Source organism: Candidatus Desulfosporosinus nitrosoreducens (assembly GCF_030954495.1).
GTDB classification, from domain to species: domain Bacteria; phylum Bacillota; class Desulfitobacteriia; order Desulfitobacteriales; family Desulfitobacteriaceae; genus Desulfosporosinus; species Desulfosporosinus nitrosoreducens.
The window spans coordinates 1-115,343 of sequence record NZ_JAVHUW010000051.1 but is presented as its reverse complement, the minus strand read 5'-3'; the positions used below and the strand labels follow the sequence as shown (position 1 = coordinate 115,343).

Here is a 115,343-nt window from a genome sequence, read left to right as displayed (position 1 = left end):
CTCTTAAAGAGATTTTCCAACTTGCCTTTAGATTACGAGGCCTTGCTGAATAATATATTTGAAGCAGAGTCCTTGCCCCCGGCGGAGGACGGCTCTTGCGTCCTTCGTCTTCACATACGTATGCTGCCTGGAGAATCAGGGCAGGAATGGCAAGAAAAAATTTTTCAACTGCGCCTGATTGATCCGCAATATCTAACGGATACCCGGATAGTATCCTGCAGCGAACCGAGCAATTCTCCGCTGGACACGCCGCTGTATCGCGGCATTGTTTCGGCTATGCGTGGCCGGGGCGAGCAGACTATAGAACTGCTGCCCTTTATTACTCCGGGCTCAACGGACAGCGGGCTTTTAAGAAAGAAAGGAATCAGTTCCTACGGTTTTTTCCCTACGCCTCCGGAGACGGATATTCGCCTGATTCACAGGGCAAATGAGCGCATTTCGGAAGACGCTTTGCTCTTTGCCCTGCGGCGATTACACAAAATTGTAACCCGGTTTGTTACTGGCGGGGATTTTGCCTGATCTTAAACAGCTGTTTCAGCCACTTCGTTGGGGCAGAAACAGCTGCTTGTTCTTCGAATTATAACAATTGAGCATTGGCTTTCCTAATCTTCCATTTGGTATAATAAGTTCAAATGGGAATTGCGTTGGGAGGTTAGGCCGGCAAATGGATTCCAATCATAAACACCAGAGAAGCGTTATTAACCGTTTGGCGCGTATTGAAGGTCATGTCCGCTCAATTAAGGAAATGGCCGAGCATGATCGGGACTGCGGCGAGCTGCTGATCCAGATTGCGGCGGCCCGGGCGGCGCTGGACAACGTCGGAAAATTAATTCTCAAGGATCATTTACACGACTGTGTCATAGAAGGCGTAGAGTCAGGAAATAAAGAGAAGGTCTTAGCCGATTTGGAAGAGGCACTGAATAAGTTTATTCGTTAATTTTCCTGGGTTGGTTGCTCCCTATAATAAAAGGTGACCATATGGAAAAGAACTTGCAAAGGAGACGCCACCGTGATTGATGGTCATGTTCATTTAGAACGGGGTCCTTATACCATAGAATGGCTTGAGCGTTTTGTTGATGCGGCAAGGCAACGCGGCATAAATAGTTTATATCTCCTCGAACATTCTCACCGCTTTATAGAATCCAGGAGTATATATAGTGATATCAATCCTGACAGTTATTTCGGCAAATGGCTGGAGACAAGGCTAAAGGTTCCTTTGAAAGAATATATTAATTTCATTGAGATTGCGCGTACCTTAAAGTATCCGATTAAAATTCAGTTTGGGCTGGAAGTCTGCTATTTTGAGCAACATGAAGAAGAAATACACAAGCTGACTCGCTGTTATCCGTTTGATTTTATAACGGGTTCCGTCCATTATATTGACGGCTGGGCTTTTGACCACAAACCTGAACATTGGTATGGGCGCGATGTTGATGCAACATATGGACGTTACTATGAAATTATGGGTAATCTAATAAAATCCCGGCTTTTTGACATATTGGCCCACCCTGATTCAATTAAATGTTTTGGCAACTATCCATCTGGCGACTTGACAGAAACATACCAAAAAATTGCCGGTCTGCTGGTTAAATCGGGTGTAAAAGCCGAACAAAGTGCAGGACTCCATTTGAACTACAAGCATTCAAGGCTTGGAATGAATGAGACCATGTTACAAATATTCCAAAATGCCGGTGTTGAGATAATTACTGCCTCAGATGCTCATCGCCCCGAAGATGTAGGTATGTATATTAAGGAAATAGAGCAAACACTGAAAAATACGTTTTAGAATAGGTCCATTATCCCCATTCCCAGGCTCCCAAGGGTAATATGAAAATTTAACTCCCCGCTTTGCCAAAGAAGCCCTCTATCCTCAAAAAAGCATCGTATACTTCAGAAAAGTATACGATGCTCTAACTAACTTTAAATAAACTCAGGCGGCAATTCTTTTGCCTACGGGTTCTTGTTGACCTTTTTTAAAAGCCAAATATCCGCTAAGACCAATTAACTCAAAGTATTTGGCGAAATTCATAACGATGACGTCTGTCCAGATATAGCCAAAATTATTGGCGGAACCGGAAGTGATAAACTGTACATTCAGGAAGAGCCCGAGAAGAGCAACCCATAATAGTCTAAAACCAATTATCATGCCAACGCCAACGATAATCTCACAAATAGGAACTAAGAAATCGGTTACACTGGGCATTCCGTTAAAGATATGGATTGCAACCCATGACCACAATTTATTGATATAAAGAGGGTCAAAGCCATGTGCCTTGGGCGGGAGCATGTTGGCAGCCATTCCGGCAATCAGTTTGGCAGAGTGACCTCCTTGGAAGTTAAACCAGCCTGATGTAGCTTTTTCCCAACCGGCACTGACCCAAGACCAGCCATATATGATTCTTGCTGCTGTTAAGATAAATAGTAAAAGAGTTTTTTTCCAATCCTTTAATTCAGCTTTCACTGCGTTAATGTAAGAGTTCATTACTATAACCTCCTCTTTGTAAGCAATAAGTTCTTTCTGATAATTATTCTAACATAGTAGCAAGAGGAAAACAATAGTAATTAAGAATAATTGCAAAATAATATTAAAGTTAGGCTTGGCAAAAATAACTTACACCGAATGTTTGGACGGCGCAGGTCAGGATTACGGAATTATCACGTGGGGTGACTGTAAGTGGAAAAGAACAAAGACATATTAAGATATTACAGAGAGGAACTCAAATGGGAACCTCCTTTTGCAGATATCTTAGCGAAGTATTCGCCGGATGCCCTGGAAGGTTATTTCACTATGCGCAAATCAATCCAGGATGGAGAATTACCTAGAAAAACAGCGGAATTAATCTTTACGATATTGGACTCGTTGGATAATGAGGTAAGTGGAGCTAAGGCACATGCCGTGGCTGCCGTTGAAGCGGGGCTAACTGTAGGGGAGTTGGTGGAGGCTTTCAACATTGTTACGATCGTGAAAGGGATTAATGTCCTCTGTAAAACAGGTATTGATGCCATTATGGCTGCTGAAGAAAGATTTAATGAGATAAAAAAGCAAGCAAAATAGCTTTAACATGTTCTAGAAGCGGCCTCATATAGAATGTTATAAGAATTTATGCTTAAACATGCGCGGCATAACTGCAACAACATCTCCGGAAGCGTTGGGATCTAGAGCTGAAAAGATTATGGAGGTTTATTATGGTTAGATTGGAAAAGATGAGCAAACATGATTTCCATGATTATTTACCGAATGCTATTGCTGAGTATGCAAATCAAAAAGTTAAAGCAGGGACTTGGCGGGAAAAGGAAGCGCTTAACTTGTCGAAAGAATCCTTTGCGAAACTACTACCGAATGGTGTAAATACGGAAAACCACTACCTCTTTTCAATTATTGAACCTATTAATCAGATAAAGATTGGTTATTTGTGGTTTCAATGTTTCGATAGCTTGGCAGCTAAAACGGCATTTATCAACGATTTCTATATTTTTGAGGAGTTCCGCGGCAAAGGGTACGGGACACAAGCTATGGAAGCGTTAGATGCCGAAGTGAGAAAGCTTCAAGTTAGTAAGATTACATTACATGTTTTTTCCCATAATAAACGGGCTATTGCCTTGTACCAAAAAGCTGGTTTTGAGGATACCGACTTAATTATGGCCAAATATGTGCGGTAAATGTAGGAGTCAAAACCGCCGGGAGCATTGAGTGTAGAGGGGATATAACTATAAAAAGAGAGAGTTGAGCATGAGATGCAATTTGACGAGTATATCAATGAACGGGTTCACAGTCTATATTGGAATGATGATATAAACTGTGCTACGACAATGATTAAGATACTTGCGGAGATTTTCAAAGCAGATTTGTGCTCACAAATTATTGAAGCGGCAATTGGCATGCATGGGGCTGGTAAATATGGTGCTCAGTGCGGACTGATTGAAGGGGCGTTAATGTTTCTTGGAATTTTCGGAAGGCAAAGAGACCTCAGAAATGAGGAAATAGTAAGTATGTGCTATGATTTAGCAAAGAAGTTTGAAGAAGAGTTTGGCAGCCTAAACTGCAAAACTTTACGGTCACAGGGATTTAAACCTGATAATCCGCCGCACTTATGCGAGGAGCTAACAAAAAAGGCAATTGCTTTCACACAAAATTATCTCGGCTCAGCAATCGCATAAATCTTAATTGGTACACTTCGCTGCACTGCCTTAAAACCGGTGCTGCTGATTTACCCGCTCCTTGGGGAAGTGCCCTGGCAAACTACTTCAGTGAGTTATAAAGGAGGGATGGACATGACTCGAATAGAAACGCTGGAGACGGACCGATTATTTATAAGAGAGTTGGATTATAAAGATTTCGACGATATCCATAGGATAAAGTCAAATGAAGAAGTTGTGCGATATATTACATGGGGGCCAAATGATGAGATACAAACAAGAAAAGCTTTGGATAAACAAATTGGCTTTCAGGAAGATTTAGATAGAACAAAATATGTTTTAGGCATAGTTCTCAAATCAATAGATCAACTTATTGGCAATGGCCTTATGAGTATCAAAGATAATGAGACCGGAGAAATTGGCTATTTTTTTCATCCTGAATACTGGGGAAAAGGTTTTGGCACGGAAACTGGCAGGGCATTAATCAAATTTGGTTTTGCGAAGCTTAACTTACATAGAATCATTGCTATGTGCGATGTGGAAAATGCCGCTTCAATAAAAATACTTAAAAAACTTGGTATGAGGCAGGAAGGACATTTTATTAAAGATCAAAAGATCAGAGGAGTTTGGCGTGACAATTTACTATTTGCGCTTATACGAGAAGAATATCAGTATATATAGGCTGTACAGTTGGGATTTTCGGACCACATCATCGGCAGTAAGAAAGTGTCCATACAAGCTCATAGGCAATAAATAAAGCATAGAAGGAGAGATGGCTAATTTAAAGGGTATTTTTACAAATAGGATGATGGAATAATAAGGGGCTGAGGATATAGATGTGCAAGCTGAAATGCCGTAGATGTAGGCAAAATAAGAGCAAGGCAAATGGGGTACTTTGGGCACGTTGGCGTTGCTTTATTGCCGGTGTGTTTCAGGCTTAGAATTTGCTGGTGAAAGAATAGTCAATGCCTTGGTTGAGAAGATAACGTTCTCATCCCAAGGCATTTTTTTGTACTATCGAAAAATATAAACTTGCTTATATACCTTCCAAGTATCAGAGCAACTGGGCAGACCCATGCGCTAAGAGTGTCCCTTCTCGCCATCTTTGGCTTCGGGCCCCTTGATACCCATGTCCGGCGCTTCTCCGCTCTGCTAACCCCTGCGCAGACAGTGTCTTTGGGCGCCGGCCAAGTTTTCTTTAGCCTCAAGATGTATCCGGCGGGAAGGAATTTGCTGATCGGCAATTAAACAAAGCGAAGGATATAAATGATCTGCCGGCTCGGGACTGTAGTGAGAACTGAAGCCGGCGATTTTTGTGCCAGGAAAGCAGCACTCAATAATAGTAATTGACATATGTTCAAAAGAAACTATAATTAAAATTGAAAAGGGCATATGTCGATAACCAAAAGGAGGTAATTCGCTGCCAGGAAGAAATGGAGCAGGTCCAATACTATTTCCTGAAAATTGAGGTTGAGGAGAGAAGCAAAGAGCGAAAATTGCAAGCAAGGTGGCAATATTTGCAGCAATGATTGTGCTGAAAGGAAGGAGAGGTCAACGGATTTTTCCGCCAAGCTACATAAACTGAGCAGTATCAAAAAAGTGATTGGCATCGTGAGCGGTATTCCAATCGGTCCCGGTTGATGGCCTGATAAATTGCCATGAAGACCATGAACTATTTGGCGGTAGTCCTATTGCTGAAATCACTCAAAAACTCAACCTAAATCCGCAGGCTCTGTTCGGCACGAGTATCAGCATCATGATGCATGTGAACATTGTAATAAGGACCCGGGTATTTGGAAGGAGGATAACCATGGAAGACTTCATAATGCCGGTTGCACTGCCCCCGGCAGCCCGGACATTGATCGGCACTGACAAAATATTATACGTTTAGTTGACCGGCGGTAACCATATTAATTTATAGTTGCCGTTTTTTGGCTTGCCCAACAGCCTTCCAGTGAAAGTGTTTAAGCCCTGAGTAAAGCCGATGTCATGGACAAGGACCATTGCCCTGCGAATCTTAATGAAATGTCGGAGGTAAGCGCAATATGAGAGAACCCATCAGATTTAAAAGTCTGGATCCAACCTTACGGGATGAAATGGCGGTCTTATTGCATAGCTATGATTTTTCTAATTGTCTGACCTGTGGTATGTGTACGGCCGGCTGTGTCTATAGTAATTTGCATGAGGATCAAGATCCGCGGAAATTCATCCACAAAGTAGTCCTGGGTATGCGGGAAGAAGCGGAAAATGATCCCTTCATCTGGAATTGTACAATGTGTAACCGCTGTACCGTGGAATGTCCGATGGGCGTGAATATAAACGCGCTTGCGAGGGCTTTTCGAGGAAAAGTGGCCAATCCGCCCGGCTATTTGCAAGTAATCGCTAATGACCATCTGCGAACAGGCAACCAGATGGGCGTTGAAGAAATTGATTATCTTGAGACATTGGAATGGATCGAAGAAATGATGCAGAAGGACCTGAACGATCCGACGTATAAGATTCCTTTAGATGTGCCTAATGCCGATTTCTTCTTTGGGTTTAATGCCCGGGAGATCAAACATTATCCGGCTGATTTGCAAAGTATTTTAAATGTTTTCCACGCGGCTAAAGCAAACTTTACGCTCAGCTCAAAACGTTGGGATGCCACAAATATCTGTTTGTTCACCGGTAAAGACGATGAATTTGCGGCAATTTCCCGCCCCTTGTTTGAAGAAGTTGAGAGGCTAAACCCTAAGGAAATTATTGTCACGGAATGCGGACATGCTTTCCGCTCAACCAGAGTGTTTGGGCGTGATTATTGGCAGGGGAAACAGTTCCCTGTTCGCCATATAGTCGAGTTATATGCCGATTGGATTAAAGACGGCAGGCTAAAGTTAGATAAGACTAGAAACACAATTCCGGTAACCTTGCATGATCCTTGCAATATGGTGCGCAAAGAAGGGATTGTTGAGCCTCAGCGCTATGTGCTGAGTAATACGGTCATGGATTTCCGCGAAATGTATCCTAACAGGAACTATAATTTTTGTTGTGGAGCCGGCGGAGGTGCGGGCGCCGTCGCTGAAACGAAAGAAATGCGTATGGTCAAAGCGAAACCGAAAGTCGACCAATTAGTCGCTACCGGTGCGAAAATTGGCTGTATTCCCTGCCATAACTGTATGGACCAGTTTGTGGATATGAATAAGCATTACAAACTTGGCATGAAAATGATGCATCTCACGGCCTTAGTAGAAATTGCTTTAGGTTTAGTAGATGAGGAGAAGCAATTTTTTCACTGAATTAGTTTAACCATCCTACCGCAGAGATCATTTGATCCTTCTAATGCTCTCGATTATTGGACTGCCGATGTAGCGATCAAAAACAGATTTCGGAAGTTAAATATTTGGAAGGAGAGTTTAGTATGATAGATCACAAGGATTTACGCCCAAAGGATATGGGACGATCGGATGAGCAATTGGTTAGGGTTAATCCCAAACAGCTTATGCCTTTATTGCCGCCTTATGATAAACCCGGCCTAGAACCCTCATTGACAGATCCCAAACCTGAGTGGCGGAAAAAATTTTGCACGTCGCTCGATGGCTACGTTGGTATTGATACCTTGACCAGGCCCGAAACAAAAGAGGAAGAGGAGAAATTTGTCAATCAGTTTCTTAAGGGTTTGGAAAAGAGTTTTTCTGATGCCAACAACGGGGCTCTTCAACCGTACTTGTTATCCTTCGAATACTGTGCCAAATGTGATACCTGTTCCGCCGCCTGCCATATCTTTGAAGCCTCAGGCAAAAATGAACTATACCGTCCAATTTTCCGCTCCGAAGTTCTCAGGAAAATTGTTAAGAAATATTTCACAAGAAGTGGCCGGCTTTTGGGTAGTTTTGTCGGTGCGGATATTGATGTGAATTGGGAGACGGTCGCACGGCTGGGTGAATTAGCCTATCGTTGCAATCTTTGCCGCCGTTGTGCCCAAAGTTGCCCGTTGGGTTTAGATAATGCCATTCTCACGAAAGAAATCCGAAAAATTTTCAGTCAGGAAATGGGAATTGCCCCTCTTCCCTTGCATACCAAAGGGACGGTACTGCAAATGAAAACAGGCTCCTCCACGGGAATAACCAAACCTGCTTTCTTAGATACGATTGAGTTTTTAGAAGAGGACATTGAAGAAAAGTACGGTTTGAAAATTAAATTTCCGATTGACAAAAAAGGAGCGGATATTCTCCTCTTACATAATGCGGGTGAATATATGGCCTGGCCGGAAAACCCTATCGCTTTTGCTATTCTTTTCGAAGAAGCCGGTTTGGACTGGACGCTCAGCAGTGAAATAGCGGGCTATGACAATGTAAACTACGGTATCTGGTATGACGATTTTCAAGCGAAACAATTAGCTTTGATGCAGATGAAAGTCGCCAAGGACCTGGGTGTCAAGCGAATTGTTATTGCTGAGTGCGGCCATGCCCATAAAGCTTCAATGGTTGTAGGCGACCGTATGGCTCAGGCCGAGCAAAAGATTCCGGTGGAAAGCTGCCTGCCTCTGCTTTGGGATATGGTGAAGAGTAAACGTTTAATATTCGATTCTCAAAAAAACAACTTTCCTGTGACGCTTCATGATCCTTGTAATTATGTTCGCGGCATGGGGATTGTTGAACCTCAGCGAAACGTCTTAAAAGCTGTTTGTCCGCAATTTCGCGAAATGACACCCCATGGAGTCGATAATTACTGCTGTGGGGGTGGCGGTGGATTCGCAATTACGAATTCCGTCAATTTTAGTGAGTGGAGAAATAAAGTTAGTTCACGCATGAAGTTTAACCAGATCCTCGGAGCCTTTCAAGATACTATGGAGAATTTTAACTTGCCTAAATATGTCTGTGCCCCATGTTCTAACTGTAAAGGAGCTATCCGGGATATTCTGGAATTTTATGAGGCGACGGCGAAATTTAATGTTCAGTACGGGGGATTAGTAGAACTTATGGTCAATGCGCTCGTGAGTATGAAAAAGCCTTTTCTGGAGTTTTTAGAGGAGTAAAAGAGTTTGGCGAGAGCCAGACCTTCAGCAGAACCTTCGTTCAGCATACATTATCAGCTACCTTCACGATCTTCCTGCAAAACTTTATGACAGCGATGTTTAGCACAACCGCCACAGCCGCAGTATTGCTCAAGACCGTCACAAAGCTTGTAATCGCCGCCTTCAATGTTTAATACTTTGCCATTGACCAAAGACTCCGCAATTTTTTTTCTGGCATCGTTATATATTCGCTGAACTGTGGTGCGCGCGATATTCATTTGATCGGCGCATTCTTCTTGGGTAAACCCTTCCAAATCAATGAGCCGTATTGTTTCATATTCGTCGACGGTCATCATGACACAATGATTCTGCTTGATTGAAGTGTTAAGAGGTCCAAAGCGGTTGCTTTCCGGCAAGCAGCACACTTTTCTCCACTTTCTCGGTCTTGGCATAATTTGTTCTCCCCTGCGTAGATTTAAACCTATCCACTCTCAAGATGATTAAGAATTTCTCTTTTCAGGTTTTTGACATATGATCTTATGGTTAAAAATTATACTGTACTTTTGGCAGATGTCAATGACTCCTCCGAAAGGGATGCTCAATGCGAATAAAGGAGTTAACGATATTTGCTTTTATCCGCTGACTAATCCGCTCTAAAACTCCCGCTTCGGCAAGCGGTGAGTTAAGAGCGGCTAACTCCCTGGATAAGGGCGACTAAGATTCAAATGGAGTTAAAACTCCACCTGAATCAAGTCTTCTTTATTGGCTATTCCTTGCAGGAAATAGAGAATATTAGTGGAATAGTTTTTGAAGAAGAAAGGTATTGCGGTACTTAATTATCATAAAAACCGGCCTATTCCGGTCGAAGGTTAATTACCGCCGGGAGCTTTGGAGGGCCGTACAGGGTAATAGGGCATCTTCGACTTAGAGACTTAGATTGGAAATGAATGACGGAGGCTTTTATGGATAAACAGAGCTTAAGCAAAATGGCGGCCGGTTTTTTGCAAAACTCAGAGTACAATTATGTTCCGGAGGAAATAGCGCTGTCGGAAACGGTCAAGGGTATGAGAATTTTTGAAACTCCAATCTTGGCCTTTGCCGCAGCTGATAATGAGTGTTTCAATTTGTTGAAGGAAGCCTCAGTGATAGGGCAGCACTTTATGGAACCCAGAGAATGGTTACCTGAATCCAGAACCGTTATCTCCTTTTTTCTGCCCTTTACGGAGGCGGTGAAAAAAGGAAACAGAAGAGATAGGTTATGGCCTTCAGAAGAATGGTTACATGGCAGAATTGAAGGCCAGGCTTTTGTCGTTAGGCTTTGCCAATATTTAAGCTCTGAATTAATAAAGGCAGGGTTTAAGAGTCTGGCCCCATCTTTGGATAAACGGTTCTGGGCCCAGACCGGATTTAACAAAGCCAAGCAAAATTCCGGCGACCCCAAAGCATTCACGAGCAATTGGTCGGAAAGGCATGTAGCTTATATTTGTGGACTTGGAACCTTTGGACTTTCCAAAGGCCTGATAACTAAAAAAGGCATCGCAGGCAGATTTGGCAGCATTGTCACAGAGCTGTACTTGCCTCCCGATGAACGGGAGTATAAAGACATTTATGAATACTGTTCTATGTGCGGGGCCTGTGTAAAGCATTGTCCGGTCAAGGCAATCTCCCTCGATAAGGGGAAAAATCATATAATATGTTCCGGTTTTTTAGACAAAACGGCTGAGAAATACAAACCGAGATATGGGTGTGGAAAGTGTCAGGTAGGTGTTCCCTGTGAAAGTTCTGTTCCTAAAAAATAATTGCTTCTGAAAGCTGCTATTTTATTTACCAAGACTGTTTATAAAGAGCATTATCATGATTTTCTTGTCATATGTTACCCATTCCGGAAGACCGGGTAATTTATAGCTTTAAGCCAGAATGTTTTTGCTGGAGACATTCTGGCTAGTTTTTTGCGCTCAATTTTAACTTATTTTAGATTAGTTCGCAAAAACAGCTTGACACCCGGGAGAGACATCACTATACTTTAGACACTTTAAGCAAATTTAATCAACGATTAGCCAAATGACGAATCAAAATAATGGAGGTGACTTAATCTGCTCTACGACTGGCTGCAGAAGCATGTGGTCATCGAATACTCTCCCTTTTTAGAGGTGGTCTCCAGCCTTCACGTTTTACAAGAACCTAAACATCATCTGGAGCGGCTTACCTGGGCCCTGGAAACCGAGGCTTTGCTTTCTCCTGCTCTCAAGCAGCAAATTGCTGATCTGGGTCAGGCCTCAAACGACTGGCTGAATCTTTTCGACCTTCACGACATCTGCAATTTTCGCGAAACCTCAGTTGAAGAAGGCATTGAAAAACTCCTGGAGGTAAATGAACGGCAGTTTGTCTATTGCTTAATGGGGCAGGTCATGTCCCTGGAGCATATCGACTTGTGGCTCCAGGGCAACGAAGTTGAGAAGGAACAATGGACGAAACCTCAGCGGGACCTCTTACGTAAGCCGGCTACCCTGCGCCGGCAATTCGCGGACGTGCTATCTGCCTATTATCAGGAATATTTCACCAAAGAACTGCGCCGGATAGAGCCGTGGCTGATTTCCTCAGTCCATACCTTTCAGGAAAAGCTGCGCCAAGCACCGCTTGAGGCCATGGAATCCATCCATCCCCGCTTCATTCTCCGAGAGCAGGAAATCCTTTTTTACAAAGCGCACACTTGGCGTTTTCCCTACTCTGAACTGTCCAGAATTATTGTCCAACCGTCCACGTTTATTGCGCCGCACCTCTTGATGGGCACCTTTGAGTCAACGGTCAGTGTTGGTTACGCGCTGAGCGTTCCCGGAGCGGACCGAACGGATGCTGTCCCCCAAGATTTGCTGGGCATCATGAACGCGATGTCTGATGAGAGCCGGATGAAAATTCTCAGGCAGGTATTTTATCACCCCTACTGCACGCAACAATTGGCGGAAATGTACAATCTTGCGGAAGCAACCGTATCCAAACATTTGAAAATCTTAAGTCAAGCCGGGCTGGTGCGCAGCGAACGCAAAGGCAACTATGTCTTCTATTCCGGAGATCGCAAGCGAATTCAACAGGTACCGGTCGATTTAAATCAGTTTTTCGACCAGCCCTTGTTGGACAAAGCCCATACAGGAGAGGAGAAATAGGCATGTGGAGGACCTTTAAATCCACGTTCTGGCGGAATTATCTCACCATGCGGCGTGCATATCCCTGGTCGTTTTTCATAGGACATATTTTAAGCGGAGTCTATACGGTTTTGTTCGCTTATTTAACTTACAATTTTGTTTTTGCCGGTCAAACGGACAGCCGGTTCGCAGGTTTCGCGGGAACCGGAGATTACATCTCCTATATTGTGCTTGGCGGCACAGTGTATTCTTTGGCTGTGTCGATGCTTATGATCGTCAGCCGCTCTTTAATCACGGAACTCCGGGAAGGAAGCCTGGAGGCACTGCTTTTGACGCCATCCTCCCGTAAAGGCTATTTTCTGGGGACGGGGTTACAGGGATTAATGCGTGTCGGGATTGAATTCAGTGTGATTATCCTGATAGGCTTGATCTTCGGACTAAATTTAAGCCATATGGATTGGGCGGCGGCCTTCCTTGTCCTTATGCTCACGATAGGCGCGTTTTTTACCCAGGCTTTGGTGCTCGGTTCAGTAATGCTCTATTTTCGCGATACTTACATCACTCAAAATACTCTTTTCGTAGTCATGTCTTTTGTATCCGGAGTGACATTTCCGGTGCAATATCTGCCTGGATGGCTGTACCCTCTCAGCCGGATTATGCCGCTTAACTTTGGTTTACAGGCCTTTCGCCGCAGTGTGATCGAAGGAGGCGGGCTTTGGGCCAGCAGAAACGATCTCGCCGCTTTAGTTGTGCTGGGCTTGATTTACCTTGTGATCGGAGCTTGGGCTATTCAGATAACAGAAAAAGGTGTGGTCGAAAAGATCTTTGATTAAAGAATTAAGGATAAGGGGAGGCTGGAAATGTTAACAGCGGTGAACTTGCGTAAAGTTTATGTAACAAAGGAAAAACAGGGAGTCTTCAGAAGCCGCAAGAAAGAGGTAGTGGCGGTACAGAGTTTAGATCTGCAAATTCAGCCGGGTGAAATCGTCGGTTTGCTGGGAATCAACGGGGCCGGAAAAACGACAACGATCAAAATGCTTTCCACTCTGCTGATACCTACGGCCGGAAGCATTGTCATTGATGGCCTAAACGCCCTCGAAGAGCCGATGAAAGTAAAAAAACGGGTCAACATGATCGCCGGAGGTGAGCGTATGCTCTACTGGCGCTTAACTGCACGAGAAAACCTTGCTTATTTCGGCAGTTTGTATGGTTTATATGGAAAAACTTTGACAGAGCGCAGCAACGATTTGCTGAAAGCGGTGGATTTAGAAGCAGCGGCGGATATTCCGGTAGAGAGGTACTCCAAAGGAATGAAACAGCGTTTGCAAATTGCCCGCGGTTTAATCAATGATCCGAGCTACCTTTTCCTGGATGAGCCCACCTTAGGGTTAGATGCGCCGATTGCCAAACGTTTGCGGGAGCATATTCGGGACCTGGCCGTGCAAGAGGGAAAAGGAATTCTGCTCACCAGCCATTACTTGAGTGAAGTGGAATCGCTTTGTAAACGGGTATACATTATTGACAAAGGAGCTTTAGTGCTGCACGATACGCCGGAAAAAGTAATTCGCGCGGTTGCCGCCGGAGACCTTCTTTCCCTATGGGTTTCTGAGTTCCCGGAAAAAACCAGGGAGGCTCTTACAAAAATACTTTTGCCCTTTGAGGCTGTGCTGACCGTTCTGGAACAGAGTGGGGGAGTGGAACTGCGAATTCGGTCTAAGCAGGAAGTCACTGCCCAAGTACTGCAGTTTTTATTCGAGCAAGGATTACCCCTTCAGCGCTTGGAGGTGGAGAAACCGAAGCTTGAGGATGCGATCTTAAACCTGGCCGGAAGGGATGTTGCAGGGAGGGAAACGGCTTGAAAGGACTCAAACGTGTTTTTTGGTCGGAGATGAAAAAAAGCCACCGCCTGAACTTTCACAGCTCGCTCATTTACTTTTCGCTGCTGGTCTGGCCGGCGATCACCTATGTTTCGGCATACTATTCCTTAAAACCCTTTAATCTGGGTGCCTACAGTCCGTTAAACCGTTTTTTTAGCTCTGAGAAAATCGGGGTATTTCTCTTAACCGGGTACTTGGGGTATATTTTTTTCTGGTCTCTGGTGCAATCGGCCTGGCAGATGTCCTTTGAACGCTATTCCGGGACCATTGAACTGATTTTTCTTTCCCCGGTATCCCGGCTGGGAGTAATTTATGGCCGGGCCGCAGCGGATCTTTTAGAAGGAGTATGGCTTTTTTCTACCTTTGCACTTTTGGCCGCGGCTTTGGTCAAGGGTATTCATGTGGCCGCTTGGTGGAGCATTCCGCTGGGACTGCTGCTCCTGGTTGTTTCGGCAGTGATCTGGGGTGGATTTTTGAATGTCATCTTTTTGTTTTCCCGGGATTCCAGTTTTCTTTATACGGTTCTGGATGAGCCTATGCTGATTTTTTCCGGGGTACGCATTCCGGTCGCAGCGATGCCCTTATGGGGAAAAGCTGCCGCTTTAGTTTTTCCCCTGACGTATGTATTGCAAATCCTTAGAGAACTGATGATAGATGGGCTGGGATTCACTCAGATCCTGCCGTCATTAGGGGTCTTGCTCGCGGTTCTGATACTGTTATTTCTTTTAAGCGGCCGACTGGCCATCCTTGCCGAACGGCATGCCCTGAAAACAGGAAATCTCACCTTTTTTTAACCGCTAAACCAGCGCGAAGCTTTGAATCATTCCGGACTTAAGGAAGCCGGTGTAGGGGATCAACAAAGCTTAAGTAAAATGGCGGCTGACTTTTCGAAAAATTCAGGATATAATTATATTCCGAGGGAATAGAGCTTCCGGAAACGGTCAATGGTATGAGAATTTTTGTTCTTGGCCGACATGCCATAGATTAGGGGGGAATAAAATGTCTTCTATCCTTAACCTGGGCGACAATGTTTATCAAATCGATGTTCATGACCAGGGAATGCCTAAACGGACTTCGTGTTATCTGATCGTAGGGGAAAAGGTGGCTTTGCTGGAAACCGGTCCGACGCCAAGTATCGGCTACATTTTAGACGGTTTAAAGAGCTTAGGCGTACCGCCGGAAAAAGTAGACTACATAATCCTCACGCATATTCATTTAGACCACGCGGGCGGAGCCGGGGCAATAGTTCAGGAACTGCCGAAGGCCCGGGTTTTTGTTCATCCTAAAGGAGCAAAGCACTTGAGCGATCCCTCTCAGCTTATAGCCGGAACCAAGGCTATTTATAAAGAGCATTATCATGATTTTTTCGGGCATGTTTTACCCATTCCGGAAGACCGGGTTCATACTCCGGGTGATGGAGAAATTCTGGATTTGGGCGGTGGCCGTTTGCTGACCTTTTATTATTCTCCCGGACACGCCAGCCATCACTTGGTGATCCACGATCCGGTCAGCAGGGGTGTTTTCGGCGGCGATGCTCTGGGTGTCCGTATTCACAGTTTGAGTGAACTGATAGGCAGTGATTTTGTCTTGCCGTTTACCCCACCGACAGAATTTGACCCGCTGGCGGCTAAAAACACTTTGGACCGCATGAGAGGGCTGAATCTGGAGACTATTTATTTTGGACATTTCGGAAAAGCAGGGGGAGCGCCGGCTATCCTTGCCCGCAACACAGAATTGTTAGAGGCTTATGCGGCTATTGGCCGGCGTGTTTTGGCTGCGGGTGGCACTGTCGAAGAAATTAAGGAGTCTTTGTGGGAATTATTAAGAGGTGAGTTAGCGCAATATGGGATCACCGCCAGGGAACATCCGCTGTTAAAATCCTTTGAGCCGGATCTGGAACTTAGCTCTCAGGGAATTGCTTATTACTTTAAAGGGGTAGGTTTAGCCAAATTGTAATGTGTGTGGAAGCTATAGAGTTGCTGTTAAAAGAGTCTTTCGTCATTTGTTTTCGCCGGGTCTATAGGCGGGTGTTAGGCGAGCTATTGCAAAGAAGGTAATCCGGAACATCGGGAGAAAATTTAAAAGCCTGCCTTATAGGTCGCAAAGAAAAAGAAAAACCGGCGGAAGCCGGCAAAAGGGGGAATCACGCTGACCGCGTGGTTCCCCCTTCTCGTTTAAGTTTTTATGACAAAAAAACTCAAGCCCCGGTTATGCCTTTGCCCGGAGAGGAGCTTCGGAAGTTTGCAAAGCACTGGCTGCTTCGGCAAAACGTGCCCGCAGGGCAGCTTTATAAAATTTGCCGACACTTGTCCGGGGAATGGCCTCAATAAATTCTACTTGGTCGGGAATCCAGAGCTTGGGAGCTTTTCCCCGGAGAAAATCCAGGATGTCCTGGGCTTCCACAAGCCCTTCATAGTCCTGTTTCAGAACCACGCAGGCCAGAGGGCGTTCATCCCATTTGGGATGGGGAATTGCGATGACAGCCGCTTCCAAGACCGCGGGATGGTCCATAATCGTATTTTCAAGATCCAGGGAGGATATCCACTCCCCGCCGCTTTTGATTAAATCTTTGCTGCGGTCGGCAATGCCCACGTATCCTTCCGAATCTACAGTGACAATGTCCCCTGTGCGCAGCCAGCCCTCCGTGAAGGAGTCTTGAGAGCGGACAGGGTCTTTATAATACTCTTTGGCGATCCAAGGGCCCCGGAGTAAAAGCTCTCCCATAGTTTTGCCATCCCAGGGAATTTCCCGCCCATCTTCCCCGACCACTTTCATTTCCAGCCCGGGTACGAGCAGTCCCTGTTTGGCTGACAACTGGTATTTTTCCTCAAGGGACAAGTTTTCCATGGTACTCTTAGGCCGGGAGACCAGAACGACCGGAGTCGTTTCGGTCATGCCGTAGGCGTGGAGTATGGGGACGCCTAATTTTTCCCGGTAGTTGCGGATCATAGAAACGGAGGCGGCGGAACCGCCATTGACAATTTCCCGGAGAGAAGAAGGATCGTATTTCCCGCTTTCCCACAAGGGATAGGTTGCCATCCAGATGGTGGGTACACCGGCGGCAAGAGTCACTTTATGGTCTTCAATCAGCCGGCAAATGTCTTCGGCTTGTGGGCGCGCTCCGGGAAAAACCTGAGTGGCTCCCAGCCAGGTACAGGCAAAGGGTATTCCCCAAGCATTGACGTGGAACATAGGGACAAAGGGTAAAACCCGGTCGGCTTCGTGCAAATTTAAGCAATCCGGGAGACAGGCGGCCAAACAATGGAGAACTAGGGCGCGGTGGGTGTAAACAACTCCTTTGGGGCTGCCGGTCGTCGCCGTGGTATAGCACATGGCGGCGGGGTCCCATTCGCTTAAATCAGGATAGCTGAACGTCTCCCTGGCTCCGGCCAGCAATGCTTCATAGGACAAAGGATTTGCCAAACCGCAGGGCGGGATTTCCAGGGTATCCGACATTACGATAATCTGTTCCACGGTGGGTAATTGATCGCGAATGCTCTGTAAAAGAGGGAGAAGATCTTTGTCCACAAAAATTACTTTATCTTCGGCATGGTTAATAATGTAAACCAGTTGTTCCGGTCCGAGGCGCAAATTTAAAGTGTGGAGTACCGCTCCGCTAATCGGTATGGCAAAGTAGAGTTCGAGGTGGCGGTGATTGTTCCAGGCAAGTGTGCCTACCCTATCGCCCTTAGTGATTCCTAAATCCTGGAGCACATTGGCGAGGCGCAGGGTACGTTTATAAAAGTCTCCGTAGGTATAGCGGAAGATTCCGGAGAAATCGCGGGAAATAATTTCTTTTTTGGAATAAAGACGCAGAGCCCGTTCCAGGACTGCCTGCAAAGTCAGATCGTAGGCCATCATAATCTCTCACTCCTCTTAGCTGTTGCAAAGTTTATTCTGAATATTTGCAATATATATGCCAGAGCAAGAGTTTTTATCCGCCTCTTATTTTAACTGGTATTTCCACCTTGTTTCCGGAAAGAAAGTGTCCTTCCTGTTGTCAACTGTCCGTTTTTAAGGACACTTAAAAGTGGTGAAGCCGGCGTTTTGCCGGATGTAATTTTTTGGTTAAGCCTAAGCTTAGGCTTAACGGCTTAGTGGCATAAAAATTGCAACCGAGCAAATTTCAAAATATGGTTCAGAATATGGAGAAAGGGATTGAAGAAATGAGAGAAGCTGTGATTGTTGAGGCCGTGAGAACTCCTATTGGGCGAAAAAACGGATCGTTAAGCGGCTGCCGTTCTGAGGATTTGGCGGGGATCGTTCTGAGAGAATTGGTTAGGCGGGCGGGAATAGATCCGGGCCTGGTAGAGGATGTTCTCATGGGGTGTGTCACTCAGGTTGGGGAGCAGGGGTTTTGTATCGGTCGGCAAGCAGCCCTGATTGCCGGTTATCCGCTTCATGTTCCTGGGTTAACCCTTGATCGTCAATGCGGCTCAAGCCAGCAGGCAGTTCATTTCGCCGCTCAGGTAATTCTGGCGGGAGATATGGAGGCCGTTGTCGCCGCCGGAGTGGAGAATATGTCTCGCACGCCCATGGGTTCTAATGTTAAAGGCACAATCTTATCCCCGGAACTAACCTCGCGTTATGAGATAATCAATCAAGGCCTCTCGGCAGAGAGAATCGCTCACAATTGGAAAATCAGTCGGCAGGAGATGGATGAGTTTTCTCTGGAAAGTCATCAAAAAGCGCTTAAATCACAAAAAGAGGGGCGTTTTGAACGAGAAATCATGCCCCTGACTAGTTCCGCTGACAGATGGCCACATGGTGGTTGTGAAAGCCGATGAAGGCCCTCGCGCCGATACCAATTCAGGCAAACTGGCGGCTTTGAAATCCCCCTTTCAAGAGGGAGGGCAGGTCACAGCGGGGAATTCCAGTCAGATATCAGACGGAGCGGCGGCTCTGCTGATCATGTCGCGGGAGAAAGCTTTGGAATTGGGACTTAAACCACGTTTCCGAATCATAGCCCGCAGCGTTCTGGGCTCCGATCCGACGTTGATGCTCACCGGCCCCATTCCCGCCACGGCAAAGGTATTAGCCCAAGCCGGACTGAACCTCAAAGATATCGACGTGTTTGAGGTCAATGAAGCCTTTGCGGCAATTCCCCTAGCTTGGTTAAAGGAAACAGGGGCGGACCGAGAAAAACTTAATCCCTGCGGCGGGGCCATTGCTTTGGGGCATCCTTTGGGCGCCAGCGGGGCTCGCTTAATGACGACGCTGATGCATGAATTGGAACGCAGTGAAGGGAGGTATGGGCTGCAAACCATGTGTGAGGGGCATGGCATGGCTAATGCCACCATTATCGAAAGGCTGGATTGAAGACCGGCCTTGGGCGTTAGCTTAAGTTTCTCATGAGACAAGGTTAGAGGTCGGTCAGTGAAGGAAGGCAAAGCTCAAGGCTGTTTTCTGTTTTGAGTCAAGAGAAAGGAATGGGTTCATAACCAGGAAAGGAGGACGGCAGTACCCTTCGCCTCAATGGAGCTATCCGCCTGCAGCCAAGGTAAAGATTAGAGAGCGGCGGCAGAGGGCCTGATTATTTTTCGCTTGCTGGGGTGTCCCGGACCTTAAGGCTAATTCCTCGGAATTAAGAAAGTTCAGATAATTAGAGGAATTGGGCTTTTCTAAAGAGAATATCAAAGAGAATATAGGAAGCGGCAAAATGCTACGGCGCAACAGATCAAGCGAAATTTATGCAATTGGCAGCTATTCTAGAGGAGGTTTTAGCAGGCGAGGTGACTGGGATGTTAATGTATGACATGATGACGCGCGAGGTTCCTCTGCTGCGTTCCAAGGATACTCTCGGGCAGGGTGTGGCCTTGTTGCGCTGGAGCAAGCTTGATGCCCTGCCGGTCGTGGATGAAGAAGGATACCTCAAGGGGATTTTTACCAAATCCAGCGTTTTGGATGCTTATTTGGCAGGCAGTGACTTGTCCGAAAGCATTGCCCGGCATTTTAACCCCAAGGTAGTAACGGTGGAAGCCAATACTCCCTACGAGGTGGTTGAAGAGCGGGCGAAACAGACTTCCGCAGGTACCGGGGTGGTCGTCGACTCCGAGGGAAAGGTGCTGGGAATCTTTACAAAGGTAGACATGATCCTGGCTTTATTTCGCACAGCGGAGCAATTAGCGGTTAAGCTCAATGCCGTTTATCGAGCGCTGCCTAATGGGCTTATCGTTGTGGACCAAAATCAAACTATTCAGAGCTTAAACTCTGCCGGTGAAAAAATTTTAGGCTTAAGGCAAGAGTCACTTAAAGGTTCTTGTTTAGACAATGTTTTTCCCAATCTCAATTGGCGGGATATTCTCAAGCCGGCTCAAAACCGGCTTGGAATACATGCCCGGCTGAATGAAGTGCCTGTGCTTTGCCACGTAAGCCCTATCGACGGCAAGGGGGGCGCCGTTATTGTCTTTCAAGCTTTGAATGATTTGGATCAAACGGCTCAGGAACTTGACGCCACGAAGCGTCTGTATGAAACATTGTTGACGGTCACCAATATTGCCCATGAAGCGATCTTCGTTGTCGATGACCTGGGTAAGATTACGCTGGTCAATGAGGCGGCTTGTTATTTTTTGGGCAGAAGGGAAAAAGACCTCTTGCAAAAGCCTATTGAACAAGTCAGCGAGAATATTCGACTTTTGCGAACCTTAAAAACCGGCATGGCGGAAACCAACGAGATACAAGTCATTCAGGGAAAGACCTGTATTGTGTCCCGCTCACCGATTGTCCGTCAGGGAAAAATAATTGGAGCGGTTGGGAAAATAGTTTATCAGAGAATCGAAGAAGCTAAAGACGTTGCAGAACGCCTGGCTCAAATGGACAGCGGCTTGCAGTTTTATAAAGAAAAAGCCGGTTCCTTCCACAGAGCTGTTACCTTTAATCAGATTGTGACGGTTAATTCTTCCCTGCGCCGCCTCAAACAGGAAGCGGAGATAGCGGCCCGTGGCAACTCGACCGTCCTGTTAACCGGAGAAAGCGGTACCGGGAAGGAATTGTTTGCCGAGGCGATCCACCAAGCGAGTCCCCGGTGGAAAGGGCCTTATGTCAAAGTAAATTGTGCCGCGGTTCCGGATAACTTGTTGGAGTCGGAGTTCTTTGGTTACGCCGGCGGAGCTTTCACAGGAGCTCAGAAAGGAGGCAGAGCAGGCAAATTTGCCGCTGCCAACGGGGGAAGCTTGTTTTTGGATGAAATAGGGGATATGCCCCTGAATTTGCAAGGCAAATTGCTCAGGGTGCTGGAAGATAAAAGCTTTGAAGCAATCGGCAGCAATGAATCTGTTAAAGTGGATGTGCGAATCATCGTGGCCACGAACCAGGATATTCTCCAAAAGGTGGAACGCGGAGAATTTCGCAGTGATTTATACTATCGCCTCAACGTCATTAATTTCCACTTGCTTCCCCTGCGCTGCCGTCCGGAAGATATCATCCCTCTGGCGGAAGTTTTTTTAGAACGTTTAAATCAAGAGTTCAATAAACAAATACGGGGAATTTCAGCGGCGGCGCGTCAAGCCCTTAACTCGCACCATTGGCCGGGGAATGTGCGCGAGTTGAAAAATGTTGTCGAACGGGCTGTGAATTTTGCCGAGGGAGACCTGTTAGATATTGAGGACCTGCCTTTTTATCTGCTGGAAGCAAAGACGAAAGTATCCGGATCTTGGGGGAACGGTTGGAATCTGGAGAGTGCTCACCGGCATTTAGACAAGGAAACTTTGGAAAAAGCTTTGCTGAAAATGAACGGCAATAAATCGGAAGTCGCCCGGCTGTTGGGAATTTCACGATCTTGGCTCTATGAGAAAATGCGTCGGTACAATATGAATTAAGGATAGGCGTTCCCGCTGACCTGACAAAAGATGACGTTAATTAGTGTAAATAAGGCGTCTCTGATTGCGTAAAGGCGTCATTATGCTCCCTGGCATCCGGACCGGCAACGCTGTGGGCAAAGTGTTGTGAGGGGTTTTTCGCCATGAGTTTGGCCGATGAGGTGAAAATTGCCGGGTCGGCTAACCAGACTATAGCTTTTGCTGAAGTCAGGCCATAAATAATGTGGCTCCACAGTGAGGTGTGATGAGTCTTAACATAAATTGGTTTTTTTATCAGGCCAAACTTTTGTCCGCCATGATAAAGAATAATCCAAGTTAACAAAGAAGCGGTCAGCCCTTTGCTTAAATAATGGTCTTTGCCTGTTTTTTTCAGGATGTATACTAAAGGGATTCCCAGAACTGAACCAACCGAAAGATGCAATAGCTGGCCGAGAACCATGCGGTTTTTTCGTCTCAGTGATGTGGGAGTTACGAAAAATTGGGCCGCCGTATGGCTGAAGGTAGCTTCGGTTTTCTTAGCTTTATAAAATACTGCACTGGTAAGATCTGACGTTATAGCGCCAATTAAACCTCCCAGCAGCCCGATAGTGATGGAATCTTTCATTTTATCAACTTTATGTGCGGAATCTGCAACTTTGAGAATAGATTTTAGTATCATTATAGATTCCTCCAATATTCCTTCCAATTCACTTATATATTGCACATAATTAGCTAATTTAAATTCGTAAATATATCCAGAAATGTAAAAAACCCTCCCGGGCTTTTAGCCCGGGAGGGTTTGAGAAACAATTTACCAGTTGCTGCGTGTACGTGGTTGATAGCAATCGCGGCAATAAACCGGTTTGTTGCCGGAAGGTTGGAAAGGAACCGTCGTTTCTTTCCCGCAATTGGCGCAGACAGCAGGGAACATTTCACGTTGACGGGAAAAACCGCCGCCGTTGTTTCTGTTTTGGGCTTTCTTGGCAGCACGGCATTCCGGGCAGCGGCCGGGTTCGTTGGTAAAACCTTTTTCAGCATAGAATTCTTGCTCAGATGCCGTAAATTCAAATTCCCGTCCACAATCTCTGCATGTTAAAACTTTGTCACTAAACATTTCAAAAAACCTCCACTATAGTTTACCCGCTACATGGTAAGTTCAGCAGCCACTTCCCAGAGCCGTAGCCATAGAGAAGGTTTGTGTAAATCCATTAAATTAACGAGTTTATATTAATATAGCTCAAAACAGAAAATATGTCAAATTATTAGGCCCTTTGTCCCTTAAAAATAGGGGCATAATAGGGGATTATACTATGCGGATAAAAGTGTGAAATCCAATAATTTAATGGCAGACCGCTAACCCCGCTGGGGGAAGTTCTAGGAGTACATGGTCTCTAATAAGGCTTTAACGTCCTCATTTTCCAGATATTCATCAAAGGTCATGCGGCGGTCAAGAATTCCCCGGGGAGTAATTTCCATGATCCGGTTGGCGATCGTTTGCACAAATTGATGGTCTTGGGATACAAAAAGAATGTTGCCCTCCAGGTTCGTCAAAGAACTGTTAAGCGCCGTAATTGATTCCATATCCAGGTGGTTGGTCGGTTCGTCAAAGAGAAGAACATTAGCCCCGCTGAGCATCATTTTGGCAAACATGCAGCGCACTTTTTCTCCGCCGGAAAGAACGCGGGCGGACTTCAAAGACTCTTCCCCGGAGAAGAGCATGCGCCCTAAAAATCCGCGCACAAAGGATTCGTCAGGGTCGCGGGAGAACTGCCTGAGCCAATCCACTAGGTTGAGGTCCGTATCAAAGTAAGGCGAGTTGTCCTGGGGAAAATAAGTTTGAGTGGTCGTGACCCCCCAACTGAATTCTCCTTCATCAGGCTGGATCTCTCCCATTAAAACTTTAAATAATACAGTCTTGGCGTTACTGTTAGGCCCTACCAAGGCAATTTTGTCTCCTTTGTTCATAATAAAAGACAAATCGTCGAGAACCTTTTCGCCGCCGATACGGACTGTTAAGTTTTTCACGGACAAGATATTATTTCCTGCTTCTCTGTCGGGGGTAAAAGCAATATAGGGATATTTGCGGGAGGAAGGCCGAATATCTTCCAGGGTCAGCTTTTCCAGTTGTTTCTTCCGGGAGGTGGCTTGTTTGGCTTTAGAAGCATTGGAACTGAAGCGTTGAATAAACTTTTGCAGTTCCTCGATTTTCTCTTCCTTCTTCTTGTTGGCCTCGCGCATTAAGCGCAGGGCTAACTGACTGGATTCGTACCAAAAATCATAATTGCCGACATAGAGCTGGATTTTGCCGAAATCGATATCGGCAATATGGGTGCACACCTTGTTTAAAAAATGCCGGTCGTGGGAAACGACAATAACAGTGTTTTCGTAATTATATAGGAAGTTTTCCAGCCAGGTAATGGACTGCAGGTCTAAATGGTTGGTGGGCTCGTCCAATAGGAGAATGTTGGGGTTGCCGAAGAGCGCCTGGGCCAGCAGGACACGCACTTTTTCGTTGCCGCTTAGGTCTTTCATCGTTTTGCTTTGCAGCTCTTTGGCAATACCCAGGCCCATGAGGAGTTCCGAGGCTTCAGATTCCGCCTGCCAACCGTTGAGTTCGGCAAACTCGCCTTCCAAAACAGAGGCCCTGATCCCGTCTTCTTCGGAAAAGTCCGGTTTCGAATAAAGGGCGTCTTTTTCTTCCATAATTTCATACAGCCGGGCATGGCCCATGATGACTGTTTTCAGCACTTCATAGTCTTCGAACTGAAAGTGGTCCTGTTTCAAAACCCCAATTCGCTCTCCGGGAGTCAGAATGACCTCGCCGCTTGTGGAGTCCAGTTCCCCGGAAAGGATTTTCAGGAAGGTGGATTTGCCGGCGCCGTTAGCTCCGATCAAACCATAACAGTTCCCAGGCAGGAACTTGACGTTAACATCCTCGAATAAGGCCCGTTTTCCGAATCTCAGGGTAATTCCGCTGGTACTAATCATTAAAAATCGTTCCTTTATATAAGAATTTGCTCCAAAGTCATATTATAGCATTATTTGTCAAAAAGATATACTTCAAGATAAATCCCCTTTAGGTAAGAAAGATTAGGTTCTGCTTTCTTACCCTAAGGGGATGAATGCAACGAGTATTCTTATACCAGGTTTGTTTGCAAAGAGGGTGCTTATAAAGGCTATTTAAAAGGGCGCGATCAGAAGACTGAGACGGTTGGGGTGGCTTTAAAACTGCTCTGTAAAGAAGCATAAGCCAGATCAGCGCGGTCAATGGATTGAAGTGATTCCGTCGGTTGCTGTTTCTTCCAGTATTTTTCTCAGAATTAAAATTCCGGCCATAGTTTTAGGAAAACCGGCACTTGGCGCAACTAACAAGATGGCATGTTCTATCTCTTCTTTGCTGCAGCCGCCTCTTAAAGCTTTGAGAATATGAGTATGTAAAGCCCGGGGATATTGGCATTCGGTTGACAAAGCTACTTTTATCAACCAGCAGGTTTTTTGGTCTAAAGGTCCGCCCTCGGTGTGCACTAAATGCCCGTAAGTTTCGTAGGCTTTATATATTTCTCCATGGTGTTCCGTGAAATATTTCAGATTGATTTCCGTAGCGTCAAGATTGTCAAAATAGTCGTCCATGATGACAGCTCCTTTACTGTTTCTTACATTGTTTACCACAGCAGGGATGACTATACATGGAAACAGCGGCATTTATTTTAGCCTCGGAATTATTAATTTAAAGCCAGATGTCCTTCGAGCCAATCGACAAACTGTCTTGCCGTGCGGGCGGAACGTCCGTTATACCAGAGGGCCCATTGCAGGGCTTCTTTGTGCAGAACGCTTTGCTCAATGCTCAGCTGGCGCTGGGAGGCGATCCCTTCGACAATCTTCAGGTATTGTTTCTGATCCGGAGATGAGAAGACGACATTGATGCCAAAGCGGTCGGCAAGAGAGAGCTTTTCCTGCATGCTGTCTCCGGCATGCACTTCTTCGTCGCGGTTGCCGGAATGCAGCCCCGCTCTCTCGCTGAAATATTCTTTCACCAGGTGGCGGCGGTTGGAGGTGGCGTAAATCAAGATGTTGGAGGTTTTGCTTTCCAGACCGCCTTCGAGAACCGCCTTGAGAGAGGTGTAATTTTCTTCGTTGTCCCCAAAAACAAGGTCGTCAACAAAGAGAATGAATTTTTGAGCCCGGTTGGTTAAGAGGCGGATAATTTGCGGAAAGTCGGCCAGAAAGGCTTTGGGGACTTCAATCATGCGCAGTCCCCGGGAATGATAGGCGTTGAGGATCGCTTTGACGGTGGAGGACTTGCCGGTGCCCCGGTCGCCGTAAAGAAGCACGTTGTTGGCCGGATACCCTTTTAAAAACTGCAAGGTGTTCTCTAAAATCTTTGAGCGTTCGTCCTGATAATCTACTAGCTCATTCAGAGTAATGGGGTCAGGCCTGGCGACGCTTTTGAGAAAGCCCTGACCTTCATATCGTTCCCAAATAAAAGCGATACTGCGGGCGAAGAGGCCGCAGCCGTACTGACGATGGAACTGCCGCAGTTCAGGAAGGCAATCATCCCAGTGCCGGGCCTTGAGAAAAGTTTCTTTCAGGTTGTGAAGATGCTCCGGCTCATCCTCCGCTGAAGGCAGCGGGGAAACTTCCCATTCGGGAAGTTCTTGAAGCAGAAGTTCGAGGGTTGGGTCAAGGCCAGGGCCTTCCTTGCGCTCCTGGACGCCGGGATGGAAGCGGGCGGAAATCCCCGCTTTCAGGGCTGAGCCGTCCAGCTTGGCGACGGATTGAAGATTTCTTAAGTCGCGGGCAGCCGCTCTTTCCAGGGTGCTTTCCAGGACAGGAGTATTAATAGCCTGGGCTTTAAAGGAGAAGGAATTTTCAGCAAAGATAATTTGATCGAGGATATGATTGGACAGCGAAAGTTGCGGGCACTTGGCCAATTCATAGTAAAAATCGTGATAGAAGTTGACAATCTCGCGCACTTGAAGGTTCTCCTTTTCCAGAGCGGCGAGCAGCTCTCTGAGGCGGCGGAGAACCGGATCTTCCAGAAGTCCGCGGTAAACGGCAAGGGAATCCAGGGCCAGGAGTTCGGGGGAGATTGTAGTTTGTCTCATCGCAGTTTCCTCCAGTAGTCGTACCCTAATCAATCACCCCCTCAGCCCGGTAAGGGCAAGGGGGCGATTGGGCAAAACACGTTTAAATCTAGTATAGCACCGGGAAAAAGAGAAAGAAAGAATGAATGAGGCCAAGGCTTTCTCCTGCTGCCGGAAAGTATAAACTTGCCTTATGTACTTTCTAAGCACCAGAGCAACTGGGCAGCCGCCTGCCCCAGAGGATTAGTGCCGGCCAAGTTTTCTTTATTCCCAAGATGTGGTTATAAGGGGCTGATTCGTGTATAATGCTCTTAAATGCTTTTGGCCTTGGATAAAGTATGGAGGACAGTAATTTGAGTGATTTAAGTGATTTGAGAGAAGAAATTAAGCAAAACGTTGCGCAAGAGCGGTATCGCAAGCGCGAGGCCTATTATACCCGCAAACATGAAACCCTGACTCAGGTCATAAACCGTCTGAGCAACCTGCGTCTTATGGTCTTTGTCCTTGGCGCGCTGGCGACGGTTGTTCTTTACCTGAAGGATAAGGTCTCCTGGGCTTATGGAGCCCTGCTTATAACGGCGATCCTGTTTGTGGCCCTGGTCTTTTGGCATCAGGCTTTAAAAACCAGGCAGAGCTATTTGTCTGTTCTTAAAGAAAATTACGCTCAAGCTTTAAGGCGTTTAGCCGGAGAATGGAAATCCTTTCCTGACCGGGGGGAAGATTTTCAAGACCTGGAACATGCTTATGGGGAAGATCTGGATCTGTTCGGAGCGGGTTCTTTGTATCAATGGATTACCACGGCGCAAACATTCCGGGGCCGGGAAAAGCTGCGGGAAATATTGACCGAGCCCCCGAGGGACTGCGAAGTTATCCGCAAAAGACAGGAGGCCATCCGGGAGCTGTCCCTCAACCTGGCCTGGAGGCAGCGCTTCCTGGCGGAGGCCAAGCTGGCGAAGCGTCCGGGCAGATCTCCCGCGGCCATGATCAGCTGGGCCCAAACCTATGACCCTACCTATCTGCGCCGTTCTGTTCTTCTGGGGGCGCGGGTGCTCCCGCTGGTTACTCTTGCCTTTTTGCTGTTGTATTTCTTTACGGCGAGGGTCTCCTATTGGTATCCGCTTCTGGGCCTTCTCCTGCAGACGGGTATCCTCTTAACGGGAAAACAGCGCGGCAAAACTCTCAATGCCGTGTATGAATTTAAAGAAACCATCCGCATTTACGAGAAGATGCTGGAGCGTTTTGAAAAACGCTCCTTTCGGGCCGCTTACCTGCAAACTCTGAAAGATAATTTGCGTGACCGGGAGGGAAAGCCGGCTTTTGAACAGATCAGAAAACTAACGGGTTTGGCCGATCTCATTGCCAACCGTGGAAATGCCATGTTTCTCATCGTCAATATTCTTACCCTTTGGGACATCCAGTGCCTGATCTCCTTGGAAGCCTGGAAAGAAAAATCGGGCCGCTCTTTGGGGCAGTGGATAGATACCATCGCCGAGCTGGAAGCCTTAAACAGCCTGGCGCTGATTGCCGCGGATCACCCTCAATGGTCTTGGCCGCTGATAACTCCGGAAACAGCGGGGGTTGTTGCTGCCGGAGTGGGCCATCCTCTTTTGGAAAACCCCGTTTGCAATGATTTGGCCTTGGACAAAAACGGGGGGATTTTGTTAATAACCGGTTCCAATATGTCCGGTAAGAGCACTTTGCTCAGAACGGTCGGCCTTAATCTTGTTCTGGCCTATACCGGAGCTCCGGTCTGCGCGCGGGAGTTCCGCTGTTCTGTCTACCGGATTTTTACCTGTATGCGCGTGCGCGACAATCTGGAGGAAAACATTTCTTCCTTTTACGCCGAGTTATTGAGAATTAAGCAAATTGTTCAGGCCTCTAAGCAGGACCGGCAGATCTTCTTTCTGCTTGATGAGATTTTTAAGGGAACAAATTCTCAGGACCGTCATGCCGGGGCCAAGGTTCTGATCCGGCAATTAAGCAAAGCCGGAGCCATGGGTATGGTCTCAACTCATGATTTGGAATTAGGTGATCTCGAAGGTGAAACAAAGCGCAAAATCCGCAATTACCATTTCCGGGAGTATTATCAAAACGACCAGATCTACTTCGATTATAAACTTCGGCAGGGGATCTCGACCACGCGCAATGCCATGTATTTGATCAGGATGGCGGGTATTGAAGTGGAGAGCTAGCCGGGCGGACGGAATTGCCTGAGGCAAGCCAAGAGCAAATTGAACCGTGGAAGTTTGAAATCCAGATGACATTATTTATGTCGTCTGGATTTCATTTATTTTGGGGAATATGGTGTAAAATTGTTTGAAAAAACTAGTAAATTAGTAGGCCTTTAAGCGGGTGAAAGGAGCAGACATTACCCTAACGATTAAAGACACAGAGTTCGGATATTTCAAGAGAGAAACCCCATACCCCTGCCAAATAAATACCGGCTCAACGAGAACTTAAGGGGAGAATGATTGATGAGGAACAGACAACATACTATGTCCATTAAGATAAGGGTTGCGCTTTTGATGGGGGTAGTGATCATTTCCGTAGTAGCCCTGCTGTCCGCGGCAAGCCTCTGGAATGCGGAGAAGCTGCTTAGGACAAACGAATTGCAAACAGAAAAGCTGGTGGAACAGGGAATTCAGGATGAATTCGGCAACCGCCTGGACCGGGCCAGATCTGCGGTCTTATCCATGACCATGAACCCGGAGGTGGCTGAGGCTCTGGCAGAACGCGACCGGGCTGCCCTTATCAGGCTGGTCCAGCCTGTTTTTAATGAAGTGAAAAAAGAAGGCTTCAGCCAGCTTCAATTTCACCTGGCGCCGGCGGTTTCCTTTTACCGGGCGCATTCTCCCAATAAATTTGGCGACGACCTGTCGAACATCCGCCCGACTGTAGTGGCCGCCAACAAGGACCATAAGATTGTGGAGGGCCTGGAGGAGGGAGTCGAAGGGTACGGCTTCCGGGTAGTGGTGCCGGTGCAATATCAGGATCAGTGGGTAGGCAGCGCCGAATATGGCATGGATTTTGGCGAAGACTTTTTACATACTCTTCAGAAAAAGAATCCCGGTGATTACTTTATTTACCTTCTCAATCCTTCTGCCTCTTTGGTTAAAAATGTCCAGGAAAAGGGAGGCTTGTTAGCTGGTACGGCTCAAGATCATGATCCGGTTGCCGCCGGGGTGGTCCAAGCCCTCCGCGGCGGACAAACCCAGCTGACAGTGAGCGCCGATGGGCAGTCCAATATTTTGTTGATCCCCTTCAAAGATTATAAGGGTGAGCTCAAAGGCTACATTAAAGCGGTTCTTTCGCGGCAGGGGGTGTTGCAGCAATTAAATGCTTTAAAGCGCTGGGTTTTCTGGGTCGGGTTGGCGGTTCTGGGCCTCGGCGTGGTTTCAGGCTATTTATTCTCTCTCAAATTCACCCGGCCTTTGCGGGAACTGGCGGAAAATGCCGAGGTGCTGGCCACGGGCAATTTGCAAATTGCCATTAGAACCGATTGGTATGGTGAACTGGGCACCTTGGCCCTGGCGATGAAGAAAATGTTGGACAACACCAAGGACATCTGTTTTTCCATGAATCAAGCCTTGAAGCGTGTCGAGGGCTCGACTAAGGAGATTGCGGCGGCCGCGGATCAAACCTCCCGGGGCACGGGCCAGGTGGCGGAGAGCATTAATCAGGTGGCCTTCAGCGCCCAAAAGATTGCCCAGCGTACCAGTGACATCGGTACCCGGAGCGAAGGGATCAATCAAAACGTTTCGTCCCTGGCCGGACATATGGAGCAGATTTCAGGCAGCACCCGGGATGTGACGGAACGAACCCGGCACGGAGAAACCATCTTGAAAGGCTTAGCCGAAACGATGAGGGTTTTTGCTGCCAAAGTTGAAGAGATTCAGGCCGGAAGCCACGTTCTCAAGGATCAGACGGGAAAAATCCGCGGGATTACCCAGATTATCTCCGGCATTTCCGACCAGACGAATCTCCTGGCCCTCAATGCCGCTATTGAAGCCGCCCGGGCCGGCGAGGCCGGCCGGGGATTTGCCGTGGTGGCCGAGGAAGTCCGGAAACTGGCCGCAGGGTCCAGGCAAAGCGCCTCTCAGATAGCCGGGCTGATCGATCAAGTCACCCAAAACGTGGAAAGTTCCGTTCGGGCCGCTGAGGAAGGAGTTGCCTTGATTCAAGAGCAGCTGGGTATCGGAGATCAGGCCTTGCAGGAGTTTAAGGAGATTTCCCAGGGAACCCAGACTGTCTCGAGTCTTTTGGGAGCAATGGTGGCAGAGGTTCAACATGTTGTTCGCATGAGCGAAGGAATTACCGAGTCGATCCGGGAGATTGACGGCATGTCCCACGAAGACGCCGGTTCCGTCGAGGAGATTGTCGCTTCGACCGAGGAAATGAGTGCAACGATGACAGCCATTCGCGATAGTATCGGCGAGTTGGAGCTGTTAATGGCGGAGCTTAAAGCGCAAAGCGGCCGGTTTGTCAGTTGATGACCAGAGCGTGGCTTATAATTTGAAGTTAAGATGCCATTCAGGTATAATGGTTAATTAGAAAATTCTTAACCCTCAGGGGATCTTTTTGAGGAGGAAAGCCATGCAAACGGTGACCGTTCAACAAATTTTCCGCGCGACGGAGAAGTATCTCAATCAGAATCTGGAGATATCCGGATGGATTCGCACAATTCGTACGTCCAAAGCTTTTGGTTTTATTGAAATTAATGACGGCAGCTTTTTTGAGAATATCCAAGTGGTTTTTGAAGAAAGTCTGGATAATTTTCCGGAGATCGGCAAGCTGACGATCAGTTCCGCCCTGCGCATCCGGGGTACCCTTGTCCCCTCGCCGGGAGCGAAACAGCCTTTTGAATTAAAGGCGGAGCAAATAGAAATCCTCTCCGTAGCGGCGGCGGATTATCCCTTGCAGAAAAAACGCCATACCTTTGAATACTTGCGGACGATTGCTCACTTGCGCCCCAGAACGAATACTTTTGCGGCGGTCTTTCGCGTTCGTTCCGTCATTGCCTATGCCATTCACAAGTTTTTTCAGGAAAAAGGCTTTGTTTATGTTCATACGCCAATTATCACAGGCAGCGACGCCGAAGGCGCCGGGGAAATGTTCAGGGTAACGGCCCTGGATTTGGGAAACCTCCCCAAGACTGAGAGCGGGGCTGTCAATTTCGCTGAAGATTTCTTCGGGAAAGAGACGAGTCTGACAGTCAGCGGTCAGCTCAATGTGGAAACCTATTGTATGGCTTTTCGCAATGTCTATACCTTTGGCCCCACCTTCCGCGCCGAAAATTCCAATACGGCCAGGCATGCCGCCGAGTTTTGGATGATTGAACCGGAGATTGCCTTTGCCCAGCTTGCGGACAATATGAATTTAGCGGAAGAAATGATGAAGTATATCATTCAGTATGCTTTAGACCATGCTCCTGAAGAAATGGCCTTTTTCAATAACTTTGTCGACAAGACCTTGTTTGAGCGGCTGGAAAATATCTTAAATTCGGAGTTCGGCCACATTACTTATACGGAAGCGGTTGAGCTTCTGGAGAAGGAAAACGCTCACTTTGACTACCCGGTGCACTGGGGCACGGATCTGCAAACAGAGCATGAGCGCTTCCTGACGGAAAAAATCTTTAAAAAGCCCGTCTTCGTCTCCGATTATCCCAAGGGCATTAAAGCCTTCTACATGCGCCTGAACGACGACAACAAGACGGTCGCCGCCATGGACCTGCTCGTTCCGGGTGTTGGGGAAATTATCGGAGGGAGTCAGCGGGAAGAGCGTTTTGACGTTCTCTGCCAGAGGATGGAAGAGTTGGGGCTTAAAGAGGAAGACTATAGCTGGTACCTTGATCTCCGGAAGTATGGGGGAGTGAAACACGCCGGTTACGGGCTCGGCTTTGAACGGGTCATTATGTATCTGACCGGAATGACCAATATCCGGGACGTCATTGCTTTCCCCAGGACAGCCAACAGCTGTGAGTTTTAAAGTTTCCCGGCCGGGCCGAGCGTAGAAATGTCCGATATTCCAGGCGGCAGGATCAAATCCTGCCGCCTTATTTATTCCGCCGGAAAATACAGACTTGCGTTATTTTCTAAGCCTAAGAGCAGCAAGGCAGCAGAGTTTTCTTTATACAGTCAGACATACATGCCGCGAAGTGTACTATTGATCAATGAAAAATAGATCCTTGGGGTCGGGCAGCTTCGCCCACATCCGGCAAGAAAGCTAATTCGTGCGAAGACAGTGTCTTCGTCACTCAACATTCCGAGGCTTGCTCACTCGCTTGCGAGGGAGCTCCGCCAAACCTCCGGGTAAGACCTGAGGAGAACCAATGGCTCCGACTTTCCCTCGCAACCTTTGTGAGCATTACCGCCTCTCCATGAAATGAGTTCACTTTTGTGGGCGAAGCTGCCTTCCTCAGGGGTCTTTAAATTTTTCGGGTCAGAAAGGATAGCTTCGTTAATACTTTCTGACTGTCTAAGGGCAGCTAACGGCTTCTGTTCTCGCAAACTCGGCATAAGCCGGTTTTTTTAATATAGTTTAGAAAGCATAAGTTTTTAGGGGTACCCCCTTTACTTGTCAGGCGGGTGCAAATAAGTTGACGTCTTTATTGGGGCATGCTAGAATTAGGAAAATCTTAATGTATAGACAACTACTATAGGAATAGGTGTTTTTGGTGATTCAAGAAGAAATACCCATCGATAAAAATTCGGTGATTCCCATTTACTATCAGCTGTATAAGCTGCTCGAAGGACAAATCCGGCGGGGAGAGCTAAAGCCGGGAGAGTGTTTGCCCACGGAAAATGATATCGCCCTGCGCTATGAGATCAGCCGGATGACGGTGCGCCGGGCAATCTCCGAGCTGGTGTCTGCCGGCATGGTTTACGCCCAGCAGGGCAAGGGCACCTTCGTGGCCAGGCCGAAACTTGACAATATTGTCTTTGAATTGAATGATTTTAACGAAGAAATTAAAAAGAGAGGTCTGAATTATCAGACCACGTTATTGGAAGCCAAGATTATCAGGGCCGACGAAGAGCTGAAAGCCAAGTTTCAAATAAGCGAGGAAAACAAGCGCCTGCTCTATTTTCGCACGGTGCTGTCGGCCGAGAATGAGCGGCTGTCTTATGAGGTAAAGTACACAATCTACAGCAAAAGCAAGCCGATCCTGGAAACGGAGCTGAAAGACCCGAGTTTGCCGGGCCTGGTAGCCGCCCACACGGAATATGTGCCGGTAAGTTCGAAAAAGGTTCTCCAGGTCGCCGCCTGCAGCCAAGAACAAGCCTTAATTCTGGGGATTGCTCCCCAAACTCCGGTCTTCCTGATCGAACAGACCATCTTTGATGCGGACCTGAAACCCGTGGGCTGGAGCAAAGCCGTTTACAGAGGGGACCGGTATAAATTGACCAGTTATGATGGCTGGTATAAAAACGATTAAGCTAATTGGGGGTTCATGAGGTGGAAGACGAACTACAAATAGCGATGGCGGACCTTGATGAGGAAAGGACCTTAAGGCTGGTAAGAGAAAGAATCCAGGCAGGTTATACCTCGGTAGATATCATCGAAAGCTGCCGGCGGGGTGTGGAAATCGTCGGAGAGAAATACAGTGAAAGCGATTATTTTTTGTCGGACCTGATTATGTCGGAAGAGATTCTCAAAGAAGTGATGCGGGTCTTAGAGCCGCACATACCTGTCAACTCGCAAAAGGGCTTGCCGCTGATTGTCATGGGAACTATTGAAGGAGATATTCATGACCTGGGCAAAAATATCATCATTTATCTTTTGCGTTCTTCCGGTTACCAGGTTCAGGATTTGGGCGTCGATGTGACGCCGGAGAAATTTATTCAAGCCGTCAACGAGACGAAGGCATCGATCCTGGGAATCAGCGTACTGCTTTCCTTCTGTGTCGGCTCCATCAAAAAGGTGGTTGACTTGTTGACGGATGCGGGTTTAAGAGACAGTGTCAAAGTTGTGGTGGGAGGATATCCGGTCAACCAGCAAGTGAAAGAATATACGGGGGCAGATTTTTACGCCAACGACGTGACGGAAGCTTTGAAAATTTATCGCGATATTTTGGAAGAAGCAGAGGGTTCGGTCTCAGGACAATGAGACTGAATCTTTTTTTGTGCCATCAATCCCACTTAGCTTGCTATTGACCCTCCATAGGAGTTGTGATAATATTTAGATAAATCAAGTTGTCTATACATTCGCATAAATCTAAGTAAATATCTTTTTTAATTTATAATTTGTATATACATCTATACTATAATCAGAGATATACATAAGGTAAGGATAATTTCCTGGCGGCAAACGATGATTAAGGGAGGCCTGGGGTATGGAGGGTAGTCTCGACGATGTGGTCGCAAAGGTCTTGGCTTTGGGAGCGGCGCATGCTGCCATAGCTGAGGTGAAGGATATAATTTTCAACGAAGAGTTTCGGACCCAGTGCGAACAAAACGTTTGCGGAAATTACAATAAGAACTGGATGTGCCCGCCTGCAGTCGGTGATATCAAGGACTTAAAAGCAAGAGTGCTAAAGTTTGAACGGGGGTTATTGATCCAGACCGTGCATAAGCTGGAAAACTCTTTTGACTGGAAAGGCATGATGAAAGCGGCGGAACGCCATACGGAGCTATTCAGAAATATTCTTGAGGATTTGCAAAAAGAACCTTATTTCCGGGAAATGTTGCCTTTAAATGCAGGTCCCTGCACTTACTGTCAACGGTGTGCGTTTCTGGACTCCGAAGCCTGCCGCTGTCCCGAGCAGGCCTTGTCTTCTGTTGAAGCCAGTGGCATTGATGTCATGGCCCTGGAAAAAAGCTGCGGAATTCCTTATTACAACGGCAAAAATACGGTTTCCTATGTGGGCCTGGTGCTGTTTAAAAGTGAGGCCTAGCTCGTTAAAAAGGGTATAGCTCTTTAAAACAGCTCCGACTCCATGATGTCCCAATCACGCAGTTGAATGATGCCCTAGGTATCCTTATGAAGGAGGTGAGCAGAAGAAACAGAGACCATGGTTTAAACCCAACCGCATCAGACTCAAGGAGGGCTGCAAAAGATGTTGATAATCGGCGAAAAGTTAAATAGCTCGATTCCTACGGTTCGGCAATTCATCACTGAGAAAAATACTGCCGCCATTCAGGATTTGGCCAAGCGGCAAGTGGCTGCGGGAGCCGACTATCTGGACTTGAATACGGCTCAGGGGGATGAAATTCCCAACATGGAGTGGCTTGTGCAAACGGTGCAGGAGGTAACCGACGTACCGTTATGTATCGACAGCACTTCGGCGGCAGCCATTAAAAAAGGTTTAGATACTGTCCGCGGAGATAAAAGCAGGGTTTTAATCAACTCCCTTTCTTTAGAAAAAAACCGCATCGAAGAAGTACTGCCCTTAGTTCTGGAGCACCGCTGCCCGGTCATTGGGCTGACCTTGGACGACAATGGGATTCCCAAAACCGCCGAGGAAAGAATTGCACTTTCCGAAAGACTTATTGAACTTCTGAACCAAAATAATTACGACTTAGACCGTCTCTATATAGATCCCCTGGTACTTCCTTTAGCGGTTAACCACCTGAATGCCACGATGTTTTTTAAGTGCCTGACGGAAATCAAGCGCTTATTCCAGGTTAAAACCGTCTCAGGCTTAAGCAACATATCCTATAATTCACCGAAGCGCAAAATTGTCAACCGTCATTTTTTAACCCTGTGTATGGCCTTTGACATGGATGCGGCCATTCTTGATCCCTTGGACAGGAAAATTATGACCTCAGTCGTGACCAATGATTTCCTGCTGGGCAAAGACCGGTTCGGCAAGAAATATTTAAAGGCCTATCGCAGTGAGGCTTTGGATGACTAGATAGGTCCGGGTTTAGATATTTAACCAAGTTTGCAAAGGGGAAGGGGTAAGCATTATGAGTGAAAAGGAAATCCTTTATCAAAAAAGGCTGGAACGTTACATGACGGCTATGGATTGTGGCAAACCGGACATGGTTCCCGTGGCTTTCGGAGTTGGGGAATGGGTTGTCAAATACAAAGGCACGACCTTCCAGGAAGTTTATTACGATTTGGACAAAAGCAACGCCATTGTCTCGGAAATGCTGCCGGGCTTAGATTTTGATGTCTTCAAAGGCGGTCCCGCCTTATGGTGGCCGCCGATGTTTGATGCCATGGGCTCCAAATTATATAAATTCCCGGGTATGGGCGTGGATGAGAACTCCACCTTCCAATACAATGAGGAAGAATATATGAAGGCGGAAGATTACGACGAATTTATAGCCAGCCCCACGGAATGGCTGGTCAACCACTTTTTGCCCAATATCAGTACGGAATTGGCAAACCCGGGGTCCTATCGGTCGACCATTGCCTTAATCAAAAGTGCGGCCGCTTTTGCTATGTCCGGCGGTATCACGGCGGCAGCCTACGGAAAATGGACCGTGGAGCACGGAATCGTCGGGCAGGGGACAGGATTCACCAAGGCGCCTTTCGATACCTTGGGGGATGCTCTGCGCGGCATGAAAGGGATACTCTTGGATTTGCGCCGCCGCCCGGAGAAAGTATTAGCGGCGTGTGAGGCGATCACTCCGCACAATGTCAACTGCGGTTTAGCCGGCGCCGGAGCCGATACGCGTTTCCCCTGTTTTGCCCCTCTGCACCGCGGTGCCTATCCTTTCCTCAACCCGCATCAATGGGAGACCTTCTACTGGCCATCCTTAAAAGCGACGATTGAAGGTTTGTGGGCCAAGGGCAAACGCATGCTCTTTTATGCTGAAGGAGACTGGACTCCCTATTTGGAGAAGATTGCCGAGCTGCCCGCCAAGAGCATTATTTTCCAAATTGACACCACAGACCCTAAAAAGGCTAAAGAAATTCTGGGCGGCAAATTCTGCCTGCAAGGCGGCGTTCCCACGACCCTCTTAACCTATGGCACTCCGGAGAAAGTCAGAGAGCAGGTCAAGAGATCGATTGATGAGTTGGGCCGTGACGGCGGCTTTATCTTGGATACCGGCGGAGTCGTCATGGGAGACGCCAAACAGGAGAATGTAATGGCAATGATTGAAGCAGGCCGTGAGTTCGGCGTTTATTAAGGACAGGAGGGGAATTCAAATGTCTGATAAAGAAAAACAACTGTTAAACCCCGATCCCGGTGTCTGCCTACCCTGGGAAGTAAAACTGGCGGAAATCGGAGAGTTTCCCGGCAATGAGGAAATCGTCAAAAAAGAATGGGAGAAGCTGGACGACTTTGCCTATAACTTTATTTGGTTTTGGGTGCAGCGCTAAGAGTGAGTAAGCGCGGAGCCCTGTCAAGTTAATTCAGAAGGAGTGGATTACTATGCTTACAGATGCTTTGTCTAAAGCAATTGCGGAATTAGAAGAAGAACAAGTGGCGGAGTTGGTCAAGGAGCGTTTGGTCCAGGGAGTCACTCCCCTGGAAATCGTCAATGCATTACAGCAAGGCATGGCTGAAGCCGGCCTTCGCTTTGAGACGGGGGAATACTTTTTAGGCGAATTGATTATGTGCGGGGAAATTATGCAGGATTCCATGGCCGTCCTGGAACCCCTGCTGAGCGGCAGCAATGCCGAATACAAAGGAAACATCGTCATGGGCACGGTAAAAGGCGATATTCACGATCTGGGGAAAAATATTGTGGTCATGCTCTTAAAAGGGTCGGGTTATAATGTCATTGATTTAGGTGTGGACGTCTCCAAAGAAAAGTTCATTGAGGCCATTAAAGAATATAAGGCCCCGCTTGTGGGCATGAGCGTGCTCTTAACCGGCTGTCAGGAATCCATGAAAGAAACTATTACCGCGATTCGGGCGGCCGGCCTGGAGACCAAGGTTCTCATCGGCGGCAACTATATCGATGACGTGGTCAAGAATTATGTGGGTGCGGATTACAGCGCCCAGGCAGCGACGGACGGAGTTAAGGTCGCCGATGGTATCTTCGGCGCGGCGTAGCCCCAGCCTTAGCCTTAGCTCTATCCTTAACTTTAACCTTAGCTTCCCTTCCTTTAAAAGTTCTCCAAATAAAAGTTCTACAAGTTAACCCCCGGTGTTCTGGTGCAGTGAAGGAGGTGCCTTAAAGGGTGCCTCCTAATCTGCGCTTCCTGAGGGTCAGCCAACTTCCGGGTTTGCGGGGAATTCCCGGAAAAACTAGAGAATGGAGTTTATGTCAAGCAATGCCGAATAAATCCTTTGAACTAACAGATTCCCAGGAAGAAAGTCTTAAGCCTCAAAAATATTTGGGAGAAAAAGGTTTTTTGACTTTGATCGGTTTCTTAAGTGCCTTTATCCCTTTGTCGACGGACCTCTACCTGCCGGCTTTGCCGCGGATGGCCGAAAACTTTCAGGTTTCCCCGGGTTTGATTAATCTGACGCTGATTTTGTTTTTTCTCTTTTACGCGGCCGGGTCCCTGTTCTGGGGGCCTCTCAGCGACAAATACGGGCGCCGGCGGATTTTGCTCATTGGCCTGGTTCTTTATACCCTGGCCAGCGCCTTGTGTGCCCTTGCGGGAAACGTTTATCAGCTCATAGGCTTCCGGGTGATTCAGGCCATTGCCAGCGGCGCGGCGACGGCTGTCGGCCAGGCGGTTGTCAAAGACAGCTACGGCGGGCGTAAGCGGGTGTCCGTCCTGGCTTTGGTTTCTTCCATGACGATGATCTCGCCCATTGTTGCCCCGGTGCTGGGAGCTTTGCTGCTGCGCTTCACCTCCTGGCGGGGCGTGTTTGCGGCTCTGGCAGTGATCGGATTTCTGATTACAATCGCGGGGTTTGCCATGGAAGAAACGATTGAAGAACGTTACAGCGGGGGAATCCTGCAATCCCTGGGACGGTTAAAAGTTGTCGCTCAAAATCCGGGCTTTCTCATTCTGCTGCTGACCTTTTCCCTGATGGGCATTGCTATGATGTCCTTTATATCCTCGTCGTCTTATATTTATGTCGGGCAATTCGGTTTAACGGAGCAGGTTTACAGTTATTACTTTGCCTTCAATGCCCTGTTTATGGTAATAGGTCCTTTGCTTTACACAAGAGTGGCCCGCTACCTAAAACGAAATTTTATTATTTCCCTCAGTTATGTGATTACCGGCCTGAGCGGCTTTTTTGTCAGCCTGATCGGGGATATGAGCCCTGTGATTTTTGCCCTCACCTTGTTGCCGGCGACACTGGCAGGGAGTATTACCCGCCCGCCCACGGCTAATTTAATGCTGGAGCAGCAAACAAGCGACACCGGGGCGGCCGTATCCCTGATGTCCTGCGCCTTTACGGTGTTCGGCAGCATCGGGATGATTATTATCTCCCTGGACTGGGCCAACAGGATAAGGGTGATGGGGCTAATGTATGCCGTCCTGGCCCTGGTTAGTTTCGTGATTTGGAGCCTGATCTCCCAAAAGCCTTTTGTGCAGAAAGTCACTCATTAAGGAGATTTAAAGGAGCGAGAGAGATGATTGCGATCAAGTTTCTTCCTGCCGCTAGGGAAATCCGGGTTCCTGAGGGGACGACGATCCTGCAGGCGGCGGTTAAAGCCGGAGTGCCAATGGAAAGTACTTGCGGGGGCAAAGGCACTTGCGGCAAATGCAAGGTGCAAATTGTGCAGGGGATTGCCGCCCCGGCTACTCCGACGGAAATAAAGCATCTCAGTAGTGCGGAGAGAGAGGGCGGCTGGGTCTTAGCCTGCCAGCAGGTCCTGGCCCAGGACGCCGTTGTGAGGCTGCGGGAACAGAAGGATGTTTACCAGCGCAAAACGGACTTTAAGTCGGGAGGGCAGACGGCTTTGGCCCCCAGTATCCATAAATATTTCCTGTCTTTGACCCCGCCTGGGGTGGAGGATCAGACTCCGGATTGGGAGCGTTTGACCCAGTCGTTGTCCTTGGGGGAGATTGCCTTCAGCCGCCAGGTGGCGGCCTCCCTGCCTAAGGTGTTAAGGCAGGGGAATTTCCAGGTAACGGCTGTTTTGGAGGGAAAGCAGCTGCTGAAGGTCGAAGCGGGTGATACCACGGAGCGCTGCTTTGGCGTGGCTGTGGATATCGGCACAACCACCGTGGTTGTTTATTTAATGGATTTAAACACGGGCAGGGCGGCAGCCAGCGGCGCCCTGACAAATCCCCAGCAGGTATTCGGCGCCGATGTCATATCACGCATCACTCATGCCGCGGGCGGTCCGGATAAATTGGGCGAGCTGCAGGAGAAGGTTGTGGGCGGGCTTAATGAGATTATCGCCCGCTTGTGCCGGGAAAAGGGGATAGAGAAGGAAGAAATCTACCAGGCGGTGGTTGTCGGCAATACAACGATGGCTCATTTGTTTCTGGGCATTGACCCTACTTATTTAGCCCCGGCCCCCTTTATCCCGGCTTTCCGGCAAATGGTCGATGTCGAGGCCCGGGAGGTGGGGTTGGATATCCTCGCCGGAGCAAGAGTCGTCGTCTTGCCGAATGTGGCCGGCTATGTCGGTTCCGACACAGTGGGGGTGATGTTGGCCGCCGCCGCGGACCGCTTGACGGGAATCAGCCTGCTTGTCGACATTGGCACGAACGGTGAAATGGTCCTGGCGGGCCGGGGGAGGATTCTCACCTGCTCGACGGCGGCGGGACCGGCTTTTGAAGGGGCGGAGATTAAATACGGCATGCGAGCGGCGGAAGGAGCCATTGAAGGGGTAAGCATCGGCCGGGATGTAGAACTGAAAATCATCGGCGGCGGTCAGGCCCGGGGGATCTGCGGTTCCGGCTTGATCGACGCCATTGCTGAAATGTTCAAGGCTGGAGTCATCGGTCCTTCAGGGCGCTTCGCCGGCGAAGCGCAGGAACTGGAGCCCTTGCCATCTGCCCTGCGTGCCAGACTGCGCAAAGGGGAACGGACGAGCGAGTTTGTCCTGGTCTGGGGAAAAGATACCCTGAGCGGTGAGGACCTGGTGCTCACGCAAAAGGATATCCGGGAAATGCAGCTGGCTAAGGGGGCCATTATCGCCGGCATCAGGATTCTGGCCAAGGAAATGGGGGTCAATCCCGCGGAAATCGACCGGGTACTCCTGGCCGGAGCCTTCGGCAGCTACATCAAAAAAGAAAGTGCTTTAGGTATTGGCCTGCTGCCCCCCTTGTCCCTGGAACGAATTCAGACGATCGGCAACGCCGCCGGCGATGGCGCGAAAATGGCTCTGCTTTCCGGGGAGGAAAGAGAACGGGCTAAGGCTTTGGCCCAAAAAGCGGAGCACATCGAACTTTCCAATAAGCAGGAGTTCCAAAATGAATTCTTGCAGGGCCTCGACTTCCGGCGGACAGAGGGTTGACCTTCGCTAAAATTGGCCTTAAGAGGTAAGTTAGGCAGCGAATCAATTGGAAGGGTAAGCTAGTTGGCAAATCAACCTGAAGGGCAAGCCGGTCAGGAAATCCCTGCCAAGGGAAGGCAATAAGGTTAATGGCAGAGCAATATCTCCATTAACCTTATTTATATTACTGGGGCAAAATTTTGCCCGGAAAAAGAGACAGTTTGGCCGCAAAGCCGGCTTATTTTTTTAGAATATGGCTATTTTTTAATTGTTTTCCTGAAAATAACTGACAATTAGAGTTTCCTTCCCCCTAAGGCTGAAGCTGTCGTTGAAAAGACTGCTTCCAGGGCGGCGAAAAACCGGCTGTACGATAACCATCAGGGCAGTTGGCTATAATAAAAAATTATCGTGACATCCTTTGGGACGAGGAACGGCTTATAAATCGCGCAACAGCGGAAGCGACAGTATGTTATAATATGTACAAGAAGTGAGGTGGAGGGGTTAAATGTATCGGTTGGACGATTTAAATCCAGTGCAACGGGAAGCTGCCGCACATCGGGAAGGGCCGCTTCTTATTCTGGCCGGTGCAGGATCAGGGAAGACTCGCGTGCTCACTTACCGGGTTGCTCACTTGATTGCCTGTGGAGCGGCACCGAGTGAGATCTTAGCGATAACCTTTACGAATAAAGCGGCCAAAGAAATGCGGGACCGGGTAAATACCCTGGTCGGCAGCGAAGGACAAGGGCTGTGGGTCAGTACCTTTCATTCGGCTTGTGTGCGCATTTTACGCCGGGATATTGAGCATTTGCCGGGCTATACCCGGAACTTTGTGATCTTCGACACGGGAGACCAGCAGTCTTTGCTTAAAGCCTGCCTGAAGGAAGAAAATCTGGACGAAAAGAAGTTTTCCCCGCGCAGTGTGGCGGCGGTTATCAGTGACGCCAAAAACAAACTCCTTGATCCCGAAGGCTTTGCCAGCCGGGCTGGGGACTATTTCCAAAACAAAGTGGCGGACATCTACCGGGATTATCAGAAGAAACTAAAAATGAACAATGCCCTGGATTTTGACGATATTATCATGCTTACGGTGAAACTGTTTCAGGAAAAGGAACAGGTGTTAAGTTCTTATCAGGAGAGATTCCGCTACATTATGGTGGACGAGTACCAGGATACGAATCACGCCCAGTATGTCCTGGTTAAGCTTCTGGCCAGCCGCTACCGCAATCTCTGTGTCGTAGGGGATGATGACCAGTCCGTTTACCGCTGGCGCGGGGCGGATATCCAGAATATCCTGGATTTTGAGCGGGATTATCCTGAAGCCAAGGTCATTAAGCTGGAGCAAAATTACCGTTCCACGCAAAAAATTCTCGATGCGGCCAATGCTGTAGTCAAGAACAACGAGGGGCGCAAGGAAAAAGCTCTTTGGACGGAAAATTCCGCGGGACAGCCCTTAGTCTGGTATGTGGGCAATGATGAGCGGGATGAAGCCGGCTATGTGGTAGAGCGGATACGGCGCCTGCATGAACTGGAAGGCCGTCCCTACAGTGACTTTACAATTCTGTACCGCACCAATGCCCAGTCCCGGGCTCTGGAGGAACAGCTCATGAAAGCGGCTCTGCCCTACCGGGTGTTTTCGGGCTTGAAATTCTACCAGCGTTTGGAAATTAAAGACATTTTAGCCTATCTGAGAGTGATCTATAATCCTGCGGATCAGGTGAGCTTTGCCCGTATCCTGAACGTGCCCAAGCGGGGCTTGGGCGAGAGCACTCTGGAAAAAATTCTGGAATATGCCAACGAGCAAGAGATGCCGGTGCTGGACGCCATCCTGGAGGCCGACTATATACCGGAATTAACGACCCGGGCCAAAAAGCCTCTGCTGGCTTTTGCCCATTTGATGCAAGGCCTCCTGGAGTTCGCGCAAAATTCCACGGTGACCGACTTGGTGCAGGAGATTCTCGGCAAAACGGGCTACCGGGTGCTTCTGGAAGCCGAAGGCACTCCCGAGGCGGAGGCCCGCTTGGAAAACCTGCTGGAGTTCCTTTCCGTGACGACGGAGTATGATGAAACCTCGGCTCAAGCCGCTCAAAATGAAGCGGGGGACGGGCCGGAAGCGGAGGAAAGGGTCGGCGGGGTCAGCGGCTTCCTGGAACAGGTATCTCTCGTTGCGGATATCGACGAACTCGATCCCAACGAAGAATCCATTGCCTTAATGACCATGCACAGCGCCAAAGGCCTGGAGTTCCCGGTTGTCTTCGTGGTGGGCATGGAAGAAGGGATTTTTCCCAGCAGCCGTTCCTTCCTTGATCCCCTGGAACTGGAAGAGGAACGACGCTTATGTTATGTGGCCATCACGCGGGCGCGGGAAAAGCTTTACTTATGCAACTCCGAGATGCGCATGCTCTACGGCAAAACCCAGTACAATCCGCCTTCGCGCTTTTTAGAGGAAATTCCGCCTGAGCTCTTGACGGATATCGATCCACTCGATCCGCCGAAATTGCGTTCAAATACTTCACCCCAATCATTCCGGAGACAGGAGACTAAGCTGGAGCGCAGGATTCCTTTGGGCTCCGGCGCCTGGGAAAAAGATTTTGGCAGTCCAGTCGTCAATAAAGGAGGTGAGGTGCATCACGTAGGGGAAAAGGTTGAACATGCTTCGTTTGGTCGCGGAATTATTGTTGCAATTAAGGGTGAAGGAAATCAGGCAGAATTGACAATTGTCTTTGACGGTGGAATTGGAATGAAAAAACTCCTGGCGGAATATGCCAAACTTACAAAACTTTAAACCCCAGAAGAAATTTTTCAAGAGAAAGGTTAAGGTGTTATAATGGATAAGATTTATATTGTTGGTCATAAAAACCCGGATACAGATTCAGTATGCTCCGCCATCGCTTTGGCACGGTTTAAAGAGCTCACAGGCGCTGAAAATTGTGTTCCTGCTACCGCAGGCAAAATCAATAAAGAGACCGAGTTTGTTCTCAACTATTATGGCGTTGCCGTACCTGAAGTTTTAGAGTCCGTGGAAGCAAAACAAAAGCTCATCCTGGTTGACCACAACGAATACGGTCAGGCAGTGGCCGGCGCGGATCAAGCTCAGCTCGTCCAAATCGTCGACCACCACAAAGTGGGCGGATTCCAAACCGCCGAGCCTCTTTATGTACGTATCGAGCCCGTTGGCTCCACTTGTTCCATCGTTGCTCAAGCTTATAAAGAAAAAGGCCTCGTTCCGGAAAAACCCATCGCCGGGATTTTACTGGCCGCTATTCTTTCCGATACAGTTATCTTCAAATCCCCAACCTGCACAGAAGCTGATAAGGTAATTGCCGCCGAATTGGCAGCCATCGCCGGTGTTGATCCTCAAACCTTTGGCGTAGATATGTTCAAAGCCGGTTCCAACATTGCCGAGCGCACTCCGCAAAGCATGATTGAAGAAGACTTCAAAGCCTTCACCATGGGAGCGCACAAAGTTGGCGTCGGTCAAGTAAGCTTAATGGGCATGGATGGATTTGAAGACGTTCGGGCAAACTTAACAGCGGCACTGGAAGATTATCGCGCTGCTCAAGGCCTGCGCTATATCTGTCTGATGGTTACCGACATTTTAACAGATTACACCGAACTGATTGTTAAAGGCGACAGCCCTGAAGAAGTTGCCAAAGCTTTCGGCAAAGAATTAGTCAACGGCAGCGTTGCGCTTCCGGGCGTTCTGTCCCGTAAAAAGCAAGTTGTTCCTCAAATGACAACTTACTTTTCGGCGTAATTAATTTACAAATTATATGGAAATTGGGAGGAATACCGGTGCAGGATGAATTCGAGCGTTTGAAATGGCTGCGGGGGGAGATCGAGGCTGCCAATCAGCAGTACTATCTACTTGACCAGCCCGCCATGAGCGATGCGGACTTTGATGCCCTCATGCGCGAACTGCTGGAGTTGGAGGCAAAACATCCGGACTGGGTTACTCCCGATTCTCCTACAGTGCGAGTCGGGGGAGAGGTGGCCAAAGAGTACTCTAAAGTACGGCATTTGGAACCTCTCCTTAGTTTGGATAACGCCTTTTCCGCGGAAGACCTGCGGGAGTTTGACCGGCGGGTGCGCCAGGTGGCCTCTGCCGTGGAGTATGTGGCAGAGCTTAAAATTGACGGCCTGACCGTTGCCTTGACCTATGAAGACGGTCTGATGGTGCGGGGGGCGACCCGCGGCGACGGTGAAGTCGGCGAAGATATCACCGCTAATGTCAAAACCGTAAAATCAATCCCTTTGCGTCTTAAAGACGAAGTGCCCAGACTTACTGTCCGGGGAGAAGGGTATATGCCCAAAGCTTCTTTTGCCCGTTTGAACCAGGAACGGGAAGAAGAAGGGTTGTCTACCTTTGCCAACCCGCGCAATGCGGCGGCAGGCTCGCTGCGCCAATTGAATTCCCAGATCACGGCTCAGCGCAAGCTTGATTATTTCGCCTATCAGGTTTTGGGAGCGAAAGAGTTGGGCCTACATAACCAAGCGCAAGTTCTTACTTATTTAAAACAACAGGGATTTGTCGTCAATCCTGAATATCGGGTTTTGGCCACGATTGAGGAAGTGGCTGAGTTTTGCGCACAGATGGCCGCCGAGCGCCATCAGCTCCCTTATGATATCGACGGGCTGGTTATTAAAGTCAATGACTTTGCCCTCCAGGAAGAATTGGGCTTTACGGCTAAAAGCCCGCGTTGGGCCATTGCTTATAAATTCCCCGCCGAACAAGTGGAAACCGTTGTCGAGGAGATAACGGTCCGTGTGGGACGAACGGGGGTCTTGACACCCACGGCCATTCTGCGGCCGGTTTTAGTCGCCGGCTCGACAGTAAGCCGGGCCACCCTGCACAATCTCGATAATATTCGCGACAAGGATATCCGCATCGGGGACCATGTCCTCCTCCACAAAGCCGGGGACGTTATTCCCGAGGTTGTGCGCGTGCTGCCGGAGAAGCGGTCCGGAGAGGAAAGGATTTTCGAGATGCCGGAAGTCTGTCCGGAATGTCAGAGTCCTGTCCGCCAGGATGAAGGAGAAGTGGCCTACCGCTGCCAAAGCATCACCTGTCCGGCCAGACAGCGGGAGGGAGTCATTCATTTCGTTTCCCGCGATGCCATGGCCATTGACGGCTTAGGTCCGGCGGTGATCCAGCAGCTTCTTGACGCCGGCTTGATCGCAGACGCCGCGGATCTCTATTCCCTGACCTTCGAGGAGCTGGTTCCTTTGGAGCGGATGGGGAAAAAGTCGGCGGAAAATCTCTTGCAGGCTATTCAGGCCAGCAAGTCGCGGGGGCTAGGGCCTTTGCTTTTTGCTCTGGGGATTCGCCATACCGGCGAAAAGGCCGGCAAGATTCTGGCCCAGAGGTTTGGCACTATGGATAAGCTTATGGCAGCGTCTCTGGAGGAGTTGCAGGGCATTCCCGACATTGGGCCGACGATGGCGGAAAACCTGGTGTATTTTTTCAGCCTGGAGAGCACCAGGCGCTTCATCGACAAACTGCGCGCGGCAGAGGTTGACATGACGGCGGACGCTTCCTTAAAACCCCAGGTTTTGGCCGGCAAAAGTATTGTGGTGACAGGTTCTTTAGAGCGCTGGGACCGGCGTGAGATCGAGAAAATCATCGAAGATCACGGCGGCAAAGCCGCAAGCTCGGTCAGCAAGAAAACGGCCTACGTGGTGGCCGGCGAAAAAGCCGGCTCCAAGCTCAGCAAAGCCCGGGAGCTTGGCGTTCAGGTCCTGACGGAAGAAGAGTTTGAGTCGCTTCTGAAGCAAGAAGTTCAGCAGAGTTAGACTCCAGCGCAGGCTGGGGCAAGAACAGGGACGGTTCTTTGGCGTATGGCTGTGGGCATATCCGAAAGAACCGTCCCCCTTTGCATCTATTTGCATAGGTTGCCCCAATCTTCCAGATTTGCTATGATAGAAGGATAGCGAAAAAGTAGTCAAAGGAAGGTGAATTTGATGGCAATTTCTCGTGAAGATGTAATATATGTCGCCGGTTTGGCCCGTTTAGAGTTAACCGAACAGGAAATTCAGGACTATACGCTGCAATTAAGTTCCATTTTGGATTATGCCGCCATGCTGGAACGCTTGGACACGGAGGATGTGGTCCCGACAGCTCATGCTGTTCCTTTGCATAATGTCCTGCGTGAGGACGACGTCAAGCCTTCGATTCAACACGAAAAAACCCTGAGGAATGCCCCGGATGCTGAAGAAGGCTTCTTCAGAGTACCCAGAATTAGTCTCACTTAGAAAGGAGGGGCTGGCAGCCATGATATTAGACAAATCTGTAAGCGAGCTTCATGAGCTCCTCGTGCAAAAAGAGGTTAGCGCCGGAGAATTAACCAAAGCTTACATAGAACGGATACGTGTTTTGGATCAGGATTTGCAGGCCTATTTGACAGTTTTGGAGCAGGAGGCCCAAGCCCGGGCCGCCGAGGTCGACAAGAAGATTGCCCGGGGAGGGGACCTGGGCAGCCTGGAAGGAATCCCCATGGCCATGAAGGACAATATGTGCACGGAAGGAGTGCGCACAAGCTGCGCTTCCAAAATACTGGCGGAATTTTACCCGCCCTATAGCGCCACTGTGACGAAGCGTTTGGAAGATGCCGGGAGTATCCTTTTAGGCAAGTTGAATATGGATGAATTTGCTATGGGCTCTTCGACGGAGAATTCAGCCTACCAGAAGACGCGGAATCCCTGGGATTTAGGCTGTGTTCCCGGAGGATCTTCAGGCGGAGCGGCGGTGGCGGTGGCGGCCGATTTAGCGGCCTTCTCCCTGGGTTCCGACACCGGCGGCTCGATCCGTCAGCCGGCGGCCTTTTGCGGGGTCGTCGGCCTGAAGCCGACCTATGGAGCGGTTTCCCGCTTCGGACTTATCGCTTATGCTTCCTCCCTGGACCAAATCGGACCTTTGACGAAAACCGTGCGGGACAATGCTCTGGTGATGAACGCCATTGCCGGCTACGATTCCCTGGACTCCACCTCCGTCCGCTATGAGAAACCGGACTATACTCAATTTCTGGTCAACGATATTAAAGGCTTGAAAATCGGCATCCCCCGCGAGTATTTCGGGGAGGGAATTGATCCCGATGTGGCTCAGGGGATTCAGGCCGGCATCCAGACCCTGAGGGATTTGGGCGCCGAAATAAGCGAGTGCTCCCTGCCTCACACGGAGTACGCCATTCCCGCCTATTATTTGATCGCTACGGCCGAAGCCAGTTCCAACCTGGCCCGTTACGACGGCGTCCGCTACGGCTACCGGGCGGAAGCCGAGGATGTTCTGGGGATGTTCCGCAAAACTCGGGCCGAAGGCTTCGGACAGGAAGTCAAGCGCCGGATCATGCTGGGGACTTATGCCTTAAGTTCCGGGTATTATGACGCTTATTATCTCAAAGCTCAAAAAGTCCGGACCTTAATCAAGCAGGACTTTGACCGGGCTTTTGAGAAGTTTGATGTCCTGCTGGCCCCCACCGCGCCGACGCCGGCCTTTAAATTCGGAGAAAAATCCGCCAATCCTTTGACGATGTACCTTTCGGACATAACGACGGTACCCATCAACCTGGCGGGTATTCCGGCCATTTCCCTGCCCGCGGGCTTCGTCAAGGGCCTGCCGATAGGTATGCAGCTGATGGGCAAAGCCTTTAACGAAGGGGTTCTCTATCGTACGGCTTACACCTTTGAGCAAAATACGGAGTATCACACCTTAAAACCAAATCTGACGGGGGAGGTGCCGGCGCATGGCAGTCGCTGATCGCTATGAAATGGTTTGCGGTTTGGAAGTCCACGTGGAACTTCAAACTAAAACGAAAATATTCTGTGGCTGTACCACCGAGTTTGGAGGAGAGCAAAACACCCACGTCTGCCCGGTCTGCCTGGGTATGCCGGGGACGCTGCCGGTCCTGAACCGCGAGGTGGTCAATTATGCCATCAAGGCCGGTCTGGCTTTGAATTGCGAAATTGCCGACTTCTCGAAATTCGACCGTAAAAACTACTATTATCCGGACTTGACGAAGAACTACCAAACTTCGCAGTACGACCTGCCGATTTGCCAAAAGGGCGGTTTGGAGATTGAAGTCGACGGAGTGAAAAAATGGATCGGAATCACCAGGGCCCATATGGAGGAAGATGCCGGCAAGCTCGTGCACAGCGGGGAAACGATCACCACCTCCAACTCCTCTTCCGTGGATTACAACCGCGCCGGAGTGCCGCTGCTGGAGATTGTTTCCGAACCGGATATGCGCTCTATTCCTGAGGTGCTGGCTTACCTGGAACAACTGGTCCAGATCCTGGAATATACCGAGGTTTCTGATTGCCGTCTGGAGCAAGGTTCCGTCCGCTTTGACGTCAATGTCTCCCTGCGGCCTATCGGCTCAGAGACCTTTGGCACGAGAACGGAGACGAAAAACCTCAATTCCTTCAGCTCCGTCCGGCGCTGCATGGAATATGAGGTGGCCCGCCAGGCGGGCGTCCTTGACGCCGGAGAAGAAGTGATTCAGGAGACCCGGACCTGGGACGAAGGCAGAGGGGTTACTTTGGCTTTGCGTTCCAAGGAAGAGGCTCACGATTATCGTTATTTCCCCGAGCCGGATCTGGTTCCTCTCGTCATTGAGCGGAAGTGGGTGGAAAGAATCCGCCGGACCCTGCCGGAGCTTCCCGCCGCACGGCGGGTCCGTCTCCAGGAGTTGGGCCTCTCGGCTTATGACGCCGCGGTGATTACCCAAACTAAAGCTATGGCCGACTATTTTGATCAGGGCTTGGCTTGCGGCGGCGAGGCCAAGAGTTTAGCGAACTGGGTCATGGGGGACCTGACCCGTCTTCTTAACGGCAACCAGTGCCAGATCGCCGATTCCCCGGTCTCGGCCCGCCAGCTGGTGGAACTTCTGAAGCTCATTGACAAAGGGACTCTGAGCGGAAAAATCGCCAAGACCGTCCTGGAAGAGATGTATGCTACGGGCAAAGACCCCGAACAGGTCGTCAAGGAGAAAGGGCTCGCCCAAATCAGTGATGAAGGAGCCCTGCAAGGAATCATCGCCGAGGTGATTGCCGCTAATCCCCAATCCGTGGAAGACTACCGCGCCGGCAAAGAACGGGCCATCGGCTTCCTGGTCGGGCAAATCATGAAAGCAACGAAGGGCCAGGCCAATCCGGGTCTTGTCAATCAGCTGCTGAAAGAGAAATTGGCCGGTCAATAGATAGAGATTAAGGCCTTTCAGAGCGGAACTGTTTTGGAATTCATGAGGAACTTTAGAGTTAATATAACTTTAGAGTTTAATGTGGAGAGCTTTAGAGTTTATATAGAAAGAACTTTGGAGTTTATACAGAAAGAGCTTTAGAGTTTATACAGAGAGAACCTTAGAGTTTATATGGAAAAAACCTTAGAGTTTAACGGATCAGACATTTAAAGTGAAGGTAACCTGAATTGTCTTCTCAATTTAGGTTACCTTCATTGAGGTTATACTAAGGTTGTTGTAAGTCGGAACAGGAGGCAGCGCAGAGTGATCCAAAGAATGTGTCAAAGTTCCGCAATGCAGGCGCAAGTGTGGGGAGTCTACTAAGTATACAGTATAAGTACTTCCATCTCCTTCAAACTTCAGGGGTATTGTGCTAGTATAGAGAATAAATATGCACAAGAAGGTATAATATAGTTGCGAGCTGAAGAAGAGGAGTGTGTCTGATTTGAGACATTTAACGATTGTAGATACAACGCTAAGGGATGGTGAGCAAACGGCCGGGGTGGTTTTTTCCAATCAGGAAAAATTGCGCATCGCCCGTTTACTCGACGAGGTGGGGGTTCATCAGATTGAAGCCGGAGTCGCGGTTATGGGCGGGGATGAAAAAAAGGCCATCAGCGAGATCGCGAAACTGGGCTTAAAAGCGAGTATCATGGGCTGGAACCGGGCGGTTATCGCCGACATTGAGGCTTCCCTGGCCTGCGGCGTAGATGCCGTGGCGATTTCAATTTCCACTTCAGATATTCATATTGAACATAAACTGATGACAACCCGCGAGGATGTTCTGGAACGCATGGTCAAAGCCGCGACCTTTGCCAAACGTGAAGGAATGTATATTTCCGTCAACGCGGAGGATGCCTCCCGTTCGGATATGGATTTTCTGATTCAATTTGCCCAAGAAGCTAAAAAAGCGGGGGCTAACCGTCTGCGCTATTGCGATACCGTCGGGATTCTTGATCCTTTTACGACCTATAACAATATCCGCACGTTAATTGAGAAAACGGGGATTGACGTGGAAATGCATACCCATGATGATTTTGGCATGGCTACCGCCAATGCCTTGGCCGGAGTTAAGGCAGGCGCCTCCCATGTTGGCGTGACGGTCAACGGTTTAGGGGAACGGGCCGGCAATGCCGCTTTGGAGGAAGTTGTCATGGCCCTTAAGTTCCTGCTGGATACGGATTTGAGCTTTACCACCGAACGCTTTGTTGAGCTGTCCGAATATATTGCCCGGGCCTCGGGACGCATGCTTCCTCCCTGGAAATCGATTGTGGGAAGCAATATGTTTGCCCATGAATCGGGAATTCACGCCGATGGCGCTTTGAAGAATCCTAGAACTTACGAAGCGTTCAGCCCGGAGGATGTAGGGCTGGAGCGCCAGATTGTCATCGGCAAACATTCGGGAACTGCTTCCATTAAGGCTAAATTTAAAGAATACGGCAAAGAAATTACGGAAGAAGAAGCAATCGAAATGCTGGCTAGGGTGCGGGCCATGGCTGTGGATATGAAGCGTTCACTTTTCGATAAAGAATTAGTCTATATCTATGGAGATATGTTGAAACAGCAAGCTAAATAACTATTGGCCAAAGTCAAAGGAGACGGCGCAGAGCCGTCTCTTTGAGTTGAAGGAAAGGGAGTAGAACATAATGACAACGAAGGTTACCTTAATTCCGGGTGACGGCATAGGTCCTGAAGTGAGCGCCGCCACCCAAAAAGTGATTTCAGCCAGCCAGGCTCCGCTGGAGTGGGAAATTGTCGAAGCCGGGGAAGCCTGTATCGCCAAATACGGAACCCCCTTGCCGGATCACGTCCTGGAGACAATCCGCCGCAATAAAGTGGCCATCAAAGGGCCGATTACTACTCCCGTCGGGAAAGGCTTCCGCAGCGTTAATGTAGCTTTGCGCCAGCAATTGCAGCTTTTTGCCAATGTCCGGCATTTGCGCAACTTGCCGAACGTCCCTTCCCGCTATCAGGACGTAGATATTGTGGTTGTCCGGGAAAACACTGAGGACCTGTACGCGGGTATTGAACATATGGTGGGCAAGGATGCGGCGGAAAGCATTAAAATTATTACCCGCGAAGCTTCCGAGCGCATTGGCAGGTATGCCTTTGAACTTGCCCGGCGGGAAGGGCGCAAACGGGTGACCATTGTTCACAAAGCCAATATCATGAAATTAAGCGACGGGCTTTTCTTGGAAAGCATTCGCGGCGTGGCCCGCGAATTCCCCGGGATTGAGTGCGAGGACCGGATTGTCGATGCCTTGTGCATGAACCTGGTGCAAATTCCCGAACAGCTCGATGTGCTAGTCCTGCCCAACCTCTACGGTGATATTGTCTCCGACCTGGTCGCAGGCCTGGTAGGCGGTTTAGGGGTTGCTCCGGGAGCCAACATCGGCGCAATGGGGGCGGTCTTCGAGGCCGTACACGGCAGTGCGCCTCAGATAGCCGGCCGGAATCTGGCCAACCCCATCGCCATGATTCTTTCCGGGGTTGAGATGCTTAAATACCTGGGCTTTGACCAGGAGGCCCGGCGGGTGGAACAGGGCATCGACCACGTGTTGAGGCATAAAGAATATCTTACTCCCGATCTCGGAGGAAACTCGGGAACTCAGGAGATGGCGGCGGCCATTGTGGAAAGTATGAAGTAAGCTGTCAGCTTTCTTGTGCTGCAGAAAGGATAACTCGTCAATGTTTTCGGCAGGCTGCTTTTTGCTGTTTCGGGCTTGCAGGGACACCTGGTTATCCTTAGCCGCGCCTATGGGCAGTTAGGCAGACGCTTTTAGGCGCGGAGGCTTCTCCGCAAGTTAAGACGTGCGAAGGTAGTGTCTTCGGGTATCAACCAGATTTCCTTATATATAGGAAGCGGAAGTTTTGGGGTACTATGGGGTGCCTCTTGTGTGGCTTTTTGCGGCTAATCCCAGTGGCTATGTTTGTCCCCAATCCTAAGCACCTAGGATTTTGTGTCTGGAAGGTTTAGCCTTGCCAAGTCTTCTTTGCTTTGGCGGGATTTTAACCTCGAACTTCTTCTTGGAGCAGACAGGGCTAAAAGTGTACGCAATTATTCTTATGGTGCATACGGAAGGTATTAATAAAAGTCTGTCGAATATAGTAACTCAATTCAATAAGATATCGAATTTCCTGCAAAATTGTAAACTTTCAAATACATGTATACATTAGTGTACAAGTATTTGAAAGCACGACTTCGTCTGATGTTGCATAACAGTTCCTTGTTTTCGTGTCAACAAGTGTAGACATAGGCTTTGCAACATTGTTCACATTAAGAATGTTTTTAAATTTCGCAAAGGCTTGTCAGTCCTAGTAAGCGAAAGATTCGGAATCCATTGAATACTCAATTGGCATGATAATTGCAAATATAAATACTACTCTCTAAGTTGCTTATACCTGGCTAGGAGGTATAAGGAGCCGGCGTTTTTTTAAGCCTTAAGAGAGTCAGGGAATTAAAGGGGGATGCAGCAATGATTAGGGAAGAGTATCAAAAGAAATGCGTTTCAGCAGATGAAGCAGTAAAAGCAGTTCGAAGCGGGGACTGGGTAGAATTTGCCTGGGCCGCAAGCATGCCTACTCTATTGGATGAAGCTTTAGCCCGCCGTAAAGAAGAGCTTCACGATGTGAACCTGCGCGGGGGCGTATTATTGAAACCATTGGCATGCATTGAGAGTGATCCGACCGGAGAACATTTTACCTGGAATAGCTGGCATATGGGAGGATGGGAACGTAAACTGGCTCAAAAAGGCCTGGCTTATTATATCCCTCTTAAATATTCGGAGCTGCCTCGTTACATACGCGAGAATTTACAAACGGACGTTGTGGCTATTCAGGTGGCACCTATGGATGAGCATGGCTATTTCAGCCTTGGCGCGACAGTGTCCCACTATGCCGCGGCGATTGAAAAAGCCCGCACAGTGATTGTGGAAGTTAATGAAGATATGCCCAGGGTTCATGGCGGATATGACCATATGGTCCATCTATCTAAAGTGGACTATGTGGTGGAAGGCGGACATCGCGGCCTGCCAATCCTGCCGTCGGCTCCGGCTTCTGAAATTGACAAACAAATTGCCGCCTATGTCCTGCCCGAAATTGAAGATGGAGCCTGCATCCAGCTGGGAATCGGCGGGATGCCCAATGCTTTGGGTCAAATGATTGCGGCGTCGGATCTCAAGGATTTGGGAATCCACACGGAAATGCTGGTTGACGGGTTCGTCGATATGGTGGAAGCGGGTAAGGTTACAGGAAAATGCAAAAACCTGGACCGCGGCAGAATTGTTTATTCCTTTGCCGCCGGGACGCAAAAGCTCTACGATTTCATGCGCGACAACCCGTCCTTAGCGGGATACCCTGTAGATTATTCCAACTTGCCTTTTATCGCTTCGCAATTGGATCAGCTTATTTCCATCAATAGTGCTTTGGAAATTGATCTTACAGGCCAGGTTTGCTCGGAATCTACCGGACCCAACATGATCAGCGGCGCTGGCGGCCAGCTTGATTTTGTGGAGGCTGCCTACCATTCCAAGGGAGGAAAAAGCTTTATTTGCTTACCTTCCACCTACAAAGACAAAGAAGGCAAGATTCACTCCCGGATTAAGGGCACAATGACCCTCGGCGCTGTTATCACCGATACAAGGCCAACGGTACAATTTGTCGTGACCGAATTCGGAAAAGTTAATTTGAAAGGCCTCTCCACTTGGCAGAGAGCGGAAGCCTTGATTTCTATCGCTCATCCTGATTTCCGGGAAGAACTGATAGCAGAGGCCAAACAATTAAAAATTTGGCGCAAAAAAGCTTAGGTTAAAATCCTTTGCCGCATAGGAGAAAATAAAACAGAATAAAGTAAGTACCTTGGGTAATTTGGGGAAGGGAGTCTCTATTGAGAGACCCCTTCTTTTCTTGTCGCTGGACATTGACAGAGGGAACCATTAAAATTGGAAGGAAGGCTTGACTACTAAGAATTGAGGATGAATGAGATGCCTAAACCACAAAAAAGCAAAGACTCCCGTACTCCGCCAAGACGGCCAACTTGGAACATTTGGCAGGGATTGTTTATCATAGCTTTCGTTACTGTGCTGGAATTCCCGCTGGGGTGGCTGTCTACCCCTAAAGATCTCCTCTCCCTGTCCGGAATTCTGAAGTTTTTGGGGGTCGGCTTGGGAGACGTTTTTCTTTACGTTGTCGTTATTTGGATTTTTATGCGCCTTATTCGCCGTCCTTTCTCAGACCTGGGGTTTGTGAGACCGCACAAACGCTTTCTGCTCTTAGGATTTGTCGTCGGTTGCTTCCTCTTCGTCAGCATTGGCCTCTTGGGGAATGAACTGACAAAGATTTTGGGAATTCCCGCTCCTCAAAGCTTTGCCCTTGCAGTTAAAGGGGCAAACTACCCTTGGGAATTCGCGCTTCTCATTTTACTGGGAGGAGTTATCGCACCAATTAAGGAAGAAATGCTTTTTCGCGGACTGATCTACCCGCCGCTGCGCGAAGCTCACGGCCGGGGCAAAGGAATCCTCTTGACGGGGATTTTTTTCGCCCTGCTGCATTTTGACTTAATCCGCCTGCTGCCGCTTTTTTTGGGAGGAATTGTCCTGACTTGGCTCTATGAGCGTTCTTCCAGTATATGGCCCTCCGTTGTTGCCCATGGCACCTGGAATATTTTGATGGCTTTAGCCCTCTGGATACAGCGCTATTAACCTAAGGCAAGGGACACGGGAAGCCCCGAGAGGGCGAGGATTAGTTGGAGTTTGATTAAGAGATTAAGAGATAGAGATACGTTTAGGGAGAGAACCATGAATTCTAAAATTTTAAACCAGAAAATAATTCGAGCCCGCTTTCAGCTGGACTGTCTCAGACTTCTTGCGGACGGTTCCGGGATCGGCTATCAAGAAGGCTTAGCTACCTTTGTACCGGGACTGCTCCCCGGAGAAACCGGGCTGGTGGAAGTTACGGAGAGCAAGAAAAAATTTCAGCGCGCCCGTTTGCTGACCGTGATTCAGCCTTCGCCGGCAAGAGTTGATCCCCCTTGTCCTGTTTTTGAGGAATGCGGGGGATGCCAGCTTCAGCATATGACTTATGCGGAGACCCTTAACTGGAAACAACGCTGGGTGGAGGATGCTTTGCAGAGAATCGGCAAACTTAACGTTCCGGTGAGACCAACTATCGGGATGTCTGATCCCTGGCGTTATCGCAATAAGGTGCGTTTGCACAGGGATCAGGGCGGACAATTGGGATATTTTAAGGAAAAGTCCCGGGTCCTTGTCGGTTTCCGGGACTGCCTCTTGCTCAGCGAGCGCATGAATCGCTGGATTTGGCGAACCGAAGCGTTTTTAACCGGTAAAGAGAGACAAGAAATTCACACCTTGACCTTCAGGGAAAATACCCGGCAGGAAGGGCTCTTATTATTAGAAGGAGGAAATTACCCGGCGGTTGTGGCAGAAATTCAAAACAATCCGGAATTTCCCGAGGCCCTCGCCCAAAACGGTCTTCGTTCTATTTGGTGGACGGATTCTCAGGGAGGGCTGAAATTAGTATGGGGGGACGAAACATTCTGCCATACCATTCTGGGCAACTCTTTTAAAGTAACGCCCTTATCTTTTCTGCAAGTCAATTCCCTGCAAACTGAAGTCCTCTATGAACTCGTCAGAACAGCAGCCGAATTGAGCGGTGAAGAACAGGTGTGGGACCTTTATACAGGCATAGGAACCCTGGCTTTGACCCTGGCCCCCAAGGCCAAAAAGGTATTGGGCATTGAGGAAAACCCTTTTGCCGTTCAGGATGCCCGGATTAATACCGCTGATCATGGCAACTCAGCAAAGGTTGATTTCTTAGCTGGGAAAGTAGAAGACGTTATGATCAGCGGCGAAGATAAGCCCGATGTGGTGATTCTCGACCCGCCGCGGGCAGGCATGCATCCTGACGTAGTAAAACGTTTATTGGAAATTGAGCCTAAGCGGATTGTTTATGTATCTTGTGATCCGGGGACCCTGGCCAGGGATCTAGGTATTTTGGCCGTGGGGAAATATAGTGTGGAGAGTGTGCAGCCGGTGGATATGTTTCCGTGGACGGGGCACGTTGAGACCGTGGTAAGTTTGAAAACAGTCACATCTTGAAAGCCGCTTGTAGCAAGGGTTACGAGGCTGGGATTATTTACAAATTGGCTGAAAATGTCAAGAATGTGTTAAGTCTGCGTCCAAGGGAACATCTTGAATGTAAATATAGCGTTTTTGCAGGAAAGATATGCTAAACAAGTGTGTCAAAATGTCAAAGGGCCCTTGAGACTGTGAAAGTTTTTTTGCTCTTAATACCTTTAATCCTAGATATAGTATCTTCAACTGTTTTATCCCATAACTCTATTTTGGCCTCTGCCTAAGCTGGCGGGGGTCTTTTTTAGTGTGATGAGAACTTGTCATGCACGGTGTGGAACGGGGGAAAAGGCGGGGATAACATAAAAGCACTTACCTATCGTTATTGTCGCATGCCAGATCAAGCAGTACATGAAGCTGTCGCCATGCAGTAACACAGGTTGTAACTCCGATCGCTCAGGAAGAAGCAAGTAATGCAGTAAATGATGCAATTAGACTGGATGTAAGTCGTGTTCAAGAAGTATTAACGCTTCAAACTGTTCAAACTCAAGCAGCTCAGCCAGACCCGCAAGCCTAGGCTCCTATCCAACAACCAGCATAATTAAGGCAACGTTGTCGGATGCTGCTGAATGAACAAAGGCATCTCTCGTTTTATTGGCGGAGGGAGGTTTTTTGCGTATTAAGAATATAAAGAGAAGCGAGGACGTTAATTCGCTCTTAACACGATTAAGTAGAACAGGTTGTTATGAATCTTTTAGAGGTTTGAGTCGGGGCACAGGCAGCCAAGGAAAATTAACGCCAATATACATACGGCTAAGGAGTTTAGTCGAACGGGAGAACATGTCATCTGCTCCCCAATAGCAAATCCTACCGCCGCTTGCGCCATGCTAAGTTCAACCACCGCCATGATAAAGCCTAGCCCGCAGTCAAAGTAGATTATAACTTCCCTCCTGCCGAGAGTGGAGTTAAAAATAAAATAATCTAAACGGTTTTGCGGGGAATGTAATCCAGGGCGACAATATGCTCTGGATTTTTTCTATTATAAATGGAACAACAATTTGTCGAGGTACAGTGGTATAATTAGGAATAAGCTGGAGGAGAGTGGTTAGAACTGGCCCGGACGCCAATTCCGCAATGTCAAAAGGAATCCATTTATATTGGTGGGGATTCTAAAGCAAAAACGCGATTAGGAGCTCGTGACTAATAACAGGGAGGTACAAATCCCCCTGTTATTAATTACGAGCAATGTATATTATTAAAATGGAAGGAGGGGAGTAAAATATTGCATAAAATTACTACAAAATGGTTAAGCCTTGTAATACTGTTTATTATCATGATAGGTGGGTGCAATAGCCAAATTCCAAGATCCAAGCCCCCTAATGCTAGCCAAAGTACCTCAACAAACAATAGTTTCTTTGATAAAGCAAAGATTATTGATGCAATGAATTCTCAAATTGATATAATTATACCACTTAAAGCTCCTCCAACTCTCAAATGGCATACAGAAGCTATTTCCTTTTTACAGCCTAATTATATTTTAGTCTCATATTCTGAAGGGCATATGGCGCGTATTGCCCTGTTCTTAGTGAATATATACGATAATGAAGTTAAGTTTGATCTGGTCTTAGATAGTCCACAGGAGGGTAAACTTCCTCCAATTGTTTGGGATTGGAAGGCCACCTAATTATTCATTAAAATTACAAGCGTATGGATAAATTATACTAAAATTGACAGTTTCTTAAGGTCAAGTAAACTTAACACAAATGAAAGACGAGGAGATACTATGACCTGACAAGAACATGGTGTTTTATTGACTAATTCAAACATCAAATGGTTCAACTGTATTTGGATGGTAAATCCAAGAGTTGAAATCATTTTAGAATACAATTTGAGTTACCTTCCTTCGATAGATAGGTAAAAACTTATTATCAGCCTGATGTTCCTAAATCTCAACAGGAAGAAAATTTAATGAGGTTAAAGGCCCTTGTGGTAGACGATGACCCCAACATGCGCATCTTAAAAAAGATACTACAGAATATTCCGGGTATAGAAGTAGTTGGAGAGGCTGTTAACGGAGCAGAAGCTATCAACTTAGCTACTTTAGAACCTGACGTTATTTTCCCCAAATGAACGAGGCGATTCTTTGCATCAATGTGCATTTGGCTAGTGAGCTCTTCCATGAGAACGCTTTGGGCACCGCGAGGCAAGGGACGATTCAGAAGGGATGCAATCACTTCATACCGAAGCAAAGCTATCCTAGAACGCTCATCCTCTTTTGGTTTTTTCATACGTTTTCTCCTCCTGATTTGTTCAATTGGAGGGATCTCCCCCTAAGAATCATCATGAAATAGATCAGGAGATTTGGCGATAACCAAGAATTTATTGAGCCCGGTGGGGCCTTGGCTACAAGGTATATTTCAGTAGAAGCGCTGGTTAAATTAATGTGGTCTTCGTCAAGCAGTAGGCTTAGTGGAAAGAAAAATGCCAGAATGATAATAATTGCCGGCAAGGGGCTATCAGCTTCTGTCGGCATCTTTTTATAAACCTTTTTTATAAAAAATATTGACTAATCTAGTCAACAGTGCTACTCTGATTTTGTTGACTGGTTGAGTCAATGAAAGGGGGCTGCTGATGGATAAGCACAAAATATCCGCAATGAGCGAAGAAAAGAGAACGGCATTAATCAATGCCGCCATGGCTGAATTTGCTCAGAACGGCTATAAGAAAACTTCAACAGATACGATTATCAGCCGGGCGGGAATATCCAAAGGGCTATTGTTTCACTATTTTGGCACAAAAAAAGATTTATATATCTACCTGTACGAATATGCGAATCGAATTGTCATGAAGGAATACAATGACAAAATCGACTATGAGTCAAAAGATATTTTCGTGCGCCTGCGCAGCATGATCCTGCTCAAGTTCAAGCTCATCGAAGCATTTCCGGCGGTTTTAGATTTTATCAGTTCCGCTTATTTTGAAAAGGACAGCGCGGTTGTCGAAGTGATTAGTCAGGACAGCAGGAAGCTCTATCAGGAGGCAAGCGGCAAGCTGCTGGAGGGTATCGATCGGGCGCTGTTCAAGCCGGGCATTGACCATAAAATTGCCATTCAAATTATACTGTTTACTATCAAGGGCTACAGTGAGGCGCAAGCCTCTTCCGAAAAGAAGACCAAAGATTATAGCAGCCAGATAAACCATTATATTCAAGAGATTGACGAGTATATAACCGCACTCAAGGCGGCGTTTTATAGGGAGGATAGAGTATGAATCATGCCTACAGTTTTAAAGAAATCAGCGGAGAAGCGCTGGCTTTGACAGGGGGCAAGGGAGCATCTCTTTGTAAAATGTTTGGTTCAGGGTTGAATGTCCCGGACGGATTTGTAATTTTAGCCAGTGCCTTTAAAGATTATCAACTAAAGCCGGAAGCTAAAGCCGACATTGAAAAATGCCTGGCCGCCCTGCCGGATGTTCCGCTGGCTGTGCGTTCCTCGGCACTTGCCGAGGATAGCGCGAAAACCTCCTTCGCCGGTGAGTTCGAATCGGTCTTAGATGTCTGTAAGGATTCGATCTTTGCCGCGATCGACAGGGTTGCGGCGTCCGCCTCATCAGAGCGCGTGAGCAGGTACAGCGCGTTTCATGGCCTTGACGTTGCCCATGATATGGCGGTTGTGGTTCAGATCATGATCAAGGCCCAGATTTCAGGAGTTACCTTCTCAGCCGATCCTATTACCGGCAGTCATGTTAACATGGTCGGAAATTACGTTTTCGGTGCTGGCGAATCCCTCGTATCCGGTGTGGCCAATGCCTATCCGTTTACCATATCAAGGCTTAAAGCGCGGTATAGCGGAGACAAGACCTTGGCCGCTTACGCCAAAGAAATGCACAAGGCAGTAGAAAAGACCGAAGGAATTTTCGGCCGGGAGATGGATATTGAGTGGGTTATTGCCGATAAAAGGCTTTACATTGTGCAGGCGCGCCCGATTACTACCCTGGAAACGATTAATTACGATACCTATGAGATCAATCAGAGTCTAGATGGGGATGCGCTTTGGACCAGCAATAATGTGGGCGAGGCCATCCCCGGCGTGATGAGTCCCTTTGCCTGGAGTCTGCTGCGCGAGATGGACCTGGAATGTCAGAAGGTCCCGGGTTATTATATGTTTGGCAATATCTGCGGCAGGACCTATTCCAACATCAGCGTAACCATCAGCGCCATGAGGGTGCTGGGGTTTAACGTCCCCCGCGCCAAGGCCTTGATCAGTGACGCCTTCGGCCGCGTCCCCGATAATCTGGAGATCCCTGTCTATCCGTTCAAAACCGGGCATTTGATCAAGGAGATGTTTGTTCGCGCCCTAAAAAGCCTAAAACGCATGAGAGATTCCAAAAAACAGAAAGCCTATTACCTTGAGCATACGCCTGTTTGGTACGTGCAAACCCTTAAAGACATTGAAAAGGCCAAGAGCAAAGAAGAGCTTCAGGCTCTCTGGACCGGCAATGTGCGCCCGTTTCTGTCTGCGCTCTGGTATATCTGGTTTGGCGGCGCAGGGAGTGTGACCCTGATTTCTCTCCGCAAGAAGCTTGCCAAAATGGTTGGCGAGGGTGAAGCCAATCTTCTTTGTTCGAACTTCAGCGGCCAAGGCGTGCTGGTGAGTATGCAGCCTATGCTGGGTATCGAACAAGTAATTAAAGGGAAGCTCAGCCAGGCCAAGTATCTGGAGTTCTATGGTCATCGAAGCCCGAACGAATTTGATCCGTATTATCCCTATCCGGCTGATGACCCGGATTATGTGGACAATCAGATCAAAGAGTATGCAAGTCTTGACCTGAAGCCGGAAGAGCTCCTGGAAAGGCAGAGGCAAGAATTCCAAAAAGCTAAAGCCCGCTTTGCCCAGAAATACCCAGGCAAAGTAAAATGGCTGGAAAGAAGGCTGCTAAAAGTATCCGAGGATGCCAATACACGAGAATCCTTGCGGAACGAATTTAATAAGGTCTTCCGGGTTATGCGCCATTTGCTCCTGAAAATAGGGGAAATCACTGCCCTTGGCGACGATGTGTTTATGATGTATTGCTTTGAGATTCCGTGTTTCTTGCAGGGGGATACCTCAATGCTCAAGCATCTGCCGGATAGACGCAATAGCTTTGAAAGATATCAGAACCTGCCCGCGTTTCCGCAATTTATCAGGGGGAGATTCAATCCCCAGGAGTGGCTTAATTCCGCAAACCGCCGTCAGGACTATTACGACCCTAACGCTGGCACGTCAAGCCCAAGCAGCGAAGGAATTAAAGGCTTTGCGGGTGCTCCGGGGATAGTCGAGGGCAGGGTGCGTGTGCTGCACAATTTTGAGGAGGGCAAGCTTTTTCAGAAAGGCGAAATATTAGTGACCACCATGACCAATATCGGGTGGACGCCGCTGTTCCCCAAGGCCGCGGCAATCGTTACCGATTTGGGCGCACCACTGTCCCATGCGGCAATTGTGGCCCGGGAAATTGGCATTCCGGCCGTTGTCGGCACCGGCAATGCTACGGCTCTGCTGCAAACAGGGGACACTGTCATAGTCAACGGAAACACCGGGATGGTGACTAAATCCTGAATTTTATTTTATAGTTTAGCGCACAAAAGAGATGCCGGCGATGGCATCTCTTTTGTCTCCTCAAGGTATAAGCTACAACTTCCAATTTGTCAGGCCTCTCTTTTTACTTTTAAAGGTAATTAATTGATATTCTATCTGATAATTTTTTGATTAAAGAAGTTTAATATTAATATGACAGAAGGTTGTCATATATTTGTGTTAATATAATTATGGGTGATAAAGTATGCAGATTAATAGGCTGCTTGAAATTGTCTATATTCTGTTTGAGAAAAAGATCGTCACAGCAAAGAAGTTATCAGAGCATTTTGAAGTATCGCAAAGGACAATATATCGGGATGTAGATGTGTTAAGTGCAGCAGGCATACCCATATATGCAAACAAGGGAAAAGGTGGGGGAATCAGTCTTCTCGAAAACTTTGTGATTAAGAAATCAATCCTTTCTGAAAAGGAACAAATTGATATTCTATCATCTTTGCAGGGGATGAAGGCCTTAAATGTCCCTGATGCAGAGCTGGTTCTCAAAAAATTAGCAGCAATGTTTGATAAGAATTATACCGAATGGATAGATGTTGACTTTTCGCCTTGGGGCAGTAATTCAGATGAAAAAGAAAAATTTAATCTGCTTAAAACAGCTATAATCAACAAAAACCCTGTAGAATTTGACTATTATAGTTCTTATGGGGAAAAGACAAAAAGAATAATAGAACCGCTGCAGCTGATGTTTAAAGGACGGGCCTGGTATGTTTATGGTTTTTGTACTGTTAAGAATGACTACAGAATGTTCAGAGTAACCCGGATAAAAAATCTTGCCCTATTAAAGGAAAAGTTTGCAAGAGATATTCCCCAAGATATCTGGGAAATATCGCATGAAGCAACTAATAAAATGATCAAGCTTGTAATGAAAATTGAAGCGAGTATGGCTTATAGGGTATATGATGAATTTGGGCAGGAGGCTATAACGAAAAATGCAGACGGAAGCTTTACAGTGACAGCAAATTTGCTGGAAGACGAGTGGGTATATGGATATGTTCTCTCATTTGGTGATTATGGAGAGGTTTTAGAACCGGAGTATATCAGGAAAATCATAAAAGGAAAACTCGAAAGGAACTTAAAGAACTATTTATAATATGACATACTGGTGTCTTATTAAGAGTAATATACTGATTTCATTACAATATGAAAAGAGGTATATGAAAATGAATTATGAATTAGTGCAATTGGAAGAAAAAAGGGTAGCAGGACTTAGAATCAGAACCAGCAACAGTGACCCAGGCATGAGCAAGAGTATCGGCATGGCTTGGCAGAGCTTTTTTGCAGAGGGTATATATCATTCCATACCGGATAAGAAAAATGATAAGAGCATAGGTCTTTATACGAATTATGAAAATGGTGTAAGCGGAGCATATGATGTAATGGTTTGTTGTGAAGTTGAAACTACGGCAAGCCTGCCTGAGAATGTACAGTCAGAAATTATTTCCTCTGGAAAATACGCAAAATTTATTATTCATGGCCACGTACAAAAAGCAGTAGGTGAATTTTGGGTGAAGCTTTGGTCTATGGACTTAGATAGAAAATACGGCTGTGATTTTGAAGAGTATCAAGGTGGAGGCGACATGGAGAATTCTGAAATACATATGTATATATCTTTAAAATAGAAAGCGGAGGCAAATATCTACTAAAGAATAGCCTTTGTATTTATAGAATAATAAGTTGAAGAGGATTTTAGAAACCGGATTGCACAATCAATATCCGATAAATTGCAGGGTTTAAGAACTTCTTTGCAGAAGGAATATTGTGAGTGTTTAAACGTCAGTTTAAAATTGAGCTGTTTTAGAATTGAACAGGGATTCCAGACTTTACGGTTGGGGGGACCTTTAATGGGCTATGAAAGTACAGAGAGCGAGAAGTCAAGAATGCTTGTGAATGAACTTCGAGCTGTGCTTGATTCAGTCTACAATGGAATTATCGCAGTTGATATCAATGGAAAAATAACCTATATCAACGAAACTGCCAGGAAGTTTATGGTAGGCGGTGAAGAAATTATTGGGCGTGATGTCAATGAACTTATTCCTTTGTCTGAGATCAAAGATGTTTTACATAGTGCTGAGCCCCAATATGGAGTTAAACTGCAGATTGGGGATAGAACAGTATTAACCAATCGCACGCCCATTATAATTAATGGGCAAATAACCGGAGCGGTAAGTTCTTTTATAGATATTACTGACCTGGAATTGGTCTCTCACCAAATCCATTCTGTTCAAGAACTGAATAGCGAACTCAGCGCCTTGATCGATTCTTCGGCTGATGGCTTAGTCATTTCAGATGATAAAGGCTGCATAATCCGCATGAACAAGGCCTACCGCTTAATGCTTGGCATTCCCCTTGAAGAGAATTTTACCGGACAACCTGTCACAGAACTTGTCACAAGAGGTTACTTATCAGAACTTGTCACAGCCAAAGTACTCCAAACCCTTAATTCCGCTACTATGATTCAAGAAATTAAGGGCAGGGAAATTCTCTTTACAGGAACCCCCGTTTTCAATGCGAAGGGCAAGGTAGTACGTGTTATTGCCAATATACGAGACCTCACGGAACTAAATTCCCTGCGACGAAATCTTCATAAATTTTCTCAAGAGATGGACAGCTATCGCTCTGAACTATCCCGCTTAAAGATAAAAGCCCTTGAGGACGGCTTTATCTTTAATAGCCCTGAAATCCGAAAAGTTGTGGAATTATCCATTCGTGTAGCGCCAGTGGATACCAATGTACTAATCACCGGGGAATCCGGCGTAGGCAAGGAAATTATAACCCGGATGATTCACGAAGCAAGCAAACGATCGACTGGACCTTTTATTAAAATTAATTGCGGAGCTCTCTCCCCAAGTTTGATCGAGTCGGAACTATTTGGTTATGAGGAAGGAGCCTTTACAGGGGCCTCTAAGAAGGGAAAACCTGGAATCTTTGAACTTGCTTTCAATGGAACCTTATTCCTCGATGAAGTGGGTGAACTTCCGCTTGACCTTCAAGTCAAGTTACTGAGAGTGATCCAGGAAAAGGAGATTACCCGCCTGGGCGGTACGCAGAGTATTTCTGTTGATGTGCGCTTGATTGCAGCGACAAACCGCAACTTAGAGCAAATGGTTAAAGAGGGGACGTTTCGCCAGGATCTTTATTATCGCTTAAATGTTGTCAATATTTATATCCCGCCTCTTCGCGAACGTGTAACCGATATTCCTATGTTGGTGGAGTACTTCATGCGCAAATTCTCGAAGAAATATAATCTTAACCGCAAGATTTCTCCGGAACTCATGCAAGCTTTTACGGAACACGATTGGCCGGGAAACATTCGTGAACTTGAAAATACCATTGAACGAATGGTAATTTTAAGCCCTGATGAAGGGATCGATCCTTCTTTGTTTAATGGCCCTAAAGAAATAACTGCTGCAGATCCGCCTCCCCTTGGTCTTTTAAAAGATGCCCTAGCCGAAACTGAGAAAAAAATGATCTTACAAGCCTATCATTTGACCAAAAGTACCAGGAAAGCTGCTTCAATGTTAGGCATTAATCAATCTACTGTAGTACGCAAGCTGAAACTTTATGGAAAAGAAAGTTTGGTGATGCCGAGAAACATCACTGATTAGCTGGCGCATCAGGGATTGCCTGTAAAATGACCTTAAGCGATGCAATAGAGCATCGCGTATTTTTTTGTTTAATTTTAATATCTGAGAATTTAAACAAAAAGGCTCGCAACATGTTATCTGAATATTAAAAATATATTGGCATATTTTTTGCATTAAATCTAGATGAGCGCGCTCTAAAGGTCTAAAGGAACAGGCAGACTCGTATCAGCAAGTTGTAGTTGAAAATGAGCGGGCAGAGGGGATTTAAAGATCAGGACGGAAGGAAGGTAAGCCATGAAAATTAAAGAGAGAGTTGCCCTGGTAACAGGCAGTGGTCAGGGATTAGGAAAAGCAATTGCTTTCGCCTTAGCCAATGAGGGGGCTGACCTGGCAATTAACGATATCTCACTGAATGAAGTAAAAGCCCGGGAGACCGTCTCGGAACTTCGTAAAATAGGAACAGACGCTGAGGTTTTTTTCGCCGACGTGACTCAGGAAAGTGAAGTCAATCAGATGGTTGAGGAAATCATAGCCCGTTTCGGACGCATCGATATCCTGGTTAACAATGCCGGTATTAATCGTGACGGTTTGATCCATAAAGGCAACTTACAGAATTGGCAGGCTGTAATGAATGTCAATCTTACCGGGCCTTTTATCTGTACAAAAGCCGTCTTGCCTGGTATGAGACAAAATAATTATGGCCGAATTGTCAATATCTCATCCCTTACGGCCAGACTAGGTATCCCGGGGACGGGGTATTATGCGTCAACAAAATCGGGGTTAATCGCCTTAACAAAAGTTACGGCTGTTGAGAATATGTCCAAAGGAATCACCTGTAATGCTCTGGCCCCCGGTTATATTAAAACGGATATGATGCTGAAATATCCTGAAGAACAACTTCAGGCGCTCATTGCCAGGATTCCAGCCGGACGTTTGGCAGAACCGGCTGAAATCGCCGATGTGGTTGTGTTTGTCGCGGCTGATTCGGCAGCTTATATGACAGGTGCGGTGATCGATATCAATGGAGGGTATTTTATTTAGAGATCAGTCAAAACGCTTATTTACAAAGTTTACTATTGGAGATGCAGAGATGGAAAAACTTATTGAACGCTTCATTCAAAAAGATCGAATGGCTCTTAGTAAACTAATCACGCTGGTTGAGAACGATAGCCCTAAATCCCTGGATATTATGAAGGCAATCTATCCCCTGACAGGTAAAGCGTATGTTCTCGGGGTTACCGGTCCTCCCGGCGCTGGAAAAAGTACCTTAGTCGATAAGTTGATCCGTAATTTTAGAAATAAAGCTTATCGTGTCGGTGTGCTCTGTGTAGACCCCAGCAGTATTTTCAGCGGGGGAGCTTTTCTTGGTGACCGGGTGCGGATGGAGTGGGCTTACCGAGATGACGGTGTCTACTTGCGGAGTCTGGCCACCCGTGGTGCGCTGGGCGGCTTGGCTCCCCGGGTAAGTGAAATTATTAAACTGATGGATGCTTTTGGGAAAGAGGTTATCATCGTTGAAACCGTAGGAGTGGGTCAAATGGAAGCTGATATTATGCGTTATGCCGACACCAAGGTTGTTGTTTCTGTTCCGGGACTGGGCGATCAGATGCAGGCCTTAAAAGCGGGGATTTTAGAAATTGCCGATGTGTTAGTCGTCAATAAAGCGGATCTTCCGGGTGCCCGGGATGTGGTCGATGACCTGCAAATGATGCTCTATTTGAGGAAAGACAGTGACTGGACTCCGGAAATTATCTTGACGGAAGCACTCAATGACCGGGGGATTTCAGACCTCTATGCAGCCATGCAAAGACACAGAACATTTTTAGGGCAATCGGGATTAAAGGAACGACAGACCCGCCTGCAGCGTGAACATGCCTGCTATAGTGCTATAGAAGAAAGATTGAAAAACTACTTGCGTGAAAGCTTCTTAGAAGCTGAGGAAGTTAAAAAAATTTTCATGAGAGTTCAGGAGGGGGGCTTAAATCCTTATCAGGCCGCGGATGAAATACTGCAATTGCTTTTTAGCAAGACACATAGAGGAAGGTGAATAATTATGCCAAGTGAGCAGCCAAAAACAACGGCAGAGATACTTGAAGAGGCTAGGAAGAAAACTGAAAATTGTCAGGTCTATGACCCGACGTATCTGGCCAAAGTTCAGGATGGTCTGAAGCAATGGAAAAAAGAAAAGGTTAAAGCCCAGGATCTCGCTAATTGGGAAAGTATTCCCCTGACCGTTCTGGGTTCTGAAATTCCCCGGGAACTGATCTATACCCCCTTGAATACTGCCAATACGGATTACTGTGCTCAACTGGGAAATCCGGGCGAAGCTCCCTTTACCCGGGGAATTCATAGCAATATGTATCGCGGCCGTACCTTTACCCAACGTCAATTGGTCGGTTTTGGCGGTCCGGAGGACACGAACCTGCGCATAAAGTATTTGCTGAATCACGGAGCGACAGGAATTAATCTCCTTTTTGATATGCCGACGATTCAAATGTATGATTGTGACGACCCAATGGCCCAAGGGTCCGTGGGGTCCTGCGGAGTCAGTGTCAACCATGTTCAGGACTGGGAATTGCTTTATGAAGGGATTGATATTGCTAAAGAAACTTCCTCCATCGTTACGCACTACCCTTCCAATACGGCCTGCCTCTTTCCCATGTATCTGGTCATGGCCGAAAGAAGAGGGGTGCCCTGGGAGCAGCTTCAAGGCAGTTCCCAAAATGATATGACCCTTGAAGAACTGGTGCGTAATTCTTCTGAATACATTCCTCCCAAAGATTGTTTCCGGATTGAGTGTGACAATATTGAATTCATCCGCCGGAATGTGCCGAAGTGGAATTTCATTACCCTTAATGGTTATAATTTCCGGGAATTCGGGACATCCGGTGTCACAGAGATGGCTGTAGCGGCAACTCACGGGATGGCCATCCTGGATGAAATGATTCGTCGCGGTTACGAAGTGGATTGGGTGGCTGAGAGATTAGCCTTCTTCTGGTCCGGAGGGATGGATATCTTCGAGGAGGTTTCCAGACTGCGGGCCATGAGGAGACTTTGGTACAGAATCCTTAAGTATAAGTATCAGGCGAAGAAGGACCGGTCAACCTGGATGAGGTGTCATCTGCAGACTTCCGGTATAAGCTTGGTCAGGGAAGAACCTTATAACAATGCTATTCGCTCGGCTTTTGAGGCCTTGGCTGCCGTTCTTGGCGGGGTCCAGTCTTTGCATGTCGATTCCTATGACGAGGCAATTTCGGTTCCTTCTGAGGAAGCGTCCCTGCTTTCTTTACGGACCCAGCAAATTATTGAACATGAAACAGGAGTTACCGCTGTTGTTGATCCTTTGGGAGGTTCTTATTACATAGAGGCTTTGACCAATCAGATGGAAGAGAAAATCTTAGCCGAGATCACAGAGATTGAGAACCAGGGGGGCTATGTGGAAGCTATTGCCAACGGCTATCTCAGCCGGAAAATATACAATTATATGTATAAAGAACAAATGCGGATTGAAAAAGGTGAAATTAAAATTGTCGGTCATAATTACCAAAAAAGCGGTGAAGGAGAAAATTTTGAAGCCTTTCGTTATCCTGAGGAATGTGAGGCCAGACAATTACAGCGCCTTGAGGATCACAGAAAGAAGAGAAATAGTGCCGGGGTTGAAAAAGCCCTTCATGAATTAAGGATAGCCTGCAGAGAGGGTAAGAACGTCATGGAATATACGGTGAATTGTGCCCGGGCAGGTTGTACGGTTGGTGAACAATGGAAGATTTTTAAAGAAGTTTTTGGCCTTTGGAAACGGCCCGGTGTATTTTAAAGGAAAGGGATGGACAGCTTGGAAGATACAAGAATTAAAGTTTTAATGTGTTGTCTCGGACCCGAGACACATAATCGCGGCATCATCGTCGTAAGTACCATTTTAAAAGAAGAAGGTATGGAAGTTGTCTATATGGGCAACACCACTGCAGAAAATGCCCTCAAAGCAGCCATGGAAGAAGATGCTCAAGTTATTGGGGTCAGCTCACTATCGGGTGCTCATTTGCGTACAGGCAAACACCTTTTGGAATTAGCCAGACAAAAAGGCCTTGAGCAAAGTATTGCCTTTGTCATTGGTGGAGTCATTCCGCCCCAGGATGTTAAAATTCTTAAGGACATGGGTTTTTATGATGTTTGCGTTAGCGGTACAAAAAGGGATGAGTTGGTAACTGTAGTAAAAAGTGCTGCTAATACTGTTAGTAAGGTTTATTAATCCTTTTCCGTGATAAAATGGTATCTGAAAAGGGAGGGGCTTTCCTGCATATGCTACGGGCGATACAGTGCAAGAATAAAATGATGATCTACCTTACAAAAGGGTAAGCTTAAACTGGAAAATGTAAGCCAAAGTTATGGCAGGGCATTTTCCAGTTTTGCTATACTGAACCTACTCAGCAAAGGAGGTTCTGCTCAAGGGGAAAGCGCTCAACACCATTAAGGAAAAGGAGATTTCCGCCTTCCGCCGGGAAAATCTCGGTTTTGTGTTTCAGGACTTTCGGACAACGATCAAGAATGCCTATTTGGTGTAAGTTCGTCTTGATTTTCTTTCCCAATATTGCATAGGGCTGAAGGCTTCTATATGATTACATATAGTTTATTAGTTCGAACTATTAAACGAGATTTAAGAGGTGTCTATATGGATAAACACGAGCAGCTCAAGCTGATAAGACAGGACTTTATGAATTGTCAAAAAATCTTATTGGCTATTGGCGATGAAACGCGTCAGGCTATCATTATGGTTTTGATGGAAACTACCTGCAAGACCGGCCTGCGTGTCGGTGAAATTACAGAGCAAGTTCATCTTTCTCGCCCTGCTGTTTCACACCATCTGAAAATTTTGCGGGATGCAGGTATCATACTAATGCGCAAAGAAGGCGCAAGGAATTTTTACTATATCAATATTTCTACTAAATTGGAATTGCTTAAGAATCTTGTATTCCATATTGACGATTTAATGAAAGAATTTTATCCGGGAAGTGGATGAGCAATTTGGAGGTAATTTTATGCGCAGGGCAATAGAAAATAGAATTTCACGGAGAAAGTTTGAAAAAGAGCCGGTTACAAGTTCAGAAAAGAAAATAATCATTTCTCTTATTAATGAATTAAATGAAGCATCTGGCTTAGCCATGGCATTTTTGGAGGACGGGAGCAATGCTTTTCAGAAATTAAGAAAGAGTTACGGCTTATTTACCAATGTGCGTTCAGTTATATTGATGAAAGGGAACAAAGAACTCAAGAATTTGAAGGAAAGAATTGGCTATTACGGAGAAGATTTAGTTCTTGCTATAACTGATTTAGGTTTGGGAACCTGTTGGGTTGGAGGCACCTTTGACAAGGAAGAATTAATTGTTGATGACAGCGAGGAACTGGTTTGTGTTGTCTTAGTAGGTAAAGTGGCAGCGCCCTCACTAACAGAAAAGATGATGCGGTCTGCTACACATAGAAAAGTAAAAAATATGGCAGAAAGAATCATAAGCGATCAACCGGTGCCGCAATGGGTACAAAACGGAATGAAGGCTGTGTTACTTGCCCCAAGCGCTAAAAATACCCAAAAAGCAATGTTTAAGTATGAGAACAACATTTTAAGCGCTCAAATTGCGGATGACTATTCCCTGGATTTGACTGATTTAGGTATTGCAAAGAAACATTTCGAGCTAGAGGCAGGAGGAACATTTGAATTTGGCAATGGTGGAGTTTTCCGTTTAAGCTAGCAGTATATGTTGCCGGAAAGCACTTGCCGCCAAGGCCCTATCAGGCTCAGGCGGCATCTTTTTTGTCTACTCAAGGCACGCTGAGACGGTTTCTTTGCCAAAAAATAAAGTGGAATGAGATGTTGGTGATGTGAGCTTGTATAAAATTATAAATATGCTAGGAGGATTTATTATATGGAGCTGAAGCAGTTAACAGAACGCGTTTTTTATACTACGCATAGTAAAGAGGCTGATAGGCCGGTTCTTGGATATATAAGCGGACAAAAGTATTCTTTAATGGTGGATTCAGGTAACTCTAGAAGACATGTTGAGTTATTTAATGATTCTATAACTAATGAAGGGTTAAGAAAACCAGACTTTATTGCAATTACACATTGGCATTGGGATCATACTTTCGGTTATGAATGCAGTGGAAGGCATTACAATTGCTCACAAAAAAACGAATGCTAAACTAGCAGAAATAGCTAAGTGGAAATGGACAGATTCCGAAATGAAAAAGAGATTGGAAGCAAAGGTTGAGATTGAATTTGCTGATATTTGTATTCGGAAGGAATATCCGCTACTTTCGGAGATACGAGTAACGACCTCCGATATCTCTTACGATAGAAATATGGAAATTGATCTGGGAGATATTGTTGTAGAATTACATCATATCGTATCTCCTCATAGTGAAGATTGTATTTGCATATTTATACCTCAAGAAAGAGTGTTATTTATTGGTGATGCTGTTGGAGTGGATTATTACGATAATTGCTATTTAGATAAAGATAAATTACGTTCTTTAATTACAGCGATTGAAGAATTTGATTTTGATATTTGTGTAATGGGACATGCTGAACCAGTAAGTAAACCGGATATTCTTAATATCATGAGTTCTCTTCTGGATCGTTAAGAAAATATGATAGTATTAAATACGTTGCCGGATGGTGAAGAAAAAGCCAAAGAAACAAAGCGAATGATTGACCTAATCCAAAATTTTATTGGCTATCGTGAATATCCAAAATACGGCATGGTTAGCCGATACTTTATTTATAAGCAGGCTTTACTGAAAGAAGTCGATCGACTCGTACAGACAAATGTTATTCATGAAAAAGAAGATATATATTACCTCACTTTTGAAGAACTTCGCGAAGTCTTAGTCACAAATAAACTGGATTATGAAATCATCTGCAAGAGAAAAGAAGAGTACAAATTATTTGAAAAACTAACTCCTCCACGTGTTATCACCTCTGAAGGTGAAATAATTGCAGACGAGTACAAACGAGAAAATCTTCCAGCGGGCGCTATGGCAGGTCTGCCTGTTTCTTCAGGAGTTATAGAGGGAAGAGCACGCGTCATCTTAAGTATGGAAGACGCAAATTTAGAAGATGGAGATATATTAGTCACTACCTTTACTGACCCCAGTTGGACACCATTATTTGTATCCTTAAAAGGCCTAGTCACCGAAGTTGGCGGACTGATGACCCATGGAGCAGTTATCGCTCGTGAATATGGCTTACCGGCAGTTGTCGGAGTAGAAAATGCTACCAAACTAATAAAAGATGGGCAACGAATTCGTGTGCATGGAATAGAAGGGTATGTTGAAATCTTATAAAGTGAGGAATGGTAATAAAGAGTATAAGTTATATAAATCAGCCTTAGCCAAACTCCTGCCAATTCATAAAATGTAGAATATGTCCTAAGCGGTGAACTGTATGGCGATTTCATTCAGGCATAGTGCGGGATTCGGTAAAAGGATGGACTACGGCTCGGAGGTAAGTATAATGAGGCTGGATAGTATCCATATTGCAAACAGAACATATGTTTTGTATAATTTGTATGTGAATTTAAACCTATCGAATCACTATCAAACTAATCGATTTCGGTAGATAGAGGTGCGGTAGTTGCCAAAAAGCACATTTTTTGACCGCATTTTTTGTGGCGTTTTATAGATGACATTAGGAATTTCGGAGCCTATGTTTGAACTTTTAATAACCGGACATATAGAATGATAAAGGATAAGCCACTTTATAAAGCATGAAGACAAACAGGAATTTGTAGTGCAGATATATTTATCCGCTGACTAATCCGCTCAAAGACTCCCGCTTCTGCAAGCGGTGAGTTAAGAGCGGCTAAGTCCCCGGATAAGGGCGGCTAAGATTCAGATGGAGTTAAAGCTCCACCTGAATCAAGTCTTCTTTATATAATGCAAAGTTTGGGGAGAAGCTGATTATGGGCATAATGAGAACTTTATAATTCCAATTTGCGAGCAGACAATTTTTGAAGGAGGAGACCGGAGAATAAGCATGAAGAACAGAATCTATATCGCGATCGATTTAAAATCCTTCTACGCTTCGGTCGAGTGTATAGAACAAGGGCTTGATCCACTGACCACCAACCTTGTTGTCGCTGATGCAAGCCGCACAGAAAAAACCATCTGTCTTGCCGTTTCTCCCTCCCTCAAAGCACACGGCATTCCCGGTAGGGCGAGGCTGTTTGAGGTCGTGCAGAAGGTCAAGGAAGCAAATGCGGCACGGCTGCGCAAAGCACCAGGACGAGCCTTTTCCGGCGTTTCCTGCAACGATACTGAATTGAAATCCTCACCGGGTCTCTCGTTGGACTACATTGTTGCTCTACCGAGGATGGCGCATTATATAGAATACAGCACGCGGATCTACAATATCTACTTGAAGTACATCGCGCCCGAAGATATTCATGTCTACTCCATCGACGAGGTATTCCTTGACGCCACGGATTATCTGAACATCTACAATCTTTCAGCCCGTGAGCTTGCCACGAAAATGATTTTGGATGTACTTAAAACAACCGGCATTACAGCAACGGTGGGAATTGGCACAAACCTCTACCTTAGCAAAATCGCTATGGATATTCAGGCAAAACACATACCGGCTGATAACAACGGTATGCGGATCGCCGAGCTGGACGAAATGAGCTACCGTCGCTCCTTGTGGTCACACCAGCCTCTAAGAGACTTTTGGCGCGTTGGAAAAGGATATGCCAAGAAGCTGGAGGAAAAAGGTCTCCTTACGATGGGAGATATCGCAAGATGCTCTCTCGGTAAACCTACTGATTATTACAACGAGGATTTACTATACAAGCTGTTCGGTATCAACGCTGAACTGCTGATTGACCATGCCTGGGGTTGGGAGCCATGCACTATTGCCGATATTAAAGCGTATAAGCCAAGCACAAACAGTATTGGATCGGGGCAGGTGCTGCACTGTGCCTATACTTTTGACAAAGCGAAGCTGATCGTGCGGGAAATGACAGATCTGCTGGTACTTGATCTGGTAGATAAAAGGCTTGTGACCGACCAGCTTGTTTTGACGGTCGGATATGATATCGATAATCTAACAAACCTGGAGATAAAAAAATCATATCGCGGGGCAATCACCACTGACCACTATGGACGCGCCGTTCCGAAATCTGCGCATGGTTCGGCCAATCTTGGCAGACAAACCTCCTCTACAAAGCTAATCCTGGATGCCGTCACAGAGTTGTTTGAAGGCATCGTTGACGAAAATCTCCTGATCAGAAGAGTCAACATCACAGCGAATCATGTTGTTGATGAGGCAACTGTTCAAAAGACGGACAACTTTGAACAGCTTGATCTCTTTACGGATTACGCGGCTGCGCAGGCAAAAAAAGAGGATGAAGAAGCCGAGCTTGCACGAGAAAAAAAGGTGCAGAAAGCAATGCTGGAGATAAAAAAGAAACACGGCAAGAACGCTATTCTAAAGGGTATGAATCTGGAGGAAGGCGCTACCACAGTAGACCGGAACAGGCAGATTGGAGGGCACAAGGCATGACGAAGACATATGACGACATCATCAATCTACCGCACCATGTCTCTACGACACGCCCTCATATGACAGCTATTGACCGGGCAGCTCAGTTTTCCCCCTTCGCTGCATTGACCGGCTATGATTCCGCCATCAAAGAAACCGCAAGACTGACTGATGAGAGGGTAAAATTGGACGAATATATGAAGGACGCTTTGAGCGATAGGCTGCAAATCATAGCAGATCGGATTAAAGAGCATCCCGAAATTGCAATCACCTATTTTCAGCCGGATGAGAAGAAGAACGGCGGCGCCTATGTTACTGCCGTTAGTTCAGCTAAAAAGATAGACGAATATGAACGGGTTGTCGTTATGACCGATGGCACAGCGATCCCCATTGATGAAATAATCAGCATAGATGGGCAGATATTTGAATCTATGGTGTTTTATTCGTGCGATGAGTGAATAGCGATAAACAGAGATTTGTAGGGGTCCAATATCCATTTTGTGCCTTAGCTAATGGACTTTTCAGAAGGCTTCAGCCTTTAACGCGAGTTTTATTCGCTATCTTCAAACACACCTGCTTCAGCAGGTGTGTTTTTAATGGCATTAGTCTAAATTAGAAATGAAAAATTCAGGTCCCCCTTTATTGTTTACAGTTGAGCCAACATGCAGATCACGCGCTGCGCCTAATCCAGCAAGCAAGCATATGCCGGCAAATCCAATCAGGATGATAAGCGGCATCGTCCAATTGTTGGTCATATCATGCAGATACCCGAAGAACATCGGACCAAAAGCGGCAAGCATATAACCTATAGATTGAGCCATGCCGGATAGTCTTGCCGCTTCATCCGAGTTTTCTGTCCGCAGGCTGAAAAACATCATGGCCAGACTAAAGGTAAGCCCTCCGCCAACTCCCAATACGATAATCCATAAGAAAGCAAGCCTTGCCCCTCCGAGAAGCAGTCCCAAAAGTCCCATCAAGACGCATATTGAGCCGATTGCCACTAGTGAGCGTTGATTAGCTTTACGCCCAGCAAGAACAGAACCTATAAATGTAACAGGAATTAGAGCCAATTGCATGAGAGAAAGCATCCATCCTGCATTTGCGGAATCCATGCCCTGTTTAATTAAAATTCCAGGCAACCAGGCAACCATGCAATAGAACACCATAGACTGCAATCCCATGTATAAAGTAACTTGCCAAGCTAAAGGTGATTTCCATAAGTTCACTTTCTTAATGACCGATCCTTGCACAACTGTTATTTCATCTATTTCGTCATGGATTTCAAGAGTATCTGTTGCGATGTCAAGATCAATTGTTTCCTCAATAATGGATATCTTTCGGTTTCTACGTTTCATTTGGGGAATCCAAAGGATAATGGATATAAAGCTAAGTAAAGCCCAAATTCTTAATGCTCCCATCCATCCCAACCCCAATTCCGTCGCCAAGGGGATGCTGATGCCGGAAGCAATTGCTGCAAATATATTCATAGAAACAGAATAAATGCCCGTCATAACCCCAACGCGTTCAGGGAATTCCTTTTTAATTAAGCTGGGGATCAATACATTGCCTACAGAAATTGACAATCCAAGAATTGCTGTCCCAAGAAATAGACCAAAGCTTCCTGACTGTGAGCGCAATAAAATCCCAACCGTAAGAAAGGCAACCGACCAAAGCAGTACCAATGTTGTTCCAAACTTACGCGCCAATCCCGGTGCAAGAGGTGAAAACAGGGCAAAGGCGAAAAGCGGGAGGGTTGTAATCATGCCCGCTAATGTGTTTGAAATATGCAAGTTGGCACGAATTAAATTGACCAGAGGTCCGATCGACGTTAAAGGTGCCCGTAGATTTGCCGCTAAAAATGCAATTCCTACTATCAACATTATGGGTGTAGTTCCTTTTGAAGATGAATATAGGTTTTTTTCCTGTTTGTTGTTTAATTGATTCATTGGAGTATCTCCTCCTTGGAATGTTAGATTCTCTCCTTTATTCATTAATCATCGTACTTAGAGTTTCTATTGCATCGTTTAGGTAATGATTTACACTTTCTAAAACCAACTGCGAGTTCCTTGCCTTAATTGCTTGAAAAAGATCTATATGAATTTCATTTTCAAAATTCACGGGCTTTTTAATGCGCATAATTCTATCAATAGAATTTTGCAAAGCGTCTGTGATATGTTCATACAGCTCAAGGAATATCTTATTGTGTGTGGCTATAGCAACAGATTTATGGAAGGCAATGTCCGCCTGAGCGAATTGAAACGGATCATTAGTTTTAGAAGCCTTTTTACAATCATCAAGACAGATTTCCATTTGTGTTAAATCTTCTGCTGTTCTTCTCATGCATGCAAATTGGGCCGCTTCACGTTCAAATCCTAAACGTACCTCTAATACTTCTAAAAGATCACTTTTCCGAATCTTCTTTTCCAATATAAGTCCTAAATTACTGTTGGATTTAACCGTAGTACCGATACCTTGGCGAGCTTCAAGTAAACCAATATGAACTAAGGATTGTATTCCTTCTCTCAATGTGTTTCTGCTTACTTCAAACATATCCATCAATTGCGGCTCTGCGGGGATTTTGTCTCCGATGCTCCATTGGCCGCTTTCTATCATTTGCTCCATCTGTGCCACTACCTGACCCACAAGGGTTGAGCGGCTCGCTTTTTCAATCGCCATATATAAGCTTACTCCCTCCAAACATAGGATGATTGGATTATACAACATATGCTTTGGTTTTGTCTAGCTGCCCTAAAATTTGAAATCCATCCACATTTCATCAACAAGAAAAGCATACCTTGTTTGGCATGCTTTTCTCTGCATAGATATGTGAAACGAGTTATAGAGAAGCTTCTGTAACTTTAAATGCCTGAAGCAGAATACCTTAACACGCACTGCTCGCTTTTTTATTTCCCGCAGCTGTTGAGCTTTAGTTGCTTAGCCTTTGATTTTCAGCCATTTGATTTCTCGTCCATAGCTCAATAGATATCAGGCAACATATTCCTGCGAAAACTGTCACTCCAATAAAACCTCGAAATTGGACGTATAGAATTCCCGCAAGATAGGCACCGAGTGTTGTTGCAGCATAATTTGTGACGTTAGAAAGAGCTGCAACTGTTCCTCTTGATGTCGTTGTAAGGGACTGAAGATGTGCCATCACAATTGGGAAAATAGATCCAAAGGCCAGGTATATCAAGAAGAAGCCTACGTTTATCAGCAAGATTGAGGGTGAGAAAGTGATCAGCACATAAAGCACTCCCATTATTGCGGTGCCAGATATTAGCGCATTACGCCGTCCAAGTTTTATTATTATATTGCTCCCTAAGAAGCTGCCGATAAAATTGCCAAGACCAACAAAGACCATCACGTTTCCAATTCCCGAAACGGAAAGACTAAATTTATCTGATAACCATGTACTGGCAAATGTGAATACCGCGAACGCACCAATCAGAAGGGCAAAGTAAGATAGATAAGATATCCGCGCAGTCTTTTTTTGAAGTAATGTAACATAACGTCCGAACATAGAGGACTGCTTATCTGTAACTGTCGGCTTAAAATCAGGTACAACCAGAAAGATCAGAATAAATAGCAGCAAAGCGCAGCCGCCTATAATATAAAATGGAGTTTTCCATGAATGAGCGGCTAGATATGTGCCAATCGGAACTCCTAGTGTCTGGGATACCGCAAATCCGGCTGATGCAATTCCCATAGCCTTTGTGATCTTTTCGCTTGGAACCAGGATAGGAATGGTTGCCCATACCTGCGGGGACGTAAAAGCGGCAAAGATACCTGCAAGCATACGGAATAGAAACATCATCCAAAAATTCACCGCAAATGCACACAAAAACGTCGATACCGAAAAACCCAGAATGCCGAATAACATTACCTTTTTTCGGTTCCAGATATCTGACAGCGGTCCTGCGATTAAGGCAAAAACCGCATATCCAATAGCGTAAGCGCTAACCAACAAACCTGATGTTTCAACGCTAATATTAAACGATGTACGCAATGTGGGCAAAAGCGGTGAAATCAGAAAAGTATCTGTTCCGATGATGAACATGATTGCAAAATATAAACTCATGATTTTCTTCAAAAATATTCCTCCTTTTAGTTGTAGCAGTGTGGACTGAATAATCAGACTTTTTTCAAGCGTGATTATTGATATCATTCTGACCATAGCAGGCATAGGCCAAATGTCTGGCAGGTGAAGACTTCTAACAAGGAGAATATAACATAAATAAATGCGTATGTAAATATTTTTATTATATATTGCGATCCTTGTTATATATTTACAGAAGCAATATAATATAAAAATAAAATAGGCTTTAGTCATGCTTTGCAAACAAAAATTTAGCCAGTAAATTTTCATATCAAACCGCATGGAGGTATTGATATGCTTTCTTTGGAAAAGCAGATCCTATATATAATAAAAAACCGGCACGAAGTTTCAACATCCGAATTTATTCATATTTATAAAGATTGTGGAAAGAGCGATCAGGTTGTTCGTAATACATTGTCAGCGTTAAAGAAAAAGGGATATATAAAAACAGAGAATGGAAAACACCTGTTAACTGATGTTGGTGTAAGTACTATACAAGGATTTCAATTAAAATTTGATAGCAAATTAACTGAATGGGATGGACACTGGCATTTTGTTATGTTCAGCATACCGGAACAATATCGTTCATTACGTAACGCTTTTCGGCGCGATCTGACACAAATTGGCTATGGGCCATTATATGATGGCGTATTTGTATGTCCATATAGTCGAAAGTCTTCTGTGCTGGATGCAATTACTCAATATGGATTGGATGAATGGGTCCGTATAGTAAATGGTGAGTTTGACTATGGATTAATCACCAATTCTCAAGTTGATCAAATATGGCACATTGATGAAATTAACAACAAGTATTATAAATTCATTGAATTAGTCAATTCTAAAATCAGTGAATTTTCATCGAATAACAAAGACCAAACTAATGCAACACCATGGAATACTTTGCTGAAAATTCTAGAGCTAGGAGAAATATTCGGTGAAATCCTGTTGGAAGATCCGTTCTTACCCAAAGAATTTTTACCGGATAATTGGATGATGCAAACTGCTCGTAATTTGTATCATCAGCACGTTGACCAGCTGGCCCAACTGCTTAAAAGCGATTACAAGCTATTATCTTTAGTTGTTCCAGTTGATCTAGATGCTGCGTCCTATTAAGAAGACAAGACAATCTATTTTTAACAACAAAAAAACAGGAGCTGGTGATGAACCTCTGCTCCTGTTTTTTGCTTATCAAATATGTCTTATACCCTTAAGTTGCCTGGTTTTGTTATATCTCTCCCCGCCGCCAAGGGGATACCAGCGTTATACGATATTTTTTATCATCAAGGCATTCAATTTTTTATCATCAAGGCATTCAGAAGTAGTTTGCAGTTTATACGGGCATAAAGTGTTGTAAAATTATTATGTAATTGATGCTGCATAAATAGCTTTAATGGAGCTTGACAATGTCGCATTAAATTCTTCATCTGTTTGCTGAGCTGTCAAGCCTTGCGATAGAGCACGCGAAAAGCTGGCGATCAATCCTTGATTACGTGATAACTTTTCATTGGCTTCAATTTGAGTATATCCTCCGGACAAAGCGACGACCCGTGCAATATGAGGATTACTCGCTAAATCGCTAAAGAAATTTTCTTTTGTGGGTATGGATAGCTTAAGCATGACTTTTTCGCTTTGTCTAAGGCTGGATAATTGATTGAAGATTTCATGCTTCAATATTTTTTCGGATTCTTCCTTATTCAGGCTATGAATATCCACCTCAGGTTCAATAATTGGAACCAGCCCGGCCTCAATGATTTGCTTGCCAAGCTCGAATTGTTGCTCAACCACCTTTTTTATGCCTTCATAGTTGGCATCTTTAATAACAGAGCGCATTTTGGTTCCGAAAATGTTCTTTTCAACAGCCCGTTTTAAAAGATTGTCTAAATCCGGGATTGGCTTCATAAGTTGAACACCATTTTCAATAGCGGCCAGTCCTTTGTCAACCTTTAAAAAAGGAACGATGCCCTTCTTCTCCCAAAGGTAATCAGCAGTAAATTGCTCGTTAATGGTGCGGTCCATTGTGTTCTCAAATAAAATGGCGCCCAAAATGTACTCGGAAGTAAATGCAGGACTTGTTATAATCCGTTTTCTCATGTCATGCACCAAATTAAACATTTCTTCTTCATTGGAATAGCTGTCTTCCTTAATTCCATATTGAAGAAGTGCTTTCGGAGTACTTCCGCCACTCTGATCTAAGGCCGCGATAAAGCCTTTTCCTGTATGGATTCGATCCATTTGCACCTTATTCATTAAATTCTCTCCTTTCTACGAAAAACATAATGAGATCTTAGATTTTATTATAGCACGTTTGCATACCCATATATTAGTTCCCCGTTTAGCAATATAATAATATCCAGCTTTCTCATTAAAAACCAAAATGCTATAATATGGTTGCGCTAGACGAATATTAATTCTAATATTTGATTTTGAAAATCTTGAAAGTGGGTATTCAAACTTGCGCTCAGTTATGGGATATATTTATAGAGGAATGTCAGGATTGTGATGATGTAAGAGCTTTTCATAGAAAGATGATTGTAAAAAGACAAGACTATGGAGTAAGACAAAGAGGGTCACAATAAACGATATTGTTAATATTGCGGCAGGGATAGCGTCTTTATGATGTATCGATCATAGTATGGGGAGGTATAAAATGGATGATAGAATTATTAAGGAAATTTTGAAATTTCGTGATGAACGGGGATGGAAGCAATTTCATAATCCTAAAGATTTAGCAATATCTATTTCTCTGGAAGTTGCAGAACTATTGGAGAACTTTCAATGGTCATCATCTGAAGAAGCGGTTGCTAAACGTATGTCCAGTATTCAAGAAGAACTTGCAGATGTTCTAATATATTCAATATTATTTGCCGAGACAGTTGGCTTGAATCTGGATGAAATTATTATGGACAAACTCAGTGCTAATAATAAAAAGTATCCTGTTGAAAAAGCTTTTGGCAAAAAAGAAAAATATACGGAGTTATGATATGCTTGTTTATGCTGAAGAAAAAAATTTTATGCTGCACGTTCGGAATAACCGGATTATAAAGGCAAAACGATGCAAAAGTTAATATTGCGCGAGGTTAGCCTTTGTCAAGAACAGCAAGACACCCTGTGCCAGATTGTGTAGAGTGCCTTGTTTGTTTTTGCTTTTAATCCTTTACCTTCACAGTCACGCCGGACTTGAATTCGACGGGGAATTCATTTTCGTAAACGATGACTTTTTCAATCAGCCTTTTATAAATACCCAGAACAAATAGTATTCTGCCGCCAAGGCCCCACCGGGTTCAATCGGCATCTTTTTGGCCCTTCAAGGCATGTGGAGACAGTGCTGCTGATGCCAAGGGTTGATAAATGAATTGGGATATCACCAGCAACTAAGGCATTTCGTACAATTGAATATCATGAGATGAATTTTTATTATTTCGTGCTTTGCATTCAGCACATAATAAGGAGCATATACATGAAAAGTACTATAACATCCTTTGCTGCAGATGAATGGATTTTAGAAAGTCAACGCTTGCGATACCGCAAAATAAACGAAGGGGATTTTGAAGAACTAAAAGCAATGCTGTCTGATCCCAAAGTAATGTACGCTTGGGAACATACTTTTTCAGATCAATTGATCAGTAATTGGATAAAAAATCAATTGTCGTATTATCGACAGGATGGTGTTGGCTATTTTGCCGCCATTGAAAAAGATAGTTCAGCCTTTGTCGGACAGATGGGATTGCATCGCTTTAGCCGCGACAACCAAATTGCTTTTGAAGTTTGCTATATGTTAAAAAACCAATATCAGCATAACGGATATGCTCTGGAAGGAGTTCAGGCCCTTACGGAGTATGCTTTTGCCAACATGGGGCTGGGTATTGTTTATGCCCAAATCAAGACAGACAACATCACTTCAATTAAAGTCGCAGAAAAAGCCAGGTTTATAAAGCAATCCGTCTTTATTAAGCACTACAACGGGAAGGATATGGAACATTCTCTGTATGCAAAAACATTGTAACTTTATTTACAATGTTTCATAAAAATAAGCTGCTTGTTTTTTCTTAAATTTGTTATTTGTTAGGGGATATCTATATTGCGAACAGCAATTTATGTGTGGTGTGTTTTCTGAACTTAGAGATTTGCTTTATCCAATAACTGAGGGGAAAGACGTTTTAGGCGTTTCCAGATATGTGTTTTTTAGGTCATTTGAGAAGGAAATCTCAGATAATAGTGGAATTGGTATAAGGAGAGGGATTTTTAAATTACATAATCTCAAATCACTTTGTCAGTTTGTTACTAACCCTAAGTAAATTAGATGTACATTAGTTTGTTCAGACTGAGAGGCTATCTTTAAGGCTATATTTTGGCCTAGAAAGGCTTTTGCTAAATTTATAAATTCCAAGAATTCAAGAAATGGGGGGTTAGATGTGAGTTTAAAAGTAACTATTTTAGTAGAAAACACGGTAGGAGTTACAAATGGTGTAGTTGCCGAATGGGGGCTGTCGATGCTTCTTGATTTCGGTGATGAACGTATCTTATTAGATACTGGTGAACAGGGTAACATCGTAAAAAATGCCAGAGCGCTGGGAATTGATCTTCGTCAGGTTGATAAACTGGTATTAAGCCATGGGCATTATGATCATACCGGAGGTTTAATGGAATTTCTCAAGAGTAAAGGGGCAATTCTGGTTTATGCTCATCCAAATTTGTTTATGAGCCACTACGGAAGTGGTTTCAGCAGTGGCCCAGGTGAACAACATTATTTAGGTGTACCATTTAGGCAAGAGCAGCTTGAAAGCGCCGGGTCAAACTTTATTTGGCAGCGGGACCCTGTGAAAATACGACCAGGATTGTGGTTGAGTGGGGAGGTCCCCCGAAAGACAGATTTTGAGCGTATCGATGAACGATTGGTCAGGAAGGATGGCTCGCAGTTCGTTCAGGATCTACTGCCAGACGATGTTAGTTTGTTCTATGAAAGTGACAAGGGATTAGTGATCTTTTTTGGTTGTGCCCATGCCGGACTAGTAAATATTATTGAACATGCTAAAAAAGTGACTGGAATTGATAAGGTTCGAGCCATTATTGGAGGAACTCACCTTGGACCGGCCAGTCCGGAACAAAAAGAAAAGACGATCGCCTATCTAAAAACGCTAAATTTGGAAGTCATCGCCCCCAACCATTGTACTGGACTGCAAATGGCCAGCCGTTTATCTCTGGAATTTCCAGCCCAGTTTAAATGGGCTAGCGCAGGTTTGACTTTGGAATTTTAATTGTTTTAAAACTGAGATTTCTCTCGCTGAGTGACTTGAGAAAATGTTCTTATTTCAGTAAGATTTTCTCGAATCAGCATGTTCCTGCCTTCTGCTATCCCAATCTGCTGTCACCGCCACCACACCCCTTGCTAAGCTCAAGAAGAAATAGCCGCTATGATAAACCTAACAACTATCTTACTCAATAAGCCATGGAGCGGTAGAAGAAGGTAAGGTGTCCTATGCATAATTACATCTTTTCCTGGTACAGAATCAATCGATAAATTAATTATTCTTAAAATGGAATAGGCCGATTTTGTAATCATGTTAAACTTAAGCTTATCTATATATAAATTATATATAAATTATATAAATAAAGAGGAGTGTGGAGGATTGAAAAAATTCATTAGTATCCTGGCTATCATTGGTTTACTCTTTGTTTCCGGCTGTTCGAGTGCTGCTAAGCCGGACAAAACCGTATCAGACTTTATTGATGCTGGGAAGAAGTTTGATTTAGCCCAAATGGCGACATTAGTAAACCCTGCGAATGCCAATAGCAAAGCGAAAATCACAGACATTACAAAAGGCGGAGATAAAGAAGCAGATCAGTATGAAAAGTATTTTCTGGATTATTTCAAAGAGAATGCAGCTAAAATAACATACACCATCAAAGAACCGAAAATTGATGGTGACAAAGCTACGGTTCCTGTTGACTTTAAATATGTCAATGGCAGCCCGCTCCTTAAGGCGACGATTGGCGATGCTTTCTCTCAAGTTATGTCTTTAGCTTTTACCGGTGTTCAAATGAAAGACGACGATATGAACCAATTGTTTATGAATTCCATGAACAAACAAAAGACAAATGTTCAAGAATCCTTTACTGAAAAAACAGTGGACTTTAATTTGGTCAAGGCAGATAACAAATGGTATATTGATAATCCAAGCGATGAATTGTTGGATGTCTTTACGTCTAATTTCATTTCTGTCGGCAAAGAGATCAGTAATTCTTTTAAGTCTGCCAGCGACAATTCTTCACAGGATCCAACCTTTATGGAGCAAGCTAAAAAGGATAACGCGACTATTGTCAACAAAACAATCGGCGATGAAATAGTACTTGCCACCATCAAACTTAAAATTAACAGTGCGGAAGAAAAACAGACTCTTACCCCTCAATCTGGCTCTCCCGTTAATGCGAAAGATGGGACGAAGTTTGTTGTCGTCAATGCTGATCTTACCAATATAACCAATAAAGCGATCACTATGGAACCGGATTTACTCATGATTGACAACAAAGAGCGGGAATTCAAAACCTATGATAAGACTGTTGGCGCAATTGACAATTATCTGGACTATAGAAAATTAGCTCCCTCCATTAAAGAGAACGGCAATTGGGTATATGAGCTGCCTAATGATGCCACGGGCTATAGTCTTGCAGTTATGAAATCAGGTACAAATGAGCTTTATCTGATCAAACTTAAATAAAGGTAGATTAAAAAATGACCAGGCGTTCTGGTCATTTTTTAAATCATTCAATATTTTACCACCAAGGACTACGTAGTGTGGGTAGAACAATAAAAGTTGAACGTGTAAAGAAGGCTCAAGCTGGAACAAATATTTTAATATGGATTGAGGTAAATATCTGAATAATGACGGTGACACTTTAGGCCTGTAAGCTTATTTACTAGCCAAATCGGCTTGTTGAGGAGACGACGATTCAAGGGACAGTGCTATTTTATCCGGTTTGCTGTTTAGTTTAGATAACTGTAGTACAGCCAGCCAGACAACCGCAAAGCCAAGCCATTGCCCAAGGTCAATGGTCTGGCGCAATATTAGCCAGTTAAGAAGCAAGCCTGATGCTGGGAAGGCAAGTTCAGCAATAGTGGCGTGAGATGCCTTCACTCCATCTAACCCATGGTAATAAAGCAATAGACTTATAAGGCTGGGCACGACGGTTTGAAATAGAAGGTTTGCCCAAACGGGTGACAAACTAAGGGCTTTGCCGATGGTTTGCCAGTTTGGGTGTTGTGCCAGGACAATGACGGTCAACAGGGGCAGGGCAACCGCGAAGCGAAGAGCAGTTAACGTAGTAAAAGATACCTTGCCGGCGAGGTGTTTGCCCATCACGGTGGAGCCTCCCCAAAGTGCAGCGGCTCCGATGGCAAACAATGATCCGATGAGTTGTGAAGTGCTCCCGGCAGTTGAAGGAATGTGCAGCCCGAAGGTAAGCAGGTAGGCCCCGATGAGTGCGACAAAGAATAATTTCCAGTAGTTTTTCCGTAAATGCTCCTTTAGGATCAATGTGGCGAGGAGTACGGCAAAAATGGGCTGGATTTTTTGTAAGATAAGCACAACATTTGGGTTGCCGTAAGTAAATCCGGCTGTAAATAGGACCGAGGCTAAAGCTGATCCTCCCCAGCCTATGAATAGGACGGCCAACCAGTCATTAAGTTTTAGTTGCTTGAGCTCATGGCGCTTCCAGAGAAGTACCGGGAAAGCGAAGAGAAAGAGTAATACGTGTTCCATCCAGACAATCTGGGAGGATGTCACATAGTGCAGTAGTGTTACGATAAAGACACCATCAAGTCCCCACATAGCTGCTCCAAGGGCGATCCACCAGATATCCAATGGAGATGGCTGTTTGTTTTGAGTCAAATCCAACCCTCCATATCCTAATACTGTATTTGAATTGAACCTTCTCATGTTACAAGAAGAATTATTAACATGAAAAACACCTCGCGAAAACAATTCCTTTCACGAGGCGCATAAGAGAAACCAGGAAAGCAGCTTGCTTGACCTAGTTTTTACCTTCTCTCGTCCGGACTATACCGTCGGCCTTGGAATTTCACCAAGTCAGTCGATGCATCATAGTTGCATCGAGTCGCGGGCTGAATTGCACGGGCAATCATCACCGCCGGTAAGGAATTTCACCTTGCCCCGAAGGTTCATATTCAGTTGAGAAAAGTATAACATAATTTTCTGTTCCTGGGTACTTTTTTTGCAGAGGATAAGTTGTTGGACAGGAGAGACACTTTGGTTTTCAATGAACTGGAATACGTTTGGGAGGAACGATTTGTGCAATCAAAGTAAACAGGGCTGCCTTCTGGCAGCCTGGAAAGTCTTATAAGTATGATAATCGTTCTTCAAAATGGATCTCCAGCTGTGAATGGATTTGCCCCAGTCCTGGCGGTGACCTTAAAAATAAGCAGAATACTATATGACCGCCTGTTTCACCTCATTTTTGTATTGAAATAAAGTACAGCCTCCCTTATGGTTCAAGGCTTCCGCTGCGCTTATTTCACGCACCTTTTCAAAGAATGAGGATTGCAGCACGGTCAAAAGCGATTGTTCTTTCAGGTTCATATCCGAATAAGGGGAAAAGGGACAAGGTTCGGCTCCGCCAGTGGCATTAATGTGAAAGAATCCTCGTCCTGCGGCTAAACACCCGCCCATTGCTTCCTCGTCACCGGGGAAAGACAGGATGATCATACCTTTGTTTTTCCTATTCTCACGCAGGCCATCAATCCGGGCCGCAAGGATACGCAAGTCATTTTCATTTAAAATCAAATGGTCTGTATTTTCTTCCACAGGAACATATTCAACATAGAGAACAAGACCGCAGCCATTTTCCCGCAGGGTTTCGGTAAAGCTCAGTTCTGTTACTTCATTTTGATTTTCCGTTGTTACCGTTATGGAAGCTCCAAAAAGGATACCCCTTTCTTTGAGACGTTCAACGGCTTGCGCGACCTTTTTTGACACGCCGTTCCCGCGCCGGGCGTCTGTTTTTTCGGCATCACCTTCAATACTAAGTATGGGGATAAGATTACGGTGTTTATCAAAAAGGTTAAGATAATCCTCATCGATCATGGTTCCGTTGGTAAATATGGGGAAAATAATAGTATCAAACTCAGCTGCTAATTTGATAATATCATGGCGTAAGAGCGGTTCGCCGCCGGCGATAAGGACAAAAGATATGCCAATGTCCGACGCTTCTTGAAATAGCCGCCGCCAATCGTCCGCGACCAACTGTCCCTGTGCCTGTCCATCGCCGCAAGCGCCACTGGCCCATGCATAACAGCCCGCGCAGCGCAAATTGCAATCTGTTGCTATGCTTGCAATCAGGAAAGGGGGGATATGCGTGCCATTCTGTTCATGTCGTGCTCTCATCTTTGCGCTTTTATGCAAAGCAGATACTGCGCGCAACATGAACGCTTGCCCCCGGCGATTGCCAAAATAAAACCGTCCGGCAGTATCAGAAATATTTTTTATTCCATTGTTCATAAAACTATTTAAGTTTAACATGGCCCACATGACCCCTTTGCACTTTTATTAAATAGCCAATTCTTGTTCTTACTGTTCATAGCGGAATAGATAGCTTTTTGCCTTGGAGAGAGTCTCCCTCGCCGCCATAGCAGGCAACCTGAGATGCTCCTTTTCGAAAGAAATTTGTGTTCAGGATTGCCTCGTGATATTATTTTAGTATAAAATAAGAATAATACAATAACGAAGTTTTTTATTACTTAGTATCAAAAAAATACTATTGGAATTGAGGGAGATAAAATGTGCGCCAAAAACAGTCAGGAAACCACGCAACCAAGCGAAGAATTACTCTGTCCTATCCGCTATTTGCTGAATATATTTAGCGGCAAATGGAAACTGCCGATTGTGTGTATGCTTTCGGGAGAAACTCCTCTAAGATACAGCACCATCAAAAGAAGACTGGGCGACATTACAAACGTAATGTTGGCACAATCTCTGAAAGAACTAGAGGCGGCGGGAATTGTCCATAGAGAGCAATATAACGAGGTACCGCCGAGGGTAGAATATAGGTTGACCGAAAAAGGCAAAAGTATTTTACCTACGCTTGGGCAACTCGCAGAATGGGCGATTGGGGCTATGCAAAATGAGACAACATGTGGCGTTCTATGTACAAAATGTCAATCGACAACCTGATTATTTGGGAAACGTTATTGCTATTGATGCTCCTATAAGCGTATTCAGGCTGATGAACAATACGACTTGTAGAATGATACTGAACTTGATTTAAAGGGACATTATAAAAAAGATAAGCGAATATGAATGTCGCGAAAGAGAATAAGCCTGTTTTCCACTTCTGGACGTAAAGAAGAAATCAATGGCTGGAAGGGATGGATGAATACGGGCTTTGACTTATTTAATTGCTTGGAGAAATTGGGATATATGGAGTTTAAATAGAAATACCGTTGAAGATAAATATGATTACAGCTTTACAGAGGGTCTGCCGAGGTTCTTCTTGAAGGGAAAAAGGATTAATTGGTAAAGTCTATCTGAAGGTAGGCGCGTTATTTATTAATTATTGTGAAGCTGGATGGAGTCCAATCGAAGAACTAATTTTTGATTGTGGAAAATTGTAGCAACTTTTAAGAACTTTTAATAAATAAATATTGACTTAAAAATAAGGAAATGTATAATTAAAGTCATAAAATCCAATTAAAAATCTTTTTACAAAATAATAATCTCTTATTCTTGTATAAGCTCATTAATATGGTTTGAGCGTTTCGACCAGGCAACCGTAAATTGCCCCAGGCTACATGAATAACTTATTAGATTGCCGTTTATTAACCCTAAACGCGTGTGTCTGACTCGTTATTCTTGTGCCTGGGTTTTCTGTTTCTAAAAAATAATCCACAGGAATTTAATTGGCTAGGACGAGGATAAACACATGTAGTTGGAGGGAATTGACGCTTTGTGAAAAAGTTCTTTTTAATTTAATATGGAGCGGAAAGAGAAGCCCAAGTAAAGGCAGAAGCAATGACTTGGGAAATGCTTCACAAATGGCATCCTATTCAGCAACCATAATGTAAAGGGAATTAATGGTGCACCTAACCGTACAGCTTGAAAAATTGTGCGGCTATTTAATTTCAGGGCTCTTCACAATGGAATAATGTTAAGTTACAATTTTTTCCGCTCGCGCGGAATTAGGAGGTAAATGTAATGAATATCGGTAAAAGTATTCCTCGTGTAGATGCTTTCGACAAGGCGACAGGAAGAACTAAATATACTGATGACCTGTGTGACAGTAAGGCACTTATAGTTAAGCTTGTTCATTCGACCATCGCTAATGGTCTTGTTAAATCAATTGACATTTCTGAAGCGGAAAAGGTCGAAGGTGTTGTTAAAATCGTCACCTGTTTTGATGTTCCTAAATATTACTTCCCTACGGCGGGACACCCCTGGTCAACAGATCCGCATCATCAGGATGTAGCTGACCGTCTTCTTCTGACAGACAGAGTCAGATTTTATGGCGAAGAGGTTGCAGCAGTAATAGCTATTAATGATATTGCCGCTGCGCAAGCAGTCAGAAAGGTTAAAGTTGACTATGAGGAATACCCTTTTGTGCTTGATGTTCAGGAGGCCATGCAGGAGGGTGCTCCCCAGCTTCATGAAGAATACCCTAACAACATTCTTGGCCACACTAATATAAGAATTGGCGACTATCAGGAGGCCATTAAAGAACCCGGGCTGATAAAGTTTGATGACTGGTACGATACTCCTACCGTTCAGCACTGTCATATCGAGAATCATATCTGCTATGCTTATGAAGAAAATGGCAGGATTAATATTGTTTCCTCAACGCAGATACCCCATATTGTCCGCCGTGTTGTTGGACAGGCGCTCGGTATTTCCTGGGGAAAGGTCAGGGTAATCAAGCCCTATATTGGCGGTGGTTTCGGCAACAAGCAGGATGCTTTATATGAACCCTTGTGCGCCTACCTTTCAACTCAGGTTGGAGGACGACTTGTCAAGATCGATGTGGCAAGAGAAGAAACCTTTACTAACAACCGTGTCCGTCATGCCATAAGAAGTCACGTAGTTACCTGGATACGTCCTGACGGAACCATTGTAGCCAGAAAGCTGGAAGCTTTCTCCAATCAGGGCGCCTATGCTTCTCATGGACATGGTATTGCAGCTAAAGGAATGGGGGCATTTCCCCAGTTATATCCCTGTCCTAATGTTGAAGCAGATGCTTATACAGTCTTCACAAACCGTACTGTTGCAGGCGCCATGAGAGGATATGGCATCCCTCAGGCAATGTTCCCTGTGGAGAGCCAGATCGATGATATAGCACGTAAAATCGGCGCACATCCCCTTGAGTACAGGCTGAAGCATCTGATGCCTGTAGGCTATGTTGATGGATTCTCCAAAAATGAGAACTACTTTGACAGCTTTAGACAATGTATAGAAAAAGGAAAAGTGGACATTGATTATGATAGAAAATACGAGGAATACAAGCACCAGACAGGAAATATCCGCCGTGGTATAGGATGTGCTGTTTTTTGGTATAACACAGCAGTATGGCCAATCAGTCTGGAAACCTCTTCCTGCCGTATGGTTCTTAATCAGGATGGTTCGGTTCAGATACAGTTAGGCGAAACTGAAATAGGTCAGGGCGCTGATACTGTTTTCGCCCAGATGACCGCAGACATTTTAGGCTTCTCCATGGATAAAATTAATGTTGTATCCTGTCAGGACACTGATGTTACACCCTTTGGCACAGGTGCCTATGCCTCCAGGCAAACCTACGTTGGGGGTTTTGCCGTCAGGCAGACTGCTGAGATGCTAAAGGCCAAAATACTTGAGTATGCTCACGAATTGACAAGAATGCCTGTCTTCAACCTGGAAATAGCAGACAACAATATTGTCCGCAGCACGGATGGCAGAATTCTCATGTCGGTTGAAGACCTGGCCTGTGAAGCTATTTATAGTCTGACCCATTCACAGCATATTACAGCAGAGGGCACTTACCAGATTAAGACCAATGCCTACTCCTTTGGCTGCTGCTTTGTGGATGTCGAGGTTGATATAAAATTATGTAAAGTGAAGATACTTGATATTATCAATGTTCATGATTGCGGACAGTTAATTAACCCTGATCTTGCTGAAGCACAAGTTCACGGCGGTATGAGCATGGGTATCGGCTATGCTCTGTCGGAACAGCTTCTGTACGATCCCAAGTCGGGCCGTGCACTCAATGACAATCTTCTCGACTATAAACTGCCGACAATGATGGATCATCCAGATCTCGCGGCGCGGTTCGTTGAGAATTATGAACCTACCAGTGCCTTTGGCACAAAGGCTCTGGGCGAGCCTCCGGTATGTCCGGTTGCCCCCGCCATTAGAAATGCTATTTTAAATGCCACTGGTGTTGGCATGTTTAAAGCTCCGATGACACCTCATGTTCTTTTTGAACGTTTTACTGAAGAAGGACTGATTTAACAGCGGTTTGTCTCTATTTAGCGGGATTCCTTTTATCTCTCCGCTCAGCGAATTGACTAGACAATGATGCCCGGAAACCCCGGGCATGAAAGGAGTTATTATGTACGATATTAAAGCATTATATGAAGCCGGCAGCATCCGGGAAGCTGTTGAGTTAAGACTTGCGCACCCCGAAGCAGATATTATCGCAGGCGGCAGTGACGTTTTGGTCCAGATGCGTGAAGGGAAACGTGCCGGCAAAGAATTAATCAGTATCTATATGATTGACGAGATGAGAGGAATCAGGATTGATGAGAATGAAGCCATCAGAATCGGCTCCTTAACCAGCTTTTCCCACATTACCAAACATGAAATCATTCAAAAACACATCAATGTTCTTGGTGAAGCTGTCGATATGATCGGAGGTCCTCAGGTGCGAAACATCGGCACCATAGGCGGCAATACCTGCAATGGTGTTACCTCGGCAGACTCTGCTTCCACCCTGCATGCCTGGGAGGCAATTATCGAGCTCACAGGCCCTGAAGGGGTCAGAAGAGTTCCCATCAAGGAATTCTACCTTAAAGCAGGTGTTGTAGATATAAGGGCGGGAGAAATCCAGACCGCTATTATCATTCCGAAGGAAAGCTACGCAGGCTATAAAGGGCACTATATCAAGTATGCCATGAGAAATGCCATGGATATTGCGACGACAGGCTGTTCCGTCAATGTTAAGCTTTCAGAGGACAAAAAAACGATCATCAAGGCGCGGATAGCTTATGGCGTTGCCGGTCCTGTTCCGATGCGCTGCCCTTCGGCGGAAGTTAAAGCAAATGGTCAGCCTGTAAGCAGTGAGACAGTGAAGGCCTTTGCAGCTGCCGTTCTTGAGGATATCAATCCCCGCGACAGCTGGCGTGCTTCCAAAGCATTCCGTCAGCACATTGCCGTGGAACTGGCAGAGCGCTGCTTAATTGAAGCCGTCCGATTGTCTGGAGGTGAGATTTAATGTCAGCGCAATATAAACTGGTGAAATGCAACATTAACGGCAAGGACGTTGAAACCATGGTCGATGTCCGCGCCTCACTTACCGATATGCTGAGAAACGATTATCGCCTCACCTCAGTAAAAAAAGGCTGTGAAGTTGGCGAGTGCGGAGCCTGTAACGTGATTATCGATGGAGAATGCTTTAATTCTTGTATTTACCTTGCTGTATGGGCAGAAGGCAAGAAGGTCCGCACGCTGGAAAGTCTTCTTGGACCTAATGGGGAGCTTTCGGACATTCAGCAGTCATTTATAGATGAAACGGCTATCCAATGCGGCTTCTGTACGCCGGGATTTATTATGACTGCCGTTGAAATACTGGAAACAGGTAAGGAATATACCAGAGATCAGTTAAGAAAGCTGCTTTCGGGTCATCTTTGCCGCTGCACCGGATATGAAAATATTGTTAATGCGGTAGAAAAAACTATGCTCAGACGTCTTGGTAAATTAGATTAATATCCTGAGTTCTCCCTGAAAAATGGGTGCATACCAAGGATGGAATTCGTTTTAGTATAAGCATTTTTGAAATTGAAAGCCTACAGTTAGTTTAGAAGGACTGATGCCTTTGCTACTGCTGTGTATTGTGGGACAGCTGAAGTTGAAGGCATCAGAGCTATGAAGGCAGTTCGGTGGATGCCAGCCAGAGACGATGTAAAACGTTCACAGTGTCAGGGTACCTTAAAGACCGTGAATGTAATTTATGGTAATGGGCATGGTAATTTATTCAATCAGCTAATTGTCTTGGATTCAATTAAATGTGTTACTAGATTTAGAGCCAGATCAATGAGATGATCTGGTCTTTTTTGCTTTATCTGATGACTAATCCGCTCTAAGACTCCCGTTTCTGCAAGCGGTGAGTTGAGAGCGGCTAAGTCCCTGGATAAGTGCGACTAAGATTCAGATGGAGTTAAAGCTCCACCTGAATCAAGTTTTCTTCATGGGGATAAAATGCTTTTTTATTCGAATATAGAAGGATTTACCAGAAAGTGTGTTGAATTTTAAGATAATCAGTGGCGGTTAATTACTACGCGATTGTAGCATATTCCGAACTAAAGAGTATTCATATTTGGGGAGTGTGTCGGCATGAACAAGAATTCTGTTGATAGAACAAACATTATAGGCGCTGGTGAGGCTGGCAGCGCAATATCAGTCGACATGGACAAAAATTCTATTCATAAAACAAACAGCATTTTTTGGGACACAAAAGGAAATGACATCCTAGGAGCAACCACACTCCCTTTCTATGGAGCATTTGTCTCAGAAGAAAAATGCCAACTTTTTGGCGATGTCTCAGGAAAAAAGATGCTGGAGATAGGCTGTGGAACCGGTCATTCCTTGCAATATCAGGGGGAACGTAAAGCATCTGAACTGTGGGGTATGGATATATCAGAAAAACAAATTGCCAAGGCAACGCAACATTTGACGGCATGCGGCCTTTCAGCAAAATTGATTTGTTCCCCCATGGAAGAAGAATGTGGCATACCAGTGGATTACTTTGACTTTGTTTATTCGATTTATGCCATAGGCTGGACCACCGACCTTGAGGGTACTTTTGGCCGGATTGCTTCTTACCTTAAAAAAGACGGCATATTTATTTTCAGTTGGTCGCATCCTATACACAAATGTGTTGCTGCGGAAAATGATATGCTTACTTTTAAAAAGTGTTATTTCGATGAATCTTGGTATTCGGTATCTTTTGATGAAGGTACGCTGACATTATCGGATCGTAAGCTGTCAACCTATGTGAATGCCTTGGCAAAAGCGGGATTTGTCATTGAGCAAATGATTGAGCAATCTGATGATGAAATTATGCAAAACAATAATAGCGAATTTGCGAAAAAAGCAAAGATGCTTCCTGTAACTCTTGTAGTCAAAGCAAGAAAATTATAAGAGTATAGTATAAGTATCATCAGAATTATTTACTTTACAAAGTTCTAATTTCGCGCAAGTATCGTTTGTAGTCGGCGCTTGGCTGTATAAATTCCAGCCAAATCCGGCCAACTCAAATCGGCGGTATTTCGAGGTGCTTCATAGATAATCTATGGTTGAAGAAAATACAGGAGGAATAGATTTATGTTAATTGACTTGACTTTAAAAATCGAATTAGATATTAATTCTAAATCAGTATCGGATTTATGCCATTATGGTACACATTACGATTCTATGTATGTAGATTATGATTTGAAAAAATGTGTTACTGTGGGAAAGCTTGTGACTGTTGAAGAAATTAGAGATAGGCAAATAATACCTGAAGATTTTAACTCAATTGGCCTAAACGAGGGAGACTTTTTGATATTTAGGACAGGGTGGCTAAAAGAAAAAACATTTGGAACCGAAGAGTATTCTAAAGATTACCCTGAATTGGCAGATAGTACTATAAATTATTTGATTTCCAAAAAAGTTGGACTTATCGGCATTGATACTCCTGCAATAAAAAATGCAAGAGATCACATAAAGGCAGATATTTATTGTGGGAAAAATAATCTATTCATAGTAGAGAATCTGGCTAATCTTGAATTAATAAATAAAGAAATATTTAAGGTATATTGTTTTCCACTCAATCTCCAAAATGTAACCGGGCTTCCCTGTAGAGTTGTAGCAGAAGTGTAGATTTACCGCGCCATCAGCGTTGGGATTACCGTTTGGTGCCTTTTTCGACGCTTTCCCAAATTAGGACCCTTGCGAAGGTTGGTTGGGCGGGTTGAGGTGAAAGGATACTGGCTGAATTAGTATAACTGAATGGAATGAGGTGTCGTGTGATAGAAAATTCGGTGAGGTGGTCTTTAAGTTTTCCTATCTTGCCTGGGCAAAGGAAAATGGGGACTGGATTAAAAATAAATAATAGCACTCCTCTAAGAAACGCTATTATTTATTAGTATTATTATTTTGTTATAATGTCAGCTAACAATTTTATTAATACCACATTGGTATTGCAGCAAATGCACAGCCTATTTTTACGATTTGATGCTCTACTGCTACCGTTTTAATATCTTTCAAATCCATTTGGCGAATAAAAAAAGCCTTTTCAACCATTTCCGTAATGGTTCTCTCAGCTTCTTCAGCACCACATTCCCCGGTGTATTCCATAATCACTCCATAGGTGTCTTTCTTAGCAAAACCAATAGCCATTGCCGCGGAGATGATTTTTCCAGGAATATCGCTAATAATGCTCCCATAGGCTACCGGTACAAGCGAACCTTCCGGTATCTTTAGGTTTGGCACAAATAGGCAACCTGGCGGCAAGATGGAACTTACACGTAACAGGTTTAAGTTCCCAATCTTGGCAGCAAGTAAAGCATTATCAAAAGCATTTAACTTGCTGTGTCCTTCTGTACCAGAGGCGGTCATAAAGTACCTGGTTGGGGTCGGTAAAGAAAATTGCTGAGTCATAATTATCACCCTCCATCTAATCTTATTCGCTTGTCCATAAAAATGTGCTTATTAGACAAGCAGAAAAGAATAGGCAGGTTTAAACACTAGGCGTAATTCCGAATGTTTAACCTGGAGTATCCTCATCGATTCCATGAGCAGCGGCCCTGTTTTTTATTACATTGATGCTGTGATGAGGGTCTCCAGAAATTGGTCCTGTTTCCATGTGAAGTTTTTTAGAGTGGTTTTGGGGGAAGGTTCACTATGAACTAATACCCGATTGAGCTTAAAGACACAGTATCCCTTGGGCGGGAACTGTGTTTTTTTCATATGCAAATAAATTGCTTGAGCTCTATGGAAAGCCCGAAATAAATCTTTTCAGAATTTCAAAAAAGGTTGAAGGATTTTGATATAGAACACCGAATAAGTAGATATACAGTTGACTGTCGACAGTTTACAAATAATTAATAAGGAGGAATTAGAGATGGGTTGTGGTTTGCTTTCTTGCTGTTCCATGGTTTGATGATGATATTATAAGCCCTTATTTTTACTTTGAAACTGAAGCGAGAATAATTCCACCATTCTTTAAGAAACGGGGGGCTAAGCTATGTCAACTAAATCTAAAATAATGGAAGAGTACAATAAAAATAATATTGTGAAACGAACCAGTGTCCGTTGGTACATTTTTATCGCGGTACTTGTCTTAGCGACCATTAACTATGTAGACCGTGCAGTTTTATCAGTCGCTATGCCGCAAATTCAAAAAGATTTACACTTGAATGCAGCTATTACAGGGGTTATTCTCAGTTCGTTCTTTTGGGGTTATGCCGCCATGCAAATTCCCGCGGGATTCTTACTGGATAAGTACCGCACAGAAAAGGTCGTTCTGGGTTCCGCAATAGGCTGGGGCCTGGCACAAACTCTAACCGGTTTCGCTTCTAGCAGCGGAGTGCTCATGGCTTTACGCGCTCTCTTAGGAGTGACCGAATCTCCGGTTATGACTGCTGGTGCAAAATTACAGGGCAAGTGGCTTCCGAGTAAAGAAAGAGCAAGAGGGGCCACGATTGTTGATGGTGGTGCTCCTTTAGGATCGGCTATTGGCGGACCGATAATTGTTGCCTTCATGGCCTGGTTTGGCGGTTGGCGCGGGGCCCTTATTGGTGCAGGTTTGATGACAATCATCGTTGGTATCATTTGCTACTTTGTCATTAAAGGAGACCCAGATACGAATAAACGTGTGAACGCGGCTGAAAGACAATATATCCAAAGTGCACTCAAGGAAGAGTATGAAGCTGCTCAGAAAGAAGCGAAAATTGAAATAGGTGCCAAGCAATATTTGCAAAGTCGTAACTTCTGGGGAATGTGTTTGGGCTGGTTTTCCTTTAATACGGTATTCTATGGGTTGCTCACTTGGGGTCCAACTTTCCTTGCTAAAACCCAGCACATTAACATATCAAGCATCGGTTTCTCTACACTAATTATCTTCGGTTTTGGATTCATCGGTGAGTTAACCGGCGGTATATTAGCGGATAAATGGCGAGAAAAGGGTGGTAAGTACAACACAGTTATGAGAACGATCTTCGCAATTGCAGGGATCGGAACTTCAATTGCTATCTTCTTGCTCGCCAAAACGGCCTCTTTAACAATGGCCATCAGCCTCTTAACAATTGCTTTATTCTTCCTCCGCTGGGCAGGTATTTTTTGGAGTGTTCCGGCCGCGATCGCTCAACGCCAACACGTGGGTGTCATCGGTGGATGTATGAACTTAGCCGGTAATATTGCTGGTGTTATTACTCCCATTTACATTGGTTTAATTGTGCAATTTACAGGTTCTTTCTATGCAGGCCTCATGATATTTACTATAGCAGGTCTACTACTGGCTTTATCCGGCGCAATCATCAATTACGAAAAGAAAATCGGAGTAGTTTGACAAATTAATAAAAGCAGCCTGTGAACTTTCAGTTCGCGGGCTGCTTGTCAACACGTTTTGGATAAGTTAAATCAAGCGACAAATTCGGCTCAAAGATGAAAGCAAAGGAAGTGTGATCATATTATGCGCGTTCTCGTTATTAATCCCAACATTTCAGAAAGTGTAACTGAGCTTATTGCTCAGGAAGCGCGTCGGGCAGCTTCTCCAGGAACAGACTTAATATTCGCGACGGCTCCCTTTGGGGTGGCTTATATAGAAACTCGAATGGAAGCTCTAATCGGTGGTTATGCCTCAGCTTGTGTTGCGGCTGAACATCAAGGGGAATACGACGGCGTAGTTATTGCGGCTTTCGGTGATCCGGGACTCTTGGGAATCAAGGAACTGCTGAATGTTCCTGTAGTGGGGATGACGGAAGCTGCCCTGGCGTCTGCCTGCCTCTTGGGCCAACGTTTCTCAATTATCGCTATTTCGTCTCGGATCAAAGCATGGTACCAGGAATGCGTAGAGCGGAGCCATTTGTCCACACGTCTTGCCAGCATCCGCTCATTGAATGATCCATTGCGGGACATCGGGACGGTGCAGGAAGATCATGCCGAACGTTTAAAAGAGCTGGCTAAAGAGGCCGTTGAACAAGATGGTGCAGATGTGATTATTTTGGCCGGAGCTCCTCTTGCTGGTCTTGCACGCAGCCTTCAGGGCCAGTTGCCGGTTCCGGTCGTTGACGGAGTTTCCAGTGCGGTGCGTCATTGTGAGTCTCTGATAGAACTGAACCCTGGCATAGCTGTAAGCGGGAGTTTTGCCCGACCGCCCGTCAAACCGAATAAAGGCTTACCAACAGCCTTAGCTGCTCTTTTGGCTCAAAGAGTCTAATAACCCCTACGTGATACTCGGGAGTGATGAAAAATGACGACAGTTTTGATTAAAAACGGGCGAATAACTACCTCAAGTGATCAATTTAAAGGAGATCTATGGATCGAAGATGATAAGATTGTGCTTGTTGGGTCCAAAATTATTGAAAAAGCCGATGTAATAATCGATGCAACCGATAAGTGGGTCTTCCCCGGGGGGATAGATGCCCATGTTCACATGGATGTTCCGTGTTCCGATGGCAGTCTCTCTGCCGGTTATGATACGGAAACGATTGCAGCCGCAAGGGGTGGGACTACCACGATGCTGGATTATGTTCTTCAGGAAAAAGGTCAGCTCCTGCAAAAGACAATTACCGACTGGAAGTCCAAAGCGGCAAGAAGTTCCGCTATTGATTATGGTTTCCACGTTATAGTGACCGAGCCGAACGAAACTACAATCCGGGACATTGAAAAATTAGCAAAAGACGGGATAACTTCGTTTAAGCTTTTTATGGCTAACGATATCGCCCTGCGCGACAAAGACCTCCTTAGATTTATGGAAGAACTGAAACGTCAGGGCTGCAATGCATGCATCCATGCCGAAAATAAGGATATGATCGACTACTTACAGGAGAAAACTATCTTAAACGGCAACGTTGAGCCATACTATCATCCAAAGAGCCGTCCGGCTATTACGGAAGCAGAAGCAATCCAGCGGGCTTTAGCACTCGCTGAGTTGACAGGTTGCCCAACTCTAATCGCGCATATTAGCACGGAGCAAGGGCGAAAACTTGTCGGTGCAGCTAAAGCGAAAGGATTGGAGGTTTACGGGGAAAGCTGTCCCCATTACTTGCTCTTAACAAATGAAAATTATCAAAAAGATTCTTATGAGAGTGCAAAATTCGTATTATCGCCGCCTCTTCGGAGTGAAGAAAACCGTCAAGGGTTGTGGCAGGGCGTATTAGGCACGGATATTGATATAATTTCTTCGGATCATAATGGCTTTTCTTATTCAACGCATAAACAACTTGGCAGGCAGGACTATCGTAAAATACCTAATGGTGCACCGGGAATTGAACACCGTTATATGCTCATGTATCACTTCTGTCAGGAAAGAGGGATAGAGCTATCTCGCTTTGTAGAACTTGTAGCAACCAATCCAGCGAAGATTTTTGGCTTATATCCACAAAAAGGGACATTGGCGCCGGGCAGTGATGCAGATATTGTGATTGTCGATCCAAAGGTTGAGCAGGTAATTTCGGCCAATAATCAATGCCAAAAATCAGATTATACCCCCTATGAAGGGTTTAACTTAATGGGAAAAGTTGAGAGCGTTTTGCTTCGTGGGCAACTTATCGTTGAAAAGGGAAAGTTTATCGGTCAAGCAGGGATGGGCAAGTTTTTAAAAAGAGCGGCGAAAAAGGCTTAAGTGCTATAAATATTGAGCTGCGCTTTGCTTCTTTATTACAATTGCCTAGCAATTAGACTTATAATAGCAAATAAGGATTATGAAATGGAGGAATTCAATCATGCCAAAAACCATGTTTGACCCAACTGAACAAAAGAAGATTGGAATGCTTACTCCATCTTCAAATACTGCACTTGAACCGATTTGTTCAAGAATGGTTTCCGGGTTAGAAGATCAAGTTACAATGCATTATTCCCGTTTGGTGGTAACCAAAATCTCTTTAGAAAAAGAGGCCTTATCTCAGTTCGACTTAGATCCCTTTCTCCGGGCAGCTGAATTGCTGGCTCATGCGGATGTCGATGCCATCGCCTGGAATGGGACTTCAGGGGGCTGGGTAGGTTTTGAATTTGATCGTATGTTGTGTGAAAAAATTACGGAAGCAACCGGAATTCCCGCGATAACTTCTATGCTGGCCATGCTTGACGCTTTTAAAGAAAACAACGTGCAAAAACTCCATATGGTTACGCCCTATATTCCTTCAATTGATGAATTGATCGCCAAACAGTATGAAAAGTGCGGGTACCAGGTGATTAATGTTCGTGGCCTGAATCAAACGATCAATCGCTCTTTCGCTTTAATTACTCCTGAACAAATAAATCAGCTATGTAAAGAAGTAAGCGTTGCCCCAGCAGACGGAATTAGCATTATCTGTACTAATTTAAGATCGACATGGCAAGTTGAACAATTGGAAAGAGCTTATGGAATCACAGTTTATGATAGTACTGCGGTTACGGTATGGAAAACCTTGAAGATGGTCGGGATAGATCCAAACATCATTGAGGGCTGGGGCAAATTATTTGCCGCAAAGTAACAATTTAAAGGAGATTTACCCGATGAAACTACTTACTTTCCTTGAAGATAAAACACCTATTCTTGGCATAAAAACAGAAAAGGGAGTCATTAACCTTCTTGAGGCCGCCAAGTATTTTAATCTTTCAATCCCCCTCACAATGTCCGAAGCAATTGAGGGAGGAGAAGAGGCCTTATCCCTCTTAAAAAAGATTGCTGATGATTGCGAGAAGGAGGGGGTGATTCAATCTGAAGAATCGCTGGTCTACGGTCCCTGTGTCATAAACCCCGAAAAAATTTTATGCGTTGGCATCAATTACAAAAAACATGCCTTAGAAACCAATACACCCTTTCCGAGCTCCCCAATTATTTTTAGCAAGTTTAACAATGCTTTGTCGGGTCATAAAAATGTTATCACATTACCTGCGTCGGCTAAATCCTTTGACTATGAAGCAGAATTAGTTATTGTTATGGGAAAAACAGCTAATAATGTTAAGGAAGAAGAAGCTCTTTCTTATGTTTTCGGCTATGCCAACGGGAATGATTTCTCAGCACGTGACGTTCAATTTAGTTCCTCCCAATGGCTTTTAGGAAAAACTTGTGACGGTTTCGCTCCGCTTGGTCCTTGGATTGTGACAAAGGATGAAGTCACTGACCCGGATAACCTCACGATCGAATGTTTTGTCAATGGGGAAGAACGTCAGTCTTCGAATACGAAGGATATGATTTTTAACTGTTCGCAAATTATTTCACATCTTTCCCGGTTTATGACCTTAAAACCCGGAGATATAATTTTTACCGGCACTCCAAGCGGCGTTATCCTCGGATACCCCGAAGCTGACCAAGTTTGGCTTAAAGCGGGGGATAAAGTTTCCGTTAAGATTGAGAAGCTAGGAACACTGGAGAACGAATTAAAATAAAATTTGGCAAGGGAAAAGCACTCACAATTGTAGTGCTTTTCCCTTGAAGGATAATATCTGTGAGCGTCGAATAAAAACCATAGTATACCGTCGACCGGGAAGGATGATTCTAATGAGCAGTGTCATTAAAAATTTGCCATTTCATTTACAGGTTTATCAAATTCTGAGGGAATCTATTCTTACAGGCCGGATGAAACCTGGAGAAAGGCTTTTGGAACTTAAGCTTTCGCAAGAATTGGGGGTGAGTCGGAGCCCTGTACGTGAAGCGATGCGTATGCTTGAGCAAGATGGATTAGTCTTAACGGCCGAGAGCGGGACAATTGTTAATCCCATGGAAATTGAAGACGTTCGAGAGATTTATCAGTGCCGGATTGCGAGTGAACCATATGCGGGTTTTTTAGCCGCCAGCAAAATTACGCCCGCAGAATTAGCTGAAATGGAGAACCTTGTAAACCAAGCGCAAGAGGCCTATGGGAATGGCGAATTTCAACAGGTTGCAGAATTGACGACCGCCTTTCACGATCTGATTGTGAAAGCGAGTGGAAATCGCAGATTAAGTGACATTATTGACCGGATTCGTTCCTTGATCATTTTAGCGAGAAATATGGAACTGAAAACCTATGCCCGGCCAAGAGATTTTTTGGAGGAGCATCAGGAGATTCTGTTTGCCTTGCAGAAGGGGAACTCTTCCAACGTTGAAGCTTTATTACGAAAACACATTGAAAATGATTGGGACTATTATTTGACTCAACATAAAGACTGATGAGATTATCATGAGAAATTTCCATAGAACAACTCTTTTTTGCGTTGTTACAAGCTTTTATTGGTTTTCACTCTATACTTATGTACCAATTCTGTCGCCCTATGCGGAGTCTATGGGCGCGTCTTTGAAAATGGTCGGACTAATTTTAGGTTCATACGGATTAATGCAATGCCTCGCACGTATTCCAATTGGTTTTTTATCTGACAAGCTAAAGTACCGTAAACCTTTCGTTATTTCAGGCTTGATATTATCTCTTATAAGCAGTATGGGAGCATGGTATATCCATAGTGTATCATCTTTACTTTTTTTTCGCGCACTGGCCGGACTATCAGCTTCGATGTGGGTTATTTATACAATTTTATTTTCGTCCTATTTTGATTCGGCAGAGGTAACAAAAGCAGTAGGTATTCTTAATTCATTTAATAATCTCGGGCAAATGGCAGCCATGATACTTGGAGGGATAGTTGCCCAAATATTTGGAGCTAATTATTCCTTCCTTCTTTCTGCACTCGGGGCGGTTATTGGTATTTTACTCAGCTTGGGAGTCGTGGAAAAAAAGGATGAATCGCTTATGAATCAAAATGGATCGAGCTCTAAGATTTCTATAAGACTTACCCACCACTTACTATTGATAACATTTCTGGGAGTGCTGTCACAATTGATTTCATATGCTACAGTTCTTGGCTTTACTCCTATTGCAGCGAAAAGGCTTGGCGCTTCAGATTTTGACTTAGGTATTTTAACAGCAGTTGCAACGCTGCCAGGAATTATCTCCTCTGCACTGAGCGGAACTTTTTTTACGAAAAAGTTCGGAGAAAAAAACACAATTGCTTTTGGTTTTATATTAGGCGCATTATCTGCAGCTACAATTCCATTCATCAGGAATATCAACGTATTATATGTTTCACAGTTTATTGGTGGATTTGGCAGAGGCCTTGTTTTTCCTCTCCTTATGGGTCTGAGTGTGAAAAATGAGGATTCTAAGCAAAGAGCAACTATCATGGGATTTTTCCAAGCTATGTATGGTGTTGGGATGTTCGTTGGTCCATTTTTAACCGGAGTACTTGGCGATAGTATGGGCCTTCTTTGGAGTTACCTTGTGACCGCGATAGTGAGTGTGATAGGGGGAGTTATGGCGATAGGATTAATTGATGACCGACCGGTTACAGCTTAAAATATTAAATAATGTAAAAAGCACCGGCAATCCATAAAAAGCCATTAAGTTCAAATATATTGGACTATAGACGACATAAGAAGGAGTTAAAACAGTTCAATAAATAATAATTTGAAGGGAAAATTTTTTATTATGATTATTGACAATAATCCCAAGGAAATAGAAGCAATGGAGGCATTTCATCGTGGTGACAGAAAAGAAGGATTGCGCTTGCAGGAAGAGTTTGCTTCAGAATTTCGTGAAGAATATAAAGATAAGGACCATTGTCCATGTAAAAAAGTATGTCGTTATCATGGAAACTGTAAAGAATGTGTGGCAATTCACAGAGCACATCAGGAACATGTACCAAATTGCATGAGACCATTGATAAATACAAAACTAAAAATGTTATCCGAACTTACTGAACATACAATTGCAAATGAAATTGAGCCACCTCAAGAAATTCTCAGAAAAGAATTGTCTCCTGCTGCCTCATCGCTTCCATAAGCAGCCTAAAAAATGACAGCAACCATATATAATGATTGCCGCCAAATATTAATCTTTAAATTTGTCATGATAGCGGGAGGCCATTCTTTGATAACTATGTTAATAGAATATGTAGACGGGCCTTTGAAGGTGCCGGATTCAATGGAGCATGAACGAACGTAAAAGGCATTTTAATCAGTGTTGAATTTAAAGGTTTCATTTGAAATTTTTCATTTAAAGGTGTTGAATTCACTGCCACGGTCCTATTCTTCCTTTATATTAACAGGCGTGTTTCAATAAAAATTCGCGTTGACAAAATACCTAACAGTATATATACTTAACATTGTTAGCAAAATAGTTTGCTCAAGAAGGTGAAAAAAATGGATTATGAACGTTTAGCGCGTGATCTTTTGGCAGTCATGTATCAGATGCGGGGCAGAAATCCTCAGAAGCAGCTTAGTGATTCCGTGCATGGTGAAAATTTTGTCCTCTCCTATATTTCCGAACATGAAGGAAATGTGATTCCCAGTGATATCAGTCATGCCATGGGAACCACTTCAGCCAGGATTGCCGCAGTCCTTAACAGTTTGGAAGGAAAAGGGCTGATTTCACGCCGGATTGACGCCGAAGACCGCAGAAGGATTTTGATTGATTTAACGGCTGCCGGAAGAGAGCGTGTCCACGAGCATCATCAAATGATTATGAGCCATATAACCAAGATGCTGCAATATCTCGGGGAAGACGACGCCAAAGAGTACATCCGGATTATGAAAAAACTTGCTGAGAAAAGCCCGGAAGATTTTATCTAATCTGCAGTCATGACCCATGACTGCATCTCTTACCGCAGATACCTAATAGTATTAGTATGTAATATGGTTTATAAAAGGAGGAAAAACCGTGATTCAATTATTAAAACGTCTGAAAACGAGAGAGTGGCTTCAGGTATTCGCCAGCCTGGCCTTCATCGTAACACAGGTCTGGCTGGATTTGAAACTTCCGGATTATATGTCCGAGATTACCAAACTCACCCAGACAGCGGGAAGTGACATGTCAGACATCTGGCTGGCCGGGGGCAAGATGATGCTTTGTGCCCTGGGCAGTCTGGCAGCCGCTGTCGTGGTAGGATTTTTTGCCGCCAGAATTGCAGCTTCCTTTTCCCAGCGGCTGAGAAGCCTGTTGTTTGCCAAGGTCGATTCTTTCTCCATGGAAGAAATCAACCGTTTTTCCACTGATAGCCTGATCACCCGCTCCACGAATGATATTACTCAGGTTCAGCTGCTGATTACGATGGGGTTGCAGATAGTCATCAAGGCCCCTATCATGGTCGTCTGGGCCATGACCAAAATTGCGGGCAAAGGGTTCGAGTGGACGGCCGCTACCGGGGTAACCGTAGGAATTATGGCTGTCGTAATCGCTCTGATTATGATGTTTGTCCTGCCCAAGTTTAAAAAAATGCAGGTCCTGATTGATCATCTGAACCGTGTCACAAGAGAGAATCTGACCGGATTACGGGTGGTCAGAGCCTACAATGCCGAAGACTACCAGGAAGAAAAGTTTGCCAATGCCAACGAAGAATTAACGGCTGCCCAGCTCTACACCAACCGCGGCATGGCTGTGATGATGCCGACGCTGACAGCCTTGATGAGCGGATTGTCCCTGGCGGTTTACTGGATTGGGGCTTATCTCATTAACGGAGCGGAGGCCGTGGACCGTTTGACCCTCTTTTCCAACATGGTTGTGTTTTCTTCTTATGCCATGCAGGTGATCATGTCCTTCATGATGCTGGTGATGATTTTTATACTGCTGCCCAGAGCTTTCGTCTCGGCCAAACGGATCAATGAAGTCTTGGAAACGGAACCGGCCATGAGCGACGGACAGGTCAAAGCGGGGAAACCGGGGATGGAAGGACAGGTTGAATTCCGCAATGTCAGTTTTAAGTATCCGGGAGCTTCCGATTATGTTCTGGAAAATATCAGCTTTACGGCTAAGAAAGGGGAGACCGTTGCCTTGATCGGTTCCACCGGCAGCGGCAAGAGCACGCTGATCAGCCTGATTCCCAGATTTTATGATGCTAGCGGGGGGGAAGTCCTGGTCGATGGCATCAATGTGAAGGAATACAACCAGGAAGCCCTGCACAATAAGATTGGCTATGTTCCGCAGAAAGCAGTCATGTTTCGGGGAACAGTCAGCAGTAATGTGGGTTACGGTGACAACGGCAAGGAAAAACCGCTGCCTGAAGAAATCGAGTCTGCGGTAAGAATTGCCCAGGGCAGCGATTTTGTCGAAAAAATGGCCAAGCAATATGAAGCGGATATCTCTCAGGGCGGGACGAATGTCTCAGGAGGTCAGAAGCAGCGGTTAGCGATAGCTCGTGCAGTTTGCCGCCAACCGGAAATTTATATTTTTGATGATAGCTTCTCGGCCCTGGATTATAAGACGGACCGGATACTCCGCTCCGCGCTGAAAAAAGAGACAGCGGGAGTAACCAGCCTGATTGTAGCCCAACGCATCGGTACGATTATAGATGCGGATCAGATTATTGTTCTGGATGAAGGTAAAGTCGTGGGCACAGGCACTCACCAAGAGCTGCTGAAGACCTGTGAGGTTTATAAAGAAATAGCCATGTCCCAGTTAAGTGAGGAGGAATTGATATCATGAGTGAACCAAGAGTAAAACAAACTTCGCAGGGTGGCCCCATGGGCAGAAACCCTCTGGGCGGAGCAGTGGAAAATCCGCAAAATTTCCAGAGAACGATGACCAAACTGTTAGGTTACTGCCGGAACTATTTGCCGGCCATAGCCATTGCCTTGATAGCGGCGGCAGTCGGAACGGTGCTGCAGATTATCGGACCGGACAAATTAAAAGATTTAACCAACGAGATCATGCAAGGTCTTCCGGCCATGATCCAAGGAAAGCCGGTGCTGGGAAGTATTGATCTGAATGCGGTGTCGAAGATTGCCTGGATACTGGTCGTATTTTATGGCGTCTCCCTGCTTTTGAATTATCTGCAGAGTCTGATCATGGCAACGGTGACCCAGATTATTTCCAAGAAGATGCGCACCGATATTGCACAGAAAGTGAACCGCCTGCCCCTGAAATATTTTGATTCCACCAGCTACGGCGATGTCTTAAGCCGTGTCACCAATGATGTGGATGCCATTGGGCAGACCCTGAATCAAAGTATTGGCACCCTGATTACCTCCGTGACCATGCTGATCGGTTCTCTGATCATGATGTTTTATAATAGCTGGCTTCTGGCTCTGACTGCCGTGGGGGCAAGTGTTGTCGGGGTTGTTTTGATGACAGTGATTATGAAAGGATCACAGAAATACTTCAGGGAACAACAGGAAGAGCTGGGCCGCATCAACGGGCAGATCGAAGAGGTTTATACGGGGCATAATGTTGTCAAGGTCTATAATGGCAGCAGGGAGGCGCAGGAAAACTTCGAAAAGAGCAACACCAATCTCTATAGCAGCGCCTGGAAATCTCAATTTCTGTCGGGATTAATGATGCCCCTGATGAACTTTGTGGGAAACCTGGGCTATGCGGCAGTCTGTGTCGTCGGGGCGGCACTTGCTGTGGAGGGGAAAATTACCTTCGGGGTCATTGTCGCCTTTATGATGTATGTCCGTTTATTTACCCAACCGCTGGCCCAGATCGCCCAGGCCATGAACAATCTGCAAAGAACCGCGGCGGCAAGTGAGCGTGTTTTTGAGTTCCTGGATGAAGCTGAACTGGAAAATGAGTCGGAAAAACAAAGCAGTCTGGTTGGTGTCCAAGGGGAAGTTGAATTCAAGCAGGTTAAATTCGGCTATACCCCGGATAAGCCGGTTATTCATGATTTTTCAGCGAAGATCAAAGCAGGACAGAAGGTGGCCATCGTTGGACCGACAGGAGCGGGAAAGACAACCATGGTCAATCTGCTGATGAGATTCTATGAGTTGGATGCGGGAGAAATCTGTATCGATGGTGTTCCTATTCATGAAATACCAAGAGAAGATGTCCATGCTCAGTTCAGCATGGTATTGCAGGACACCTGGCTTTTTGAGGGCACGATAAGGGATAACATCATCTACAGCAAGCAGGGGGTTACTGAGGAAGAGGTCGTCAAAGCCTGCCAAACCGTTGGGCTGCATCATTTTATCAAGACGTTGCCCCAAGGCTATGACACCCTGCTTAATGATAAGGCAAGTCTTTCCGAAGGACAGAAGCAGCTCCTGACTATAGCCAGAGCGATGATCCAAGATGCCCCCTTATTAATCCTGGATGAAGCGACAAGTTCGGTGGATACCCGGACGGAACGGATGGTACAGGCGGCGATGGATCAGCTCACGGTGGGAAGAACATCCTTTGTCATTGCTCACCGGCTGTCCACGATCAAAAATGCCGATCTTATTCTGGTCATGGAGGACGGCGATATTATCGAAAGCGGAAGCCACGAGGAGCTGCTGGCCAGGAAAGGGTTTTATGCCGATCTCTATAACAATCAGTTTGAGGCGGCCTAAATTAGCCCAGGGAGATAACGGTTCAAAAACGATCGGATTTCCGGAATAGTAAAATAAGAAGTTTGAAACAGCCGGAGCATTTATAATAGACAAAAGTTATAAGTGTCTCCGGCATTAAATACTTACCCGGCCGTTAATACTATAAGCGGAGGACAAAATCATGGATTTATTGACTATTGTCTTATTATTGCTGCTTGGACTTCTGATATCCAATATTGTCGGTCATTATATTCCCTTTATCCCTACGGCACTGACTCAAATTGTCCTTGGAATCATTGCAGCGCTTATCACGGGCAATTATACTTTTGAAATCGGCGCGGAATGGTTTTTGCTATTATTTGTGGCGCCGCTTTTGTATAATGATGGCCGGCATTTCTCGCGGGAAGAATTATGGGGAATGAGGTCTCAGATCTTTGGCAATGCTTTCATCCTTGTCATACTGACCACGGTACTTTGCGGCTATTTAATTAACCAGCTCATACCCGGTATTCAAATCGCTGGCGCCTTGGCTCTGGCAGCGATTCTGTCGCCGACGGACCCGGTCGCTGTCAATGGCATTGCCAAAAGGATAAGGGTACCGGAGAAGGTGATGGTTCTCGTAAGGGGAGAATCGCTGATCAATGATGCCTCCGGTCTCGTAGCCTTTAACTATGCCATAGCAGCGGCTGTCACCGGATATTTTTCGCTCAGGGAGGCGGTCCTGAATTTTTCTTATACCTTCCTGATTGGGGCTGCTGCCGGGGTATTCCTCGGTCTGCTGATAATTTTCGTTCGCTTCAGACTGCGCAATAACGGGATAAGCGATCCGGTGTTCCATTCGCTGCTGCAGATTCTGACTCCCTTTGGCGTCTATATCGTTACCGAGGATATTCTGCACGCTTCGGGAGTCATTGCCGTTGTAACTGCCGGAATCATCCACTCTGTTGTCAGAGAACATACGGAAACCTACATAGCTGAGGAACAGCTGCTCACAGAAAACACCTGGTCGATGGTTTTGTTTGTTTTAAATGGCTTTGTGTTTTTATTATTAGGGATGAATATTCCCTCGGCCATGGTTGATATCCTTTCCAGTCCCGATATGGGCAATGGGCTGGCTTTTGGTTATGTAACGGTGATCGGGCTTGCCATTCTTGCCATCCGCTTTATCTGGTCCTTGGCGACCAAAGCCTATAATTATTATTTCCGGAAAAAAAGCGGTGCTGAAAAGCCGGAAATAAAGACAGCCCTGATCACAACCCTGGCCGGTGTGCGCGGTGCGGTGACCATGGCCGGCGTCCTTACCGTGCCCTATTTTTTAGGCAACGGAGAAACATTTCCGGAGCGTCCGCTGCTTATTTTTATTGCGGCGGGGGTCATTCTTCTGCTCTTAATTCTGGCAACCCTGTTTTTACCCTTGCTCTGCAAAAAGGAAGCACCTGCCGGAGAGACCGGGGAGCGTGGAGATTTGACCTGGGCCAAGAATAAACTCCTGCTGTCGGCAATTAAAAAAATCAAAGCGGAAACCAATGGGGAAAATGAGTTTGCGGCCGTGCAACTGATAAACGAATATACCGCCAGTTTTCAGAGGAATCTTTCGGGGCAGAACTCTTCCGAGCAGCATGCGGCACACTATAACAAGAAGATCAATGAGGCGCGCTTACTGGCTTTAAACCTGCAAAGAAAGTACATCGGCAATCGTTTGGCCAAGGACGAAATCGATATAACGGTTTTCGATACTCTGACTCAATTTCTTGATTATCGGGAAGAAGCCCTGAACAGTAATTTACCTTTCGAAACAAAGGTTTTCTTAAAACGAACCCTGCGCAATTTTGGCCGCTTGAGCGGTAAACAGCACAAGAATGACAGCTCAGGCTTAGACAATCTGCATTTTGTCAGGGACATCCAGATAGGCTCTATGCGGGCAGCCGTTGCGGGTTTGGCGGAATATGCCAAGACACAGGAACAGCCGGAGTATGTTTATGCTGTACTTCTGGACTATGAAAAAATGCTGCAGAGATTTAAACTTACAGGCGACCAGTATAACGACAGGTTTGAAGTACAAAAGGAAGAATTGCGGTTTAAAGTGTTGGACGCGGAGCGTTCTGAAGTGCGCAGAATGTATGAAGCCGGCGAAATAAGCTCAGAGCAGGAGAAGGAACTGAGGAGATTTACAAACTACATTGAGAGTATCATTTTGTATGAATATGAATAAAACCCGGACTTTTGTTCCGCCCAGGTCTGACGGTTGCCAGAGGTATTTCTTGACTGTTCAAAGCATCCGAAAATGGTTTGCTTGTTGACCAGTATAAACCTTGCTAAAATGAATTTGTGATGGATTATCGAGCTTAGGTGACAAAGTGATCTTTGAAGAGATAAAACAGATAAGATTGAATCTTTAGGAAGAGAGATTGGAGTGGTAATCATGGGGAATACGGATAAATTCGAAATAATAGCGAATACATATGACACGCCTGAAAGAATCCAAGTTGCTGAGGTTTCAGCAAATGCCATTCGTGACTATTTAGTTGATGCTAAAGGCAAGAATGCTATTGATTTTGGCTGCGGTACGGGCCTTGTTGGCATGAACTTGTTAAACGAGTTTAATTCGCTGCTTTTTCTGGATACATCCCCAAACATGATCAATCAAGTAAAACAAAAAATTTCCGGGTCTCATGGACAGAAGGCGGCTACATTGTGCTTTGACTTTGAAAAAGATAGTCTTGCGGATTTACATGCCGACTATATTTTTATGGTTCAGGTTTTACTTCATATTAAGGATGTTGAATTAGTTTTATCAAGACTATATGAGGTTCTAGAAGAAAGCGGACATTTACTAATTGTGGATTTTAATAAAAATGAAAAAGTAGTTTCAGATATGGTTCATAACGGATTTGAACAAAGAGAGCTAATTGATATGATGACCAAAATAGGATATAGGGAGATTCAATCGAAAACGTTTTATACCGGAAGTAAACTATTCATGGGGCATGATGCATCTCTGTTTATTCTTGATTCACAAAAATAAGCTGTAGGACGAAAATTTTTAATTTGGGTACTATATAAGTTGAATTAATTCTTCACTACAACTTACAACATAGCCTTTGAATAACGGCTTCTGGTCTCGTGCTTATGGATTTGAGAAAGGCTTTAACATTTTTTCTGATTTCAGGAACCGTTTTGTAAAAGACATTGTA

General features: G+C 45.6%; 95 protein-coding genes, 3 pseudogenes and 2 riboswitches (1 of these 100 running past the window's edge). Of the genes and pseudogenes, 83 read left to right on the top strand and 15 right to left on the bottom strand.

The genetic code is table 11. From position 1 onward, the window contains the following. The 3 genes from REC12_RS12590 to REC12_RS12580 form a co-directional block, all read left to right on the top strand. Positions 1–519, top strand: partial view of a M20/M25/M40 family metallo-hydrolase gene (locus REC12_RS12590; RefSeq protein ID WP_308894930.1) — the 3' portion only. Its footprint begins 804 nt before the window's first position; only the last 519 of its 1,323 coding nucleotides appear in the window; the start codon falls outside the window, past its left edge; the stop codon is at positions 517–519. 145 nt (positions 520–664) lie between these two features. Then, the gene (locus tag REC12_RS12585) at positions 665–937 is read left to right on the top strand and encodes a metal-sensing transcriptional repressor (RefSeq protein ID WP_308894927.1); all 273 of its coding nucleotides are present in this window, start codon (positions 665–667) and stop codon (positions 935–937) included. A gap of 72 nt (positions 938–1,009) precedes the next feature. Then, positions 1,010–1,786 carry a PHP domain-containing protein gene (locus REC12_RS12580; RefSeq protein WP_308894925.1) on the top strand — a complete coding sequence of 259 codons (777 nt, stop codon included), beginning with the start codon at positions 1,010–1,012 and terminating at the stop codon, positions 1,784–1,786. 144 nt (positions 1,787–1,930) lie between these two features. Here REC12_RS12580 and REC12_RS12575 read toward each other — a convergent pair whose 3' ends face one another. Next, positions 1,931–2,482, bottom strand: coding sequence for a DoxX family membrane protein (locus tag REC12_RS12575; RefSeq protein ID WP_308894923.1), 552 nt, complete (start codon positions 2,480–2,482; stop codon positions 1,931–1,933). 192 nt (positions 2,483–2,674) lie between these two features. Between REC12_RS12575 and REC12_RS12570 the strand changes: the two genes are divergently transcribed. The 6 genes from REC12_RS12570 to REC12_RS12545 all read left to right on the top strand — a co-directional run bounded on the left by REC12_RS12570 (position 2,675) and on the right by REC12_RS12545 (position 9,151). After that, positions 2,675–3,055, top strand: coding sequence for a carboxymuconolactone decarboxylase family protein (locus tag REC12_RS12570; RefSeq protein WP_308894922.1), 381 nt, complete (start codon positions 2,675–2,677; stop codon positions 3,053–3,055). A gap of 131 nt (positions 3,056–3,186) precedes the next feature. Further along, the gene (locus tag REC12_RS12565) at positions 3,187–3,660 is read left to right on the top strand and encodes a GNAT family N-acetyltransferase (RefSeq protein ID WP_308894920.1); all 474 of its coding nucleotides are present in this window, start codon (positions 3,187–3,189) and stop codon (positions 3,658–3,660) included. Positions 3,661–3,735: 75 nt separating this feature from the next. Further along, positions 3,736–4,158: a C-GCAxxG-C-C family protein gene (locus REC12_RS12560; RefSeq protein WP_308894918.1), complete on the top strand. Its 423-nt coding sequence runs from the start codon at positions 3,736–3,738 to the stop codon at positions 4,156–4,158. A gap of 114 nt (positions 4,159–4,272) precedes the next feature. Further along, on the top strand, positions 4,273–4,818 hold the full coding sequence (locus REC12_RS12555; protein ID WP_308894917.1) for a GNAT family N-acetyltransferase: 546 nt from the start codon (positions 4,273–4,275) through the stop codon (positions 4,816–4,818). Positions 4,819–6,182: 1,364 nt separating this feature from the next. After that, positions 6,183–7,412 (top strand): (Fe-S)-binding protein, encoded by a 1,230-nt coding sequence (locus REC12_RS12550; protein WP_308894915.1) that lies wholly within the window; start codon positions 6,183–6,185, stop codon positions 7,410–7,412. A gap of 122 nt (positions 7,413–7,534) precedes the next feature. Next, entirely contained in the window at positions 7,535–9,151 is a 1,617-nt protein-coding gene (locus REC12_RS12545; RefSeq protein WP_308894913.1) for a (Fe-S)-binding protein, read from the top strand. Positions 9,152–9,204: 53 nt separating this feature from the next. Here REC12_RS12545 and REC12_RS12540 read toward each other — a convergent pair whose 3' ends face one another. After that, on the bottom strand, positions 9,205–9,582 hold the full coding sequence (locus REC12_RS12540) for a DUF134 domain-containing protein (RefSeq protein ID WP_308894912.1): 378 nt from the start codon (positions 9,580–9,582) through the stop codon (positions 9,205–9,207). Between the two features lie 510 nt (positions 9,583–10,092). Between REC12_RS12540 and REC12_RS12535 the strand changes: the two genes are divergently transcribed. The 6 genes from REC12_RS12535 to REC12_RS12510 all read left to right on the top strand — a co-directional run bounded on the left by REC12_RS12535 (position 10,093) and on the right by REC12_RS12510 (position 16,103). Then, positions 10,093–10,929: a 4Fe-4S binding protein gene (locus REC12_RS12535; protein WP_308894911.1), complete on the top strand. Its 837-nt coding sequence runs from the start codon at positions 10,093–10,095 to the stop codon at positions 10,927–10,929. A 321-nt stretch (positions 10,930–11,250) separates the two neighbouring features. Then, the gene (locus REC12_RS12530; RefSeq protein WP_308894909.1) at positions 11,251–12,291 is read left to right on the top strand and encodes an ArsR/SmtB family transcription factor; all 1,041 of its coding nucleotides are present in this window, start codon (positions 11,251–11,253) and stop codon (positions 12,289–12,291) included. Positions 12,292–12,293: 2 nt separating this feature from the next. Further along, positions 12,294–13,103 carry an ABC transporter permease gene (locus REC12_RS12525; RefSeq protein ID WP_308894907.1) on the top strand — a complete coding sequence of 270 codons (810 nt, stop codon included), beginning with the start codon at positions 12,294–12,296 and terminating at the stop codon, positions 13,101–13,103. Between the two features lie 27 nt (positions 13,104–13,130). Then, positions 13,131–14,129: an ABC transporter ATP-binding protein gene (locus tag REC12_RS12520; protein ID WP_308894905.1), complete on the top strand. Its 999-nt coding sequence runs from the start codon at positions 13,131–13,133 to the stop codon at positions 14,127–14,129. Further along, positions 14,126–14,941: an ABC transporter permease gene (locus tag REC12_RS12515; protein WP_308894903.1), complete on the top strand. Its 816-nt coding sequence runs from the start codon at positions 14,126–14,128 to the stop codon at positions 14,939–14,941. The genes REC12_RS12520 and REC12_RS12515 overlap by 4 nt, the downstream gene beginning before the upstream one ends. A gap of 205 nt (positions 14,942–15,146) precedes the next feature. Continuing rightward, positions 15,147–16,103, top strand: coding sequence for an MBL fold metallo-hydrolase (locus tag REC12_RS12510; protein WP_308894902.1), 957 nt, complete (start codon positions 15,147–15,149; stop codon positions 16,101–16,103). A gap of 252 nt (positions 16,104–16,355) precedes the next feature. On the opposite strand, the gene REC12_RS12505 is transcribed toward REC12_RS12510, so the two are convergent. Further along, the gene (locus REC12_RS12505; protein ID WP_308894900.1) at positions 16,356–18,008 is read right to left on the bottom strand and encodes a long-chain fatty acid--CoA ligase; all 1,653 of its coding nucleotides are present in this window, start codon (positions 18,006–18,008) and stop codon (positions 16,356–16,358) included. A gap of 305 nt (positions 18,009–18,313) precedes the next feature. Here REC12_RS12505 and REC12_RS12500 point away from each other — a divergent pair. Both REC12_RS12500 and REC12_RS12495 read left to right on the top strand, forming a co-directional pair. Continuing rightward, positions 18,314–19,466: pseudogene (locus tag REC12_RS12500) on the top strand (thiolase family protein). A gap of 422 nt (positions 19,467–19,888) precedes the next feature. Continuing rightward, a complete protein-coding gene (locus tag REC12_RS12495; RefSeq protein WP_308895017.1) occupies positions 19,889–21,964 on the top strand; it encodes a sigma 54-interacting transcriptional regulator in 2,076 nt (691 codons plus the stop codon). 40 nt (positions 21,965–22,004) lie between these two features. On the opposite strand, the gene REC12_RS12490 is transcribed toward REC12_RS12495, so the two are convergent. The 5 genes from REC12_RS12490 to REC12_RS12470 form a co-directional block, all read right to left on the bottom strand. Beyond that, positions 22,005–22,622 (bottom strand): hypothetical protein, encoded by a 618-nt coding sequence (locus REC12_RS12490; RefSeq protein ID WP_308894896.1) that lies wholly within the window; start codon positions 22,620–22,622, stop codon positions 22,005–22,007. A 132-nt stretch (positions 22,623–22,754) separates the two neighbouring features. After that, positions 22,755–23,057 carry a zinc-ribbon domain containing protein gene (locus tag REC12_RS12485; RefSeq protein ID WP_308894894.1) on the bottom strand — a complete coding sequence of 101 codons (303 nt, stop codon included), beginning with the start codon at positions 23,055–23,057 and terminating at the stop codon, positions 22,755–22,757. Between the two features lie 260 nt (positions 23,058–23,317). After that, a complete protein-coding gene (locus REC12_RS12480) occupies positions 23,318–24,931 on the bottom strand; it encodes an ABC-F family ATP-binding cassette domain-containing protein (protein WP_308894893.1) in 1,614 nt (537 codons plus the stop codon). A 276-nt stretch (positions 24,932–25,207) separates the two neighbouring features. Then, the gene (locus REC12_RS12475; RefSeq protein WP_308894891.1) at positions 25,208–25,573 is read right to left on the bottom strand and encodes a carboxymuconolactone decarboxylase family protein; all 366 of its coding nucleotides are present in this window, start codon (positions 25,571–25,573) and stop codon (positions 25,208–25,210) included. A 92-nt stretch (positions 25,574–25,665) separates the two neighbouring features. Continuing rightward, positions 25,666–27,048 carry an ATP-binding protein gene (locus REC12_RS12470; protein ID WP_308894889.1) on the bottom strand — a complete coding sequence of 461 codons (1,383 nt, stop codon included), beginning with the start codon at positions 27,046–27,048 and terminating at the stop codon, positions 25,666–25,668. A 332-nt stretch (positions 27,049–27,380) separates the two neighbouring features. On the opposite strand from REC12_RS12470, the gene REC12_RS12465 reads away from it, so the two are divergent. From REC12_RS12465 to REC12_RS12260, 42 genes and pseudogenes are all read left to right on the top strand, one after another. Continuing rightward, positions 27,381–29,219, top strand: coding sequence for a MutS family DNA mismatch repair protein (locus REC12_RS12465; protein WP_308894887.1), 1,839 nt, complete (start codon positions 27,381–27,383; stop codon positions 29,217–29,219). Between the two features lie 282 nt (positions 29,220–29,501). Continuing rightward, positions 29,502–31,517 (top strand): methyl-accepting chemotaxis protein, encoded by a 2,016-nt coding sequence (locus REC12_RS12460; protein WP_308894886.1) that lies wholly within the window; start codon positions 29,502–29,504, stop codon positions 31,515–31,517. 103 nt (positions 31,518–31,620) lie between these two features. Further along, on the top strand, positions 31,621–33,012 hold the full coding sequence (asnS, locus tag REC12_RS12455) for an asparagine--tRNA ligase (protein ID WP_308894884.1): 1,392 nt from the start codon (positions 31,621–31,623) through the stop codon (positions 33,010–33,012). Positions 33,013–33,703: 691 nt separating this feature from the next. Then, positions 33,704–34,459, top strand: a complete 756-nt coding sequence (locus REC12_RS12450; RefSeq protein ID WP_308895015.1) for a GntR family transcriptional regulator — start codon at positions 33,704–33,706, stop codon at positions 34,457–34,459. Positions 34,460–34,479: 20 nt separating this feature from the next. Further along, on the top strand, positions 34,480–35,130 hold the full coding sequence (locus REC12_RS12445) for a cobalamin B12-binding domain-containing protein (protein ID WP_308894883.1): 651 nt from the start codon (positions 34,480–34,482) through the stop codon (positions 35,128–35,130). Between the two features lie 226 nt (positions 35,131–35,356). Next, complete coding sequence (locus tag REC12_RS12440) at positions 35,357–35,917, top strand: DUF2284 domain-containing protein (protein WP_308894881.1); 561 nt, start codon at positions 35,357–35,359, stop codon at positions 35,915–35,917. Between the two features lie 162 nt (positions 35,918–36,079). Then, positions 36,080–36,877, top strand: coding sequence for a dihydropteroate synthase (locus REC12_RS12435; protein WP_308894880.1), 798 nt, complete (start codon positions 36,080–36,082; stop codon positions 36,875–36,877). A 55-nt stretch (positions 36,878–36,932) separates the two neighbouring features. Beyond that, positions 36,933–38,105 carry a uroporphyrinogen decarboxylase family protein gene (locus tag REC12_RS12430; protein ID WP_308894878.1) on the top strand — a complete coding sequence of 391 codons (1,173 nt, stop codon included), beginning with the start codon at positions 36,933–36,935 and terminating at the stop codon, positions 38,103–38,105. Positions 38,106–38,124: 19 nt separating this feature from the next. Beyond that, positions 38,125–38,298 (top strand): hypothetical protein, encoded by a 174-nt coding sequence (locus REC12_RS12425; RefSeq protein WP_308894876.1) that lies wholly within the window; start codon positions 38,125–38,127, stop codon positions 38,296–38,298. A gap of 52 nt (positions 38,299–38,350) precedes the next feature. Next, the gene (locus tag REC12_RS12420) at positions 38,351–38,977 is read left to right on the top strand and encodes a cobalamin B12-binding domain-containing protein (RefSeq protein WP_308894875.1); all 627 of its coding nucleotides are present in this window, start codon (positions 38,351–38,353) and stop codon (positions 38,975–38,977) included. Positions 38,978–39,198: 221 nt separating this feature from the next. Beyond that, the gene (locus REC12_RS12415) at positions 39,199–40,437 is read left to right on the top strand and encodes a multidrug effflux MFS transporter (protein ID WP_308895014.1); all 1,239 of its coding nucleotides are present in this window, start codon (positions 39,199–39,201) and stop codon (positions 40,435–40,437) included. Between the two features lie 23 nt (positions 40,438–40,460). Next, entirely contained in the window at positions 40,461–42,299 is a 1,839-nt protein-coding gene (locus REC12_RS12410) for an ASKHA domain-containing protein (RefSeq protein ID WP_308894874.1), read from the top strand. A gap of 484 nt (positions 42,300–42,783) precedes the next feature. Then, entirely contained in the window at positions 42,784–45,060 is a 2,277-nt protein-coding gene (gene pcrA, locus REC12_RS12405) for a DNA helicase PcrA (protein WP_308894872.1), read from the top strand. Between the two features lie 42 nt (positions 45,061–45,102). Next, positions 45,103–46,032 carry a putative manganese-dependent inorganic diphosphatase gene (locus REC12_RS12400; RefSeq protein ID WP_308894870.1) on the top strand — a complete coding sequence of 310 codons (930 nt, stop codon included), beginning with the start codon at positions 45,103–45,105 and terminating at the stop codon, positions 46,030–46,032. Between the two features lie 38 nt (positions 46,033–46,070). Further along, a complete protein-coding gene (ligA, locus tag REC12_RS12395; protein WP_308894868.1) occupies positions 46,071–48,068 on the top strand; it encodes an NAD-dependent DNA ligase LigA in 1,998 nt (665 codons plus the stop codon). 168 nt (positions 48,069–48,236) lie between these two features. Next, on the top strand, positions 48,237–48,527 hold the full coding sequence (gene gatC, locus REC12_RS12390) for an Asp-tRNA(Asn)/Glu-tRNA(Gln) amidotransferase subunit GatC (RefSeq protein ID WP_308894867.1): 291 nt from the start codon (positions 48,237–48,239) through the stop codon (positions 48,525–48,527). A 19-nt stretch (positions 48,528–48,546) separates the two neighbouring features. After that, complete coding sequence (gatA, locus tag REC12_RS12385) at positions 48,547–50,028, top strand: Asp-tRNA(Asn)/Glu-tRNA(Gln) amidotransferase subunit GatA (RefSeq protein ID WP_308894862.1); 1,482 nt, start codon at positions 48,547–48,549, stop codon at positions 50,026–50,028. After that, positions 50,015–51,469 (top strand): Asp-tRNA(Asn)/Glu-tRNA(Gln) amidotransferase subunit GatB, encoded by a 1,455-nt coding sequence (gene gatB, locus REC12_RS12380; RefSeq protein WP_308894860.1) that lies wholly within the window; start codon positions 50,015–50,017, stop codon positions 51,467–51,469. Before gatA ends, gatB begins: the two co-directional genes overlap by 14 nt. 484 nt (positions 51,470–51,953) lie before the next feature. Beyond that, the gene (gene nifV, locus REC12_RS12375; protein WP_308895012.1) at positions 51,954–53,084 is read left to right on the top strand and encodes a homocitrate synthase; all 1,131 of its coding nucleotides are present in this window, start codon (positions 51,954–51,956) and stop codon (positions 53,082–53,084) included. Positions 53,085–53,154: 70 nt separating this feature from the next. Beyond that, positions 53,155–54,156, top strand: a complete 1,002-nt coding sequence (locus tag REC12_RS12370; RefSeq protein WP_308894858.1) for an isocitrate/isopropylmalate dehydrogenase family protein — start codon at positions 53,155–53,157, stop codon at positions 54,154–54,156. Between the two features lie 828 nt (positions 54,157–54,984). After that, positions 54,985–56,313, top strand: coding sequence for an acetyl-CoA hydrolase/transferase family protein (locus tag REC12_RS12365; protein WP_308894856.1), 1,329 nt, complete (start codon positions 54,985–54,987; stop codon positions 56,311–56,313). Between the two features lie 177 nt (positions 56,314–56,490). Next, on the top strand, positions 56,491–57,207 hold the full coding sequence (locus REC12_RS12360; RefSeq protein ID WP_308894854.1) for a CPBP family intramembrane glutamic endopeptidase: 717 nt from the start codon (positions 56,491–56,493) through the stop codon (positions 57,205–57,207). 96 nt (positions 57,208–57,303) lie between these two features. Continuing rightward, the gene (gene rlmD, locus REC12_RS12355) at positions 57,304–58,623 is read left to right on the top strand and encodes a 23S rRNA (uracil(1939)-C(5))-methyltransferase RlmD (RefSeq protein WP_308894852.1); all 1,320 of its coding nucleotides are present in this window, start codon (positions 57,304–57,306) and stop codon (positions 58,621–58,623) included. 1,255 nt (positions 58,624–59,878) lie between these two features. Continuing rightward, positions 59,879–60,280 carry a hypothetical protein gene (locus REC12_RS12350; protein WP_308894851.1) on the top strand — a complete coding sequence of 134 codons (402 nt, stop codon included), beginning with the start codon at positions 59,879–59,881 and terminating at the stop codon, positions 60,278–60,280. Positions 60,281–60,564: 284 nt separating this feature from the next. Next, the gene (locus REC12_RS12345) at positions 60,565–60,726 is read left to right on the top strand and encodes a hypothetical protein (RefSeq protein ID WP_308894849.1); all 162 of its coding nucleotides are present in this window, start codon (positions 60,565–60,567) and stop codon (positions 60,724–60,726) included. A gap of 501 nt (positions 60,727–61,227) precedes the next feature. After that, positions 61,228–61,866, top strand: coding sequence for a TetR/AcrR family transcriptional regulator (locus REC12_RS12340; RefSeq protein WP_308894847.1), 639 nt, complete (start codon positions 61,228–61,230; stop codon positions 61,864–61,866). Then, entirely contained in the window at positions 61,863–64,190 is a 2,328-nt protein-coding gene (locus REC12_RS12335; protein WP_308894845.1) for a PEP/pyruvate-binding domain-containing protein, read from the top strand. The genes REC12_RS12340 and REC12_RS12335 overlap by 4 nt, the downstream gene beginning before the upstream one ends. 223 nt (positions 64,191–64,413) lie before the next feature. Beyond that, positions 64,414–65,316 (top strand): helix-turn-helix transcriptional regulator, encoded by a 903-nt coding sequence (locus tag REC12_RS12330; RefSeq protein WP_308894843.1) that lies wholly within the window; start codon positions 64,414–64,416, stop codon positions 65,314–65,316. A 70-nt stretch (positions 65,317–65,386) separates the two neighbouring features. Then, positions 65,387–65,845, top strand: coding sequence for a GyrI-like domain-containing protein (locus REC12_RS12325; protein WP_308894841.1), 459 nt, complete (start codon positions 65,387–65,389; stop codon positions 65,843–65,845). Between the two features lie 222 nt (positions 65,846–66,067). Beyond that, a complete protein-coding gene (locus REC12_RS12320; RefSeq protein ID WP_308894839.1) occupies positions 66,068–67,831 on the top strand; it encodes a sigma-54 interaction domain-containing protein in 1,764 nt (587 codons plus the stop codon). 273 nt (positions 67,832–68,104) lie between these two features. Next, the gene (locus tag REC12_RS12315; protein WP_308894837.1) at positions 68,105–68,851 is read left to right on the top strand and encodes an SDR family NAD(P)-dependent oxidoreductase; all 747 of its coding nucleotides are present in this window, start codon (positions 68,105–68,107) and stop codon (positions 68,849–68,851) included. A 49-nt stretch (positions 68,852–68,900) separates the two neighbouring features. Beyond that, a complete protein-coding gene (meaB, locus tag REC12_RS12310; RefSeq protein WP_308894835.1) occupies positions 68,901–69,857 on the top strand; it encodes a methylmalonyl Co-A mutase-associated GTPase MeaB in 957 nt (318 codons plus the stop codon). A 6-nt stretch (positions 69,858–69,863) separates the two neighbouring features. Then, on the top strand, positions 69,864–71,624 hold the full coding sequence (locus REC12_RS12305; RefSeq protein WP_308894831.1) for an acyl-CoA mutase large subunit family protein: 1,761 nt from the start codon (positions 69,864–69,866) through the stop codon (positions 71,622–71,624). A gap of 9 nt (positions 71,625–71,633) precedes the next feature. Beyond that, entirely contained in the window at positions 71,634–72,056 is a 423-nt protein-coding gene (locus REC12_RS12300) for a cobalamin B12-binding domain-containing protein (protein ID WP_308894829.1), read from the top strand. A 184-nt stretch (positions 72,057–72,240) separates the two neighbouring features. Then, positions 72,241–72,336 (top strand): annotated as a pseudogene (locus REC12_RS12295) (ABC transporter ATP-binding protein); the annotation flags it as partial. Positions 72,337–72,476: 140 nt separating this feature from the next. After that, positions 72,477–72,824: an ArsR/SmtB family transcription factor gene (locus tag REC12_RS12290; RefSeq protein WP_308894827.1), complete on the top strand. Its 348-nt coding sequence runs from the start codon at positions 72,477–72,479 to the stop codon at positions 72,822–72,824. 19 nt (positions 72,825–72,843) lie between these two features. Next, positions 72,844–73,551 (top strand): nitroreductase family protein, encoded by a 708-nt coding sequence (locus REC12_RS12285; protein WP_308894825.1) that lies wholly within the window; start codon positions 72,844–72,846, stop codon positions 73,549–73,551. A 174-nt stretch (positions 73,552–73,725) separates the two neighbouring features. Further along, complete coding sequence (locus REC12_RS12280; RefSeq protein ID WP_308894824.1) at positions 73,726–74,001, top strand: MBL fold metallo-hydrolase; 276 nt, start codon at positions 73,726–73,728, stop codon at positions 73,999–74,001. Next, positions 73,952–74,443: an MBL fold metallo-hydrolase gene (locus tag REC12_RS12275; RefSeq protein ID WP_308894823.1), complete on the top strand. Its 492-nt coding sequence runs from the start codon at positions 73,952–73,954 to the stop codon at positions 74,441–74,443. Before REC12_RS12280 ends, REC12_RS12275 begins: the two co-directional genes overlap by 50 nt. A 15-nt stretch (positions 74,444–74,458) precedes the next feature. Then, positions 74,459–75,145 (top strand): annotated as a pseudogene (locus tag REC12_RS12270) (PEP-utilizing enzyme); the annotation flags it as partial. A gap of 691 nt (positions 75,146–75,836) precedes the next feature. Then, entirely contained in the window at positions 75,837–77,360 is a 1,524-nt protein-coding gene (locus tag REC12_RS12265; protein ID WP_308894821.1) for a Y-family DNA polymerase, read from the top strand. Continuing rightward, positions 77,357–77,797 carry a hypothetical protein gene (locus tag REC12_RS12260; RefSeq protein WP_308894819.1) on the top strand — a complete coding sequence of 147 codons (441 nt, stop codon included), beginning with the start codon at positions 77,357–77,359 and terminating at the stop codon, positions 77,795–77,797. Before REC12_RS12265 ends, REC12_RS12260 begins: the two co-directional genes overlap by 4 nt. A gap of 144 nt (positions 77,798–77,941) precedes the next feature. On the opposite strand, the gene REC12_RS12255 is transcribed toward REC12_RS12260, so the two are convergent. From REC12_RS12255 to REC12_RS12245, 3 genes are all read right to left on the bottom strand, one after another. After that, on the bottom strand, positions 77,942–79,285 hold the full coding sequence (locus REC12_RS12255; RefSeq protein ID WP_308894817.1) for a CynX/NimT family MFS transporter: 1,344 nt from the start codon (positions 79,283–79,285) through the stop codon (positions 77,942–77,944). 37 nt (positions 79,286–79,322) lie between these two features. Further along, positions 79,323–80,015, bottom strand: coding sequence for a FadR/GntR family transcriptional regulator (locus REC12_RS12250; protein ID WP_308894815.1), 693 nt, complete (start codon positions 80,013–80,015; stop codon positions 79,323–79,325). Between the two features lie 250 nt (positions 80,016–80,265). Beyond that, on the bottom strand, positions 80,266–81,429 hold the full coding sequence (locus REC12_RS12245) for an MFS transporter (protein WP_308894813.1): 1,164 nt from the start codon (positions 81,427–81,429) through the stop codon (positions 80,266–80,268). Positions 81,430–81,729: 300 nt separating this feature from the next. Between REC12_RS12245 and REC12_RS12240 the strand changes: the two genes are divergently transcribed. Beyond that, on the top strand, positions 81,730–82,548 hold the full coding sequence (locus REC12_RS12240) for a PaaX family transcriptional regulator C-terminal domain-containing protein (RefSeq protein ID WP_308894811.1): 819 nt from the start codon (positions 81,730–81,732) through the stop codon (positions 82,546–82,548). A 246-nt stretch (positions 82,549–82,794) separates the two neighbouring features. On the opposite strand, the gene REC12_RS12235 is transcribed toward REC12_RS12240, so the two are convergent. Beyond that, complete coding sequence (locus REC12_RS12235; RefSeq protein WP_308894809.1) at positions 82,795–83,682, bottom strand: fructose bisphosphate aldolase; 888 nt, start codon at positions 83,680–83,682, stop codon at positions 82,795–82,797. A 400-nt stretch (positions 83,683–84,082) separates the two neighbouring features. Between REC12_RS12235 and REC12_RS12230 the strand changes: the two genes are divergently transcribed. The 4 genes from REC12_RS12230 to REC12_RS12215 all read left to right on the top strand — a co-directional run bounded on the left by REC12_RS12230 (position 84,083) and on the right by REC12_RS12215 (position 88,151). Further along, complete coding sequence (locus tag REC12_RS12230; protein WP_308894807.1) at positions 84,083–84,415, top strand: nucleotide pyrophosphohydrolase; 333 nt, start codon at positions 84,083–84,085, stop codon at positions 84,413–84,415. 477 nt (positions 84,416–84,892) lie between these two features. Next, a complete protein-coding gene (locus REC12_RS12225; protein WP_308894806.1) occupies positions 84,893–85,438 on the top strand; it encodes a GNAT family N-acetyltransferase in 546 nt (181 codons plus the stop codon). A 409-nt stretch (positions 85,439–85,847) separates the two neighbouring features. Further along, complete coding sequence (locus REC12_RS12220) at positions 85,848–86,690, top strand: MBL fold metallo-hydrolase (protein WP_308894802.1); 843 nt, start codon at positions 85,848–85,850, stop codon at positions 86,688–86,690. Between the two features lie 372 nt (positions 86,691–87,062). Beyond that, positions 87,063–88,151: a DUF4352 domain-containing protein gene (locus REC12_RS12215; protein WP_308894800.1), complete on the top strand. Its 1,089-nt coding sequence runs from the start codon at positions 87,063–87,065 to the stop codon at positions 88,149–88,151. 192 nt (positions 88,152–88,343) lie between these two features. On the opposite strand, the gene REC12_RS12210 is transcribed toward REC12_RS12215, so the two are convergent. Beyond that, positions 88,344–89,321, bottom strand: a complete 978-nt coding sequence (locus REC12_RS12210; RefSeq protein WP_308894798.1) for a DMT family transporter — start codon at positions 89,319–89,321, stop codon at positions 88,344–88,346. Between the two features lie 147 nt (positions 89,322–89,468). Continuing rightward, positions 89,469–89,615: riboswitch (FMN riboswitch) on the bottom strand. Positions 89,616–89,879: 264 nt separating this feature from the next. After that, entirely contained in the window at positions 89,880–90,968 is a 1,089-nt protein-coding gene (locus REC12_RS12205; protein WP_308894794.1) for a radical SAM/SPASM domain-containing protein, read from the bottom strand. A gap of 258 nt (positions 90,969–91,226) precedes the next feature. Here REC12_RS12205 and REC12_RS12200 point away from each other — a divergent pair, with 258 nt between their 5' ends. The 6 genes from REC12_RS12200 to REC12_RS12175 all read left to right on the top strand — a co-directional run bounded on the left by REC12_RS12200 (position 91,227) and on the right by REC12_RS12175 (position 98,549). Continuing rightward, a complete protein-coding gene (locus REC12_RS12200; RefSeq protein ID WP_308894792.1) occupies positions 91,227–91,619 on the top strand; it encodes a winged helix-turn-helix transcriptional regulator in 393 nt (130 codons plus the stop codon). A gap of 532 nt (positions 91,620–92,151) precedes the next feature. Further along, a riboswitch (purine riboswitch) is annotated at positions 92,152–92,255 on the top strand. Positions 92,256–92,639: 384 nt separating this feature from the next. Next, on the top strand, positions 92,640–94,922 hold the full coding sequence (gene xdhA / locus REC12_RS12195; RefSeq protein WP_308894790.1) for a xanthine dehydrogenase subunit XdhA: 2,283 nt from the start codon (positions 92,640–92,642) through the stop codon (positions 94,920–94,922). A gap of 100 nt (positions 94,923–95,022) precedes the next feature. Continuing rightward, a complete protein-coding gene (gene xdhB, locus REC12_RS12190; RefSeq protein WP_308894788.1) occupies positions 95,023–95,904 on the top strand; it encodes a xanthine dehydrogenase subunit XdhB in 882 nt (293 codons plus the stop codon). After that, complete coding sequence (xdhC, locus tag REC12_RS12185; protein WP_308894786.1) at positions 95,904–96,395, top strand: xanthine dehydrogenase subunit XdhC; 492 nt, start codon at positions 95,904–95,906, stop codon at positions 96,393–96,395. The genes xdhB and xdhC overlap by 1 nt, the downstream gene beginning before the upstream one ends. Positions 96,396–97,022: 627 nt before the next feature. Continuing rightward, positions 97,023–97,829, top strand: a complete 807-nt coding sequence (locus REC12_RS12180) for a class I SAM-dependent methyltransferase (protein ID WP_308894785.1) — start codon at positions 97,023–97,025, stop codon at positions 97,827–97,829. A 183-nt stretch (positions 97,830–98,012) separates the two neighbouring features. Beyond that, the gene (locus REC12_RS12175) at positions 98,013–98,549 is read left to right on the top strand and encodes a cyclase family protein (RefSeq protein WP_308894783.1); all 537 of its coding nucleotides are present in this window, start codon (positions 98,013–98,015) and stop codon (positions 98,547–98,549) included. Positions 98,550–98,852: 303 nt separating this feature from the next. Here the strand turns inward: REC12_RS12175 and REC12_RS12170 are convergent, their stop codons facing one another. Continuing rightward, positions 98,853–99,329, bottom strand: coding sequence for a pyruvoyl-dependent arginine decarboxylase (locus REC12_RS12170; RefSeq protein ID WP_308894782.1), 477 nt, complete (start codon positions 99,327–99,329; stop codon positions 98,853–98,855). 586 nt (positions 99,330–99,915) lie between these two features. Between REC12_RS12170 and REC12_RS12165 the strand changes: the two genes are divergently transcribed. From REC12_RS12165 to REC12_RS12105, 13 genes are all read left to right on the top strand, one after another. Beyond that, entirely contained in the window at positions 99,916–101,238 is a 1,323-nt protein-coding gene (locus REC12_RS12165) for an MFS transporter (protein ID WP_308894780.1), read from the top strand. 123 nt (positions 101,239–101,361) lie between these two features. After that, positions 101,362–102,108 (top strand): aspartate/glutamate racemase family protein, encoded by a 747-nt coding sequence (locus REC12_RS12160; protein WP_308894779.1) that lies wholly within the window; start codon positions 101,362–101,364, stop codon positions 102,106–102,108. Between the two features lie 33 nt (positions 102,109–102,141). After that, complete coding sequence (hydA, locus tag REC12_RS12155) at positions 102,142–103,515, top strand: dihydropyrimidinase (RefSeq protein WP_308894778.1); 1,374 nt, start codon at positions 102,142–102,144, stop codon at positions 103,513–103,515. Positions 103,516–103,615: 100 nt separating this feature from the next. Continuing rightward, a complete protein-coding gene (locus REC12_RS12150; protein ID WP_308894775.1) occupies positions 103,616–104,365 on the top strand; it encodes a maleate cis-trans isomerase family protein in 750 nt (249 codons plus the stop codon). A 22-nt stretch (positions 104,366–104,387) separates the two neighbouring features. Continuing rightward, positions 104,388–105,263 (top strand): fumarylacetoacetate hydrolase family protein, encoded by an 876-nt coding sequence (locus tag REC12_RS12145; RefSeq protein ID WP_308894771.1) that lies wholly within the window; start codon positions 104,388–104,390, stop codon positions 105,261–105,263. 112 nt (positions 105,264–105,375) lie between these two features. After that, positions 105,376–106,026, top strand: a complete 651-nt coding sequence (locus REC12_RS12140; RefSeq protein WP_308894769.1) for a GntR family transcriptional regulator — start codon at positions 105,376–105,378, stop codon at positions 106,024–106,026. Positions 106,027–106,036: 10 nt separating this feature from the next. Further along, entirely contained in the window at positions 106,037–107,200 is a 1,164-nt protein-coding gene (locus tag REC12_RS12135) for an MFS transporter (RefSeq protein WP_308894767.1), read from the top strand. Between the two features lie 132 nt (positions 107,201–107,332). Further along, on the top strand, positions 107,333–107,686 hold the full coding sequence (locus tag REC12_RS12130) for an LPS biosynthesis protein (protein WP_308894765.1): 354 nt from the start codon (positions 107,333–107,335) through the stop codon (positions 107,684–107,686). Between the two features lie 359 nt (positions 107,687–108,045). Beyond that, positions 108,046–108,474 carry a MarR family winged helix-turn-helix transcriptional regulator gene (locus tag REC12_RS12125; RefSeq protein WP_308894763.1) on the top strand — a complete coding sequence of 143 codons (429 nt, stop codon included), beginning with the start codon at positions 108,046–108,048 and terminating at the stop codon, positions 108,472–108,474. Positions 108,475–108,562: 88 nt separating this feature from the next. Beyond that, positions 108,563–110,323: an ABC transporter ATP-binding protein gene (locus REC12_RS12120; RefSeq protein ID WP_308894762.1), complete on the top strand. Its 1,761-nt coding sequence runs from the start codon at positions 108,563–108,565 to the stop codon at positions 110,321–110,323. Beyond that, positions 110,320–112,170: an ABC transporter ATP-binding protein gene (locus tag REC12_RS12115; protein WP_308894760.1), complete on the top strand. Its 1,851-nt coding sequence runs from the start codon at positions 110,320–110,322 to the stop codon at positions 112,168–112,170. Before REC12_RS12120 ends, REC12_RS12115 begins: the two co-directional genes overlap by 4 nt. A 160-nt stretch (positions 112,171–112,330) precedes the next feature. Next, positions 112,331–114,361, top strand: a complete 2,031-nt coding sequence (locus tag REC12_RS12110) for a Na+/H+ antiporter (RefSeq protein ID WP_308894758.1) — start codon at positions 112,331–112,333, stop codon at positions 114,359–114,361. Positions 114,362–114,571: 210 nt separating this feature from the next. Further along, positions 114,572–115,174, top strand: coding sequence for a class I SAM-dependent methyltransferase (locus REC12_RS12105; RefSeq protein WP_308894756.1), 603 nt, complete (start codon positions 114,572–114,574; stop codon positions 115,172–115,174). Positions 115,175–115,343: the final 169 nt, after the last annotated feature.

Excerpts from the sequence above, each read along its gene's own strand:
- REC12_RS12585 (WP_308894927.1), top strand. The coding sequence starts at position 665 with ATGGATTCCAATCATAAACACCAGAGAAGCGTTATTAACCGTTTGGCG.
- REC12_RS12575 (WP_308894923.1), bottom strand. The coding sequence starts at position 2,482 with ATGAACTCTTACATTAACGCAGTGAAAGCTGAATTAAAGGATTGGAAA.
- REC12_RS12565 (WP_308894920.1), top strand. The coding sequence starts at position 3,187 with ATGGTTAGATTGGAAAAGATGAGCAAACATGATTTCCATGATTATTTA.
- REC12_RS12560 (WP_308894918.1), top strand. The coding sequence starts at position 3,736 with ATGCAATTTGACGAGTATATCAATGAACGGGTTCACAGTCTATATTGG.
- REC12_RS12555 (WP_308894917.1), top strand. The coding sequence starts at position 4,273 with ATGACTCGAATAGAAACGCTGGAGACGGACCGATTATTTATAAGAGAG.
- REC12_RS12550 (WP_308894915.1), top strand. The coding sequence starts at position 6,183 with ATGAGAGAACCCATCAGATTTAAAAGTCTGGATCCAACCTTACGGGAT.
- REC12_RS12545 (WP_308894913.1), top strand. The coding sequence starts at position 7,535 with ATGATAGATCACAAGGATTTACGCCCAAAGGATATGGGACGATCGGAT.
- REC12_RS12540 (WP_308894912.1), bottom strand. The coding sequence starts at position 9,582 with ATGCCAAGACCGAGAAAGTGGAGAAAAGTGTGCTGCTTGCCGGAAAGC.
- REC12_RS12535 (WP_308894911.1), top strand. The coding sequence starts at position 10,093 with ATGGATAAACAGAGCTTAAGCAAAATGGCGGCCGGTTTTTTGCAAAAC.
- REC12_RS12525 (WP_308894907.1), top strand. The coding sequence starts at position 12,294 with ATGTGGAGGACCTTTAAATCCACGTTCTGGCGGAATTATCTCACCATG.
- REC12_RS12520 (WP_308894905.1), top strand. The coding sequence starts at position 13,131 with ATGTTAACAGCGGTGAACTTGCGTAAAGTTTATGTAACAAAGGAAAAA.
- REC12_RS12510 (WP_308894902.1), top strand. The coding sequence starts at position 15,147 with ATGTCTTCTATCCTTAACCTGGGCGACAATGTTTATCAAATCGATGTT.
- REC12_RS12505 (WP_308894900.1), bottom strand. The coding sequence starts at position 18,008 with ATGATGGCCTACGATCTGACTTTGCAGGCAGTCCTGGAACGGGCTCTG.
- REC12_RS12495 (WP_308895017.1), top strand. The coding sequence starts at position 19,889 with ATGTTAATGTATGACATGATGACGCGCGAGGTTCCTCTGCTGCGTTCC.
- REC12_RS12490 (WP_308894896.1), bottom strand. The coding sequence starts at position 22,622 with ATGATACTAAAATCTATTCTCAAAGTTGCAGATTCCGCACATAAAGTT.
- REC12_RS12485 (WP_308894894.1), bottom strand. The coding sequence starts at position 23,057 with ATGTTTAGTGACAAAGTTTTAACATGCAGAGATTGTGGACGGGAATTT.
- REC12_RS12480 (WP_308894893.1), bottom strand. The coding sequence starts at position 24,931 with ATGATTAGTACCAGCGGAATTACCCTGAGATTCGGAAAACGGGCCTTA.
- REC12_RS12475 (WP_308894891.1), bottom strand. The coding sequence starts at position 25,573 with ATGGACGACTATTTTGACAATCTTGACGCTACGGAAATCAATCTGAAA.
- REC12_RS12470 (WP_308894889.1), bottom strand. The coding sequence starts at position 27,048 with ATGAGACAAACTACAATCTCCCCCGAACTCCTGGCCCTGGATTCCCTT.
- REC12_RS12460 (WP_308894886.1), top strand. The coding sequence starts at position 29,502 with ATGAGGAACAGACAACATACTATGTCCATTAAGATAAGGGTTGCGCTT.
- asnS (WP_308894884.1), top strand. The coding sequence starts at position 31,621 with ATGCAAACGGTGACCGTTCAACAAATTTTCCGCGCGACGGAGAAGTAT.
- REC12_RS12440 (WP_308894881.1), top strand. The coding sequence starts at position 35,357 with ATGGAGGGTAGTCTCGACGATGTGGTCGCAAAGGTCTTGGCTTTGGGA.
- REC12_RS12435 (WP_308894880.1), top strand. The coding sequence starts at position 36,080 with ATGTTGATAATCGGCGAAAAGTTAAATAGCTCGATTCCTACGGTTCGG.
- REC12_RS12430 (WP_308894878.1), top strand. The coding sequence starts at position 36,933 with ATGAGTGAAAAGGAAATCCTTTATCAAAAAAGGCTGGAACGTTACATG.
- REC12_RS12425 (WP_308894876.1), top strand. The coding sequence starts at position 38,125 with ATGTCTGATAAAGAAAAACAACTGTTAAACCCCGATCCCGGTGTCTGC.
- REC12_RS12420 (WP_308894875.1), top strand. The coding sequence starts at position 38,351 with ATGCTTACAGATGCTTTGTCTAAAGCAATTGCGGAATTAGAAGAAGAA.
- REC12_RS12415 (WP_308895014.1), top strand. The coding sequence starts at position 39,199 with ATGCCGAATAAATCCTTTGAACTAACAGATTCCCAGGAAGAAAGTCTT.
- REC12_RS12410 (WP_308894874.1), top strand. The coding sequence starts at position 40,461 with ATGATTGCGATCAAGTTTCTTCCTGCCGCTAGGGAAATCCGGGTTCCT.
- pcrA (WP_308894872.1), top strand. The coding sequence starts at position 42,784 with ATGTATCGGTTGGACGATTTAAATCCAGTGCAACGGGAAGCTGCCGCA.
- REC12_RS12400 (WP_308894870.1), top strand. The coding sequence starts at position 45,103 with ATGGATAAGATTTATATTGTTGGTCATAAAAACCCGGATACAGATTCA.
- gatC (WP_308894867.1), top strand. The coding sequence starts at position 48,237 with ATGGCAATTTCTCGTGAAGATGTAATATATGTCGCCGGTTTGGCCCGT.
- gatA (WP_308894862.1), top strand. The coding sequence starts at position 48,547 with ATGATATTAGACAAATCTGTAAGCGAGCTTCATGAGCTCCTCGTGCAA.
- gatB (WP_308894860.1), top strand. The coding sequence starts at position 50,015 with ATGGCAGTCGCTGATCGCTATGAAATGGTTTGCGGTTTGGAAGTCCAC.
- REC12_RS12370 (WP_308894858.1), top strand. The coding sequence starts at position 53,155 with ATGACAACGAAGGTTACCTTAATTCCGGGTGACGGCATAGGTCCTGAA.
- REC12_RS12365 (WP_308894856.1), top strand. The coding sequence starts at position 54,985 with ATGATTAGGGAAGAGTATCAAAAGAAATGCGTTTCAGCAGATGAAGCA.
- REC12_RS12360 (WP_308894854.1), top strand. The coding sequence starts at position 56,491 with ATGCCTAAACCACAAAAAAGCAAAGACTCCCGTACTCCGCCAAGACGG.
- rlmD (WP_308894852.1), top strand. The coding sequence starts at position 57,304 with ATGAATTCTAAAATTTTAAACCAGAAAATAATTCGAGCCCGCTTTCAG.
- REC12_RS12345 (WP_308894849.1), top strand. The coding sequence starts at position 60,565 with ATGAGGTTAAAGGCCCTTGTGGTAGACGATGACCCCAACATGCGCATC.
- REC12_RS12340 (WP_308894847.1), top strand. The coding sequence starts at position 61,228 with ATGGATAAGCACAAAATATCCGCAATGAGCGAAGAAAAGAGAACGGCA.
- REC12_RS12335 (WP_308894845.1), top strand. The coding sequence starts at position 61,863 with ATGAATCATGCCTACAGTTTTAAAGAAATCAGCGGAGAAGCGCTGGCT.
- REC12_RS12330 (WP_308894843.1), top strand. The coding sequence starts at position 64,414 with ATGCAGATTAATAGGCTGCTTGAAATTGTCTATATTCTGTTTGAGAAA.
- REC12_RS12325 (WP_308894841.1), top strand. The coding sequence starts at position 65,387 with ATGAATTATGAATTAGTGCAATTGGAAGAAAAAAGGGTAGCAGGACTT.
- REC12_RS12320 (WP_308894839.1), top strand. The coding sequence starts at position 66,068 with ATGGGCTATGAAAGTACAGAGAGCGAGAAGTCAAGAATGCTTGTGAAT.
- REC12_RS12315 (WP_308894837.1), top strand. The coding sequence starts at position 68,105 with ATGAAAATTAAAGAGAGAGTTGCCCTGGTAACAGGCAGTGGTCAGGGA.
- meaB (WP_308894835.1), top strand. The coding sequence starts at position 68,901 with ATGGAAAAACTTATTGAACGCTTCATTCAAAAAGATCGAATGGCTCTT.
- REC12_RS12305 (WP_308894831.1), top strand. The coding sequence starts at position 69,864 with ATGCCAAGTGAGCAGCCAAAAACAACGGCAGAGATACTTGAAGAGGCT.
- REC12_RS12300 (WP_308894829.1), top strand. The coding sequence starts at position 71,634 with ATGGACAGCTTGGAAGATACAAGAATTAAAGTTTTAATGTGTTGTCTC.
- REC12_RS12290 (WP_308894827.1), top strand. The coding sequence starts at position 72,477 with ATGGATAAACACGAGCAGCTCAAGCTGATAAGACAGGACTTTATGAAT.
- REC12_RS12285 (WP_308894825.1), top strand. The coding sequence starts at position 72,844 with ATGCGCAGGGCAATAGAAAATAGAATTTCACGGAGAAAGTTTGAAAAA.
- REC12_RS12280 (WP_308894824.1), top strand. The coding sequence starts at position 73,726 with ATGGAGCTGAAGCAGTTAACAGAACGCGTTTTTTATACTACGCATAGT.
- REC12_RS12275 (WP_308894823.1), top strand. The coding sequence starts at position 73,952 with ATGAATGCAGTGGAAGGCATTACAATTGCTCACAAAAAAACGAATGCT.
- REC12_RS12265 (WP_308894821.1), top strand. The coding sequence starts at position 75,837 with ATGAAGAACAGAATCTATATCGCGATCGATTTAAAATCCTTCTACGCT.
- REC12_RS12260 (WP_308894819.1), top strand. The coding sequence starts at position 77,357 with ATGACGAAGACATATGACGACATCATCAATCTACCGCACCATGTCTCT.
- REC12_RS12255 (WP_308894817.1), bottom strand. The coding sequence starts at position 79,285 with ATGAATCAATTAAACAACAAACAGGAAAAAAACCTATATTCATCTTCA.
- REC12_RS12250 (WP_308894815.1), bottom strand. The coding sequence starts at position 80,015 with ATGGCGATTGAAAAAGCGAGCCGCTCAACCCTTGTGGGTCAGGTAGTG.
- REC12_RS12240 (WP_308894811.1), top strand. The coding sequence starts at position 81,730 with ATGCTTTCTTTGGAAAAGCAGATCCTATATATAATAAAAAACCGGCAC.
- REC12_RS12235 (WP_308894809.1), bottom strand. The coding sequence starts at position 83,682 with ATGAATAAGGTGCAAATGGATCGAATCCATACAGGAAAAGGCTTTATC.
- REC12_RS12230 (WP_308894807.1), top strand. The coding sequence starts at position 84,083 with ATGGATGATAGAATTATTAAGGAAATTTTGAAATTTCGTGATGAACGG.
- REC12_RS12225 (WP_308894806.1), top strand. The coding sequence starts at position 84,893 with ATGAAAAGTACTATAACATCCTTTGCTGCAGATGAATGGATTTTAGAA.
- REC12_RS12205 (WP_308894794.1), bottom strand. The coding sequence starts at position 90,968 with ATGTTAAACTTAAATAGTTTTATGAACAATGGAATAAAAAATATTTCT.
- REC12_RS12200 (WP_308894792.1), top strand. The coding sequence starts at position 91,227 with ATGTGCGCCAAAAACAGTCAGGAAACCACGCAACCAAGCGAAGAATTA.
- xdhA (WP_308894790.1), top strand. The coding sequence starts at position 92,640 with ATGAATATCGGTAAAAGTATTCCTCGTGTAGATGCTTTCGACAAGGCG.
- xdhB (WP_308894788.1), top strand. The coding sequence starts at position 95,023 with ATGTACGATATTAAAGCATTATATGAAGCCGGCAGCATCCGGGAAGCT.
- xdhC (WP_308894786.1), top strand. The coding sequence starts at position 95,904 with ATGTCAGCGCAATATAAACTGGTGAAATGCAACATTAACGGCAAGGAC.
- REC12_RS12180 (WP_308894785.1), top strand. The coding sequence starts at position 97,023 with ATGAACAAGAATTCTGTTGATAGAACAAACATTATAGGCGCTGGTGAG.
- REC12_RS12175 (WP_308894783.1), top strand. The coding sequence starts at position 98,013 with ATGTTAATTGACTTGACTTTAAAAATCGAATTAGATATTAATTCTAAA.
- REC12_RS12170 (WP_308894782.1), bottom strand. The coding sequence starts at position 99,329 with ATGACTCAGCAATTTTCTTTACCGACCCCAACCAGGTACTTTATGACC.
- REC12_RS12165 (WP_308894780.1), top strand. The coding sequence starts at position 99,916 with ATGTCAACTAAATCTAAAATAATGGAAGAGTACAATAAAAATAATATT.
- REC12_RS12160 (WP_308894779.1), top strand. The coding sequence starts at position 101,362 with ATGCGCGTTCTCGTTATTAATCCCAACATTTCAGAAAGTGTAACTGAG.
- hydA (WP_308894778.1), top strand. The coding sequence starts at position 102,142 with ATGACGACAGTTTTGATTAAAAACGGGCGAATAACTACCTCAAGTGAT.
- REC12_RS12150 (WP_308894775.1), top strand. The coding sequence starts at position 103,616 with ATGCCAAAAACCATGTTTGACCCAACTGAACAAAAGAAGATTGGAATG.
- REC12_RS12145 (WP_308894771.1), top strand. The coding sequence starts at position 104,388 with ATGAAACTACTTACTTTCCTTGAAGATAAAACACCTATTCTTGGCATA.
- REC12_RS12140 (WP_308894769.1), top strand. The coding sequence starts at position 105,376 with ATGAGCAGTGTCATTAAAAATTTGCCATTTCATTTACAGGTTTATCAA.
- REC12_RS12135 (WP_308894767.1), top strand. The coding sequence starts at position 106,037 with ATGAGAAATTTCCATAGAACAACTCTTTTTTGCGTTGTTACAAGCTTT.
- REC12_RS12130 (WP_308894765.1), top strand. The coding sequence starts at position 107,333 with ATGATTATTGACAATAATCCCAAGGAAATAGAAGCAATGGAGGCATTT.
- REC12_RS12125 (WP_308894763.1), top strand. The coding sequence starts at position 108,046 with ATGGATTATGAACGTTTAGCGCGTGATCTTTTGGCAGTCATGTATCAG.
- REC12_RS12115 (WP_308894760.1), top strand. The coding sequence starts at position 110,320 with ATGAGTGAACCAAGAGTAAAACAAACTTCGCAGGGTGGCCCCATGGGC.
- REC12_RS12110 (WP_308894758.1), top strand. The coding sequence starts at position 112,331 with ATGGATTTATTGACTATTGTCTTATTATTGCTGCTTGGACTTCTGATA.
- REC12_RS12105 (WP_308894756.1), top strand. The coding sequence starts at position 114,572 with ATGGGGAATACGGATAAATTCGAAATAATAGCGAATACATATGACACG.